88 protein-coding genes, 1 tRNA gene, 1 other RNA gene and 1 pseudogene (1 of these 91 only partly in view) are annotated in these 97,063 nt (G+C 32.7%); 63 read left to right on the top strand and 28 right to left on the bottom strand.

All coding sequences use genetic code 11. The annotated features are described in order from the left end of the window. The 5 genes from AC1DY0_RS07265 to AC1DY0_RS07285 form a co-directional block, all read left to right on the top strand. Window positions 1-1,340, top strand: the 3' portion of a protein-coding gene (locus AC1DY0_RS07265; RefSeq protein WP_116798207.1) for a type III PLP-dependent enzyme domain-containing protein. 58 nt of this gene lie to the left of the window's left edge; the window shows 1,340 of its 1,398 coding nt (coding positions 59-1,398); the start codon falls outside the window, past its left edge; it ends in the stop codon at window positions 1,338-1,340. Window positions 1,341-1,473: 133 nt separating this feature from the next. Continuing rightward, window positions 1,474-2,445, top strand: a complete 972-nt coding sequence (locus AC1DY0_RS07270) for a deoxyhypusine synthase family protein (RefSeq protein WP_310004563.1) — start codon at window positions 1,474-1,476, stop codon at window positions 2,443-2,445. Between the two features lie 15 nt (window positions 2,446-2,460). Continuing rightward, complete coding sequence (locus AC1DY0_RS07275) at window positions 2,461-2,862, top strand: DNA primase (RefSeq protein WP_477187971.1); 402 nt, start codon at window positions 2,461-2,463, stop codon at window positions 2,860-2,862. 84 nt (window positions 2,863-2,946) lie between these two features. Further along, window positions 2,947-5,253, top strand: a complete 2,307-nt coding sequence (recQ, locus tag AC1DY0_RS07280) for a DNA helicase RecQ (RefSeq protein WP_477187972.1) — start codon at window positions 2,947-2,949, stop codon at window positions 5,251-5,253. A 44-nt stretch (window positions 5,254-5,297) separates the two neighbouring features. Beyond that, window positions 5,298-5,777, top strand: a complete 480-nt coding sequence (locus AC1DY0_RS07285) for a DNA-deoxyinosine glycosylase (RefSeq protein ID WP_477187973.1) — start codon at window positions 5,298-5,300, stop codon at window positions 5,775-5,777. A gap of 17 nt (window positions 5,778-5,794) precedes the next feature. Here AC1DY0_RS07285 and AC1DY0_RS07290 read toward each other — a convergent pair whose 3' ends face one another. The 4 genes from AC1DY0_RS07290 to AC1DY0_RS07305 all read right to left on the bottom strand — a co-directional run bounded on the left by AC1DY0_RS07290 (window position 5,795) and on the right by AC1DY0_RS07305 (window position 10,827). After that, the gene (locus AC1DY0_RS07290) at window positions 5,795-6,310 is read right to left on the bottom strand and encodes a DinB family protein (protein ID WP_477187974.1); all 516 of its coding nucleotides are present in this window, start codon (window positions 6,308-6,310) and stop codon (window positions 5,795-5,797) included. 123 nt (window positions 6,311-6,433) lie between these two features. Continuing rightward, window positions 6,434-9,019, bottom strand: coding sequence for a phosphoenolpyruvate carboxylase (locus AC1DY0_RS07295; RefSeq protein WP_477187975.1), 2,586 nt, complete (start codon window positions 9,017-9,019; stop codon window positions 6,434-6,436). 97 nt (window positions 9,020-9,116) lie between these two features. Beyond that, a complete protein-coding gene (locus tag AC1DY0_RS07300; RefSeq protein ID WP_024981770.1) occupies window positions 9,117-9,596 on the bottom strand; it encodes an Lrp/AsnC family transcriptional regulator in 480 nt (159 codons plus the stop codon). A gap of 76 nt (window positions 9,597-9,672) precedes the next feature. Then, entirely contained in the window at window positions 9,673-10,827 is a 1,155-nt protein-coding gene (locus AC1DY0_RS07305) for a M14 family metallopeptidase (RefSeq protein WP_477187976.1), read from the bottom strand. A gap of 310 nt (window positions 10,828-11,137) precedes the next feature. On the opposite strand from AC1DY0_RS07305, the gene AC1DY0_RS07310 reads away from it, so the two are divergent. Then, on the top strand, window positions 11,138-11,590 hold the full coding sequence (locus tag AC1DY0_RS07310) for a helix-turn-helix transcriptional regulator (RefSeq protein ID WP_477187977.1): 453 nt from the start codon (window positions 11,138-11,140) through the stop codon (window positions 11,588-11,590). Between the two features lie 227 nt (window positions 11,591-11,817). Here the strand turns inward: AC1DY0_RS07310 and AC1DY0_RS07315 are convergent, their stop codons facing one another. Next, window positions 11,818-12,372 (bottom strand): 1-acyl-sn-glycerol-3-phosphate acyltransferase, encoded by a 555-nt coding sequence (locus AC1DY0_RS07315; protein WP_477187978.1) that lies wholly within the window; start codon window positions 12,370-12,372, stop codon window positions 11,818-11,820. 62 nt (window positions 12,373-12,434) lie between these two features. On the opposite strand from AC1DY0_RS07315, the gene AC1DY0_RS07320 reads away from it, so the two are divergent. Together AC1DY0_RS07320 and AC1DY0_RS07325 are read left to right on the top strand one after the other, a co-directional pair. Next, window positions 12,435-13,106 carry a spermidine synthase gene (locus tag AC1DY0_RS07320; protein ID WP_477187979.1) on the top strand — a complete coding sequence of 224 codons (672 nt, stop codon included), beginning with the start codon at window positions 12,435-12,437 and terminating at the stop codon, window positions 13,104-13,106. 170 nt (window positions 13,107-13,276) lie between these two features. Beyond that, window positions 13,277-15,151 carry a glycoside hydrolase family 3 protein gene (locus tag AC1DY0_RS07325; protein WP_477187980.1) on the top strand — a complete coding sequence of 625 codons (1,875 nt, stop codon included), beginning with the start codon at window positions 13,277-13,279 and terminating at the stop codon, window positions 15,149-15,151. Window positions 15,152-15,218: 67 nt separating this feature from the next. Here the strand turns inward: AC1DY0_RS07325 and kdsB are convergent, their stop codons facing one another. From kdsB to AC1DY0_RS07340, 3 genes are all read right to left on the bottom strand, one after another. Then, entirely contained in the window at window positions 15,219-15,947 is a 729-nt protein-coding gene (gene kdsB / locus AC1DY0_RS07330) for a 3-deoxy-manno-octulosonate cytidylyltransferase (protein ID WP_477187981.1), read from the bottom strand. Between the two features lie 60 nt (window positions 15,948-16,007). Further along, entirely contained in the window at window positions 16,008-16,838 is an 831-nt protein-coding gene (ygiD, locus tag AC1DY0_RS07335) for a 4,5-DOPA-extradiol-dioxygenase (protein ID WP_477187982.1), read from the bottom strand. 99 nt (window positions 16,839-16,937) lie between these two features. Next, window positions 16,938-18,362, bottom strand: coding sequence for an ATP-dependent DNA helicase (locus AC1DY0_RS07340; RefSeq protein ID WP_477187983.1), 1,425 nt, complete (start codon window positions 18,360-18,362; stop codon window positions 16,938-16,940). A gap of 60 nt (window positions 18,363-18,422) precedes the next feature. Here AC1DY0_RS07340 and AC1DY0_RS07345 point away from each other — a divergent pair, with 60 nt between their 5' ends. The 3 genes from AC1DY0_RS07345 (at window position 18,423) to AC1DY0_RS07355 (ending at window position 20,506) form a co-directional block, all read left to right on the top strand. Further along, window positions 18,423-18,677, top strand: a complete 255-nt coding sequence (locus AC1DY0_RS07345; RefSeq protein WP_477187984.1) for a hypothetical protein — start codon at window positions 18,423-18,425, stop codon at window positions 18,675-18,677. A 417-nt stretch (window positions 18,678-19,094) separates the two neighbouring features. Beyond that, the gene (locus AC1DY0_RS07350) at window positions 19,095-19,907 is read left to right on the top strand and encodes a DUF3822 family protein (protein ID WP_077370302.1); all 813 of its coding nucleotides are present in this window, start codon (window positions 19,095-19,097) and stop codon (window positions 19,905-19,907) included. After that, window positions 19,904-20,506 (top strand): RsmD family RNA methyltransferase, encoded by a 603-nt coding sequence (locus tag AC1DY0_RS07355; protein ID WP_477187985.1) that lies wholly within the window; start codon window positions 19,904-19,906, stop codon window positions 20,504-20,506. Before AC1DY0_RS07350 ends, AC1DY0_RS07355 begins: the two co-directional genes overlap by 4 nt. 97 nt (window positions 20,507-20,603) lie before the next feature. On the opposite strand, the gene AC1DY0_RS07360 is transcribed toward AC1DY0_RS07355, so the two are convergent. Then, window positions 20,604-20,999 carry a DoxX family protein gene (locus AC1DY0_RS07360; protein WP_477187986.1) on the bottom strand — a complete coding sequence of 132 codons (396 nt, stop codon included), beginning with the start codon at window positions 20,997-20,999 and terminating at the stop codon, window positions 20,604-20,606. Window positions 21,000-21,042: 43 nt separating this feature from the next. Further along, window positions 21,043-21,364, bottom strand: an RNA gene (rnpB, locus tag AC1DY0_RS07365) — RNase P RNA component class A. A 119-nt stretch (window positions 21,365-21,483) separates the two neighbouring features. Between rnpB and AC1DY0_RS07370 the strand changes: the two genes are divergently transcribed. Beyond that, window positions 21,484-21,786, top strand: a complete 303-nt coding sequence (locus AC1DY0_RS07370; protein WP_477187987.1) for a hypothetical protein — start codon at window positions 21,484-21,486, stop codon at window positions 21,784-21,786. Window positions 21,787-21,851: 65 nt separating this feature from the next. After that, window positions 21,852-22,937 (top strand): class I SAM-dependent methyltransferase, encoded by a 1,086-nt coding sequence (locus AC1DY0_RS07375; protein ID WP_477187988.1) that lies wholly within the window; start codon window positions 21,852-21,854, stop codon window positions 22,935-22,937. Between the two features lies 1 nt (window position 22,938). On the opposite strand, the gene AC1DY0_RS07380 is transcribed toward AC1DY0_RS07375, so the two are convergent. After that, complete coding sequence (locus AC1DY0_RS07380; protein WP_477187989.1) at window positions 22,939-23,292, bottom strand: hypothetical protein; 354 nt, start codon at window positions 23,290-23,292, stop codon at window positions 22,939-22,941. A gap of 186 nt (window positions 23,293-23,478) precedes the next feature. Between AC1DY0_RS07380 and AC1DY0_RS07385 the strand changes: the two genes are divergently transcribed. After that, entirely contained in the window at window positions 23,479-24,273 is a 795-nt protein-coding gene (locus AC1DY0_RS07385) for an RMD1 family protein (RefSeq protein ID WP_477187990.1), read from the top strand. Here the strand turns inward: AC1DY0_RS07385 and AC1DY0_RS07390 are convergent, their stop codons facing one another. Next, window positions 24,274-24,870, bottom strand: coding sequence for a 2OG-Fe(II) oxygenase (locus tag AC1DY0_RS07390; RefSeq protein WP_477187991.1), 597 nt, complete (start codon window positions 24,868-24,870; stop codon window positions 24,274-24,276). Between the two features lie 156 nt (window positions 24,871-25,026). Here AC1DY0_RS07390 and AC1DY0_RS07395 point away from each other — a divergent pair, with 156 nt between their 5' ends. After that, window positions 25,027-25,971 (top strand): nuclear transport factor 2-like protein, encoded by a 945-nt coding sequence (locus AC1DY0_RS07395; RefSeq protein WP_477187992.1) that lies wholly within the window; start codon window positions 25,027-25,029, stop codon window positions 25,969-25,971. A gap of 137 nt (window positions 25,972-26,108) precedes the next feature. Here AC1DY0_RS07395 and AC1DY0_RS07400 read toward each other — a convergent pair whose 3' ends face one another. From AC1DY0_RS07400 to AC1DY0_RS07430, 7 genes are all read right to left on the bottom strand, one after another. Next, window positions 26,109-27,572 carry an AAA family ATPase gene (locus AC1DY0_RS07400; protein WP_477187993.1) on the bottom strand — a complete coding sequence of 488 codons (1,464 nt, stop codon included), beginning with the start codon at window positions 27,570-27,572 and terminating at the stop codon, window positions 26,109-26,111. Window positions 27,573-27,611: 39 nt separating this feature from the next. Next, window positions 27,612-28,730 carry a vWA domain-containing protein gene (locus AC1DY0_RS07405; RefSeq protein ID WP_477187994.1) on the bottom strand — a complete coding sequence of 373 codons (1,119 nt, stop codon included), beginning with the start codon at window positions 28,728-28,730 and terminating at the stop codon, window positions 27,612-27,614. A 206-nt stretch (window positions 28,731-28,936) separates the two neighbouring features. Beyond that, window positions 28,937-29,725, bottom strand: a complete 789-nt coding sequence (locus AC1DY0_RS07410; protein ID WP_477187995.1) for an META domain-containing protein — start codon at window positions 29,723-29,725, stop codon at window positions 28,937-28,939. Window positions 29,726-29,736: 11 nt separating this feature from the next. Then, window positions 29,737-30,117 (bottom strand): YchJ family protein, encoded by a 381-nt coding sequence (locus tag AC1DY0_RS07415; RefSeq protein WP_477187996.1) that lies wholly within the window; start codon window positions 30,115-30,117, stop codon window positions 29,737-29,739. A gap of 31 nt (window positions 30,118-30,148) precedes the next feature. Beyond that, entirely contained in the window at window positions 30,149-30,379 is a 231-nt protein-coding gene (locus AC1DY0_RS07420; RefSeq protein WP_477187997.1) for a hypothetical protein, read from the bottom strand. A gap of 5 nt (window positions 30,380-30,384) precedes the next feature. Next, window positions 30,385-30,543 (bottom strand): hypothetical protein, encoded by a 159-nt coding sequence (locus tag AC1DY0_RS07425; RefSeq protein WP_477187998.1) that lies wholly within the window; start codon window positions 30,541-30,543, stop codon window positions 30,385-30,387. After that, a complete protein-coding gene (locus AC1DY0_RS07430) occupies window positions 30,540-31,085 on the bottom strand; it encodes a hypothetical protein (protein ID WP_477187999.1) in 546 nt (181 codons plus the stop codon). The genes AC1DY0_RS07425 and AC1DY0_RS07430 overlap by 4 nt, the downstream gene beginning before the upstream one ends. Window positions 31,086-31,458: 373 nt before the next feature. On the opposite strand from AC1DY0_RS07430, the gene AC1DY0_RS07435 reads away from it, so the two are divergent. The 7 genes and pseudogenes from AC1DY0_RS07435 to AC1DY0_RS07465 all read left to right on the top strand — a co-directional run bounded on the left by AC1DY0_RS07435 (window position 31,459) and on the right by AC1DY0_RS07465 (window position 36,035). Beyond that, on the top strand, window positions 31,459-31,704 hold the full coding sequence (locus AC1DY0_RS07435) for a hypothetical protein (RefSeq protein WP_477188000.1): 246 nt from the start codon (window positions 31,459-31,461) through the stop codon (window positions 31,702-31,704). A gap of 168 nt (window positions 31,705-31,872) precedes the next feature. Continuing rightward, complete coding sequence (locus AC1DY0_RS07440) at window positions 31,873-32,313, top strand: KTSC domain-containing protein (RefSeq protein ID WP_477188050.1); 441 nt, start codon at window positions 31,873-31,875, stop codon at window positions 32,311-32,313. 342 nt (window positions 32,314-32,655) lie between these two features. Further along, window positions 32,656-32,874, top strand: coding sequence for a hypothetical protein (locus tag AC1DY0_RS07445; protein ID WP_477188001.1), 219 nt, complete (start codon window positions 32,656-32,658; stop codon window positions 32,872-32,874). 218 nt (window positions 32,875-33,092) lie between these two features. After that, a complete protein-coding gene (locus AC1DY0_RS07450; RefSeq protein ID WP_477188002.1) occupies window positions 33,093-33,848 on the top strand; it encodes a DUF4369 domain-containing protein in 756 nt (251 codons plus the stop codon). A gap of 18 nt (window positions 33,849-33,866) precedes the next feature. Continuing rightward, window positions 33,867-34,253 (top strand): annotated as a pseudogene (locus AC1DY0_RS07455) (TlpA family protein disulfide reductase); the annotation flags it as partial. Window positions 34,254-34,425: 172 nt separating this feature from the next. Continuing rightward, window positions 34,426-34,506: transfer RNA gene (locus AC1DY0_RS07460), tRNA-Tyr, on the top strand. Between the two features lie 83 nt (window positions 34,507-34,589). Further along, the gene (locus AC1DY0_RS07465) at window positions 34,590-36,035 is read left to right on the top strand and encodes an amino acid permease (protein WP_477188003.1); all 1,446 of its coding nucleotides are present in this window, start codon (window positions 34,590-34,592) and stop codon (window positions 36,033-36,035) included. Window positions 36,036-36,190: 155 nt separating this feature from the next. Here AC1DY0_RS07465 and AC1DY0_RS07470 read toward each other — a convergent pair whose 3' ends face one another. Both AC1DY0_RS07470 and AC1DY0_RS07475 read right to left on the bottom strand, forming a co-directional pair. Further along, the gene (locus AC1DY0_RS07470) at window positions 36,191-36,880 is read right to left on the bottom strand and encodes an SIMPL domain-containing protein (protein ID WP_477188004.1); all 690 of its coding nucleotides are present in this window, start codon (window positions 36,878-36,880) and stop codon (window positions 36,191-36,193) included. Between the two features lie 27 nt (window positions 36,881-36,907). Beyond that, complete coding sequence (locus AC1DY0_RS07475) at window positions 36,908-37,546, bottom strand: rhomboid family intramembrane serine protease (RefSeq protein ID WP_477188005.1); 639 nt, start codon at window positions 37,544-37,546, stop codon at window positions 36,908-36,910. A 106-nt stretch (window positions 37,547-37,652) separates the two neighbouring features. Here AC1DY0_RS07475 and AC1DY0_RS07480 point away from each other — a divergent pair, with 106 nt between their 5' ends. Both AC1DY0_RS07480 and AC1DY0_RS07485 read left to right on the top strand, forming a co-directional pair. Beyond that, window positions 37,653-38,522, top strand: coding sequence for a lysophospholipid acyltransferase family protein (locus AC1DY0_RS07480; protein WP_477188006.1), 870 nt, complete (start codon window positions 37,653-37,655; stop codon window positions 38,520-38,522). Window positions 38,523-38,613: 91 nt separating this feature from the next. Then, window positions 38,614-39,492, top strand: coding sequence for a lysophospholipid acyltransferase family protein (locus tag AC1DY0_RS07485; RefSeq protein ID WP_477188007.1), 879 nt, complete (start codon window positions 38,614-38,616; stop codon window positions 39,490-39,492). A gap of 120 nt (window positions 39,493-39,612) precedes the next feature. On the opposite strand, the gene AC1DY0_RS07490 is transcribed toward AC1DY0_RS07485, so the two are convergent. Then, on the bottom strand, window positions 39,613-41,100 hold the full coding sequence (locus AC1DY0_RS07490) for an aminotransferase class V-fold PLP-dependent enzyme (RefSeq protein WP_477188051.1): 1,488 nt from the start codon (window positions 41,098-41,100) through the stop codon (window positions 39,613-39,615). 434 nt (window positions 41,101-41,534) lie between these two features. Continuing rightward, window positions 41,535-42,923 (bottom strand): phosphoglucosamine mutase, encoded by a 1,389-nt coding sequence (gene glmM / locus AC1DY0_RS07495; RefSeq protein ID WP_477188008.1) that lies wholly within the window; start codon window positions 42,921-42,923, stop codon window positions 41,535-41,537. 233 nt (window positions 42,924-43,156) lie between these two features. Between glmM and AC1DY0_RS07500 the strand changes: the two genes are divergently transcribed. The 37 genes from AC1DY0_RS07500 (at window position 43,157) to AC1DY0_RS07680 (ending at window position 88,718) form a co-directional block, all read left to right on the top strand. Continuing rightward, the gene (locus tag AC1DY0_RS07500; RefSeq protein WP_477188009.1) at window positions 43,157-43,741 is read left to right on the top strand and encodes an acyl carrier protein phosphodiesterase; all 585 of its coding nucleotides are present in this window, start codon (window positions 43,157-43,159) and stop codon (window positions 43,739-43,741) included. Beyond that, window positions 43,738-45,423: a gamma-glutamyltransferase gene (ggt, locus tag AC1DY0_RS07505; RefSeq protein WP_477188010.1), complete on the top strand. Its 1,686-nt coding sequence runs from the start codon at window positions 43,738-43,740 to the stop codon at window positions 45,421-45,423. Before AC1DY0_RS07500 ends, ggt (AC1DY0_RS07505) begins: the two co-directional genes overlap by 4 nt. Before the next feature lie 13 nt (window positions 45,424-45,436). Continuing rightward, the gene (ggt, locus tag AC1DY0_RS07510) at window positions 45,437-47,122 is read left to right on the top strand and encodes a gamma-glutamyltransferase (RefSeq protein WP_477188011.1); all 1,686 of its coding nucleotides are present in this window, start codon (window positions 45,437-45,439) and stop codon (window positions 47,120-47,122) included. 102 nt (window positions 47,123-47,224) lie between these two features. After that, the gene (locus AC1DY0_RS07515) at window positions 47,225-47,893 is read left to right on the top strand and encodes a DNA alkylation repair protein (RefSeq protein ID WP_477188012.1); all 669 of its coding nucleotides are present in this window, start codon (window positions 47,225-47,227) and stop codon (window positions 47,891-47,893) included. Between the two features lie 144 nt (window positions 47,894-48,037). After that, the gene (locus AC1DY0_RS07520) at window positions 48,038-49,198 is read left to right on the top strand and encodes a S1 family peptidase (RefSeq protein WP_477188013.1); all 1,161 of its coding nucleotides are present in this window, start codon (window positions 48,038-48,040) and stop codon (window positions 49,196-49,198) included. A gap of 58 nt (window positions 49,199-49,256) precedes the next feature. Further along, window positions 49,257-51,050, top strand: coding sequence for a chloride channel protein (locus AC1DY0_RS07525; protein WP_477188014.1), 1,794 nt, complete (start codon window positions 49,257-49,259; stop codon window positions 51,048-51,050). An 87-nt stretch (window positions 51,051-51,137) separates the two neighbouring features. Further along, window positions 51,138-53,969, top strand: a complete 2,832-nt coding sequence (uvrA, locus tag AC1DY0_RS07530) for an excinuclease ABC subunit UvrA (protein WP_477188015.1) — start codon at window positions 51,138-51,140, stop codon at window positions 53,967-53,969. Window positions 53,970-54,135: 166 nt separating this feature from the next. Beyond that, window positions 54,136-54,864 carry an LOG family protein gene (locus AC1DY0_RS07535; RefSeq protein WP_477188016.1) on the top strand — a complete coding sequence of 243 codons (729 nt, stop codon included), beginning with the start codon at window positions 54,136-54,138 and terminating at the stop codon, window positions 54,862-54,864. Window positions 54,865-55,017: 153 nt separating this feature from the next. Then, complete coding sequence (locus AC1DY0_RS07540) at window positions 55,018-57,843, top strand: gluzincin family metallopeptidase (RefSeq protein WP_477188017.1); 2,826 nt, start codon at window positions 55,018-55,020, stop codon at window positions 57,841-57,843. A 187-nt stretch (window positions 57,844-58,030) separates the two neighbouring features. Continuing rightward, the gene (locus AC1DY0_RS07545; protein WP_477188018.1) at window positions 58,031-60,439 is read left to right on the top strand and encodes an alpha-ketoacid dehydrogenase subunit alpha/beta; all 2,409 of its coding nucleotides are present in this window, start codon (window positions 58,031-58,033) and stop codon (window positions 60,437-60,439) included. 87 nt (window positions 60,440-60,526) lie between these two features. Continuing rightward, a complete protein-coding gene (locus tag AC1DY0_RS07550; protein ID WP_477188019.1) occupies window positions 60,527-61,204 on the top strand; it encodes a peptidoglycan DD-metalloendopeptidase family protein in 678 nt (225 codons plus the stop codon). A gap of 269 nt (window positions 61,205-61,473) precedes the next feature. Continuing rightward, window positions 61,474-65,808, top strand: a complete 4,335-nt coding sequence (locus AC1DY0_RS07555) for a CheR family methyltransferase (RefSeq protein ID WP_477188020.1) — start codon at window positions 61,474-61,476, stop codon at window positions 65,806-65,808. Window positions 65,809-66,226: 418 nt separating this feature from the next. After that, on the top strand, window positions 66,227-66,772 hold the full coding sequence (locus AC1DY0_RS07560) for a helix-turn-helix domain-containing protein (RefSeq protein ID WP_477188052.1): 546 nt from the start codon (window positions 66,227-66,229) through the stop codon (window positions 66,770-66,772). Between the two features lie 58 nt (window positions 66,773-66,830). After that, complete coding sequence (locus AC1DY0_RS07565) at window positions 66,831-69,596, top strand: PAS domain S-box protein (RefSeq protein WP_477188021.1); 2,766 nt, start codon at window positions 66,831-66,833, stop codon at window positions 69,594-69,596. After that, on the top strand, window positions 69,593-70,027 hold the full coding sequence (locus tag AC1DY0_RS07570) for a response regulator (protein ID WP_477188022.1): 435 nt from the start codon (window positions 69,593-69,595) through the stop codon (window positions 70,025-70,027). Before AC1DY0_RS07565 ends, AC1DY0_RS07570 begins: the two co-directional genes overlap by 4 nt. 50 nt (window positions 70,028-70,077) lie before the next feature. Further along, window positions 70,078-70,272: a hypothetical protein gene (locus AC1DY0_RS07575; protein WP_477188023.1), complete on the top strand. Its 195-nt coding sequence runs from the start codon at window positions 70,078-70,080 to the stop codon at window positions 70,270-70,272. Window positions 70,273-70,408: 136 nt separating this feature from the next. Then, complete coding sequence (locus tag AC1DY0_RS07580) at window positions 70,409-70,582, top strand: hypothetical protein (protein WP_477188024.1); 174 nt, start codon at window positions 70,409-70,411, stop codon at window positions 70,580-70,582. A gap of 349 nt (window positions 70,583-70,931) precedes the next feature. After that, on the top strand, window positions 70,932-72,002 hold the full coding sequence (locus tag AC1DY0_RS07585) for an OmpA family protein (protein WP_477188025.1): 1,071 nt from the start codon (window positions 70,932-70,934) through the stop codon (window positions 72,000-72,002). Between the two features lie 257 nt (window positions 72,003-72,259). Next, window positions 72,260-74,647 carry a glycosyltransferase gene (locus AC1DY0_RS07590; protein ID WP_477188026.1) on the top strand — a complete coding sequence of 796 codons (2,388 nt, stop codon included), beginning with the start codon at window positions 72,260-72,262 and terminating at the stop codon, window positions 74,645-74,647. Between the two features lie 173 nt (window positions 74,648-74,820). Then, the gene (locus AC1DY0_RS07595; RefSeq protein WP_477188027.1) at window positions 74,821-75,615 is read left to right on the top strand and encodes an MlaE family ABC transporter permease; all 795 of its coding nucleotides are present in this window, start codon (window positions 74,821-74,823) and stop codon (window positions 75,613-75,615) included. Window positions 75,616-75,619: 4 nt separating this feature from the next. Then, the gene (locus AC1DY0_RS07600) at window positions 75,620-76,396 is read left to right on the top strand and encodes an ABC transporter ATP-binding protein (protein WP_477188028.1); all 777 of its coding nucleotides are present in this window, start codon (window positions 75,620-75,622) and stop codon (window positions 76,394-76,396) included. Window positions 76,397-76,415: 19 nt separating this feature from the next. Further along, window positions 76,416-77,183 (top strand): MlaD family protein, encoded by a 768-nt coding sequence (locus AC1DY0_RS07605; protein WP_477188029.1) that lies wholly within the window; start codon window positions 76,416-76,418, stop codon window positions 77,181-77,183. A 133-nt stretch (window positions 77,184-77,316) separates the two neighbouring features. After that, a complete protein-coding gene (locus tag AC1DY0_RS07610) occupies window positions 77,317-77,841 on the top strand; it encodes a hypothetical protein (protein ID WP_477188030.1) in 525 nt (174 codons plus the stop codon). A gap of 12 nt (window positions 77,842-77,853) precedes the next feature. Beyond that, entirely contained in the window at window positions 77,854-78,078 is a 225-nt protein-coding gene (locus AC1DY0_RS07615; RefSeq protein ID WP_477188031.1) for a hypothetical protein, read from the top strand. A gap of 10 nt (window positions 78,079-78,088) precedes the next feature. After that, window positions 78,089-78,478: a hypothetical protein gene (locus AC1DY0_RS07620; protein WP_477188032.1), complete on the top strand. Its 390-nt coding sequence runs from the start codon at window positions 78,089-78,091 to the stop codon at window positions 78,476-78,478. A 110-nt stretch (window positions 78,479-78,588) separates the two neighbouring features. Continuing rightward, window positions 78,589-79,047, top strand: coding sequence for a low affinity iron permease family protein (locus tag AC1DY0_RS07625; RefSeq protein ID WP_477188033.1), 459 nt, complete (start codon window positions 78,589-78,591; stop codon window positions 79,045-79,047). A gap of 121 nt (window positions 79,048-79,168) precedes the next feature. Next, complete coding sequence (locus AC1DY0_RS07630) at window positions 79,169-79,354, top strand: CsbD family protein (RefSeq protein ID WP_477188034.1); 186 nt, start codon at window positions 79,169-79,171, stop codon at window positions 79,352-79,354. Window positions 79,355-79,448: 94 nt separating this feature from the next. After that, window positions 79,449-79,913 (top strand): sll1863 family stress response protein, encoded by a 465-nt coding sequence (locus AC1DY0_RS07635; RefSeq protein WP_477188035.1) that lies wholly within the window; start codon window positions 79,449-79,451, stop codon window positions 79,911-79,913. Window positions 79,914-79,983: 70 nt separating this feature from the next. After that, window positions 79,984-80,139, top strand: a complete 156-nt coding sequence (locus AC1DY0_RS07640) for a lmo0937 family membrane protein (protein ID WP_116798283.1) — start codon at window positions 79,984-79,986, stop codon at window positions 80,137-80,139. Between the two features lie 19 nt (window positions 80,140-80,158). Next, on the top strand, window positions 80,159-80,434 hold the full coding sequence (locus AC1DY0_RS07645; RefSeq protein ID WP_477188036.1) for a YtxH domain-containing protein: 276 nt from the start codon (window positions 80,159-80,161) through the stop codon (window positions 80,432-80,434). A 355-nt stretch (window positions 80,435-80,789) separates the two neighbouring features. Next, the gene (locus tag AC1DY0_RS07650) at window positions 80,790-81,989 is read left to right on the top strand and encodes a DUF6600 domain-containing protein (RefSeq protein WP_477188037.1); all 1,200 of its coding nucleotides are present in this window, start codon (window positions 80,790-80,792) and stop codon (window positions 81,987-81,989) included. 171 nt (window positions 81,990-82,160) lie between these two features. Continuing rightward, window positions 82,161-82,934: a DUF4382 domain-containing protein gene (locus tag AC1DY0_RS07655; RefSeq protein WP_477188038.1), complete on the top strand. Its 774-nt coding sequence runs from the start codon at window positions 82,161-82,163 to the stop codon at window positions 82,932-82,934. A 211-nt stretch (window positions 82,935-83,145) separates the two neighbouring features. After that, the gene (locus AC1DY0_RS07660; protein WP_477188039.1) at window positions 83,146-83,619 is read left to right on the top strand and encodes a nuclear transport factor 2 family protein; all 474 of its coding nucleotides are present in this window, start codon (window positions 83,146-83,148) and stop codon (window positions 83,617-83,619) included. Between the two features lies 1 nt (window position 83,620). Continuing rightward, window positions 83,621-84,064 carry a DUF1572 family protein gene (locus AC1DY0_RS07665; RefSeq protein WP_477188040.1) on the top strand — a complete coding sequence of 148 codons (444 nt, stop codon included), beginning with the start codon at window positions 83,621-83,623 and terminating at the stop codon, window positions 84,062-84,064. Between the two features lie 336 nt (window positions 84,065-84,400). Next, on the top strand, window positions 84,401-86,635 hold the full coding sequence (gene pflB / locus AC1DY0_RS07670) for a formate C-acetyltransferase (RefSeq protein WP_477188041.1): 2,235 nt from the start codon (window positions 84,401-84,403) through the stop codon (window positions 86,633-86,635). Between the two features lie 103 nt (window positions 86,636-86,738). Next, window positions 86,739-87,521, top strand: coding sequence for a pyruvate formate-lyase-activating protein (gene pflA / locus AC1DY0_RS07675; RefSeq protein WP_477188042.1), 783 nt, complete (start codon window positions 86,739-86,741; stop codon window positions 87,519-87,521). A 21-nt stretch (window positions 87,522-87,542) separates the two neighbouring features. Then, complete coding sequence (locus AC1DY0_RS07680; protein ID WP_477188043.1) at window positions 87,543-88,718, top strand: L-lactate MFS transporter; 1,176 nt, start codon at window positions 87,543-87,545, stop codon at window positions 88,716-88,718. Window positions 88,719-88,772: 54 nt separating this feature from the next. On the opposite strand, the gene AC1DY0_RS07685 is transcribed toward AC1DY0_RS07680, so the two are convergent. The 5 genes from AC1DY0_RS07685 to AC1DY0_RS07705 all read right to left on the bottom strand — a co-directional run bounded on the left by AC1DY0_RS07685 (window position 88,773) and on the right by AC1DY0_RS07705 (window position 93,536). Then, window positions 88,773-89,351: an NAD(P)H-dependent oxidoreductase gene (locus tag AC1DY0_RS07685; protein ID WP_477188044.1), complete on the bottom strand. Its 579-nt coding sequence runs from the start codon at window positions 89,349-89,351 to the stop codon at window positions 88,773-88,775. A gap of 76 nt (window positions 89,352-89,427) precedes the next feature. Further along, window positions 89,428-89,991: a Crp/Fnr family transcriptional regulator gene (locus tag AC1DY0_RS07690; protein WP_477188045.1), complete on the bottom strand. Its 564-nt coding sequence runs from the start codon at window positions 89,989-89,991 to the stop codon at window positions 89,428-89,430. 34 nt (window positions 89,992-90,025) lie between these two features. Continuing rightward, window positions 90,026-90,916, bottom strand: a complete 891-nt coding sequence (locus AC1DY0_RS07695) for a Ppx/GppA phosphatase family protein (protein ID WP_477188046.1) — start codon at window positions 90,914-90,916, stop codon at window positions 90,026-90,028. Between the two features lie 51 nt (window positions 90,917-90,967). After that, window positions 90,968-93,043: a polyphosphate kinase 1 gene (gene ppk1, locus AC1DY0_RS07700; protein ID WP_477188047.1), complete on the bottom strand. Its 2,076-nt coding sequence runs from the start codon at window positions 93,041-93,043 to the stop codon at window positions 90,968-90,970. Window positions 93,044-93,050: 7 nt separating this feature from the next. Then, window positions 93,051-93,536 carry a SixA phosphatase family protein gene (locus AC1DY0_RS07705; RefSeq protein WP_326400006.1) on the bottom strand — a complete coding sequence of 162 codons (486 nt, stop codon included), beginning with the start codon at window positions 93,534-93,536 and terminating at the stop codon, window positions 93,051-93,053. A 1,449-nt stretch (window positions 93,537-94,985) separates the two neighbouring features. Here AC1DY0_RS07705 and AC1DY0_RS07710 point away from each other — a divergent pair. Both AC1DY0_RS07710 and AC1DY0_RS07715 read left to right on the top strand, forming a co-directional pair. After that, on the top strand, window positions 94,986-95,258 hold the full coding sequence (locus AC1DY0_RS07710; RefSeq protein WP_477188048.1) for a hypothetical protein: 273 nt from the start codon (window positions 94,986-94,988) through the stop codon (window positions 95,256-95,258). 153 nt (window positions 95,259-95,411) lie between these two features. Next, a partial coding sequence (locus tag AC1DY0_RS07715) for a hypothetical protein (protein ID WP_477188049.1) occupies window positions 95,412-97,063 on the top strand: 1,652 nt, incomplete at its 3' end.

The raw sequence follows: 97,063 nt of genomic DNA on the forward strand, positions 1-97,063 counted from the left end.
TTAAACTAAACAAAGACAATCTTCAGTTTCATAATATCGATTTAATGAAATTGGTAGAAACTTATGGAACGCCTTTAAAGTTTACCTATTTGCCACAAATTTCAAACAACATCAACAAAGCCAAAAGCTGGTTTCGTAAATCGATGGAGAAGAACAAATATGAGGCAAAGTATTACTATTGTTATTGCACGAAAAGCTCTCATTTTGAATACATTATGAATGAAGCATTCAAGAATAACATCCATATTGAAACATCTTCTGCTTTTGATATTAATATCGTTGAAAACTTATTAGAAAAAGGAAAAATCAACAAAAGTACTTATATCATTTGTAATGGCTTCAAAAGAGATCAATACATTGATAACATTGCAAGATTGGTTAATAATGGCCACAAAAACACCATTCCGATTATTGATAATTATGAAGAATTGGATTTGTTGCAGGCACAAATTAACGGAAAATTCAAAATTGGAATCCGTATTGCTGCCGAAGAGGAACCTAAATTCGAGTTTTATACTTCTAGATTAGGAATTGGATATAAAAACATTGTTCCTTTTTATAAGAAAGAAATTAAAGAGAATAAAAATTTGGAACTTAAAATGTTGCACTTTTTTATTAATACTGGTATCAATGACAATGCTTATTACTGGAATGAACTTGTAAAATGTATCAAGGTATATGTTGCATTGAAAAAGGAATGCCCTACCCTTGATGGTTTGAATATTGGTGGTGGTTTCCCTATCAAAAATTCATTGGCTTTCGAATATGATTACCAATATATGATTGATGAAATTATCAATCAGATTAAAATAGCCTGCGACGAAGCTGAAGTAGATGTACCAAATATTTTTACTGAATTTGGTTCGTTTACAGTTGGAGAAAGTGGAGGTGCTATTTATCAAGTATTGTATCAAAAACAACAAAATGATAGAGAAAAGTGGAACATGATTGATTCTTCTTTTATCACTACATTACCTGATACTTGGGCAATAAACAAACGTTTTATCATGTTGGCTATCAACAGATGGAATGAGACTTACGAAAGAGTTTTATTGGGTGGGATGACTTGTGATAGTGATGATTACTACAATTCGGAACAAAATATGAATGCCATTTATCTGCCAAAATACAATAAAGAAAAACCATTGTATTTAGGTTTTTTCAATACTGGAGCTTATCAGGAAACTATAGGTGGGTATGGTGGTTTGCATCACTGTTTGATACCACAGCCAAAACACATTTTGATAGACCGTGACGAGAATGGAATATTGGCTACTGAAGTGTTCTCGGAGCAGCAAACTGCAGAGGACGTACTTAAAATATTAGGTTATAATAAATAATATAATTTTAGGTTATTATAAATAATCATTAAAATTTGTGATTTAGGAAATTTGATATTTATAAATTCCTTTTATTTGTAATATCCAAATCTCAAATAACCTTTTGAACATTAAAATAAAAAAGAAAAAGAATATGAGTAAAGGACCAATCAGTCAATTTATTGAGAAGCATTATTTGCATTTCAATTCTGCATCTTTAGTTGACGCTGCAAAAGCATACGAACAGCAATTAGCCAATGGTGCTAAAATGATGGTAAGCATGGCTGGTGCAATGAGTACCGCTGAAATTGGAAAGATTTTTTCCGAAATAATTCGTCAGGATAAAGTTCAAATTATTTCTTGTACAGGAGCCAACCTTGAAGAAGATATCATGAATTTGGTAGCACATTCTCATTATGAGAGAGTTCCAAATTACCGTGATTTAACTCCACAAGATGAATGGGATTTATTGGAAAGAGGATTGAATAGAGTTACTGATACCTGTATTCCAGAACACGAAGCATTTCGTCGTCTTCAAAAACATATTTATAAAATTTGGAAAGATGCTGATGACAAAGGAGAAAGATACTTCCCTCATGAGTTCATGTACAAAATGTTACTATCTGGTGTTCTAGAAGAATATTATGAAATTGATCTAAAAGACAGTTGGATGTATGCTGCTGCTGAGAAAAATTTACCTATTATTGTACCAGGTTGGGAAGATAGCACAATGGGGAATATTTTCGCATCTTATGTTATTAAAGGAGATTTGAAAGCTTCTACCATGAAATCTGGTATTGAATACATGGTTTTCTTATCTGATTGGTATCCAAAAAACAGCACTAATGGTGTTGGTTTCTTCCAAATTGGTGGAGGAATTGCAGGGGATTTTCCAATATGTGTAGTTCCAATGTTATACCAAGATATGGAAATGCATGATATTCCATTTTGGAGTTATTTTTGCCAAATTTCAGATTCTACAACTAGTTACGGTTCTTATTCAGGAGCAGTTCCTAATGAAAAAATCACTTGGGGTAAATTAGATATCAGTACCCCTAAATTTATCATTGAATCTGATGCTACAATTGTGGCTCCATTAATTTTCGCATATTTGTTAGATTTATAATAATTATAATTATTTATGAAAAGAATAATAGTTGATTACGCCAAATTGACCAACGAAATTTTGAATCTTTTGGTCGAAAAATTCCCTGATGGTTATGATGATTCAGACATCATTCGATTTAGAAATGCTAAAAATGAATTGATTGAAGCTGTTGAAGTCAGAACTGAAGACACTATATATTTAGTAAAAGTAAGTACTAAATTGGCTGACAGAATTGGGAATTATGATGAAGATGATGAAATTGATGATGTTGTAGAACCAATCAGTGGTTTAGAACTTGATGTTGATGATGCAGATGATGATGATGACGAAGATGAAAATCTAGACAAACCAGATGTTGACGGTGATGACGACGATGAAGATGGTGATGATAAAGACATTGCCGATGAAGATGACGACGAAGATGACGAAGATTAATTTTATAATTTTCTAAAAAAATAAAAGGAGCTCTATTTCGAGTTCCTTTTTTTATTAGATTTATGTTTCTAAATATAAGCCAAAATGACAACAGAAATTTTACACGCCAAACTAAAAGAGAATTTTGGGTTTGAAAAATTCAGACCCAATCAAGAAGAAATTATTAATTGTATTCTTTCCGGAAAAGATACTTTGGCAATTATGCCAACCGGAGGAGGAAAATCAATATGTTTCCAACTCCCTGCTTTAGTATTACCGGGAACTACTATTGTTATTTCCCCACTAATTGCCTTAATGAAAGATCAAGTTGACAGTCTAAAAGCCAATGGAATAGACGCCTGTTTTATCAATAGCAGCCAGACTTCAGAGGAACAACAATTACACATTCAAAATTTAAAAGACAATAAAGTTAAGTTGGTCTATGTTGCACCAGAGAGTTTGTCTTTTTTGGAAAATGCATTTAGTCAAATAGTTGTAAGCTTAATTGCTATCGATGAAGCGCATTGTATTTCGGCTTGGGGTCATGATTTTCGTCCGGCTTATACCAATTTGGGATATTTAAAAAACCGCTTCCCCTCTACTCCAATCCTGGCATTGACCGCAACTGCAGACAAAGCAACTCGAACTGATATTTGTGATCAATTAAATTTAAATAATCCCATCACTTTTGTAGCTTCATTCGATAGAAAAAATTTGAGCTTAGAGGTTAGACCTGCTTTGGATCGTGTCAAACAAATTATTGATTTTATAAAAAATAAACCTAATGAATCGGGTATCGTATATTGCTTAAGTAGAAAAACTACCGAAGAACTTGCAGAAAAATTGCAAAAAATCGGAATTAAAGCTAAAGCTTATCATGCTGGCTTGGATAATAAAATTCGATCAAAAACTCAAGATGAATTTATTAATGATGATTGTCAAGTGGTTTGTGCAACTATTGCTTTTGGAATGGGAATTGACAAATCCAATGTTCGTTGGGTGATTCATTATAATTTGCCAAAAAATATTGAAGGCTATTATCAAGAAATTGGAAGAGCTGGTCGTGACGGATTGCCATCCGAAACCGTTTTATTCGAAAGTTATGGTGATGTGATTCAGTTACAAAAATTTGCTTCCGAAGGATTGAACGCAGATGTTCAATTGGCTAAACTTGAAAGAATGAAACAATATGCCGATGCATTGAGTTGCCGCAGAAAAATATTACTTTCTTATTTTGGAGAACTAGTTTCCGAAAATTGTGGAAATTGTGATATTTGTAAAAATCCGCCCGCTTTCTTTGATGGTACAATAATTGCCCAAAAAGGATTATCTGCTATAATACGTTTGCAAGAGTCTGAGGCGTTACCTGTAATTGTTGATTTTTTAAGAGGTTCAAAAAATGCTTCCATTTATGATAAAGCGTATCAAAATTTAAAAACCTATGGAGTTGGCGCAGATATTTCTTGGTATGACTGGAATCAATATCTTATACAATTAATAAATTTAGGATATTGCGAAATTGCCTTCCATCAACAGAATAAAATAAAATTAACTCCTTTTGCAAAAAAGGTATTGTTTAATGGAGAAAAAGTTCAATTGACAACGGTTCAAAAAACGAAAACAGAGTCTGTGGAAATTAAGACTGCTAAACCAAAATCTACAGCTAATTCTCTTTTTGAATTTCTTAGAAAGCTACGTTCAGAAATTGCTAAAGAAGAAGAAGTTCCGGCTTACATAATTTTTAATGATGCCACTTTAAAGCAATTAGAAATTCAGCGGCCAATGAGCGACTCTGAATTCCTTGCTATTGACGGAGTTGGAAAAGCAAAACTAGAAAAATATGGTGATGTATTTATAAAAGCTATTATTGAATTTGAAAAAATTAAAAAAGTTAGAGCTAAAAAAATAAATACAACTTATAAAGAGACTTTGGAAATGTTTCAAAGCGGAATGTCTGTAGAAGAAATTGCAATAAAAAGAAAATTGGGACTTCCCACCGTAATTTCACATTTAGCCAAATTATACAGTGACGGCCATCCGATTGATTTGAGTGTTTTTATAAATGAGCAGGAAATTGCAAAAATAGCAGATGCAAAAATTAAATTAGACTCTCCTCCTGCTTTGAAACCTTATTTTGATTATTTTGAAGAGCAACTTTCATACGATAAAATCAGGGTTGGTTTGACCATACTCGAAAAAGAATCACTAAGTGACTTAAAGAGCGAAAAAGCCTATTCCGTAAAAGATATAAGATCGACTCATTCTGAAGCTTATAAAAAATGGAACACAGAAGAAGATTTAAAACTTGAGAGTTTATATCATGAAGGAAAAAGAATAAATGAGTTATCTTTGCTGTTTGGCAGAAATCAGGGTGCAATAAATTCTAGATTAAAAAAAATCGGTTTGAAATAAAAATAACAAAGACCAAATGAATACAAATTCAAATTTCGAATTTTATGGCAATATATTCTTTTCCACATTTTATAGATTCAAATACTGAAGTTTTGATTTTAGGAACAATGCCTGGAACTGTATCTCTTGCTAAACAGGAATACTATGCAAATCCAAGAAATCATTTTTGGAAAATAATCTATACCTTTTTTGATGCATTACCCATTCCTGAAAATTTTGAAGAAAAAATTAAAATTCTGCAATCGAATAAAATTGGGTTGTGGGATGTTTTGGAAAACTGTGAAAGAAAAGGAAGTTTGGATATTCATATCAAAAATCAAAAAGAAAATGATTTTCATGATTTACTGAAAAAATTTCCATCAATCAACAAAATTGTTTTTAATGGAAAACAAAGCCATGCATTTTTTTATAAAAAACTCGGACAGATGGAAGGCATTACTTATTTTGTAATGCCTTCAACTAGTCCCGCAAATACTATGCCTTTTGAGAATAAGTTAAAAATTTGGTCAAGTTGTTTTGAATAAAACTAATTGTTTGAATTTTATAAATACCTCTCTCCAAAAACTCTTTGATGATGTTTCATATGACCAATAATTAAAAACCCTAAGGCTCTTACTGAAACTTCATGTTGTGATGCAATTCCTATTCTTCTCAATTGTTCATCAGAAAAACTTTTAAACATTAGTAAGTTGGAATGTCTTACAGCAGAAAACTCAGTTAATAAATCCTGTATACTTCTGCTCTTTGCATCAGTATTGTCAACATAATCATTTTCTTCAAATCCAGGTAATGGCGTTTTGTCATTTCTGGAAATTCGAAGTGCTCGATATGCAAAAATTCTTTCGGCATCAATGATATGTTGAATAATTTCTTTAATTGTCCATTTTCCTTCAGCATAACTATAATCAAATTTATCCAATGGAATGTTTTGTACAAATTTGATGAAATCATGTAAACTGATTTCTAATTCTTCAAATAATTCAACATTCTCAAGAGCGTTTATATAAGTCGCATTGAATTTTGAATATTCATTTACTGGTAATTGATTTGAATTCATATTAATTCATATTTAAATTTTGCAAATATGTTATCGCCAAGATTAACTTTAGTTGTGTTTTACTTGTAAATCATGGCGATTTCATAACATTTTCTTTAAAAATTGAAATCTATAATCTTGAATTTAAGCCGAGTTTCTACTAGCATTTGTATTACCGAATAGAGATCGAGTCACAATTTTCTCGTACACTTTTATTAGGTTTAAATCTGGATTCTCTTCTTTGTTCAATTCATTAATTTTTAACAAAGCATATTGTTGTATAGTCAACAAAGGCAACACAATACGCTCTCTCATTTGAATAGAAGCTATACCATCTGGATAGTTTTCCATTAGTTCTGTATGACCTGCAATTTTTAATAATAATCTTTTTGTTTCCAAAAATTCATCATAAATAATTTGCCAAAAAGCTCCAAATTCAGGATCCTTACTCATATAAGCAGTTAAAGGAAAAAATGATTTTGCCAATGACATCATACTGTTTTCCAACAACGTTCTAAAAAATAATGAATTATTGTATAAATTCTGAGCTTTTTCCCATTGATTGGTGTCCTCAAAATGTTTCAAAGCGGAACCTACTCCAAAAAATCCAGGTACATTTTGTTTCAATTGACTCCAAGAACCCACAAATGGAATTGCTCTTAAATCAGCAAAATCAAGAGTTTCAGACTTACTTCTTTTAGATGGTCGACTTCCAATATTGGTTTTTGCATAATATTTCAATGTACTCATTTGTTCCAAATAAGGAATAAACTTAGGATGATTTTTAAAACTTAAATATTTGTTATATCCCAAATCGGCCATTTGATCCAAAATTTCTTTTTCTTCTATTGACAATTCATTTTGTCCTTGATTGAAAACTTGATTGGCAACACCTGCACTCAAAAGGTTTTCCAAATTATAGCGACAAGAATCTAAAGTTCCAAAATTAGAACTAATAGTTTGCCCCTGAATTGTAATCTGAATTTCGTTATTTTCAATATTTGGTCCTAGTGATGCGTAAAATTTATGTGTTTTTCCACCACCACGAGCTGGAGGCCCACCACGTCCATCAAAGAAAATTGCATGAATTCCATATTTTCTTGAAATTTCAGTTAATGCTTCTTTTGCTTTATAGATACTCCAATTCGCCATCAAATATCCACCATCTTTTGTACCGTCAGAGAAACCAAGCATAATCGTTTGCTTGTTATTTCTGTTTATTAAATGTTTGGCATATTCAGCATTGGTATATAACTTTTCCATTACCAAGTGTGCATTTTGTAAATCATCTACAGATTCAAATAGTGGAATAATATCAACGGTAGCATTTTCCCAATTACATAATTTGAAAAGTGAAAAAGTTTCCATTACATTAAGCGCACTCTCATTATTACTGATAATATAACGGTTAGCACCAAATTCTCCATTGTTTTCCTGAATGGTTTTAATAGCTTGAATTGATTCGACTGTAGATCTTGTCATTTCATTTTCAAAATCAGCAGGATCTAAATTTCCTTTTAAAGTTGATAAAACTTCCATTTTCTCATCTTCGGTTAGATGGAAATAATTATCCGGAAAAATATTTGTTTTGGATTTAGAATAATAATCTACAATATCATAAAAAACACTTTGATGGATTTTACTGTTCTGTCTGATATCTAAAGTAGCAAAATGAAAACCAAACAAATTCAATCTAATAAGCAAAGCATCAATTTGATCTACATAAAGCGACTGATGCTGCTCAATTATTATTGTTTTTATTTTATTTAATTGTGTTTTCAATTCTTCAAGCGTGATAAAAATTTCACCTTTAGAATAAAAAACAGAACGATACAACTTTTGCTCCAACTCCATAACTAAAGAATCAACTACTGGAAAAGTAAGTTTTCTCTTTAAATTACGTATCTCGACATAATAACATTTTAGAATAGACGTTCTCAAACGTTCAGCTACTTTCAATGTAATTTCGGTTGTAACAAATGGGTTTCCATCACGGTCTCCCCCTGGCCAAAACCCAAGTTTGATTAGTTGATTGTTTATCGATTCTCCTTCAAAAACATTTTTTTGCAAATAATGCACCATTTCACCAGAGGTGTTATAAAAAACATTTTCTAGATACCAAATCAAACTTACAGCTTCATCAAAAGGATTTGGTTTTTCATTTTGAATAAAAGGAGTTTTTCCTAATTGCGCAAGTAATTGCTTAATTTCCAGTAGATTATTGTTTCGTATTGCTTCTGTCAAATCATTTATGATTCCTAAAACTGGTCCAGGGTAAAATTGAGTTGGGTGTGCAGTTAAAACAGTACGAACATTGAAATTCTCCAGAAAATGAATCAGTTCCTCTTTATTATCCCTTACATCTGACTTCTCTTTAATATCACGAAGAGATCCTCTACCTTCCATATTGTTTACCACTGGAAATGCTGCATCTTCGATAGCATCAAATAAAACAATTTGGCGTTCAATGTATTGTATAAAGTGAAACATCAAATTAATTTTGTCTTTTTCGGTTGCGCTAGTCAAATATTTATCTGAAAAGAAATCAAAAATTTCTTTTGGGGTTTCTTGTTTTTTGAATCCATTATCACAAAGTTCAGTGAAAATAGGCAGTAAAACTCCCGTATTATCAACAGAATCAAAGGGTAATGTTATAAATACACTATTGTAAATGTGGTATTTAGATAAAACGTTTTGATTAAAACGTTCTATTTTTGGCAACGTATACATAATTATACTATTAGTTTATTGGTTGGTTAATTTAGCATAAAAAAACCCCAAGATTACACTTGAGGTTATATTTTATAATATAGCATTCAAGATTTTTTTACATTTCCTTAAAAATGGTATGCATCAAACGCTTTTTATCATTTATACTTTCTTCTAATGAGATCATAGTTTCGGTTCTGTACACACCTTCTATATCGTCTATCATAAAAATAACGTCTTTGGCGTGCTTAGTATCTTTTGCTCTGATTTTGCAAAATATATTGAATTTTCCTGTAGTTACAGAAGCAACAGTCACAAAAGGAATTTCATTAATACGCTCTAATACAAATTTTGTTTGAGAAGTATTATTAAGAAAAACACCTACATAAGCAATAAATGAATATCCTAATTTATCATAATCAAGGACTAATGAGGACCCCATAATGATACCGGCATCTTCCATTTTTTTAACTCTTACATGAACCGTTCCAGCTGAAATCAATAATTTTTTTGCAATGTCTGTAAACGGAACTCTTGTGTTGTCTATCAACATATCTAAAATCTGGTGATCTACTTCATCTAAACGAAACTTACTCATAATTCTTTTATTATATGGTTATTTGATACTAAAAAAGTTAAATTTATAAATAAAAATTAAATAAACGGCAAAAATATTATTTTATTATTGTTCCGTTAACGAAAAACACTTTCTCATCTAAATTAAAATCGGCTTTTTGATTTTGTTTTGGAAAATTAGTAAAATCATCTTTATATGATGCTCCTTTCGCATCGTACTCATAATGACCATAATAATCTTTTAAATCACCAACTTCAACTATATAAGCATTAAAATTTATTTGATTGTCAATTAACTCTTCTTTATATTGAGCAACAAAATTCGTGATTATTTCGATACCATCATAATTTATTTTGAMATTTTTATACATAAAATMAAAAAAAACGACTTTATTCTGAGGAATGTTCAAATATTTATCATTTATATTGCTAACTACATCGTTTTCGTTGAGAATAATAAAACTCGAAAGCAGAGATATAAATACGAATTTTCGTGTAAATTCTCTCTCGTAATCCCCTTGAAAATGCCCTGCCTCAAACAATAAAGTAGGTACACCTAAGTATTGAAAAGTATCTCCAATGCAATTAATATTAAACGAATCATCAAATCGACCAATTTGACCTGGGATATAGCTTTGTAAAACGTCATTAATCCCTGCTATTAAATTAATAGCTTTCAATCTAGACTCATTTACTTCTCTTTCTTCATTATAAGAAGGCGCCAAAAAAGATACTGTAGCAGGTTTTCCAGTATCGGCAACTCCAAAAATGGTGCGTTGATCATGGAGATTAAAACAGTAATCAGGCTTAAACTCTTCAAAAACGGCTCTTAATATTTTGCTTTCCGGTTGTGTGAGATTCTGTGAATCACGATTCAAATCTATATCATTGGCATTTACTCTAGTGTATGATTTTGCTCCGTCAGGATTTAAGATTGGTATACAGTAGAAAGTAAAACTATTTAAAAGTTGATTAGCCAAATCCGATCCGCTATTCAATAGATTTATAAAATCAAATAATGCTTTCGTTGTAGTGCTTTCGTTTCCGTGCATTTGTGACCAAAGATAAATTTTCAATTTACCGGTTCCTTTTTGGTAACTATAAATAGGTTTTCCTAAAACAGATTCACCAATTATTTTTACGTCCTTTTTTAAGGATTCTCTGTTTAATATTGGCTCGATATTTTCTAATGTAATATAACGCCCCTGGATTGTATTTTCTTTATTTTGATTGAATAGTTCTTCTAAATTCATGTTACAATATTTGATTTACAAAAGTAAACATCTTTATTTTTACATTTGTAAACTGATCTATTTTATAATAAATTAAAATTGTAAACTATATTTTCAAAGTCAATTGTATACAAACGTAACTAGCATTTTTGCCTAATTACTATTTTGAATAATTTACATAAATAATAATTAATCAATACATTAACGTGATTTATGTACATAAATACATTAATATTAAAAGTTGCTAATTTATGTTTTAACATTGTAAATTAGGTTGCAACACCCCTTTTGATTACATTTGTAAATACACTAATTTGAAATATAATTTACAATGGTAAACACTGATGATTTCATAAAAAGATTGGAGATTATACTCGATTATTATAGTCTTAATGCTTCTTCGTTTGCAGACAAAATTGGCGTACAGCGTTCCAGCATGTCTCATCTTCTCTCCGGAAGAAACAAGCCAAGTTTGGATTTTATTCTAAAAATTATTGAAATTTTTCCCGATGTAGATTTGTATTGGATATTAAATGGAAAGGGATTTTTTCCAAAAAATTCTGAAGCAAGTGAAGATTTAAATTCTAATTCTACAGTTTCAAATATTGACACCCCTACTCCAATTGATTTATTTTCTCAAATTCCGATACCTATTGAATCTAATAGTCTACTTTCAAAATCAAAGAAAATTGAAACTTCAACAGAAAATGAAAATACTGATGAAATAGAAAAAATTGTCTTCTTTTATAAAAATGGTAATTTCAAAATATATTCACCCAATTAATTTTAATATTCGAACAGAATTAAAAAATAAATTGAGTTTCCTTTTTTTTGAATCAATAAAATATAAATTACCACTCTTCTTATTTCAGAAATTAAATAGTAATAGAGAAAATCTTGAAAATTCAAAATACAAGCACAAATTATAAATAAATTAGAATTCGCGAGAATTGAATATTCTTCACAAAGATTCAGAAAAAATATTTTACGCGATTCTCAGCGAGTGTAATTTTAAGATACTTTATATCCATTTTGGGGAATTTTACCCTTTGCATTTACAAAATGTTTATTCAAACATGACAAATCAGATTCAATATCACCAGTTGGATAAAATGGTTTTCCAAAATCAACTACTTTCTTTTCAAAATTTATTGATACCGGAATGATTGGCACATTTGCTTTTAGGGCTATATAATAAAAACCGGTTTTGAGTTGTTCAACTTTTTTGCGTGTTCCTTCAGGGGACAATCCTAATCTAAATGTCTCTTTTGAATTAAATATACTTACTATGGATTCGACTTTGTTTAATCCTCCTGTTCTATCTAGTGGAGCTCCTCCTAAAGATTTGAAAAAATATCCAAAAGGAAATCTGAATAATTCTTTCTTTCCAACCCAATTAATATCGACACCAATAGCTCCTCTGCAAATAATGGCTACATAAAAATCATGCCAACTAGTATGAGGCATAACCATCAATACACTTTTTTTTATTTGTTCATCGAAGCTACCTTCTATTTTCCAGCCCATTAGATTCTCAAAAATCCATTTATAGATTTGTCTCTTCATTTGTGAATAATTTTATACAAATTAAATAATTATTATCTTATTTTTGATAAAAACCTAAATTAATGCTGCGTAAATTATTAAGTTATATTATTCCTATCAAAATATTTAAAACTAAATCAACTTTGAGCAAAACCATTGAAGTAACATGGGCTAATGGTGAATTAGTGCTCGATTCCGAAAACACCAATTACTCTTATGGGAGCTTACAACGTATATTAAGGAAAGGATTAAAACACTTTGGATTTGATAAAATTGCCAAAATGGATAACGCACTAGTACTTGGAGTTGCTGGTGGTAGCGTGATTAAAACACTGGTAGATGAAATTCATTTTGAGGGGCAAATTACGGGTGTTGATATTGATCCACACATTATTAATATTGCCAATGAGTACTTTAAGCTTAATGAAATAAAAAATCTTAATATTATAATTGATGATGCTTTTGAGTTTGTATTAAAAACAAAAGACCGTTACGATTTAATTATTATTGATATATTTCAAGATACAACAATGCCTAACTTTTTGTTTGAAAAATTTTTCATCAATAGAATTTGCTTTTTGCTCAAAAATAAAGGTGTTGTACTCTTTAATACAATGTGCTTAACTGCTGGAGATAATTTTAGAAATCAAAATTTCATTAAAGATTTCAATGACGATAACTACAAAATTCAATCTATCCCTAGAGTTGAAGTGCATAATGAATTGATTATTATTGAAAAATTGGATTCAATATAATTGTTTAAATAATATAATCTGATTTTAAATTCGGTTGAATATTCGTAATTCTAATCTCATAATTTTCTATCATTCAAAGTTTTAGTTTACTTTATTGTTTGAAATTAAATAATTGTTTGTACATTGTGTCAAAATAACACATTATAAATAATTTTTAATTCATTATTCAAATGAGAAATAAATTTAAGCCACTGTGTATCTCAACACTATTTGTTACCTCTTTGGTTTCATTATCATTTATTGATCCTCCAAAATACCGTGATCTTAATAAAAACGGAAAAATGGATCCCTATGAAAATATAAATCTTCCAATTGAAAAGCGGATTGACAATCTCATTTCGCTAATGAATATTGATGAAAAAGCTGGGTTGATGTTCATTAATGGAACGCTTATAAACACTGACGGAAGTATTGACAAACAAGAAGGAGCTACAGGAATGGCTGCTAGAATACCTTCCGCAAGAGATTTGATTGTAAATAAAAAAATGAATCATTTTAATTATTGGCAAGCACCAGGTGTAAAAGAATTGGCAATGGGTTATAATGCCATTCAAAAAGTTGCAGAAGAATCCAGACTTGGAATTCCTGTAACCATTGCATCAGATCCACGTCATTATTTCAGTAATAATGTATTTGCGATGGAAGCTAATGGTTTTTCGCAGTGGCCAGAGCAGTTGGGTTTTGCTGCAATAAATGATCCAGTATTGACCCAAAAATTTGGAGATATTGCCCGCCAAGAATATCTGGCCGTTGGAATCCGTGAAGCTTTACATCCCATGGCCGATTTGGCTACAGAACCACGCTGGCCCCGTGTAAGTGGGACTTTTGGTGAAGATGCCAATATATCTGCTCGAATGATTGAAGCTTACATTTTAGGCTTTCAGGGGAAACAATTGGGGAATACAAGTGTGGCTTGTATGACTAAACATTTTTCAGGTGGCGGTCCTCAAAAAGAAGGTTTGGATCCACATTTTCAATATCAAAAAGGTCAGGTGTATCCTGGGAAAAATTTCAATTATCATTTAATTCCTTTTGAAGCTGCATTCAAAGCAAATACGGCTTGCATTATGCCATATTATGGAGTACCAACAGACCAAACTTCAGAGAATGTTGGGTTCTCTTATAATAAGGACATTATAACCAAATTACTTCGTGATAGATACAAATTCGATGGAGTAGTTTGTACCGATTGGGGCCTAGTTTCAGATACACATATGGGAGCTGTAATATGGCCTGCAAGAGCTTGGGGAGTTGAAAACCTTAGCGAAATTGAAAGAGTAAAAAAGATAATTGATGCTGGTTGTGATCAATTTGGTGGAGAGAATTGCCCTCAATATATTGTTCAATTAGTAAAAGAAGGAAAAATTAAGGAATCAAGAATTGATCAATCGGTTAGAAGATTATTGCGCCAAAAATTCATTTTGGGTTTATTTGACAACCCTTATATTGATGTAGATAATGCAACTAAAATTGTAGGTCGCTCAGATTTTAAAAAATTAGGAGAAGATACTCAACGTCGCTCAATGACATTATTGAAAAACGATTTAAAACTTCCTTTGTCTGTATCAAATAAATTAAAGATTTATGTAAAAAATATAKATCCAAAAATTGCTTCACAATACGGTATTATTGTTGCTTTACCTGAGCAAGCTGATATCGCGATTATCCGTTTAAATACTCCTTGGGTTCCTCTTGATACGGACAATCCGTTTGCCAAAGGATTTCATCATGGTGATTTGGATTTTAAAGGAAAGGATTTAGAAGATGTTTTGACACTTTGCAAAACAGTACCAACTATTGTGGACATTTACTTGGACCGTCCTGCTGTATTTCCTGAAATAAATAGTACTGCTAAAGCTGTTTTCGGAAATTATGGAGCAAGTGATGCAGCACTTTTGGATGTTATTTTTGGCGTTGCCAAGCCCGAAGGAAAACTACCTTTTGAATTACCTTCATCGATGGAGGCTGTTCGAAATCAAAAGGAAGATGTTCCTTATGATTCGAAAGATCCTTTGTATGCTTTTGGATTTGGATTACACTATTAATTTGTTCCAAAAAAATAAAAATCCCGATTCAAAGATTATATTTAAAACCTTTGAATCGGGATTTTTTTTATCCTATCATTTTTCGAGCTTTTTCCAAATCTTCAGCTGTGTCAATTCCAATTCCAACATGTGCAGTTTCAACCATTTTGATACGTTTTCCAAATTCCAGATAACGTAATTGTTCTAATTTTTCGGAGGCCTCCAATGATTTCATAGGTAAACTATAAAAATCCAAAAGGGCTTGTTTTCTAAAAGCATAAATTCCGATATGCTGCATATAACGAACACCAACATTTACCTCTCTTGGATATGGAATCACCGAACGGGAAAAATACAATGCAAATCCGTTTTGATCCACTACTACTTTTACATTATTCGGATTGTTGATTTCGTCTTCATTTTTTATCTCTCTCATCAAAGAAGCCAAATCAACTTGTTTTAAAGTATCATTTTTAAAAACTTCGATGACTTTTGCCAAAGGATCTTTATCAATAAATGGCTCATCTCCTTGTACATTGATAACAATATCAACATCTAAATTTTCAACCGCCTCAGCAATACGGTCACTCCCCGACTCATGCTCTTTAATACTTCTAATCGCTTTTCCTCCATTGGAAACAATTTCATCAAAAATCAAATCGGAATCGGTTACCACAAAAACATCATCAAACAATTGAGTGTTTATGGCAGCTTCATAGGTTCTTAAAATTACCGTTTTACCTCCTAGATCCTGCATCAATTTTGCTGGAAATCTTGTAGATGCGTAACGGGCTGGAATGACTGCTATTATTTTCATTTTTACTTATTCTTCTATTGTAGTTTAGTTTTCAAATATAAGGTTTTCTATAAATTCAATTTACATAACCTTCACCGAAGTCATACTCAACGAACCTGCTACCAATTTGTCATTAAACAAACTCAATTCTTCTGATTTTCCTTTTAGTCCCAAAGTATAAATCAAAGGTAAATAATGGTCTGGCGTTGGAATTGATAATTGAAAAGCTTTGCTCTGTTTTTCAAAATCAATAAGCGGTTGGAAATTGCCATCGAGTAAATAATTGTTTATATCGGCTCTGGCTTCTACTGCCCAATCGTAACCATAATTATCGGTATTGATATTTCTAAAATCTACCATTCTCAAATTATGGATGATATTTCCACTACCAACAATTAGGATTCCTTTACTACGCAAAGCACTTAGTTTTTGAGCCAAATCAAAATGGTATTGTCCAGATTTTGTATAATCTATACTCGTCTGAATTACAGGTATATTAGCGTCAGGATATAAATGTTTAATTACACTCCAGGCACCATGGTCCAAACCCCAATGTTGATCTAGTTCTACAGCCGTTGGCGATAACAATTCTTGGGTAATTGTAGCTAGTTCAGGACTCCCTTTGGCAGGATATTGTACATCAAATAATTCTTGTGGAAAACCTCCAAAATCATGAATTGTTCTTGGCATTTCCATTGCTGTAACTTTAGTTCCGCTAGTAAACCAATGTGCCGAAATACACAAAATAGCATTGGGTTTGGGCAACGTTTTAGCCAAATTTCTAAAACCAGTCACAAACTGATTTTCCTCAATGGCATTCATTGGACTTCCGTGTCCCAAAAACAGTACAGGCATTTTTTCAGTATTTGAAAATGAACCTGATATTTTATGTAAGTCGTTTAGTGTGTTCATTGTATTTATTTTTTTTACCGCAGATTTGCAGATTTTTTTATAAATCTATAGTTATCTATTATTCATTCAAGATCTGCGAATCTGTGGTTAATTTTTTAATCATTCCACAAAGCTCTCATCCTTAAAACCTATCAAATATAGCTTATTTTTGGCTCTTGTCATAGCGGTATACAACCATCGAATATAATCTCGGTCAATACCATTCGGCAAATACGGTTGCTCTATAAAGACTGTATTCCACTGCCCTCCTTGAGATTTGTGACAAGTAATAGCATAAGAAAATTTAACTTGTAGAGCATTGAAATATTCGTTTTCCTTTACCTTTTGAAATTTTTTATACTTTGTCGTTTCACTTTCATAATCCAACATCACTTCTTGATACAGTCTATTGGATTCTTCGAAGGTTAAAGAAGGTGATTCACTTTTTATGGTATCCATCAAAAGCACGGTTTCAAAGGGTTTCTGATCGGGATAATCAATCATTCGGATTTTTACTTTCGCAAATTTAAAACCATATAATTCCTGTATTCCAAACATTTCCAAAATCTCAATAATATCACCATTGGCAATAAATCCGGCTTCATCCGAATCCTTTAGCCAAAAATAATTATTCTTCACCACCATCAAGAAATCTCCAGTTGACAATTCACTTTCTTTATCGAGAATTTTTGTTCGGATTTGCTCATTATATTGATTCGCTCTTTTATTGGAACGAACAATAAAAGCGGTGTCTTCGATACTAAAATTACTGTAAGCGGAATTAATCGCATCTTGAATATCATATCCGTCAACCAAACGAACAATGTCTTTAAATTTCCGAACATTGAATTTGAATTCGGTTATAAAAGTGTCCTTCAATAGTTCCCTCAATTCAGTCGCATTATGCAAAATTCCGGAGTTTTCCTCCTGACGCATTACTTCATCAAGTTCAATATATTCAACCTCTTTATTGTAATTGATACTAAGTGTATGAATATCCAAAGCCGGGCTAATATCCAAGTTCACAGGCGGTAACTGAGCAGTATCTCCCAACAGTATCATTTTGCAGTTAGTTCCCGAGTACACATATGAAATCAAATCATCTAGCAAAGAACCGTTTTCATACAATTTGGAATCCGAATTCGTATCCGAAATCATCGATGCTTCATCGACTATGAAAACCGTATTTTTATGTTTGTTTTGCTGTAAAGTAAACGAAACGCCTCCACCAGAATTCTTCTTCGGAAAATAGATTTTTTTATGAATCGTAAAGGCTGGTTTATTCGAATAATTGGCAATTACTTTAGCTGCGCGACCAGTTGGAGCCAGCAAAACATACTTCTTATTAATCTCCAATAAACTATTTACGATAGTCGAAATAACCGTCGTTTTTCCGGTTCCAGCATATCCTTTCAGTACAAAAATGGTCTCATTTTGAGTGTCGGTCAAGAAAATAGCTATTTTTTGAAAAAATATATCCTGATTGTATGTTGGCTGAAAAGGAAATTTTCTCTGTAAATGGCTATAAAATAAGGAGGAGTTCATTGGGTATATTTTGATTGCAAAGTAAGGCTATTTCAATGGTAATTTCAAAAATCAATTTTCATGGTAATTTCAAAAACATGCATAAATAAGATGGAGCGAAAGAATTGGCTTTATTGGGAAATATGGGTTCCTGCTGTCCGCTATATTTCCCGATTAACAAAAACTACGGTAAAAAAGCCTTGTTTTTCTAAATCGGGAGATACCACTTCCATCAGGGCTAAAGAGCCAATATGGTTTTTATTTTGGATAAAACTTCACTTTTTAAAATTGTCTCTCTATGAAACAGGTGAGATACATGATTTACAGCAAAATTAAATCCGATCTATTGTTTTTGTAACGTGGTACACTATCATCAGAGCACCGCTTTTCCATTGCCATAACGTGGTCAGCCACCTTTTCAACCTCGTCTGCCACGTCCTATAACGTGGTCAACCACCTTTAGAACCTCATTTGCCACGTTCTATAACGTGGTCAGCCACCTTTCGAACTCTATTAGCCACGTCCTATAACGTCGTAAACCACCTTTAGAACCTCGTTTACCACGTTTATTAACTTGTTTAGCCGTATTCTGAGCCACGCTTGCCACGGTCACTAATATGACGAATCATCCTTTTGTCTCTGTCTATTGAAATTGAAAGACACCAATTCCAATTGATATTGCCATCGCAATTAATTTTACATATTGCCATTGCCTTTTTAATTCGTAAGTTTGCATTGTTGCAAAAAGACACTATGAACATTAATATAACCGATAAAAAATACAAAAAGCTTTCCATTCAGGTTTCACTGACTGGGCTTTCTTTTTGTTGCTTTGACACACTTCATAATAGGATTGTATCGATAAATGAAATTCATTTTGATACTTTTCATAAATCGACCAAAATTGAGGAATTGTTTTCGGATGCTTTTAAAAATTATCCGGAATTGAATGACCAATATGATGAAATTCAGGTGATTCATAATAACAATCTTTCAACCTTTGTTCCCACTGCCCTATTTGATGAAAATTTTCTAGGCAGTTATTTGCAATACAATACCAAAGTTTTTGAAACCGACTTTTTTGCTTTTGATGAAATCAACAATTATCAAATGAATGCGGTTTACATTCCTTATGTGAATATCAATAACTTTTTTATTGATCAATTTGGCACTTTCGATTACAAGCACGCCAATAGTATATTGGTTTCAAAGCTTTTGGATGCATCCAAAAACAATGACAATAAGAAAATGATTGTCCATTTTAATCCTGGACATTTTGAAATTATTGTGATTCAGAATCAAAAATTACTTTTATTTAATTCATTCGAATATAAAACGCCAGAGGATTTTATTTACTATCTGCTTTTTACAGCAGAACAATTAAATATGAATCCCGAAAGTTTTCAATTGGAACTATTAGGAGCCATTTCTGAAGATGATGATTTTTATAAAATCGCTTTCAAATACATTAGAAACGTTTCTTTCTTTAATGTAACTGATTTACAAAAAAGCAATTCCTTTTCAACCGCACAAAATCAGCAACATTTTATACTTTTTAACTCATGAGAATCATATCTGGAAAATACAAAGGAAGACGCATTTCTCCACCAAAAGGACTCCCCGTTCGACCTACCACCGATATGTCCAAAGAAGCATTATTCAATGTTTTGAATAACCATTTCAGCTTCGAAGGGTTAAAAGTATTGGATTTATTTGCTGGAACAGGCAATATCAGCTATGAGTTTGCTTCACGAGGAAGTACACCAATTACCTCAGTTGATGGCGATTTTGGTTGTGTAAAATTCATTAAACAAGTGGCATCAGAATATGATTTTAATATTGCTGCCACCAAAAGCGATGTTTTCTCTTTTTTAGAAAAAAACAAAACGACTTACGATATTATTTTTGCCGATCCTCCTTATGGTTTAGACCAAAAAACATTTGAAAGGATTGTTATATTGGTTTTTGATAAAGGATTACTCAATGAAGAAGGTATGATGGTTATAGAGCATTCCAAGTACACCAAACTGGATCATATGATTAATTTCTCTTTCCAGAAAAGTTATGGTGGTTCTATTTTTAGTTTCTTTGAATTGGATTCAACCGAAGAGGAAGAAATAGACGATGAATCAACTCTAAAAGACACTGAAGACGACGAAGGTTAATCTGCCAAAGAATATTATATAACCAAAGCCCTTGCAATTGCTGGGGCTTTTACTTTTTTAAACTAGGCAATAAAAACTGTTTATATCAAAATAAAAGTTATACTTTTTTATTTTTAGTAGCCGCAATCACAATCAACCCCAAAATTAGAGCACAACTATACTCCATTCCTCCTTCACCGTGTTCACCAACCCACCAACCATTATCATAATGAATGATAATATTTCCCATTATTAACATTAAAATAAATCCGAGGGATAAATACTTTGTATAATAACCAAAAGCCAGTGCAATTCCTCCGATAATTTCATAAGCGGTAATTCCCCAAACCATGGCTGTAGTTGCATAGAAGCCCTTCGTAGAAAGGAAACCAGCAAATCGGTCTATTGTTCCATTACCAATTCTAGTAACAGCGTGGGCTACAAACAATAATGGTAAAGCAATTCTAAAAAGTAAAAGGGACTGTGATGAAGACAAAAAAGGAAAATTTTTCATATTTTTTTGATTAAAAATAACAAATAAACATGAAAAACAGTAAAAAAAATGCAGACCTATAAGCCGGATTCTGTTCTCATCTCACGATGATACCTTATCATTTATCTAGATCCAGCATTACTGCTGGACTCAAGCTATCTACCCTTCAGCAACGGACGAGAAGCCCTTAAAAACTGATATACTTGATATTTCACCGCATAGAGTTTACCTGGTTTCACTACAGCATTACCTGTACATACTTTCTGTTGCACTTGTCCTAACCCCGATAAATCGGGACCGACGGGTGTTACCCGCTATGCTTCTCTATGGTGTCCGGACTTTCCTCCCTCCCGATTAAACGAGACGACGATAAGGCGGTCTGCGGTGCAAATCTACAACATTAATCAAGGTTTATCAAGAATAGCTCTTTCACTTTAACATCGTTTTCATAATCTATTAAAAACAAAATAGTTATCTTTAATATTAATTATTAATTTCTGTCGTTATGAAACCAACCTATCATTATACCACTGTTTTGGAAGCCTTAAATGATTTAAAAGAAAAAGGTTTTACTCATGATTTTAACCTTCATACCGAAGCCATCAAAACAAACCCGAAGGAATTTACTGTTGCTCATGTATATCGTTATGAAGGAGACTCGGATCCAGATGAAGAATCTGTTGTTTATGGTATAATTTCCATTTCAGGTAAAAAGGGTGTTTTTGTATCTGGTTTTTCTGCAAATTCAGACAATGAGGCTGCACATATTTTAGAAAAGTTATTCATAGAAAGCAGTAGACAATCATAGTCTTGGTTTTCCATTACTCTTTTTGAATAAGAAAAACTTTAAATTATTATTTAAGTCCGATGTCCTTGTCAGATATAATAATACAACGGATTCATCAAGAAGGCCCAATATCGTTTCGGGATTTTATGGAGATGGCTTTGTATTATCCTAATTTAGGATATTATACTTCTTCTCGAAGTAAGATTGGTGCAGATGGTGATTTTTATACCAGCGCTTATCTTTCTGATGCCTTTGGAGCGATGCTTGGCCGCCAAATTGAAGAAATGTGGCAGAATTTAGATAAAAACCCCATAAAAATTGTTGAATTTGGAGCTGGAACTGGACTATTATGCCATGATATTTTAGATTATCTAAAAAACAATAACCCTAAACTATATGATGTTTTATCCTATTGCATTATCGAAAAGAGTTCTGGTATGCAAGAAAGAGAAAAAATGCATTTAAATGAAAAGGTAAATTGGTACAAATCCATTCATGAAATTCCAGAAATCAATGGCTGCCTTTTATCCAATGAAGTAATTGATAATTTTTCTGTGCATCAAGTGGTTATGGAAGATGAATTGATGGAAGTTTTTGTGGATTATTTAGATGGTTTTATTGAAGTTTTGAAGCCTGCCAATAAAGAACTCGTTGATTATTTCATCGATTTGGATGTAAAATTGCCAAAAGGATTTCGAACAGAAGTAAATTTGGAAGCTCTTTCTTGGATAGAAGAAATTGCCCAAGCCATAAACAAAGGATATATAATTACTATTGATTATGGTGATATTTCCTCAGAATTATATGAAAAACACAGGGATTCCGGCACACTTTTATGTTATTATAAGCACCATAAAAACGATAATCCATACCAATTCATAGGAGAACAAGACATTACTGCCCACATAAATTTTTCGGCCTTAATAAATTGGGGAAATATAAATGGTCTCAGTTATTGTGGAATGACAAATCAAGCTTCATTCCTATTGTCTCTTGGCCTAAAAGAATATCAAAACAAAAACTTATCCAACGCTTTGGGTGATGCATCTAAGGCTATAGAGGAATCAAATATAAACTATAGATTATTAATGGATATGGGGCTTAAATTTAAAGTATTAATTCAAGCTAAGAATGTTCCAAAAAATCCCCTTTCAGGTTTAAGGACAGTTTAATTTATTCGTTTTCTTCCAAATTGCTATGATTGTCTCCACCAATGCTATAATGACTATTTTCCTCATCTTCGTTCCCTGAGTTTTCAAATTCATCATCGAACTCCGAACCTGGAATGTCCAAATCGGCACCAGACATATCTTCGTCAAATTCCTTTTGGTTCAGTTCACTGACATGGCTGATTTCTACCGGAGCTTTCTTTTTAGTAATATCTTCCGGATCTATGTCACTTTCTTTGTGGAATTTTCTATAAATATCTTCTTCTGGTGGATATAAAAGGGAATCAGGTAATTTGTTTTTATCGGCTTTTATAGAATCCAGTCCATTTGTTGGCAATTGTTTTTCTATCTCTTTCATCTTGTCATCATTTTATTGATTTTCAACATACTAATTTACGCATTTTAACTAAATCTAAAATCAATAAGGTCCTTTTTTTTCAAAGTATAACAGCTTATTAGATTCAAAAATAAAGAAGGTTCATCATTTTATAAAACAGAAATTATAGCTAACTTTAAGCTAGATAATTAGATAAAAATAGCCAGCATGAAGGAATCCAATTTTATAAAAATTGAAGCCGTTCAAATGACGGAAGCTTTTAATATAAAAAAATTAAGAACCGAATTTGGTATTGAGCCCCACTCAAGTTCTCCCTCTGAAATTTTTTATGTTTTGGCGAATGATAAACGTTACCTCTATATATTTGATTATGGAGTAGTTGTGTTTGCAAATTTTACGATAGCCGAAAAAAAAGAATTTACTGATTTTGTCAAAAATTATGCTTCCACAAATGTTTTTCTGGATTTGTTTGAAGAATATAGAATTCAAATTGACGAAAACAATCCAAAACTGCTCATCAAGAATGATTATGTTTCGGTTCCATACGTTAATCCTTCAGTTTTGAAAACCGTAATGCTTAATATCGCACAATCTGTGGCACTTGACTATTATGAGGAGTTGACAGATGCCCTCATTACTTCTTCCAAAGAATACATATTGGAGTTGGAACAACGCGGAAAATTGAGTATTTCTAAAATCAATCTACTCAAATACATCGGAAAAGTATTGAATGTTAAAAACAGTATTGTTGACAATCTTTATATTCTTGATGACCCCAATTTGGTTTGGGATAATGAAGAACTCAATCTATTAAACCGTCATCTCAAATCCAATTTTGATATAAATCCACGTTTTAAGGATCTTGATTATAGATTGGATATCGTGGAAGATAATCTAAGGCTTTTTACCGATGTTTTAAATGTTCGTGAAAGCTCCCGTTTGGAATGGATTGTTATCATATTAATCTTTCTCGAGATTATGATCGCATTACTTTTTCACTGATTATCGATCACTTTTTAACCAACCTGTAATGCTCATCCTAGTGTTTTGAGTAACCAGAACTTCATGTACTAGTTCATCACTTTTAAAAAAAACAGTTTTGCCTTGAGTTGGACTAATTTTTTGATTGTTATCCAATTGATGAATGAGTAGTTCTCCCCCATCACTTTCTTGCCAATCACTATTTAAATAACTGATCATAGAGTATTTTCGACTCGGATTGTTTTTAAATTGGTCAAGATGTTTTAGATAGAAATCCCCTACTTCATACAACGAATAATGGAATTCATAACCCGTAATTCCAGCATAACAACTTTGGTTCAAATAAAGTATAAAAGCTTCTATTTGTATAAAAAACTCATTCTCAAACGCATTATTGTTTTTTTTGTCAAGCCAATAGATCGAATCGCTTCGAATGGCACCATCATATGCCAACTTCTCTGAATTACCTATGCCTGCAGCTGCTAATTGACTATTTTTATTTAAAGTATATAAATTCTGCTTTAAATTATTGGCCAAATCATCGCTTAAGAAATTTTCTGATATGCCCACTTTATTTTCTATATAAGTAGCAATCAAAGCTTCAAAACTATTTTCCATATCCATTTTGATGGACTTAAAAATAGTTCCAACGCGGCAAGGTAGACTAATTAAAATCAGTAACGCCACATTTAAAATAAATAACACGTAAAATACTGATAATCAATTAATTTTTGTTAAATTTAATTCTTTTTTTAACTAAAAATTTAACTAAACATGAAAAACTTTATTGCAACAGTATTGTTGATTGCGACATGCATCACATACGCTCAAAAAAAACCTAACGGTACCATTTATGTAGAGCATCCAGCTATTACTACGGTAGAAGACATGACGCAAGCATTTGTTAGTGGGAACACTGATAAAGTAGCCAGCTATTTAGCTGATGATTTTAAGTATTATAGTGGAACATCTACCAATAAGGATGATAAAGGAATGGACAAAGCTGCTTATTTAAAGACTGTTAAAACATGGAAAGACAACATAGACTATCCAAGTATCAAAAGATCCAAAGGCGCTTATCCTGATGCACTTGAATATAAAGATGCTGATCAAAAAGATTTAGTTTGGGTACAGACTTGGGAGGATATGAAAGGAGTACAGAAAGAAACAGGTGTGAAGATTGACAGACCAATTCATCGTTTATTTACAGTAAATAAAGACAATAAAATAAAAATGATGATTAACTATTCGACCAGTACTGTGAATGATGAAATTAATCAAAGTTTTGCAGACAGAACAAATGGTCAAATCTACAACCACCATGAAAATATTAATTCTGTGCGGAAAATGGTATATGCATTTGAAAACAAAGATTTTGATAAAGCTTATAAGTATTATGATGACAAAGCTACTTTTATAGATATTAATAACCCCGACATTAATAAACAATACACCTTGGCAGAACAAAAGGAAAATGATAAAAAAATGTTTGAAATGTATGATCTAGTAAGCATTGATCAAGTGGGATATCCTGATTATCTGCATTACGAATTGGACGATGCCAGAGTTGTTCAATCATGGTGGAAAATTAGATTAATCCGAAAATCAGATAAAAAAAGTATAGTCTTACCTATGATGTTCATTGATACTTTTGATGATAAAGGAAAAATAACAAATGAAATAGCATATTACAGCCAAAAAATATTAGAAGTGAAATAATGGAACATTCAGCAACTCAAATCTTAACCAAAAAACACAAAATACACTAATTAGCACGAATTAGTATCTTTTTTTTACGATACAAAGAATTTGTGCTAATTAGTGTAATTCGTGTTAACTTTTACTACTCCAGTTAGTTATAATTTACTAATATAACTTCCAAAAATATCCTTGAATTGATATCCTTCGGATATGCGGTCTTTACTTAGTTTTTTGTATTCAACCAATCCCCACAAAATGAACTCTTTCATAAAATAACGATCTCGCTTTTCTAATTGAGGTTGATATTTTTCAATTAATTTTTCGAGTGGAGCAATACTGTCCAAAATAGTTTTGTATTCCTCATCGGTGCAATCATCCAATAATTCAAAACCGCTTTCGGTGAAAAACCAATCCAAAATATCGGTGTAAGGAGTTTTTTCTCCTTGCTTTTCCAATCGCTCAATTTTTGGAAAATAGGCTGGAAAAAAAGTATGAATAGCATCATTTATCAAGCGTTGCGCCACAATGGCAGCTCCCTCCTGTTCTCCTTCGTAAACCAATTCAACCTTACCGGTTATGGAAGGAATAATCCCCATAAAGTCAGACAAACGTAAATTCGTTGTATCTATTCCGGATCGTAAAGCACGGCGTTCGGCAGTACTTAATAAATTTTCATAAGCTGTAATGCTCAATCTGGCACTTACACCACTTTTATTATCAATGAATTCGCTTTCTCGCGCTTCAAAACTAATTTGCTCCAATAAATCCCTGGCCAAAGACGGAATGTAAACCAAGTCGCTTTGGACTTTATCAAGCTTTGCTTCCTGTGTTGTAATGGTTCGGGCAATATTGATATCTTGAGGATAATGTGTCAAGATTTGTGAACCTATCCTGTCTTTTAGTGGTGTTACAATACTACCTCTATTGGTATAATCTTCAGGATTGGCGGTAAAGATAAATTGCATGTCGAGTGGCATTCTCAATTTGAATCCGCGAATTTGTATGTCACCTTCCTGCAGTATATTAAACAAAGCTACTTGAATCCTTGCTTGCAAATCTGGTAATTCGTTAATTACAAAAATACAGCGGTTGGCACGTGGAATCATCCCAAAATGGATGACGCGATCATCGGCATAGGATAATTTTAAATTTGCTGCTTTTATGGGATCGACATCGCCTATTAAATCAGCAACAGTTACATCTGGAGTGGCGAGTTTTTCGAAAAAACGATCGTTTCTGTGTAACCATGAGATTGGAGTTTCATCACCTTTTACAGCAATGATGTCTTTTGCAAAACGTGATAATGGATGAAAGGGGTCATCATTTATTTCGGAGTCTGTCACATACGGAATATATTCATCCAAAAGTTCAACCATTTTTCTAGCCAGTCTCGTTTTGGCTTGTCCACGAAGTCCCAATAAATTGATATTATGGCGCGACAAAATAGCCCTTTCCAACTCGGGAATTACGGTGTTTTCAAAACCGTGAACCCCTTCAAAAGTAGGTTTCCCTGATTTGATTTTCGCTCTCAAGTTGTAACGCAATTCATCTTTGATGCTTTTGCTTACGTATCCTGATTTCTTTAATTCTCCTAGTGTATTTATGTTTTCTATCTTCATATTTTTTATTGAAATTGATATTGCCATTGAAATTGAACTTTATTTAATCCTTTTCTTTCTATTGGTTTCATAATCCTCAAAAATCATTTCGCCCAAACCTTTCAATCCGGTGTAGAACGCTTTTCCCTGATTGGCTTCGGTAAACTTATTTACAAATTTTTGCAGATAAGGATCATTGGCAATCATAAAAGTCGTTATCGGAATATGAAGTTTTCTGGCTTGTTGTGCTTGGGTATAACATTTTTCAACGATGTAATGGTCGAGACCGTTGCTGTTCATATAATAAGATCCGTCTTTTTCTCTGACACAGCTTGGTTTGCCGTCGGTAATCATAAAGATCTGTTTGTTGGTATTTCGTTTTCTACGCAATAAGTCCATTGCCAATTGCAAACCGGCAACGGTATTGGTGTGAAATGGACCGACTTTTAGATAAGGTAAATCCCGAATGGAAATCCTCCAAGCATCATCTCCAAAAACAAGAATATCGAGTGTGTCTTTTGGATAACGGGTAGTGATTAATTCGGCCAAAGCCATTGCCACTTTCTTGGCGGGAGTTATGCGGTCTTCTCCATACAGAATCATACTGTGACTGATGTCAATCATCAAAACAGTACTCATTTGAGATTTGTAACGGGTTTCTTCGACGACCAAATCATTTTCTGTCAACATAAAATCAGCCACTCCATTATTGATTTGGGCATTACGAAGACTTTCAGTCAATGAAATACGTTCTAATCCATCTCCAAAATGAAACTCTCGAAATTCTCCCGTATGTTCATCACCATTTCCAACATGTTTGGTTTTGTGGTTACCGCTACCCGATTTTTTAATATTTCCGAAAATATTTTCTAAAGCTTGTTGACGTATCGCTCGCTCTGTTTTGGCAGTAATTCCCAAGCCTGAAGTTCCGTCATCTTTGAGTTCTTCTCGGATGTATCCTTTTTTCTTCAAATCCTCAATAAAATCGTCGATGGTATAGGATGAATCGGTTAGTTTATATTCTTTATCCAATTCGCGTAGCCAACTGATAGCTTCATCAAAATCTCCCGAAGTGTGTGTAATAAGCTCTTTGAAAATAGCAAAAAGCTTATCAAATGGAGATTGAAACGGAGCTTCGTAGCTTTTAAAATAGAATCCCTTTTTTATCGTAGTGTTCATAATCATAAATTTAGATTATTTTTAAATGAACTCAGCGCTAACAATTTATAATTTTACGTTAAAAGGCTTTAATTAAATGAAACATATAATTTAGTGAGCTAAAAAAAAAGATAACCATTAAGAAATTAAGATTCATTTAGAGTTAATGCTTAATGAATCTTAATTTCTTAATGGTTAAAAAAAATTAAACTTTTTGTTTAAAATGATTAATCTACTTTTTTGAAAATCAATTCTTMTCCCGATTGATTAGTAAGTATTAATCGCAAATTTTCCACTTTATAATTGGTTGTGCTTTGTAATGTTTTTAGGAATTCATTTTCTTTATTATTAGCTCCGCAAGCCATTCGAGTAGTTATAGTATTTACAAATCGAAGCAATCCTCTTTCAAAGAAAATCGTTCCATTCATTCTGTTGCAACCTGCAAACCCCATGAATTGATTGGTCGAACTGTTTATTTCAAGATTAGGTAATTCTTTAGTAAAATCTGCCAAACTCACCTTTTGTCCATTTAATTGTTCCAAAACCCAAATATCGTGCAAACGAGAATCGGTAATATAGTTTCCGCAACCACTCAAGAATGTTGAGTTATTATTTTTCACAATTTCAATTCGAACAGAATAATTCGATTTGTCACCAGACATCGTATTTACACATTCCTGTTGCATGATTTGGATAATCATTGTTACAGTTCCAGTTGTAACGCGATACATTTTTACATTTGCATCCATGGCACGAAGAGGCTCAACGTGATTTCCTGTATATGTTGCAAAACCTGGTATCAAAGAAGTGAATTCAATGGTTTTCTCGGATATTTTCAAATTCCAATCGGGTTCATTACCATTTCCTCTAAAGTAAATACCTTTCTCCAAATTCTCCATTTGCTGTTTGTAGGCAAAAGTAGGTTCTGCTTTCGCAGCCTCATTCGGAACTTTTACTGCACTTTTGCAACCAATAATAAGCAATACAATTGGCAATAATTGAATCCACTTTTTCATAAAATCTTATATTATTTAAACTTTCCATCCACATAAAACCAACTCCCATTTTCCTGTTTAAAAGTTGAAAATTCGTAATGAACGTGATTTACATTATTTTCATCAATAAAATATGCTTTGAATTCCACGGTATTTTCTGTGGCTGAGATAATTTCCAGTTTTTGCCATTTATTGGCTGTCGCCCAATGCAAAATTTCTTCTCTGGAGTAATATTTCCTTTCGCTACTATGTGTTGTCGCCAATAAATAATCTGCCTGATGAGTTGCGTAGGCCGAATATCTCGATTTCATCAATGCCAAAGCGGTTGGCGCACGTTGTTCTCCACTAATATAAAGACCACAACACGATTCAAAAGATTTCTGAGAACCACAATAACATTTTTTGGAAGTCATATTCTATTTAAAAAAATCAATAATTTATGAATTATATATGTCCGTCAAGCAAAACGATTCTTTGGTGCAATTGATTCAGCAACACTTGATATTTACTGATTTCAATAAGATCTTCATCCTCTTCGGCATGATCCAACATTTCATCTAGTTCCTCACTAACTTCAACCAATTTATTACTGGCTTCCTTAGCATTTTTACTGGCAATAAAATCGATTATCTCCTGAACACCATTTTTTAATTCGCTAAATTTATTTTTGTCCATCATTGTTAGATTTGATTATCCTCAGAAGACTTCCCTTCATTGAATTTTTTAGTGATTTGTTTTAGTTTTTCCTTACGATCCATCGCTGCTTTCTTGGCCTTGTCTTGAGCTTTGTGCAGTTTGTCGTTGTGTTTCTTTATGTTTTTTTCGTTGTTTCGGCTCATTGTATTTCTCTTTTTATTTCTTCCAATGTTTTATTGGTAAAAATTAATTCCTCTATAATTTCCTTGCGTAATTCATCAATATCATCATAATCAAAATACTTAGCCCAAGAAGTAAGTTCAAATAAATTCCGAATCTGCTTGATTCTTTTTGCAGTAAAAAAACTCGTTCTCAGTATGGCTTTCGAATCGTAATTTGGATTGTTTCGGTGTTGGTAATTAACAGTTTTCTTCTCGTAATTGGCTTCCAAATAGTACAATTCTTCTTCAGAATTATCGGGATAAAATTCATTCCAGGCGGCAAAACCTATTTTGAATTTGGATTCTGTCTCTGGTTCCATTGGCTCCAATCGCCATTTGCTATTGGCCAAACGCCCCCAATGATTGGACAGGCGGTACATCCCTTCCTTAGTATAAAAATATTTGCTACCAGATTGACTATCATACTGCACTGGCATTCCTGCAATTCGATCAGGCAACACTTCATGAAAAACACAAAATGTATTTTTGAATGATTTTGGACTCGGTCGAAATATTTTTTCCATAAAACAAAGGTAGCCACAAACAACAGTATCTACCAAATCAATTCAAAAAACTACCAAAATCAATTTCCATTTAAAACAATTATGGGGTGTCACCATCAAGAAAAGGGACCTAATTTACGCAAGGGTGATTCGGTCCCTTTTCTTGATGCTGTCTGGCTATCCGCAATACTTCGGTAGCTTGCTCCAAACGAAGTTCACTGAGCTCCTATGGAAATAAATATATAGTGAAGTAATCCCTCACCCGATCGCAATCGTATTTACGCTCAAAAAGTAAATATTCAATTCCCGAAAAATCATTTCAACCCCAAATCCCATATCAATCTCCGATTAATTAGCTAACTTTGCCCCAGAATTATTTTAAAATAAACAGATTATGACCAAAGCATCAGAGGAAAGAATGTTACAAAAAGGCGTTTTTACAGGAATAATGGAGCAAGATGAAAACAAAAATTATTTTTGTGGAATTTATCTTTTAGACTTCAAGATGGCTCAGAAACACAATCTTGGTGATTGGATTACCATAAAAAGTGTTATCGAAAACCCAAGCGACATCAGCTACAATAAATATCCAAAGAAATCTAAAAACTTTGATAAGGCCAATATGAAGCCTGAACAATAGACTTTTAGACAAAAAAAAATATTTATAAAAATCAAAAAAGCACTTTTTTTGATTTTTTTTTTGTCCTAAACTAAAAAGTTAAAAAAAAGTGTACCTTTGCAAAAAATTGTCGATTTCCAGCCAAAAGATGTTTGGTTTGATAGTAAAAGACAAGTAGTTACCTTATTTATGAAAAAAATAGTTGAATACCGCAAACTACTTAATGTAGAAAAAACAGTAGAGCTTAAAGAATTGAAAACCATCTATCGTAATGCGATGAAAGACGCACATCCTGATAAATTTCAAGGTGATGAAGCTGGTTTAAAAGAAGCTGAAGAAAACAGTAAAAAAATAATTGAAGCATACCACTTCTTGGTAAGCATTAACGCTGAGACAATTAAACAACTTTTACCTGAATATACTGAGACAACTTCTACATCAACAATTACAGACTACAAATTTGTTGAAGGAAGATTAATTGTCAATTTCTCAAACGGAAGCGTATACGAATACATCAGTGTTCCTAAAGCAACTTACGTGAAAATGGTAAACGCTGATTCTCCTGGAAGATTTGCAAAAAGACACATCTTTAATGCATTTCCTTGGAGAAAAACTATCAACCAAGAATAGTTTTCAATAATAGACATATGCAAAAGCACTCTTTTAAAGGAGTGCTTTTTTTTTTTGGATCTACAATAATTACTACATTTAATTTACATCAAAAATCTAAAAATTGTAAATATATTTTAAGCGACTGGTCCTTTACGCAAAATTGTTCCCACAATGAATAAAAAAATCGCAGCCTCAAAAAAATCAACATTATAAGGAATATCAGTAATCAAGGAAGTTAAAATAATTACCACACTTATTACCAAGCTTATAAATTTCAAAAATGACTTTTAGTTAACATTTATTTAACAAGCTTTTTAATAAATTAGCCTACCCAAATAATGCTAACTTAACCTCAAAACCATGAATGATTATATTAATCGGTATCATAGGCAATATAAAAATGCCCTGAAAACCTTTGAAAAGCTTGAAAAAATAAAGGCTGAAATTGATTTTAAGTTAAAATCAAACCCTGTTTGTTCTCATCTACACAAAGATTTGAGAACTGTTAATTTAGATATTAAGATAACATTAAATGAAATCGAACATATTGAATCACATATTCACCAATGCGAATCCTAAAAATTCAATAATTTTAAAACCTATTTAATACATTATGCACTCTATAACTTTTGTAGAGTATATATATTCAAACTATTATAAAATTATAAATATTGAATTTGCTAGTTTTTAAGAACTTTAAATGCTAGAAAATTATAACATAAATTTAGGTCCTAAAGTTATTGTTAATTTATAATTTTAAATACTTTTGTAACCTTAAAAACAATTAACTAATAAAAATGAAAAAAATTATTTTATTTCTTACTGCTACAGCATTACTTACTTCTTGTAGCAAAGACAAATACACTATCTCAGGAACTGCTACTGGTTTTGGAAACGGAAAAACAGTAATCCTAGAAACTCAAGATGAGAAAGGTATGGGATTAATTGCTGTTGATACAGTAAAAATAGAAAACGGTAAATTTGAAATTAAAGGAAAAGCAGTTGAACCATCTTTCCACACTTTGCAAATTGAAGGCGCACAAGGTAAAATTCCATTTATCTTAGAAAATGGAGATATTACAATCGTTGTTAACAAAGATACAATTCAAAAATCTAAAGTTTCAGGTACTTATAACAATGATGAGTATGTGAAATTCAACGAAGAAATTACTAAAATTCAAAAACCTTTGATGAGTTTTCAAACAGCTAATATGCAAAAAATGCAAATGGCACAACAAAGTAAAGATACTGCAACTATCAATAGTTTAATGAAAGAATACACTAAAATTCAAACTGAAATTGGTGCTACTTCAAAAACTAAATATGTTGACTATGCAAATACACACCCAAAATCTTTTATCAGTGTATTAATCATCCAAGGGATGAGCAATGATCCAGCAGTAGATTCTAAAAAAATTGAAACTATGTACAATAGCCTTGAAGAGTCTTTGAAAAACTCTAAACCAGGTAAAGCTTTAAAAACAAAACTTGCTGAATTGAAAACTCCTTCTGTTGGTGCAACTACAATGCCACAAGCTCCAGCTGCTAAATGAAGGACTGATTTCTCTGCTCCTAATCCTCAAGGCAAAACAATCAGCCTTAAGGAAAGTTTAGGAAAAGTGACAATTGTTGATTTTTGGGCTTCATGGTGTGGTCCTTGTCGAAAAGAAAATCCAACCGTAGTAGCCATTTATGCTGAATTGCATTCTAAAGGTCTTAATATAATTGGTGTTTCTCTAGATGAAGATCCTGCAAAATGGAAAGAAGCTATTGCAAAAGATAAGCTAACTTGGACTCAAGTTTCAAATCTTAAAGGTTGGGAAGATCCAATTGCAAAGCAATATAAAGTAGAATCAATTCCAGCTACCTTCATCCTTGATCAATCAGGAAATGTAGTGGCGCAAGATTTAAGAGGCGATGAACTTAAAGCAAAAATCATTGAACTACTAGGAAAATAATTCTTTTTAGTACTTCAAAATAAAAAATCTCCCTTGTGGAGATTTTTTATTTTATTCAATACCAATGCATTAAAAATAATACTAAAATAAAGTGCAAAAAAAGTTTGTAAAACTAAAAACAGTCTCTATATTTGCACCCGGATAACGCAATAAGCGTTACCAAATAAGGCCTGGGGAGATACTCAAGCGGCCAACGAGGGCAGACTGTAAATCTGCTGTGTGAACTTCGCAGGTTCGAATCCTGCTCTCCCCACTAAAAACGCTTCAAGAAATTGAAGCCTTTTTTTTTTACTAAAAACACTACTAAATACATATAGTTTATACAATTTATTAGTTATGTTAAAAAAATCAATCGAAGCATTAAAACTTGAAGCTGAAAATACAGGCAAAAATTCATTAAAACGTAGTTTAGGCGCTGTTAATTTAGTTGCAATTGGAGTCGGAGTAATTATTGGCGCAGGTCTTTTTTCATTAACTGGAATTGCAGCTGCTAATAATTCCGGACCAGCGGTAATACTATCATTTGTTATCGCTGCTGTTGGTTGCGCATTTAGCGCTTTATGCTATGCAGAGTTCGCTTCAATGGTTCCTGTTTCCGGAAGTGCTTACACTTATGCTTACGCAACCTTAGGTGAGCTTTTTGCTTGGATTATCGGATGGGATTTAATCCTAGAATATTCGGTTGGTGCTGCCACGGTTGGAATAAGTTGGTCACAATATTTGGTCAAGTTTTTAGAAAAATTCGATATTTTCATTCCGCCACAATTGGTTTTATCTCCTTTTGAAACTGCCACATTAGCCGATGGAAGTATTGTTCATGGCATTGTAAATCTGCCTTCCATTTTAATTATTGCCTTAATTACTTCTATCATCATTCGTGGAACAAAAGGTTCTGCTTTATTCAATGCTGTCGTAGTGGCTTTAAAAGTGGGTGTTGTGATTGTTTTTATCGCTTTGGGCTGGCATTATATTGATCCGGCAAATTATCATCCTTTCATTCCGAATAACACAGGAACATTTGGAGAATTTGGTTGGTCTGGTGTTTTACGTGGAGCGGGTGTAGTTTTCTTTGTTTTTATTGGATTTGATATTGTTGCAACAATGGCTCAAGAAACGAAAAACCCACAACGAAATATGCCCATTGGAATACTAGGATCTTTACTTGTGTGTACTGTTCTTTTTATTCTATTTGGTTATGTAATGACAGGATTGGCTAATTACACTGAATTCAAAAATAGCGCAGCACCTGTTGCCATTGCTATAGCGAATACACCTTATGAATGGTTAGGCATAGCTGTTATTTTAGCTATTCTAATTGGCTATACTTCGGTTATACTAGTTGATTTATTGGGACAATCACGTGTGTTTTATTCGATGAGTAAAGATGGACTGCTGCCAAAAGTTTTTTCAGAGTTGCATCCAAAATTCAATACACCTTATAAATCTAATATTGTTCTATGCATTTTTATTAGTCTTTTCGCAGGATTAGTTCCAATAAGTATTGTAGGCGAAATGACAAGCATTGGTACTTTACTGGCTTTTGTAATGGTTTGCTTGGGGATTTTAATTCTTCGAAAAAAAGAACCTAATTTAGAACGTCCATTTAAAACACCATTTGTTCCTCTTGTTCCTATTTTAGGAATTATTACTTGTGTTGTTATGATGGTTTCTTTACCATTTGATACTTGGTTACGACTTTTTGTTTGGTTAGCTATTGGCTTTATAATTTATTTCTTTTATGGCAAGAAAAGAAGTAAACTTCGAAACGAAACTAAATCTTAATAAAAAAAGTGCTTGAATTTTCAAGCACTTTTTTTATTTTGTTATGAAAACAGGATTGCATGAAGGATGGAAATGACATCCTTTTCTTTTCCTCCTTTAGGAAAAGAAAAGATATAATGAACAGCCTGACCCATGTGGTCATGCCCATTTTAATCTTATTCCAATTTAAAACTAACACTAACATTGGCAATAATCTCAATTTCACCTGCTGCCATTGTTTGTCTAGGAGCCGCTCCATCAGCTTCCATTGCCATCGATTTCATAGCATAAACAGGTTGTGGATAGTACGTTTGTGAATTATCTGTAATAGTTATCGCTGCGCCAACTTTTTGCCCTAAAACAGACACATACTCCTCAGCTTTCATTTTCGCATCTTTCATAGCTGCTTTTCTAGCGTCAGATTGGTATTGAGCCAACTTTGATGATTGAAAAGTCACATTGTCAATACGATTTATACCTTGATCTACTAATCCTTCCATTAATTCATCATACTTTGTTAAATCTCTCAAAAGAATCTCAATAGTTTGTGTAGCGTTATAAGTATGTTTCTTTTTTTCATAATCATATTGTGGATTCAATGAAACTCTTTTTGTTTTATAATCTGCGGGAGCCAAATTCATACTTTTGACTAATTTTAAAACAGCCTCCATTTGCTGGTCATTTTGTTTTTTTACATCTTTGGCATTAGTTCCTTTAGTTTCCACAGTAGCCAAAATGGTAACTTGATCAGGAACCACTTTTATTTTTCCTTCACCCGATACGTTTACTTGAGGAATTGGTTTAATTTCTTGGCTGTATGCCAAAACCGTAAATAGACAGATAACAAACAAAATTAATTTTTTCATAATGTTGATTTTTATAGATTAAAAAATTTAAAGTTTTCCCATTTTTGCCATTGCAAAAAGAATAACAATAGGTATAGCAAGTAAAACGGTCATTAGAGTATGTTCTTGTATTAATTCAGGATTTCTTAGGATAGTAATCAAATAACCTCCTATGGCACCTCCAAAATGAGCTGTATGACCTATATTGTCATTTTTGGATTTCATGCCGTAGATAGAATACAACAAGTACATAATACCAAATAGATAGGCAGGAATTGGAATTACAAAAAATAAGCCCAACATCATATCAGGCTGTAATAGTATAGCAGAATACAAAACTCCCGTAACTGCTCCTGATGCTCCTACAGCTCTATAACTGTAGTCGTCTTTATGGAACAACATTGTCAATAAACTGCCAAAAATCAAACTACCAAAATAAACCATGATAAATGAAATATTACCCAAATAATTCATAACAACCGGCGCAAAGAAATAAAGAGTTAGCATATTGAACAATAAATGAGTCATGTCAACATGTAGAAATCCGGACGAAATCATTCGAACTTGTTCACCAGCACGAATACTTCCCACGTGAAACTCATATTTTCTAAAAAAAGAAAAATCGTTAAATCCTTTATAACTTATCAGCACATTGGCGATAATAATTCCAATTAAAATAGCATTCATAAAAATGTAGGTGTTTTTTAAAATTTAGTGTAAATCTAATTAATAAAGGAATCATAAACTATCTCCATGTGTTATTTAAAAACTATATTTGGCGAAATATCATAAAATGAAATACATTGTTTATTTAATTGTTTACCCTATTCTATGGTGTATTTCAATATTACCATTCCGATTACTGTATCTTTTTTCAGACTTTGCTTACATCATCGTTTACCGACTTATTGGTTACCGAAAAAAGACAGTAAGAAACAATTTAGCATTAACCTTACCTCATTTATCTAATAAAGAACGATTGGTCATTGAAAAAAAATTCTTTCACCATATGTGTGATATGTTTCTGGAAATGATAAAAACAATGACTATTTCCAAAGACGAAATATGCAAAAGATATGTCTTCAAAAATTTTGAAATCTATTCTGAACTGGAAAAGCAAGAAAAAAGTATTGCCATTATGTGTGCGCATTATGCCAGTTATGAATGGGTTGTTTCAATGAACTATTTCACAAAATTTCATGGCTACGGAATTTATAAGCAAATTAAAAACCCCTATTTTGATAAATTAGTACATTCCATTCGCTCTAAATTCAATGCAACTTTGATAACTACCAAAGAAACAATCCCAACAATCATAACCAACAACAGAAATAAAAAACTATCTGTCTATGGTTTTGCCAGTGATCAATCTCCAAAAGAGAACAGCGCTCATCATTGGACAAAATTTATGGGTATTGAGGTGCCAGTTCATACAGGCGCCGAAATGCTGGCCAAAAAATATAACATGAATGTAGTTTTTCTTAAAACAAAAAAAGTAAAACGTGGCTATTATGAGGCGACTTTGGAAGTACTTTCAGAAAATGCAAAAGAAATCCCTAACTATGAATTAACAGATTTATTTTTAAAACGGGTAGAAGAACAAATTTATGAGTCTCCAGAATATTATTTATGGACTCATAAACGATGGAAACACCAAAGATAATTTCTTAAAATAATCATAAAAGAAATGGCATAAAATTTATAGTCAATTATTAAAAAAGATTATTTTTTATATTTGCATTAAATTTTAATAAATGCAATACTTCATTTATATACTCTTCTATCCAATTATTTGGATAATTTCGATGCTTCCCTTTCGATTATTATATATATTTTCCGATTTTGTTTATTTCATTGCATACCGAGTTATTGGATATCGTAAAAGAACGGTTCGTAAAAACCTTGTCTTGGCATTACCCCATTTATCAGATCAAGAGCGATTGATTGTAGAAAAAAAGTTCTACCACCACATGTGTGATATGTTTATTGAAATGATAAAAACAATGAATATTTCCAAAGAAGAAATTTGCAAAAGATTTGTTTTTAAAAATATTGAAGTCTATAAAGAACTAGAAAAACAAGGGAAAAGTGTAGCTATTATTTGCTCACATTATGCCAGTTATGAATGGATTATATCTATGAATTACTATTCGGATTTTATGGCATATGGAATTTATAAACAAATAAAGAATCCTTATTTTGATAAACTGGTACATAAAATAAGATCCCGATTTAATGCCAAATTAATCACGACAAAACAGACAGTTCCAACAATAATCAATAATAATAAAAACAATGTATTGTCATTGTATGGTTTTGCCAGCGACCAGTCACCCAAGGCAAAAGGAGCTATGCATTGGTCAAAATTCATGGGAATTGAAGTCCCTGTTCATGTGGGCGCCGAAATGTTATCCAAAAGATACAATATGAATCTGGTTTATCTAAATACTAAAAAAGTATCACGAGGTCATTACGAAGCAACGCTTGAAATTCTTTCTGATAATCCAAAAGAAGTTCCAAACTTTGAACTTACTGACCAGTACTTGAAACTTTTAGAAAAACAAATCTACGAAGCCCCTGAATTCTATTTATGGACACATAAAAGATGGAAATACAGAAGAGATAAAATTTAAGATTTTTGATTTTTGATTGCAGATTTTTGAACATAAACAAAACACCTTTTCAAGTTAGTAATTCTGAAAAGGTGTTTTTTTTTTATCCATAKTTACTCAGATTCTTAGAATCTTAGTTACTTATAAAGAAAACCAATCATGAACTAAAGTATCTTCAATTGCATGAGAGTTTTTGTGTACAAACTCATTGGTGTCTTTATTGTAATTATAATCTAATGACCAACTTTTATGATTTTCAGCCAAAGATTTAATGCTATTGCAAACATATTCGATTTCAGCCGTTGTGGTTGTCGGATGTATCGACATTCTAATCCAACCTGGCTTTCTGATTAAATCTCCCAAACTAATTTCATCAATTAATTTATTTGAAGCTTCCTGGTCCACGTGTAATAAGAAATGCCCATAAGTCCCAGCACAACTACAACCACCACGAGTTTGAATTCCGAATTTATCATTCAATAGTTTTACCCCTAAATTAAAATGTAGATCTTCTATAAAAAATGAAATTACTCCCAATCGATTGTGATGTTGTCCAGCAAGAATCTTGATGTTTGGAATATTTCCCAATGAGTCAAAAACATACTCCACAATTTCATGTTCGCGTTTCAGTATATTTTCAATTCCCATTTGCTCTTTCAATTGAATTGCCAATGCCGTTTTGATCACTTGAAGAAATCCTGGAGTACCACCGTCTTCCCTATCTTCTATATTGTCAATGTATTTATGTTCTCCCCAAGGATTTGTCCAAGAAACTGTTCCTCCACCCGGACAATCAGGCACCATGTTATGGTATAATTTTTTATTAAAAACCAAAACTCCTGAAGTTCCCGGCCCACCTAAAAATTTGTGTGGAGAAAAGAAAATCGCATCCAAATACGATTCTGAATCTTCTGGATGCATATCTATTTTCACATAAGGTCCCGAACAGGCAAAATCCACAAAACAAACCCCGTTATGCTGATGCATTAGTTTGGCGGCTTCATGGTAAGGTGTTTTAATTCCGGTTACGTTAGAACATGACGTTATGGAAGCAATCTTATAGGTTCTGTCTTTGTATTTATCCAATAAAACCGCTAAATTATCAATACTAAAAAGCCCTTCCTCACACGATGGAATGACTTCTACATCGGCGATGGTTTCAAGCCATGAAGTTTGGTTGGAATGATGCTCCATGTGCGAAATAAAAACAATCGGTTTTTTTTCAGCTGGAATATTTATATAATCTTTTAGATTTTCGGGTACTTTTAAACCTAATATACGTTGAAATTTATTTACCACACCTGTCATTCCGGTTCCATCCGTTATCAAAACATCGTCTGAATTTGCATTTACGTGATGCTTAATAATGTTACGGGCATGATGATACGATTTGGTCATTGCAGTTCCGGAAACCGTAGTTTCGGTATGTGTATTGGCAACAAAAGGCCCAAACTCATTCATCAATTTTTCTTCGATCGGACGATACAAACGACCACTGGCTGTCCAATCAGTATAGATGATTTTTTGTTGCCCATAAGGCGATTCAAACCCTTGGTCAATTCCAATAATATTATCTCGAAATTGCTGAAAATATTGTTCTAGTTGTGTTGTAACTTTTGTTGAGACCATTTGAATTAAATTTGGTTTCAAATATATTGCTTTTTGACCGAATTCAAACTTCAAACATTACATTTTTGAAAATATTACAACCAAAAACAATAATTATCCTCAGATTAATCTTTAATATATTCATATTTTCGATAAAAATTCAATAAAAAAGCATTTAAATAAATTATCTATTTAACCCATTTAATCTATAGATTTTAAATAAAATTTTTAATATTATAGATTCGAATTCGGTTACAATTATAAATAATAACAAAGAAGCACTATCTTTATCTTTGGCCCCGATCACAGTGAAAGTCCTCGTAGCTTTTGCGAAGAGATTGAAACGGAGAGCGGGACCAATACCGCCATAAATGCCTACTCTTTCTGCTCCAAAAAAATATTTAATCATTCTTCATAAGACATAAAAAAAACCGACTCTCGTCGGTTTTAAAGTTTTATATTCCAGCAACTGCTTTTATTTCGTCAATAATTCGCAGCGCTAAAGAATCTGCTAATTGTTGGGTAGCGGCTTCGGTATAAATACGAATAATTGGTTCTGTGTTCGATTTTCTTAAATGAACCCAATTATCGGCAAAGTCAATCTTCACGCCATCTATTGTGGTGATATCTTCGTTTTTATATTTTTCGGTCATCGCCACAAGAATCGCATCTACATCTATTTGTGGAGTCAACTCAATTTTGTTTTTGCTCATATAATATTCCGGGTAGGAAGCACGCAAAGCAGAAACCGACATTTTTTTGTTGGCCAAATGAGTAAGGAACAAAGCCACACCCACCATACTGTCGCGACCGTAATGTGACTCTGGGTAAATGATACCACCATTGCCCTCACCACCGATTATCGCATTATTTTTTTTCATCAATTCTACTACGTTCACCTCACCTACTGCGCTGGCTTCATAGTTTCCATTGTGTTTGTTTGTCACGTCACGCAATGCGCGAGAAGATGACATATTAGATACTGTATTTCCAGGCGTTTTGCTCAAAACATAATCCGCACAAGCCACCAAAGTATATTCTTCACCAAACATTTCACCGTCTTCGCTGATGAAAGCCAAACGATCCACATCTGGATCAACAACAACACCCAAATGTGCTTTTTCTTTAACCACCAACTCTGAAATATCTGTTAGGTGTTCTTTCAAAGGTTCTGGATTGTGAGGAAAATGGCCGTTTGGTTCACAGTATAATTTTACTACTTCAACGCCCATTAATTCCAATAATCTAGGGATAATAATTCCTCCTGATGAATTCACGCCATCCACAACCACTTTGAATTTGGCTGCTTTTACGGCTTCAACATCCACCAATGGCAAGTTCAATACTTCGTCGATATGAATATCCATATAGGCATCATTTATAGTGATTTCGCCCAAACTGTCTACATCTGCAAAATCAAAAGCTTCGGCTTCGGCAATCTCAAGGATTTTTTCTCCTGCTGCACCACTTAAGAATTCACCTTTTTCATTCAATAATTTCAAGGCATTCCATTGTTTTGGATTATGTGAGGCAGTCAAAATGATTCCACCATCGGCTTTTTCCAATGGAACAGCAATTTCTACAGTCGGAGTTGTCGAAAGACCTAAATCTATTACATCAATTCCTAATCCTATAAGTGTATTAATAACTAAATTATGAATCATTGGTCCAGAAATACGGGCATCACGACCTACTACAACAGTTAGTTTATCTTTTTTGGAATAATTTTTAAGCCAAGTTCCATACGCAGAAGCAAATTTTACGGCATCAACCGGAGTTAAATTATCTCCTACTTTCCCTCCTATTGTTCCTCGAATTCCGGATATTGATTTTATTAAAGTCATTTTTTTTAATTAATGGTTATTTGTTACAAATATAAAAAAGTTGCTGAGTTTCTGAGGTGCTGAGTGGCTAAGTTTTTATAAAATTGGATTCTTTAATACTAAGTTTCTAAGAGTACAAAAGGAAACATTTGTCTGGACAGTTTTATTTTTGAAATAATCAATAAAAAAGTTTTTACATTTACGAGAATAAACCTAGAATTTCAGTACTTAAGAAACTTATCAACTCAACAAAAATGAACTTCCTAGCCCACATCTATTTATCTGGAGAAAATGATTTGATAAAAATCGGGAACTTTATGGCTGATGGAATTAGGGGGAAACAATTTGAAAATTACGACTCAGAAATACAAAAAGGAATTATTCTCCATCGTTTTATTGATACTTATACTGATGCTCATCCTGTCTTTAGGAAAAGTACAAAACGATTGCACGAAAAGTATCATCATTATGCAGGAGTTATTGTAGATGTGTTTTATGACCATTTTTTAGCAAAAAACTGGAGTAATTATTCCGATGAAAGTTTGGTAGATTTTACAAATCGCTTTTACCAGTCTTTACATGATAATCATGATTTTTTATCTGAAAGAACCAAAGGAATGATGCCCTATATGATTGAGTACAATTGGCTTGTAAGTTACCAAACTGTAGAAGGAATCAATAGGATTCTGACACAAATGGATGGCCGAACCAAAAATGAGTCTAAAATGAGATTCGCATCCAATGAACTAATTGAATATTATAATGATTTTGAATTAGAGTTCACCACTTTTTTTGAAGATTTAAGAATCGAAACTAAACAAAAAATATTATCCTTATGAGAAAATACATACTACTAATTACAGTATTATTTCTAAGTTGCAAATCCAATGAAAAAATAGTTGAACCTTCTGGTTTGGTGACTACAGAGGCTATGGTGGTTTCGGCACGCGAAGAAGCTTCAAAAATTGGTGTTGAAATTTTGCAGAAAGGTGGAAATGCTTTTGATGCTATGGTTGCCACCGAATTGGCATTGGCCGTAAGCCATCCTCAAGCAGGAAATATTGGTGGTGGCGGATTTATGGTTTTCAGAAAAGCCAATGGTGAGACGGGTGCTCTAGATTACAGAGAAAAAGCACCTTTATCAGCATCAAAAAATATGTATCTCGATGAAAAAGGAAATGTTATTGAGGGTAAAAGCACCGAAACAGCTTTGGCTTCAGGAATCCCTGGAACAATTGCCGGGGTATTTGAAGTACATAGAAAATATGGTTCTTTACCTATTGATGAAATTTTAAAACCAGTTATTGCTTTGGCGGAAAGAGGCGTTGTAGTTACCCAATTTCAAGCACAAAGTCTAGCAGATTACAGAGCTTCATTTATAAAAGCAAACGGCCAAAATAGTTTGTTCTCAAAAGTATACAACGTTGGTGATACTATCAAATATTTGGCTTTGGCTGAAACCTTGAAACGAATTTCAAAAAATGGTCAAGATGAATTTTACAAAGGTGAAACTGGACAGAAATTAGTTTCTTTTATGTCGAAAAAAGGAGGACTTTTCACCCTTGATGATTTGGCTAAATACCAAGCAAAATGGAGAACTCCAATCACTTTTAATTACAAAGATTTAAAGATAATTTCGATGTCTCCTCCTAGCAGTGGTGGTATTTGTTTGAATCAAATTATGAAAATGATTGAACCTTTTGATCTTGCCGAAATGGGACATAATAGTATGAAGTCGATTCAGGTAATTACCGAAGCAGAAAGAAGAGCCTATGCCGATAGAAACTATTTCTTAGGCGATCCTGATTTTGTAAAACTTCCAATGAAAGAACTTCAAGACTCTACCTATTTAAAAAGTAGAATGAGTGATTTTTCATTTGATAAAGCCACAAAATCTTCAGATGTTGCTCACGGCACCATTCAAGGTTATGAAAGCAAGCAAACAACTCATTATTCAATAATTGATGCTAAGGGAAATGCAGTTTCAGTAACGACAACTTTAAATGATAATTATGGTTCTAAAATCTATTGCGATGAATTGGGATTCTTTTTAAACAATCAAATGGATGATTTTAGTGCCAAACCCGGAGTACCCAATTTATATGGTCTGACAGGAACCGAAGCCAATAGCATAGCACCCGAAAAAAGAATGTTGAGTTCGATGTCTCCAACTATTGTAGAGAAAAATGGAAAACTCAATATGGTCGTTGGGACTCCTGGAGGATCTACTATCATAACTTCTGTTTTACAAACTATTTTGAATGTTTACGAATTTGACTTGAGTATGCAAGAAGCCGTCAATGCTCCACGTTTTCATCATCAATGGCTACCTGACGAAATTGTTTTTGAACCGAATTCTTTTTCAAAATCATTATTGGAAGATTTAAAAAAGAAAGGTTATATCATCAATGAAAAAAACAACCAAATTATTGGCGAAGTTGATGCTATTTTGGTGCTTCCAAATGGCAAATTAGAAGGCGGTGCTGATAAAAGAGGAGACAATAACGCATCTGGATATTAATTGATTTAAGAAAATGAAAAAAGCATCTATTTTTATTCTATTCGTCTGTTTGAATAGTTTTGCACAAACTAGCATAACAAAAACAAAAGGTCTTATTGCAGATAAAGCCATGGTTGTTTCGGCTCGTGAAGAAGCTTCCAAAATTGGAGCAGAAATTATGCAAAAAGGCGGAAATGCCTTTGACGCAATGGTAGCCACCGAATTGGCTTTGGCGGTAGCATATCCTTATGCAGGAAACCTTGGTGGTGGAGGATTTATGGTCTTTCGTAAAGCAAACGGAGAAGTTGGTTCTTTGGATTACAGAGAAAAAGCACCTTTGGCTGCATCCAAAAATATGTTTCTAGACAAAGACGGAAAGGTAATCAAAGGAAAAAGTACCGAAAGTCCGCTGGCAATTGGAGTACCTGGAACTATAGCCGGTGTTTTTGCGGTTCATAAAAAATACGGTTCAATGCCAATGTCCGAAATTTTGAAACCAGTTATTGCATTAGCCGAAAAAGGTGTCATTGTTACTCAAAGGCAAGAAAAAAGACTAAATGATTATAGAACTGCCATTATTAAGGCTAATGGAGAAAATACCAAATTCGCTGCAATTTATAAGCAAAACGATACTATCAAATATCCAATTTTGGCAGCAACCTTAAAAAGGATTGCCAAGAATGGGAAAAATGAGTTTTACAAAGGACAAACAGCCAAAACCTTGATAAAATATCTTCAAGGAAAAGGTGCCATAATCACAATGGAAGATTTGGCAAAATATGAAGCCAAGTGGAGAACTCCCCTATCTTTTAAATACAAAGATTTAAAAATCATTTCGATGTCGCCTCCAAGTAGTGGTGGCATTTGTTTGGCACAAATTTTTAAAATGATTGAGCCTTATGACTTGTCCAAAATGGGGCACAATTCAGATGAATCAATTCAGGTAATTGTGGAAGCCGAGCGCCGAGCTTATGCAGACAGAAGCTATTATCTTGGCGATCCAGATTTTGTAAAAATACCTTTGAAAGGCTTGATGAATGATGATTATTTAAAACAAAGAATGTCTAGTTTTAATTTAGATAAAGCTACTTTATCCTCTGAAATTAAGGAAGGAAAAGTAACTTATAATGAAAGTACAGAGACAACTCATTACTCGATTGTGGATCAATTTGGAAATGCTATAGCTGCGACAACGACTTTAAATGACGGTTATGGATCTAAGTATTATTGTGATGAGTTGGGCTTTTTTCTAAATAATGAAATGGATGATTTTAGTGCCAAACCCGGTGAGCCCAATATGTTTGGTCTGATTGGAAATGAAGCCAATAGCATAGCTCCACAAAAAAGAATGTTGAGTTCCATGACCCCTACAATAGTCGAGAAAAATGGAAAACTTTTTATGGTTGTTGGTTCACCTGGCGGATCCACCATCATTACTTCGGTTTTGCAAACAATTCTGAATGTCTATGAATATAATTTAGGTATGCAGGAAGCTGTAAATGCACCCAGATTTCATCATCAATGGCTACCGGATGTAATTACATTTGAACCCAATACTTTCGATACAAACACTTTTGAAAAATTAAAATCCAAAGGATATATCATCAATGAAAAAACAACTCCAGTAATTGGAAAAGTAGATGCTATTTTGGTTCTTCCTGATAATAAAATTGAAGGTGGTGCTGATTATAGAGGTGATGATAAGGCAGCTGGGTTTTAGAATGCAGATTTTAGAATTTAGATTTCAGTTTCTCTATTTAATTTTGGAATTTAAATTTTCTCATTGTCATTGAAATTGCTATTGTTATTGAATTTTTATTAAATGAATTTTATTCCATCTTTAGAAAAAGCTTTTACAGAAAATAGCAACACTGAAAATGCAGTTGCTATGTCAAAATACATGAAAAATAATTTTCACTTTTTTGGAATAAAAACAGAGAAAAGAAGGCTAATTTTTAAAACTATCTTGGCAGAGAACCAAAAAGAAGTTTCTGAAAATCCAAGAGAAATAGCATTGTTTTTATATTCTAAAAAAGAACGAGAACTGCATTATTGTGCTTTAGAAATTTTGATAAAAAAACTGAACAAAAATTATATAAAAGAAGACATTCAGCTTATCGAAAAACTCATAATCACCAACCCATGGTGGGATAGTGTTGACGTTATAGCCAAATTTATTTTGGGAGGCTATTTGCAGCAATTTCCTTTAGAAACATCTACTATCATTAATCGTTTTTCAGATTCAGAAAATATGTGGTTGAATCGAAGCACCATTCTTTTTCAGTTGGGTTATAAAGAAAAAACAAATTTTGATTTATTAAAATTGGTCTGCGAGAAGCATAAAATGTCAACTGAATTTTTCATACAAAAAGCCATCGGCTGGGCATTACGAGAATATGCCAAAACAAATCCTGAAGCTGTAAAGGATTTTGTTTCCGTCTCTAATCTAAAAAAATTGAGCGAAAGAGAAGCATTGAAAAATATAAAATAAAAACATTGTTTTTACTATTAAAACACCCAATTACTTGATTTACATACCACTAACTTGCTTTATATAAATTGTCTTAATTAAAATAAAGCAACATATAATTAGTACGTTTTGTTTTATTAAATTTGCTTTCAAAAATTTAATAAAATGTTAGAAAATCAAACTTCAGAAGAAAAAAGTAATGCAAATCCATTGCAAACCAATAACAAAGCAAAAAATAAAAAAATAGCATTAATTATTGGGATACTATTTGTTCTGGGGTTAATCATAATACCGAGAGTTTGGGCTAAATACAACAAAAAAGAAGTTGTCTGCCTTAATAATCAAACCCAGATTTATGAAAAATACAAAAATGCAGTAGTACTTGTAAAACATACTTATGCTTTGCAAATTTCAATCAAAGGTTCTGAACCTTTTCAAATTGCTGTTGACGATAGTTCATTAGGAGAAAAAACAATTTCAGGAACAGGTTTTTTTGTTTCTGAGGATGGAAAAATAGTTACCAATCATCATGTTGCTGAACCTTGGAAATATTCAGAATCTAAGGATGATAATTTCAATGACTTAAAAGACCACATCGCATCTATTTTACCTGATTCTATTGATAAAAAAGACTATAAAACTTATATTGAATCACACTGGAATGACTATTATGATGAAGAAGGCGAAGGAGATTATTCTGAAGAAGAAGCCATAGCAGAAAACAGTACTCCAGTTGCCAATGTTGATTCTTCGAGTGTTAACAGTGAAGTAAATGATTTGATAACGGATAATAAAACTGAAGAAAAAGCCATAACTAGCCAAATTACATACACAAATCTTGAGGATATAGAAATTCTTCCTAAAACAGTTGAAATTAGCGTAGCACTACACGGCTCAAAAGATGATTGGTTGCAATGCAAAGTATTTAAAATCGCCGATGGTGACGAAGTGGATGTTGCCGTTTTACAATTGATGAGCGAAACCTTACCAGCTTCCGTTTCAGATATTGTTGATTTAGAAGATGCCGTAAAAGATGATGCGAGCATAAAACCAGGAACCAATGCAATTCTAATTGGTTATCCAATGGGATTACAATTAGCCAATACTCGCAGAGGTATAAAAGTACAAGTTTATGAGGGGCAAATCAATAAAGAATCAGATGGTGTTAGTTTACAGTATAATGTAACTTCTACTCATGGTGCCAGTGGTTCTCCAGTATTTAACGAATGTGGCCAGCTCATAGCTATCAATTATGCAGGCTATGATGAAGCGCAAGGATATAATTTTGGAATAGTTGCCAAACATGCTATGTCTTTGATGGAATAGTTTGTCTCTTTTTACATTAAAAAGCTTAATTTTGTGATAAACCAACTTTAAAAAGATAATGTTTAAAAAGTTTTTTTCAAAAATAGAACAGCTGCTTGCTTTATCACAATCTGCTTTAACCCCGAAGCAATTTATTTTTTTATCAAGTGTTTTAGTTGGAATTTCCTCTGCAATAGCTGTTATTATACTGAAAACATTTGCGCATTGGGTTTTTAGATTTGCTACTTATATAACTATCCATACTAACATTTTTAAGATTGGACTTCTCAAAATTATGCTGCCTGTAATTGGTATCATGCTCACGGTTTTTGTCGTAAAACGTTTTTTGGGAGGAACTATTGAAAAAGGAACTTCACAAATTTTATATGCTGTAGCCAAAAAGGCGAGTATTATTCCAAAGAAACAAATGTATGCTCAAATCATGACAAGTTCGCTTACGGTAGGTTTGGGAGGTTCAGCAGGTCTGGAAAGCCCGATTGTGGTTACTGGAGCGGCATTTGGCTCCAATTATGCCCAAAGATATAAACTACAATATAAAGACAGAACATTACTTATTGGTTGTGGAGTAGCGGCTGGGATAGCAGCTGCGTTTAACGCTCCAATAGCTGGAGTTTTATTTGCTATTGAAGTTCTATTGGTTGATGTCAGCATTTCGGCTTTTACCCCGATAATGATCGCTGCTGCCACAGGAGCTTTAGTATCAGCAATTGCTTTAGATGAATCCATTCTATTAAATTTCCCTAGCAGACAAACTTTCAATTATCATAATATGCCATATTATGTGCTTCTCGGTATATCTACGGGATTTGTTGCAGTATTTTATGCCCGTAATTTTCAAAAAACGGAGCATTTTTTTGGTCATATTCGATTTCCTATTTATACAAAAGCGCTGATTGGTGCTTCTATTTTGGCACTTTTAATATTTATTTTTCCAACACTTTTTGGGGAAGGTTATGAAAGCATCCGAACCTTATCTGGGGGTGATCCGGGCGAGTTGTTAGAAAATACCCTTTTTAGAGGATTTAGAAATAACAATTGGGCATTATTGGCTTTTGTTGGCTGTTCTTTTATGTTAAAAGCATTTGCTACTGGAATAACTTTAGGCAGTGGCGGTAATGGAGGTAATTTTGCTCCTTCCCTATTTTTGGGCTCTTATGTTGGATTTTTCTTTTCAAAATTATTGAACCTAACAGGTTTGACAAATTTACCGGTAGGTAATTTTACGATGGTAGGTATGGCAGGTATTTTGAGTGGATTATTTCATGCGCCATTAACAGCAATATTCCTAATAGCTGAAATTACTGGAGGTTATGGATTAATGATTCCTCTTATGATTGTTGCCTCTATCAGCTTTGCAATTTCTAAACGTTTTGAAATACACTCTTTGGATGTCAAGAATTTAGCCAAAAAAGGACATGCATTTACGAGTAATAAAGATTCTAATGTACTTTCAACATTAGACACATATTCCATCATACAAACCGACTATTTGAAAATAACACCAGATGAAAATCTAGAAAAATTAGTTGATTTAATATCCCATTCCAATCAAGTTATTTTTCCTGTGGTTTCAAAAGAAAACCACTTATTGGGAATTGTCCATTTTAATGATATTCGGGAGATCATTTTCAATCCGTATAGAGTGAAATACACTTTGATCAAAGAAATAATGGTTCAGCCTGTTGCCATTGTCCATCCTTCCAATAGTATGGAAATTGTCATGAACAAATTTGAATCTTCCAAAAAAGCTTTTCTACCTGTAATAAGTGATGACAAATATTATGGTTTTATATCAAAATCAGAAGCGCTTGAGGCTTATAGAACCAAATTAAAATCGATGACGATAGAATAAAATTATATAATCATTTTAACACAATCTTCCACACTGTTCTATCAAAAGAATCAATCAAAATGGTAACTTTGCTTTTTTGCAAAAATTATGCTAGATACAGACAATACGATTGAAGTTCAAGGAGCACGCGTTCACAATCTAAAAAATATAGATGTTTCCATTCCCCGCGAAAAACTGGTAGTTATTACAGGTCTTTCGGGTTCTGGAAAATCCTCATTGGCATTTGACACAATATATGCCGAGGGTCAACGTCGTTATGTAGAAACGTTTTCGGCTTATGCGAGGCAATTTTTGGGAGGCTTAGAACGTCCCGATGTCGATAAAATTGACGGGCTCTCCCCTGTTATCGCCATAGAACAAAAAACAACTAGCAAAAGCCCTCGTTCAACCGTGGGAACCATTACCGAAATTTATGATTTCCTGCGTTTGCTTTATGCCCGTGGTGCCGATGCTTACAGCTATAATACAGGCGAAAAAATGGTTTCCTATTCTGATGATCAAATCAAAGATTTGATTATTCAAGATTTTACGGGAAAACGAATCAATATTCTTGCTCCAGTTATTCGTGCTAGAAAAGGACATTATGCAGAGCTTTTTCAGCAAATAACCAAACAAGGATTTTTGAAAGTCCGTGTTAATGGAGATATTCTGGATTTGGTTTCGGGAATGAAATTGGATCGTTACAAAACCCACGATATCGAAATTGTTGTCGACAGAATGGTAATTGAAGACACTCCAGACAACGAAAAACGTCTTTCCGAAAGTATTAACACCGCCATGCACCACGGCGAAAATGTATTGATGGTTCTAGACCAAGACACCAATGAAGTTAGATATTTCAGTAGAAATTTGATGTGCCCTACAACGGGTATTTCGTATCAAAATCCGGAACCGAACTTATTTTCTTTCAACTCTCCAAAAGGAGCCTGTGATAATTGTAACGGATTGGGAACTGTCAATCAAATCAATGTTGGCAAAATTATTCCGAACCCTAAACTATCGATAAAAGCTGGTGGGTTTGCTCCTTTGGGCGAATACAAATCATCTTGGATTTTCAAACAAATGGAAATTATAGGTGAGAAATATGGTTTTAAATTAACCGATGCTATCGAAAAAATCCCTGCTGAAGCAATGGAAATGATTTTGAATGGCGGGAAAGAAAAATTTACTATCAATTCAAAAGATTTAGGAGTTGCACGCGATTACAAAATTGACTTCGAAGGAATTTCCCATTTTATAAAAAACCAGCATGACGAAAGCGGTTCAACAACAATTAAACGTTGGGCAAAGGAATTTATGGATGAAGTAAAATGTCCAGTCTGTGAAGGTTCCCGTTTGAAAAAAGAAGCCAATTATTTTAGAATAAACGAAAAAAGCATATCCGAGTTGTGTGATATGGATATTTCGGATTTGACGGCTTGGTTTTTGGGTTTAGACCATCATTTATCAGACAAACAAAAACGAATTGCAACAGAAGTAATTAAGGAAATCAAAGACCGTTTGGCTTTCTTGATGAATGTTGGGCTGGATTATTTGGCCTTAAGCCGAAGTTCTAAATCACTTTCCGGTGGTGAAGCGCAACGCATTCGATTGGCGACACAAATTGGGTCGCAATTAGTGGGCGTTTTATATATTTTGGATGAGCCGAGTATTGGTTTGCACCAAAGAGACAACGAGAAACTGATTCATTCTTTGGAACAATTACGAGACATTGGAAACTCCGTAATTGTTGTTGAGCACGACAAAGACATGATTGAAAAAGCCGATTATGTGATTGATATTGGACCAAAAGCAGGAAAATATGGTGGCGAAATCATCAGTATTGGAACTCCAGCGGAAACATTAGCTTCGGATACAATTACAGCACAGTATTTGAATGGCAAAATGAAGTTGGAAATTCCAGAAAAACGCCGTGAAGGAAATGGAAAATCCTTGAAACTTACTGGCGCCACTGGAAATAATCTAAAAAATGTTTCGATAGAATTGCCTTTAGGTAAGATGATATGTGTTACGGGTGTTTCTGGAAGTGGGAAATCGACATTGATTAATGAAACGCTCTACCCTATTTTGAATGCCTATTATTTTAATGGCGTTAAAATTCCGATGCCGTATAAAAAAATAGAAGGTTTGGAACATATCGACAAAGTGATTGATATCGACCAAAGCCCGATTGGGAGAACACCTCGTTCCAATCCTGCTACTTACACCGAAGTTTTTACCGAGATAAGAAACTTATTTACGATGACTTCCGAGAGCATGATTCGGGGATATAAAGCGGGACGTTTTAGTTTTAACGTGAAAGGAGGACGTTGTGAAACCTGTGAAGGTTCTGGAGTTCGCACTATTGAAATGAACTTTTTGCCAGATGTATATGTAGAATGCGAGACTTGTCAAGGAAAACGTTTTAACAGAGAAACATTGGAGATTCGTTATAAAGGAAAATCCATTTCGGATGTATTGAATATGACTGTTGACGAAGCGGTTCCTTTCTTTGAAAACATACCAAAAATTTACCGAAAAGTAAAAACAATTCAGGATGTTGGTTTGGGTTATATCACGCTTGGACAGCAAAGTACAACGCTTTCTGGTGGTGAGGCGCAACGCATCAAACTGGCAGGCGAATTATCCAAAAAAGACACAGGTAATACCTTCTATATTCTTGATGAACCAACAACAGGTTTGCATTTTGAAGACATTCGGGTGTTGATGGATGTGATTAACAAATTGGTTGACAAAGGAAATACCATCTTAATTATTGAGCACAATATGGATGTTATCAAACTCGCCGATTATATTATTGACATTGGTCCTGAAGGTGGAAAAGGCGGCGGACAGCTTGTAGCCAAAGGAACTCCTGAGGAAATTGTAAAAAATAAAAAAAGTTATACGGCACAGTTTTTGAAAAAAGAGTTAGCTTAGTGTTCAGCTTTGTCAAAGTTTTGAACTTTGACAAAGCTTAGAAACTAAAGTTGAATTGAAAACAGATGCCCTAGCCCTGATAGCAGTGGAAATCCTTTTTATTTTTTCTTTAAAAATAAAAAGATTGAAACGAATAGCGGGAAATAGCTCCAAAAAATAAAAATATATGAGATTAGAAGATTTTGACAACGATGAAGATAGAGTAATCCAAGATAAATTAAAGCGTAAAACTTGGAATGAGATAAAAACAAATGACAGTTGGGCGATTTTTAAAATCATGTCCGAGTTTGTAAATGGATATGATACAATGAGCCGTATTGGACCATGTGTAACTATTTTTGGTTCGGCAAGGATAAAACCCGATGCGCCTTATTATTTGTTGGCTGAAAAAATTGCTTTCAAAATCAGTAAGGCCGGTTATGGTGTGATTACGGGCGGTGGTCCTGGAATTATGGAAGCTGGTAATAAAGGAGCACATTTGGGAGGTGGAACTTCGGTGGGATTGAACATTGAGTTGCCTTTTGAACAGCATTTTAACCCATATATTGATAGAGACAAAAACTTGAATTTTGATTATTTCTTTGTTCGAAAAGTAATGTTTGTGAAATATTCTCAAGGATTTGTTGTAATGCCTGGAGGTTTTGGAACATTGGACGAATTATTTGAGGCGATTACACTGATTCAGACAAAAAAAATAGGCAAATTTCCAATTATATTGGTAGGAACTACATTTTGGTCCGGTTTGATCGATTGGATAAAAACCGTATTGATAGAAAGGGAACATACCGTAAGCCCAGACGATTTGAATTTATTCAAAATAGTGGACACTGAAGACGAAGTAGTTGCAGTTCTTGATAATTTCTATAAAAAATACGATTTGAGTCCTAATTTTTAATACTAAGAGTCGTCTCGTCTTTTGGGGACGAGACGACTCTTTTCATTTAACGCTTATTGGTGCATTTTGACGCATTAAATACTGAGGTTTTCTTATTTTTTTGTAAATTGTATTAGTTTTATTCTTTTTTAGAAACTTATATATTCCCCCAGATTGAAAACTCACGGTAAAATCATCCTACTTTTAATTGTTTTGTTGGTTTACCACAAACAATATGCACAGCATCACTCCAAAATGGCTGTGGCTGTGGATATGAATTCAAATGCCTTGACAATCGACCAGGAAATTACTTTTTATAACCAAACGGGTGACACTCTGACTTCTATAGTGCTGAATGATTGGAACAATGCATTTTCGGATAGAGAGAGTCCTTTGGGAAAACGATTTTCGGATGAATTCTACAATAAGTTCCACATGGCCCTGTCGGAAGATCGTGGAGGTACTATAAATTTATTTATTGAGGATAAAGACAAAAATGTTTTTACATGGGAAAGAACCAAAAAAAATCCTGATTATATTAAGGTCTTACTACACCGGATATTGGTCCCAGGCCAAAAGGTAAAATTACACCTTACTTATGTTTCCATGATTCCAAGCAACAAATTTACGAAGTATGGACATTTTGAAAAATACGGAATGCACCTCAAAAACTGGTTCCTTACCCCTGCCCGTTATGAGAATAATCAATTTATAAAATATAGTAACGAAAACCTTGACGATATTGCCAATGGAGTTTCGGATTTTGATATTGATTTAAAAATTACGAATAAAAATGCTGTCACAACGGATTTTACAGTTACCAATTTAACACAAACCGAGCAAGAAACAAATGTGAGTCTTTCTGGTAAAAACAGAACCGATTTTGATCTTATTATCGAAAAAGAATCCAGTTACAGGAGCTTTAAAATTGGAGATTTAGAAGTTATGACCAACTTGAGTTCCGGAAGATTTGACGACTCATTGAAAACAGCAATCGTCAAGCGAGTGGTTGATTATTCGAATAATCAAATTGGACAATATCCATATAAAAAAATCATCGTTTCGGAGGAAGATTATGAGAAAAACCCATTTTATGGTCTGAATCAGTTGCCGAAATTCATGCGTCCTTTCCATTCTGATTTTTTATTCGAAATAAAATTTTTAAAAACATACTTGAATAATTTCCTTAAAAATAGTTTGCTTTTGGATTCCAGAAAAAACAATTGGATTTATGATGGAATCCAGATGTTTAGCATGATGAACTATATTGATCAATATCATCCTGACAGCAAAATGATGGGGTCGGCCTCCAAATATTTTTTATTTAGAGGATTTAAATTAGCGGAAACTGATTTTAATGAGCAATACAGTTATTATTATATGTTGATGGCTCGCAAAAATTTGGATCAAGCCCTTAATGAACCAAAAAACACATTGATAAAATTCAACGTGCAAATCGCCAATAAATACAAAGCTGGCTTGAGCTTACAGTATCTTGATGATTACCTTGGAAATGATTTGGTTTTATCTGGGATTCAGCAATTCTATAAACTCAATAAAGAAGGACAAACAGACAGGAATGATTTTGAAGACATATTGAAATCAAAAGCTCCAAAAAATATTGACTGGTTTTTTAAATACATAATAGATAGTCGAGAACCAATAGACTATAAATTTGGGGATTTTTCCAACACAAAAGACAGTGTTACTTTTACTGTAAAAAATAAAGGAGTTCCATTGGTTCCAATGCCTGTTTTTGGTATTAAGGACAAACAAATTATTTTTAAAAAATGGCTTGAAACCAACGAAATAGACACTACACTTACATTCGAGAGAAAAAGTGTTGATAAATTGGTACTCAATTATAAAAACGAAGTTCCTGAATTCAATTTGAGAAATAATTGGAAATCACTGTATTCTTTTTCGTTAAATCGTCCATTGAAACTCACTTTGTTTGAAGATTTGGAAGATCCACATCGTTCTCAATTATTTTATGTTCCCACTTTATTTTACAATAAATATGATGGATTTGCGCCTGGATTTAGTTTTTACAATTTTAGTTTCTTCGACAAACCGTTTATGTTTGTTTTGAATCCGATGTACTCAATCAATACCAAATCAATAGTCGGTAGTTATCAATTAATATTAAACAAATATCTGAGAGAAAGAAGGTTGTACAATATGCGCTATTCCTTAAATGGCTCCTATTTTCATTATGCCCAGGATGCCGCTTATTTAAAATTGTATCCAAGTCTGTCATTATACTTTCGTGAACCTAGTTACAGAGACAATAGAAAACAAGCCATATTTATAAAATACAATATTATTTACAAAGAGCCCTCTGCCTTCGTGATTGACAGTACAGACAATTACTCTATTTTGAACCTTAAATATTCCAATGTAAAAACAGAAATTACCAGTCATATAAAATTCCTTACTGATGTTCAGTTCTCAGGTTATTTTGGGAAAATTTCCGCAGAAATGGAATATCGTAAGTTGTTTAATGACAATCGGTATTTTAATATTAGGGCATTTGTCGGAACTTTTTTATACAACACTAATAATACTCAGAATTATAATTTTGGGGTTTCCAGAGTAAATGATTATTTGTTTGATTACCCGGTTTATGCGCGATCTGATACCTCAGGAATATTAAGTCAGCAATATATTATGGCACAAGGAGGATTAAAATCATTTGTTAGTCCTTCCGAATCAAATCAATGGTTGGCAACAACAAATTTAAGCTATAGTCTATTATGGAATTGGGTGGATGCCTATGCCGACTTTGGTTTTGTAAAAAATAAAGGATTCCAAAACAACTTTGTTTATGATAGTGGAATACGGCTAAATTTGGTTCAAGATTACTTCGAATTATTCTTTCCTGTATATTCTTCTAATGGATTTGAACCAGACCAAAAAAATTACGGTGAAAAAATACGATTTATCTTTATTTTTAACCCAAAATCATTAATTAATCTTTTTACCCGAAAATGGTTTTAATTCAAAACAAAAACTTTAAAATATTAAACTATTATACAATTTTTTAAGTTAAAATTAAATATATAATAAAAATACATTCGTTTTACTGGAAATTATTTCATAAAAAATTATAAAAATACAGAATGACATAATGATATATACGTAGTTTTTGATTAGATTTGCACCATTAAAGCTATACTTTTAAATTATGATAAAAGAGAAAGTCAATACTAGTTTAACATTTGAAGATTTTAAAACCGAAGTCTTAAATGATTACAGAATTGCCATAATAAGCAGAGAATGTAGTTTATTGGGCCGTAAAGAAGTATTAACTGGAAAAGCCAAGTTTGGTATTTTTGGAGATGGAAAAGAAGTTCCACAACTTGCCATGGCCAAATGCTTTAAAAACGGAGACTTCCGTTCTGGGTATTATCGCGATCAAACCTTTATGATGGCTATTGGCGAATTGACAATTCAACAATTTTTTGCCGGTTTATATGGTCATACTGATATTGACCTAGAGCCAATGTCTGCAGGAAGGCAAATGGGTGGTCACTTTGTAACCCATAGTTTGAACGAAGACGGATCTTGGAAAAACTTAACACAACAAAAAAATTCTAGTGCCGATATTTCTCCAACAGCAGGACAAATGCCAAGATTACTTGGACTGGCACAAGCTTCAAAAATATACAGAAATGTTCCTGGTATTCCAAATGCAAATCAATTTTCTATCGATGGAAATGAAATTGCATGGGGAACAATAGGAAATGCAAGTACATCAGAAGGATTGTTTTTTGAAACCATAAATGCTGCCGGAGTATTACAAGTTCCAATGGTAATGAGTGTTTGGGATGATGAATATGGAATTTCTGTACATGCAAGACACCAAACCACTAAAGAAAGTATTTCGGAAATCTTAAAAGGATACCAAAAAGAGGAGAATTCCAATGGTTTTGAAATACTAAAAGTAAAAGGTTGGGATTATGTAGATTTGATTGCCACTTATGAAAAAGCGGCTCAAATAGCTCGTGAAAACCACGTTCCTGTTTTGATTCATGTTGATCAACTAACACAACCACAAGGACATTCTAGTTCTGGTTCACACGAAAGATATAAAAATGCAGCCCGATTGGCTTGGGAAAAAGATTTTGACTGTATTCGTCAAATGAAATTATGGATGATTGCCATCAACATTGCATCTCCAGAAGAAATTGACGCTATTGATTTGGAAGCCAAAAAAGAAGTTTTTGAGGGTAAAAAAGCCGCTTGGAATGCTTTTATTGGACCAATAGTTGAAGAGCAAAACGAATTGGTTGCTATTTTAGAAAGAATTGCTACAACTAGTGCCAAAAAAGAGGAAATTCTTAGAAATGCTTCAGCATTAAAAAGTATTAAATCTCCTTTAAAAAAGGAAATAATGGTAATCGCACGAAAAACATTGCGTTTGATTATCAATGAAGAAGACAAAATTGAATTATCCAATTGGATTACTGATTACATCAAAAAAACACAGCCTAAATTCAGCAGTAATTTATTTTCTGAATCGGATAAAAATGTTTTTTCAGTTAAAGAAGTTTTACCTCAATATCCAAGTGATGCCTCAGAAGATACTGACGGCAGAATGATTTTGAGAGATAACTTTGATGCTATTTTTTCTAAATATCCAGAAACCCTAATTTTTGGCGAAGACGCAGGAAATATTGGTGACGTAAACCAAGGCTTGGAGGGAATGCAAGAGAAATATGGTGAATTGAGAGTTGCAGATGTTGGGATTCGTGAAGCTACTATATTAGGTCAAGGAATTGGAATGGCGTTGAGAGGACTACGTCCTATTGCAGAAATTCAGTATCTAGATTACCTATTGTATGCCATTCAGATCATGAGTGACGATTTGGCTACTTTACAGTACAGAACTGTTGGTAGACAAAAAGCACCACTTATTATACGTACCCGTGGACACCGTTTGGAAGGTATCTGGCATTCTGGTTCTCCAATGGGAATGATTATCAACGCTATAAGAGGAATCCATGTTTTGGTTCCTAGAAATATGACACAAGCAGCCGGTTTTTACAATGCTTTACTGGAATGTGACGAACCTGCTCTGGTTATCGAATGTTTGAATGGATACCGATTGAAAGAAAAAGCACCTTTGAATTATGGTGATTTCAAAACGCCAATTGGTGTTGTGGAAACATTGAGAAAAGGAACTGACATAACACTTGTTTCTTATGGTTCTACATTACGACTAGTGGAACAAGCTGCCAAAGAATTATTTGAAGTTGGTATTGATTGCGAAGTTATTGACTTACAATCTTTGCTACCGTTTGACATTAATAGTGATATTGTAAAAAGTATTGCAAAAACCAATCGATTATTGGTTATTGATGAAGATTTACCTGGTGGAGCTTCCGCTTATATTTTGCAACAAATTGTGGAGCAACAAGATGCTTATAACCATTTGGACAGCAAACCACAAACTTTGACTGCAAAAGCACACCGACCTGCTTACGGAACAGATGGAGATTATTTTTCAAAACCATCTGCTGAAGATATTTACGAAAAAGTATATGAAATGATGCATGAAGTAAATCCTTCAAAATATCCAAGTTTATATTAAACTTAAAATGTAATATTCAAAATCCCATTTGTTCTAGCAAATGGGATTTTTTTTTATCTTTATTCAAAACTCATTACACCATTTTAAATGACACCATTAGAAACTTTATTTTTAGATTTAAATGACATCAAAGTAATCGACAGCACTATCCCCTATTCGAAATACACTCCATTGGATTTATCGGCTTCCAATCTGGAATTGAATCAACTGAACATTACTGATTCTTCGCAATTTGAAGCTTATGTCGAACTTTTATTAGCTAAAAACAAAGCGAAAGTAGCGTATGGAGGTTACAAAGAAATTCGCAATTTATATAAACGCAGTAAGGTTTTTAATGATCTAAATACTGAAGAACGCAACATTCATATCGGAATGGATTTATGGATTAAAGCTGGAACACCGGTTTTGGCGGCTCTCGATGGAAAAGTGCATAGTTTTCAATACAACAATAACTTGGGAGATTATGGGCCTACTATTATTCTGGAACATCAACTGGAAAATCATATTTTTTATACTTTATATGGTCACTTGTCTTTAGAAAGTATCGCATCTATCAAAACTGGTGATTTATTTGCAAAAGGACAGCAATTGGCAACATTAGGTGACGCCAGCGTAAATGGTGATTATTCCCCACATTTACATTTTCAGATCATTAAAGACATAAAAGAAAATTTCGGGGATTTTCCAGGAGTTTGTAGCAAAAGTAACTTGGATTATTATTTGGAAAATTGTCCAGATCCTAATCTGTTATTAAAGATTTACTAATAATCTTATATTTTGTTTTTAGCCATAAATGAAAAACACAAACTTTTTTTCCTAACATGTAACAACTTTTTCACTATTTAAAAGCTCTTTTATTGGTTTTCAATAAAATAACCAAACTACTAACCTTACGTTTTCAAAAAGATAAGTCCTATATTAATAGTTATTGGTTGTACTTATGACTATATTTGGTATGGATATACCCTATTTATGGAATGTATTAAAGAGAATATTTCTTTTTAATACCACTGTCCGAAGTAAATATTGGTACCATGAAATCAATTTCGGCCATAGAAGACAATAGTTTACTTAAATCACTACCCAACAACAAATTAATAGCAACGAAAGAAATCAAAATCTCAAAAGTCCCTGCAAAAAAACTTCCGTTTTCAAAGAAGGAGCTCAAAAAAAAATCTTTTACTGTTGTAGCTATTGGTGCCTCTGCAGGTGGTCTTGAAGCAGTAACCCAATTATTGAAAAACATTTCTCCTACCACAGGTATGGCTTTTATCTATGTCCAACACTTAAGCCCAGATCATAAAAGTTTACTTGACAAACTTTTGTCCAAAGTAACTCAAATGAAGGTCCAGTTGATTGATAACATGGAATTACTGAAACCCAATAATTTTTATGTTATTCCCAATGATAAAGAAATTGAGGTTATTGATGGACATATAAAATTGACTCCCCGACCTAAAAACCGAACTTCAAACTTCTCAATCGATTTACTTTTTTCTTCTTTGGCAGAAACGCACCATGAAAACGTTATTGGTGTTATTTTATCAGGATCAGCCAATGATGGCACAAGAGGATTGAAAGAAATAAAACAAGCAGGCGGAATCACTTTTGCCCAAGATGATTCAGCTAAATTTAGCAGCATGCCCAATTCTGCAATTGCCGAAGGTATTGTTGATTTTGTATTATCTCCAAAAGAAATTGGAATTGAATTAACACGCATCAGTCAGCATCCCTTGATAATCAATACAACCATAAAAAAAATCCCTGAAGCCGAAATAGAAAATAGTAATCCAGAGTTGAAGGTTATTCTGCAGCTTTTACACAAAAGAAAAAATGTAGATTTCAGTCACTACAAAATGAATACTATCAAAAGACGAATGCTTCGCAGGATGTTAGTTCATAAAATTAAAACTTTAAAAGAATACATCGAAATACTTACCAATCAAAGTAATGAAGTTGATATTCTTTATCAAGATTTATTGATTAACGTAACTGCTTTTTTTAGAGATACTGAACCTTTTTTGTATTTAAAAAATGTAATTCTGCCTAAATTAATCGAGACCAAAGCAACAGGTGAAACTCTTCGAATATGGGTTGCCGCTTGTGCAACTGGTGAAGAGGTTTATTCGATAGCTATGTTATTACTCGAAATACAAGAAAATAATCCTAACAGTATTCCTTTTCAAATTTTCGCTTCAGATCTCAGTGCCGATGCCATTCGAATTGCTAGAACTGGAGAATATTCTGTTTCACAACTGGCAACTCTTTCACCAGAAAAACTAGTTCGTTTTTTTGTAAAATCGAAAAACAAATACAGAATTTCTAAAGAACTACGGGATGTTTGTGTATTTGCAAAGCACAACATTTTGCGTGATCCTCCATTTTCAAGAATGGATTTCATCAGTTGTCGAAATATGTTAATCTATTTGGACACCACTGCACAGAAAAAAGCCATTTCCACTTTTCATTATGCGTTAAACGATGGTGGTTGTTTGATGTTGGGAAAATCGGAAACTATAGGAACAACTACACAGCTTTTTACAATTCTCGATAAAAAATTTAAATTTTATTCCCGAAAAAAAAATTCAGGATTACGAACTATTCCAGATCTTACTTCAAATCTTTCCCATATTACTATGCCAGATAAAAATACAATACCAACCTCTACATTCAAAAAAGTATCTGCATCAGTAAACGGTACTATAGGAATGGCTTTCGATACTGTTTTGCTCGAACATCATGTGCCAGCAAGTGTTATTATCAACTACGATTTGGAAATTCTTCAATTTCGAGGATTAACTTCTATGTATCTACAGCATTCTCCTGGTAAAGCCAGTTTTAATATTTTGAAAATGGCACATATAGAAATCACATTTGAGTTGCGTAACGCCATTCATCATGCCATTAAAACAAAACTCCCAATCCGGAAAATGGGGATTGAAATGAATCGTAATCCTATAGATAACACCATTCAAATTGTAAATATTGAGGCCATACCGCTGAACATTGAAGGAGAAGAACCTTTATTAATCGTAATTTTTACGGGATACATTCAACATGAAACTGAAGAAGAATCTATAAAAGGGCAACAAAACAACACCATTGCAAAAGACCGCCGAATAAAAAAACTTGAAGACGAACTTGCTGCAGCGCGGGCAGATATGGGATCTATCACCCATGATCAGGAAGCCGCTAATGAAGAACTACAAAGTGCCAACGAAGAAATAGTTTCAAGTAATGAAGAATTGCAAAGTCTGAATGAGGAATTGGAAACTTCCAAAGAAGAAATTGAATCAACCAATGAAGAATTGGTAACCAGCAATCAAGAATTACATTCCAGAATTCAACAAGTCGAAGAATTAAATCAATATAACGAAGCTATACTTTCCACTGTTCACGAACCTGTGCTTGTCCTTGATAAGAATATTAAAATCAAATCGGCAAACATATCATTTTGTAAAACATTCCATGTAACCGAAGAAGAATGCATTGGAAAATCTTTGTATAAATTAGGGAATAATCAATGGAACATTCAAAAATTAAGAGAACTTCTGGAAGAAATCGTTCCAAAAAACAACCGTTTCCATGATTTTGAAGTAGAACATATTTTTCCGGTTATTGGCAAAAAAATAATGTTGCTCAACGCACATCGCATCATTCAGGCCAGAGAAAATGAAGAGCTGATTGTTCTTACGATTATTGATATTACCGATGTTCGAAATCTTGCCATTGAACTCCAAGTTAAAGAAACAAAAGCGTTGGAATTACAACTTGAACTCGAGAAAAAAGCACTTAAAACCATAGAAGACAGCAACAAACGGTACAGTATGATGCTGATGCATTCTCCTTTTTCTTTTGCTATACTAAAAGGAAAAGATATGCTCATTAAACTTGCCAATGATAGCATTAAAGATCTTTGGGGAAAAGGAAGTGCAATAGAAGGCAAATCTCTTTTTGCTGTTTTACCCGAATTAGAAAACACTGAAATTCCAAAAATGCTTAACGATGTGTACACAACTGGTATTCCACAAGAAGGATATGAACTACTAATTCCTTTGATGCGAAACGGTCAATTAAAAGATGCCTATTTCAATTTTGTGTACCAGCCTTATCTTGATGCCGATGAATCTATTTTGGGTGTAACCATTATTGCTTATGAAGTTACGGATCACATTAATCTAAAAAATGAATTAATTGAAGCCCGACAAATTGCCGAACACAACACAAAAATTGCTGAAAATGCCTTAAAATCAAAACAACAATTTTTGTCGAATATGAGTCATGAGATTCGGACTCCGATGAATGCAATAATTGGATTTACGAATGTGGTTTTGAAAACCGAATTGAATAAAGAGCAAAAAGAATTTATCACAGCCATTAAATCTTCGGGAAGTGCATTGATTGTTTTAATTAATGACATCCTGGATCTTGCCAAAGTAGATGCCGGAAAAATGACTTTTGACAAAAAAAACTTCAACATATTTGAATCTATTGCCGATATCTTTTATTTGTTTGAATCTAAATGTTCAGAGAAAAATTTAAAATTAGAACAACAATACGATAGTCGAATTCCTGAATATATTGTAGGCGACAGTATGCGTTTGCGACAAATTATTTTGAATTTAATAAGCAATGCTATCAAATTTACTTCAAAAGGGAAAATAATATTGAGTGTTCAAATGCTGAAAGAAGATTCAGAAAAAACCACAATAGAATTTACTTTGATTGACACAGGTATTGGAATTCCTGAAAATAAACTGGCTACTATTTTTGATAATTTCGAACAGGCTTCTACCGAAATTTCAAGATTATACGGAGGCACTGGTTTAGGTCTTGCCATTGTCAAACAATTGGTTGAGCATCAAGGCGGAACATTAATTGTAAAAAGTGAAGAAGGCAAAGGTTCCACTTTTGGCTTTATCATGGATTTTGAGAAATTCTGTGATGAAATTCCTGCCGAAACAGAAAATATTTATAATGCGATCGAAGGGTTAGAAAATGTAAAAGTTCTAGTCGCAGAAGATGTACCGCTAAATCAACTTTTGATAAAAATTATTTTAGAAGAATTTGGTTTTCAATGTGATATTGCCGAAAATGGTAAAGTGGCCATAAAAAAACTAAAAGAGAATAGCTATGACATTATTTTAATGGATATACTAATGCCTGAAATGAACGGGTTTGAGGCTACCGATTTCATTCGGAATACTATGAATTCCAAAATTCCAATCATAGCGCTTACAGCAGATGTAACTACTGTAGATGTCCAAAAATCTAAAACGGTGGGAATGAATGATTACATCTCTAAACCAATTGATGAAAAGCTTTTGTATGAGAAAATAATCAAACAGCTTAAGAAAAAATTAAAGTGATTGGTAAAAAGTAATTAGTAAGAATTGTGTAATCACTAATGGAAACTACTCATTTGATGATAATATAAAAACATTTTTTCTCCCTTTAGCTCCGATAGAAGCGAAAATCCTTGTGAGCCGGGGTTCGGCTTACAAGATTGAAACGAATAGCGGGACCAATGTTTCCTAAACGAGCCAAATTTTTCTGCTCCAAAAAAACTATTGAAATACAAATGGCATGAACTACTGATAGTTAGTTATTATATTTTTTAGAAGCTCAACGACTAATCGCTCTTCAATAATTGCCAATGACAAAATATTCAACAACCTGTGAATTATACAACAATCTTGTGAATTCTATAACAGCAATTGTTGATTTCTAGATGACCTTTACTCTATCCATTAAATAAGAAACAACTTGAAATTATACATCAAATACATGGTTAGTAATCGCTGCAAAATGGCGGTAAAAGAAGAATTGAAGAAACTTGGTCTGCACTTTATTGTGGTTGATTTAGGCGAAGTTGAAATCATGGAAACTATTTCTATGTATCAAAGAGAGCAGCTCAAAATAGGTTTAATTGATTCCGGACTCGAATTGATGGACGACAAAAGAGCCATGCTTATAGAAAAAATAAAAAATGTAATTATTGAAATGGTTCATCACACCGATGAAAATATTAAAATCAATTTTTCTGATTATTTACATGAGAAATTAAATCACGATTATACCTATATGTCCAATCTTTTTTCGGAAGTGCAAGGGACAACAATCGAACAATTTATCATTTCGCACAAGACCGAAAGAATTAAAGAATTGATTATTTATGGTGAACTCAATATTACCGAAATTGCTTGGAAAATGGGATATAGCAGTGTCGCTCACTTATCAAGTCAGTTCAAAAAAGTAACAGGCTTATCTCCTACTCACTTTAAACAATTAAAAAATAAAAGACGCAGTCCAATTGAAGAAATTGGGAATTAATTACAATATCTTTTTGGAAATCCAACAATAAATTTAACAAACAACACCTCGTTTCCCCATGCAAGAATCACAATATGCCAGAAGTTTAATAGAAGCCAGTTTGGATCCTTTGGTTACCATTAGTACCGAAGGCAAAATTACGGATATGAATGAAGCATTGACTCATATTACTGGAATATCAAGAGAGGAATTGACTGGAACTTATTTTAAAGATTATTTTACAGAACCAAAAAAAGCACATAATGTCTATCAAGAGGTTTTTTCTAAAAGTTCAGTTTCAGATTCTCCTCTTACACTTCGTCACAAAAATGGAAAACTAACCGAAGTGTTATTTAATGGTTCTGTATATCGCGACAATCAAGGCAATATAAAAGGAGTGGTAATTGTTGCAAGAAACATAGCCGAACAAAAATGGGCACTAGAATTAAGAAATGCCAATAAAGAATTGGCTTTTCAGAATGATGAAAAAGAGAAACGCGCAGCAGAATTATTTATAGCCAATAAAGAATTAGCTTATCAAAACGATGAAAAGGAAAATAGAGCGGCAGAATTGGTCATTGCTAATGAAGAACTAGCTTATCAAAATAAAGTTAAAGAAAAAAGAGCAGCTGAATTAGTTATTGCCAACAAAGAATTGGCTTTTCAAAATGATGAAAAAGAAAAAAGGGCCGATGAATTATACATTGCCAACAAAGAGCTTATTTTTCAAACAGGAGAAAAAGAAAGTAGAGCTGCCGAACTCGTAATTGCGGATCTGGAGCTTGAATTTCAAAATAAAGAAAAAGAGAAACGCGAAATTGCAAACAAAGAATTAGAAGCTCATAGTTATTCCCTTAAATTGGCTTCCCAGTATTCTTTGAGTTTGATTGAAGCCAGTAGAGATCCTTTATTTACCATTTCACCAAACGGGAAAATCACGGATACAAATGAAGCAACTGTTCTAGTTACCGGTCTATCAAGGGATCAACTGATTGGTTCCGATTTCTTTGATTATTTCACAGAGCCCCAAAAAGCACGAGAAGGATATAAAAAAGTTTTTTCAAAAGGCTTTGTCGTCGATTATCCGTTAACTATAAAAGACGAAAAATTTACCGATGTTTTGTTTAACGGTTCCGTTTACAAAGATGATAGAGGAAATGTAGTAGGTGCTGTGGTTGTAGCCAGAGATATTACGGAACAAAAAAGAATTGCAACAGAATTATTGGAAGCCAAGGTTTTTGCGGAACTCGCAACAGCATTGGCCGAAGAGGCCAAAAGTAAAGCCGAATTGGCTACAGAAATTGCTGTAAATGCGGTAAAAGCAAAACAACAATTTTTATCGAATATGAGTCATGAGATTCGAACTCCGATGAATGCCATTATTGGATTTACAAAAGTGGTTTTAAAAACGGAATTAACAGCCAAGCAAAAAGAATATTTGATGGCGATAAAAATGAGTGGTGACGCCTTAATTGTCCTTATAAATGACATATTGGATTTAGCAAAAGTGGATGCAGGAAAAATGACATTTGAGCAAACACCTTTCAAAATACAAAAATCATTGTCTTCAATGCTTCATTTATTTGAAACTAAAATTCAGGAGAAAAACTTAAAATTAGTATCGGATTACGACAGTAAAATTCCGGAAGTATTGGTTGGAGATCCTGTTCGTTTGCATCAGATAATTTTAAATTTAGTTAGTAATGCAGTTAAATTCACGACAGAAGGTGTTATTACCGTAAGTGTTCATTTAATGTATGAAGACGATGAGAAAGTAATTATCGAATTTGCTATTAATGATACTGGAATAGGAATCTCCGAACATAAAATAGAAAGCATTTTTGAAAATTTTCAACAGGCATCGAGCGGAACTTCCCGATTATATGGAGGAACAGGCCTTGGACTTGCCATTGTAAAACAACTAGTGGAATCTCAAGGAGGCAGCATAAGGGTCAAAAGTAAAATAAACGAGTATTCCCGTTTTAGTTTTACTTTACCTTTTCTAAAAACAAAAGAAAATGCAGCTCTAGAAAATGAAATAATGGAATTGAATAATGAAATCAAAGGCATCAGAGTATTGGTGGTAGAAGATATGGCGCTCAATCAATTGTTGATGAAAACCGTATTGGATGATTTTGGCTTTGAACGTGACATTGCAGAAAACGGAAAAATTGCCATCGAAAAACTCAAAACAAAACAATATGACATTGTTTTGATGGATTTACAAATGCCCGAAATGAATGGCTTTGAAGCCACAGAATACATCAGAGAAACATTGAAATTGGCAATCCCAATCATTGCTCTAACAGCAGATGTAACTACGGTAGATTTGGCTAAATGTAAAGCTGTGGGCATGAACGATTATATTGCAAAACCAATTGACGAAAGAGTATTGTACAGCAAAATCGTTGGGTTAATAAAAAAACCTAAAAATTTAAAAACAAATAAAAATAGCACTACAGAAGTCTCAGAAGTTGAAAAAGTGAAATATATAAACCTAGATTACTTGAACCACCGTACGAAATCCAATCCAAAATTGATGATTGAAATGATTGGTCTGTATCTGGAACAAACACCAGAACTAATTAATACATTAAAACAAAGTTTGTTGGTTCAAGATTGGAATTTACTCAATGCTGCCATTCATAAAATGATTCCTTCATTTTCAATTATGGGAATGCATTCCGATTTTGAAAATATGGCAAAAAAGATTCAAGAATTTGTTGTGATACAACAACAAAATGATGAAATGGAAAATATGGTATTGAAACTTGAAGATGTATGCATGCAAGCCTGTAAAGAATTAGAACTAGAATTAGAAACATTAAAAAAATCCCTAAAATGAATACCATAAACAAAATAAAACTGTTCTTAGTCGATGATGACGCCTTATTCTTGAAATCTTTGGAAATTGAGTTTTTGGATCATGCTGATTTTGAAATAGAAACCTACTCTACCGGTGAACTTTGCCTAGCTAATTTATCCAATGAACCAGATGTTATTATTTTGGATTATCATCTGGACGGTATTGATAAAAACGCGATAAATGGTATTGACACTTTGGATAAAATAAAAGCATTCAATCCCGAAATTGCGGTTATTATGTTGTCTTCTCAGGATAAAATTGATGTAGCGATTGATTGTATGCACCATCAAGCCTTTGATTATGTGGTCAAAAGTGAAACGGCATTTGTTCGTTTGCAAAAAATAATAACGTCTCTTTACGAGTTTAGAAAAATGAAAAAGGAACTGAATTGGTATATGGAAAGAATGTAATTATACTAATTTCAAGTTCTATAGTATTATAAATTTTAAAAATAAAAATCATGAATATCAAAAGAATCTTCGGCGCATTATTAACAGCACTCGGTATCGGTGGGCTTATTTATGATGCAGTAATATTTACTAACACTTCTGGCAGTGAAAGGGACATTAAAGCATTAATCATTTATGGTGTTTTAGGAGTAATCTTCTTTATGTCAGGAATCAGTTTAGTACGAACTACAAAAGATGAATCTTAGATTTATCAAATAGAATTTTCAAGAAATTGTAACTGTAAATTCTACAACTATTTTCAAAAGTTATATAATCATATTCCATTCACAAACAATCATCTTTGTATTCTAAAGATTAAATAAATCCAATAAAAATATAAAGATGTATAAAGTAGAAAAAGAATTCCTGTTCATGCCCAAAAGCAATTGTAAAGTGGGTAAAATAACTTCTTCAAAAAATGGCGCAGATGATTCTCGCATCATTCAAATTGATTTTAAGACAGAAGCTTTTAAAAAATCTAATATCGTATTTACAGAAAAAAGAAGAGCTCTTTAAACTTGTAATCAAAGGATTGAAATCCTGAGATATTAAGAAAAAAAATTATCCCCTATTGTTAACAATAGCACACTAATTCACCATTTACAAAAAGTCATCCCCCCCCCTTTACAGGACTATTTGGTGAAATCATAAGACCTATTGAATAATTTATTATCCAATATCTTCACTTTAAAATATCCAAAATCTGTGTGATTATTTTTTACACAGATTTTACAAACTTCACTATTTTTTATCAAACATTTTTATCTAAAAAGGTGTGAATCATATAACTAATTAAAAAAGTTATATAACTAAAAAACTCAATTTGTTAATGACCTTTGATATAAATAATTAAAAAACAATCAAAATGAAAAAATTACTATTCATATGTATCTGCTTAGCATTTACATATATTAACGCAACAGAAACAAAAGACCGGAAAAATAATACTGGAATATCTGTTGGAGAAAAACGGCATAACGGAGATTTGAAAACTGATAGTTATAAAACCGATATTTCTTTTTATGGAATTGGAGGTTTAACAACTACGCTTTTTGATGAAGTAAAAGACACGGATAACGATGGTGTTTCCGATAAAAATGACAAATGTCCTAATACACCTGCCGGTGTAGCTGTAGATAAAACAGGATGTCCACTTGATAAAGATATAGATGGTGTTGCCGATTATTTAGATGATTGTCCAGATGTACTTGGATTAGGAACTTTGAAAGGTTGTCCTGATAGCGATAAAGACGGGATAGCCGATGACAAAGATCGTTGTCCTGATGTAGCTGGCCCACTTGAATTAAAAGGCTGTCAGGATGTTGATAAAGATGGCGTTGCAGACATTGACGATAAATGTCCAAATACAACTGCAGGCTATAAAGTAGATTCTAATGGATGTCCTTTGGATAATGATAATGATGGTGTAGCCAATGAAGTGGATCTTTGTCCTGATGCAGCTGGACCATTAGCGCTAAAAGGTTGTGCCGATACTGATGGCGATGGTGTAACTGATAATGTTGACCGTTGTCCATCCGAAAAAGGGAATATTATTGACAAAGGCTGTCCTACAATTGCACCAGTAGACGTTAAAAAAATAGCTGATATTGCTGGCAAACTTTTCTTTGAAAATGGTAGTGCTGAGTTAAAACCATCTTCTTTTGTTCAACTCGATTATTTGGTTGTAATATTAAACCGTTATAATGCGACTGATTTGCAAATTGGTGGACATACTGATAATGTTGGTGGCGATATTTACAATATTGACTTATCTAAACAGCGTGCAGAATCTGTAAAAACTTATTTATTAAGCAAAGGAATTCCCGAAGCCAGAATGATAGCTTTAGGATTTGGAGACGGCAAACCAATTGCCGATAACAAAACTGCTTCTGGCAGAGCCAAAAATAGAAGAGTTGAATTGAAAACATCATACTAGATATTTTATTTTTTGAATGCTTTTTTCGGATAGGTTTGGGTGAAGGGAGCTGTTGGAAACAACAGCTCTTTTCTATTTTTAAAAAAAGTGATTAGCCATTCAAAAAAGTCACCAATAGACATAACTACTTATTAATCTGTGAATAATGTAACTAATTCGAAAAGTTTCATAACAATTTTAGACATAATAAATAGACCTTTATAATTCTTGTAATTCCAAGTTTTGCAAAAAAGAAGTAATGCTTAATACCTTTAAAGATGAGAAATAGAATCACCACACAGAACCCTAATATCCTTCCAATAGGAGTATTAAACACAGAATTTAAAACGTCAACTTTTAATCATTTTATTCCTAATACAGTGGTAAAACTTCCCGAAATATTGTTCATTACCACTTTCCCTCCTAGAGAATGTGGCATTGCAACCTATTCCCAGGATTTGATTAAATCATTAAATAATAAGTTTAAAAATTCATTCAATATAAAAATTTGTGCATTGGAATCGGATGCTGAAAAACATCAATATGATGAACCTGTAAAATATATCCTCAACACAGATGAACCAAATTCGTTCAATAATTTGTTAAAAAAAATCAATGCCACTAATTCGATTCAAATGGTATTGCTTCAACATGAATTTGGGCTTTTTAGAAATATCGAATCCAATTTTATACAGTTTTTATATAAAATTACAAAACCTGCAATAATTGTATTCCATACTGTATTACCTAATCCTGACTATTTACTTAAAGAGAATGTTCAAGTTATAGGACAGTTGGCTCATTCGATAATTGTGATGACCCATTCAGCAGCTTTAATCTTGAAAAATGATTATGGAGTCGATCCAGAAAAAATAACCGTAATACCCCATGGAACCCATTTAGTACGTCATTCTGACAAAGAACTTCTAAAAGAAGAATATAATTTGTCTGGAAAAAAAGTGCTGTCAACATTTGGATTATTAAATTCAGGAAAAAGTATTGAAACAACACTGGATGCCATGCCTAGTATTATCGAAAAAAACAAAGATGTTTTGTTTCTAATAATTGGTAAAACACATCCATCAGTAGTGAAAGAAGAAGGACAAAAGTACAGAATGATGCTGGACGAAAAAATTCAAAGCCTACAGTTACAAAATCATGTTTTGTTTGTCAATGCCTTTTTACCACTGCCCCAATTATTAGACTTTTTACAGCTTACTGATATTTATTTGTTTACTTCTAAGGATCCTAATCAAGCCGTAAGTGGAACCTTTTCGTATGCAATGAGTTGTGGTTGCCCCATTATCTCCACCCCTATTCCACATGCGCGCGAAGTGTTAAGTGAAGATACTGGAATCATAATCGATTTTGGGGATTCTGAGCAATTGGCCAAAGAAGTAAATCGTTTATTACTGGATAATAAATTAAGAGAAAACATAAGCGCAAACGGATTGCATAAAATTGTGCCAACAGCCTGGGAAAATTCAGCAATTGCCCATGCCATTTTATTCGAAAAAATGGGTGATAAAAATTTAAATCTAGAATATAAAATTCCAGAAATCAATTTAGACCACATCAAAAAATTAACAAGCGATTTTGGTATGATCCAATTTTCAATTATTAATCAACCCGACTTAGAATCAGGATACACTATAGACGATAATGCCCGTGCCATGGTCGCAATGTGCAAACATTTTGAATTAAAGAAAGACAAAATCAATTTAGATTACATTAAAATCTATTTGAATTTTATAATTTCTTGCCTGCAAGACAATGGCTCTTTTTTAAATTATGTTGATGAGGATGGTGATTTCACCAATCAAAACTATGAGACTAATCTTGAGGATTCTAATGGAAGAGCCATTTGGGCTTTAGGCTATTTGATTTCTTTAGAATCAATTTTGCCAGTTGCATTAGTGGAAAAAGCCAAAAAGACTTTGGAACGAGCTTCTACCAATGTTTTAAAAATGCATTCGACACGTGCAATGGCCTTTGTAATTAAAGGACTTTATTATGCCAATACAAAAGAAAAATCACAAAAAAATACGGTAATAATAAAAGAACTGGCTGACAGAATGGTTCAAATGTACAAGCACGAATCGAAACCCAATTGGAACTGGTTCGAAAGTTATTTGACTTATGGCAACAGTATTTTACCGGAAGCGATGCTTTGCGCTTATTTGAGTACAGGCGATACGAACTATAAAGCGGTGGCCAAAACTTCGTTTGACTTTCTTTTAGGCAAAATTTTTAATGCTAAAAGCATCAAAGTAATATCCAATAAAGGGTGGATGTTAAAAGACAACAGCACAAAAGTCAGAGCCATTGGAGGGGAACAACCCATTGATGTTGCTTATACTATTTTGGCGCTAAGCAAATTTTCAAAAGCGTTCAATGACCCAGAATATAGCCGAAAAATGAAAATTGCTTTCAGTTGGTTTTTGGGAAATAACCATCTGCATCAAATTATTTATAATCCTTGTACTGGTGGCTGTTATGACGGACTGGAAGATACATATGTCAATTTAAACCAAGGAGCAGAATCTACGGTAAGCTATTTGATGGCTCGATTGTGCATAGAAAAAAATACCCGAAAGTCTATTAAATTAAATGAATCCCAAAAAGAGATTTATTCAAAATTAAGTCACAAAAAAACTTTGGCTTAATCCCATATTACTTGATAGCACACAGATGACACAGATTTAATGGATCCATACTTTTTTTATGATTTTCAGAAATGTAATTATTTAAAAAAAGTGAAAATAAAATCTGTTAAATCTATGTCATCTGTGTTCCATTATTCAAACTTTTAATAAATGTGTGAAAATATAATAAAATCATGAATACTCCTGTAAGCACAATAAAAGTAACATTTAAGAAATCCTATCTAAAAAACAATTTTGACGATATTGGTAAAGCAACACTATTTACAACACGTTTCTTTAGAGAAGTAGTAAAACCACCCTTTGAATTCAAAGAATTTCTTTGGCAATGTTATGCCATAGGTTGTAAATCTTTACCCCTCGTGAGTATTACTGGTTTTATAATGGGATTGGTACTTACTATTCAATCACGCCCCACAATGGCAAAGTTTGGTGCTGAGTCTTGGTTGCCCAGTATGGTTGGTCTTTCTCTGATACGAGAGATTATACCAGTGACCACAGCCTTGATTTGTGCAGGAAAAATAGCCTCTAGTATAGGAGCCGAATTGGGTTCCATGAAAGTTACCGAACAAATTGATGCCATGGAGGTTTCAGCCATAAATCCATACAAATATCTAGTAGTAACCCGAATAATAGCAACCACAATTATGATACCTCTTTTAGTCATTTACGCTGACTTTATTGGCGTTTTTGGTGGTTACATTGGTTACAACATTCATGAAAATATGGGTTTCTACCGTTATTTCACCAATGTATTGGAACATCTTGAATTTCTAGACATATTGCCGGCGATAGTAAAGACTTTTTTCTTTGGATTTGCAATTGGCTTAGTGGGCAGCTATAAAGGTTTTAATGCAGAGAATGGGACCGAAAGTGTTGGAAAAGCCGCAAACACAGCTGTAGTTACTGCTTCCCTAAGCATCTTTATCCTTGATATGATAGCTGTACAAATAACTGACTTATTTTATTAAAGCTATGATACAGACTAAAATATTAAAAGATAAAAAGACAACAGCACAGCCTTTAGAAACTATCGTAGAAATAAAAAATTTACATAAATCGTTTGGAGAGAATACAGTTCTAAATGGTGTCAACCTCACCGCAAAAAAAGGAGAGAATTTGGTGATTTTAGGTAGATCTGGTTCAGGAAAATCAATTACTATAAAATGTTTGGTAGGTTTAATTCGTGCCGACGAAGGTGAAATCAAGATTTTTGGTGAAGATATTACACAAATGAATGCTATAGCTCTAAATGAAATTAGAGTTCGAATAGGTTTTTTGTTTCAAAATGGCGCTTTATATGATTCAATGACTATTAGACAAAATTTGGAATTTACATTAAAACACCATTCCCCCTATTTATCCTCCAATGATGTTGACGAGGCCATTCTGGAAGCTTTAGACAATGTAGGATTGGAAGAAGCCATTGATAAAATGCCTTCGGAATTGTCTGGTGGAATGCGAAAAAGAATTGGTCTTGCCAGAACGCTCATCATAAAACCCGAAATCATTTTGTATGATGAACCTACCACTGGTTTGGACACTATCACTTCAAGAGAAATTAGTGAATTAATATTATATGTTCAAAAAAAATACAAAACTACTTCTATTATAATAACTCATGATATGGCCTGTGCCAAATTAACAGCTGACAGAATCATTATTTTAAAAGAGGGTGTTATATGCACTGAAGGATCGTATGAAGATTTAGAAAAAAGTAAGGACAAATGGGTTCGTTCTTTTTTTATTTAATAGATAAAACACTCAAATTATGTATAAAGAATCAGGGTTTACGTGGAAGTTAGGAATGTTTGTGACAATAGGGTTGATTCTTTTTATAGGGACAATATACTTTGTTGGAAAACAGAAAAATTTATTTGGTTCAACTTTTACGCTGCAATCACAATTCAAAACAGTAACAGGACTGAAGGTAGGAAACAATGTTCGATTCTCAGGTATAAATGTGGGAACCGTAAGTGAAATTGAACTCATTACTGATTCGGCTGTAGTAGTCAAATTAGTGATTAAAGAAGATGTTCGACGCTTTATAAAAACAGATGCCAAAGCAAGTATCGGTTCTGATGGTTTGATGGGTGACAAAGTATTGACGATATCACCGGGCACAAAATCAAAAACCACTGTAAAAGACAATGCCACAATTGCATCACTCACAGCAATTGAAATTGAAGATATTATGAAAGGGGTAAAAACCACAGTCGATAATGCCGCTGTAATTACGGATCAACTAGCCGAGTTTAGTTTTAAAATAAACAACGGAAAGGGAACTTTATCCAAACTTTTAATGGATGAACAAATGGGCAATAAGCTAGATGCAAGTATGACAAACCTCCAAAAAGGAACTAAGGGTTTTGATGATAATATGCAGGCCGCAAAACACAACTTTTTACTGAAAGGTTATTTTAATAAAAAAGAAAAAGCTGAGGCAAAAAAACAAGAAGAAATTCAAAAAGAGAAAGCCGAAGCCAAAAAACAGGAAGAAAAGCAAAAAGAAAAAGATTTGAAATCAAAAGCTAAGTAATCCGTGAATTATGAAATCTTTACTAGAAATACTATAACAAGGTTTGAGTGTTTGTGAATGAACTTTGTAGTATCAAATTTAAAGGAGAATAAATTGCTCCATAAATGAAGATAAAAAAATAAAAACAACAAAAATGAAAACACTAAAACTAATTGCCCTAGCCCTATTCTTTTTTGCATCAACTGCAAATCATGCACAAGTATCCATAAGCGTCAATCTAGGATCACCTCCACAATGGGGACCGGTAGGCTATTCTGAAGTATCCTATTATTATATACCAGATGTGCAATCCTATTACGATATACGTGCACAACAGTTCATCTTTTTAAGCAATGGTGTTTGGATTAGATCTCATAGTTTACCATATCGTTATAGAAATTATGATTTGTACAATGGATACAAAGTAGTTTTAAATGATTATCATGGTTCTAGCCCTTATGTTCATTACAAAGAACATAAAGTGAAATATTACAAAGGTTATCATAATGGACATCAAGAAAACTATAGAACAGCTTCTAATTACAACAAACATGACAATGGAAATCATAATGGAAACCAAGGCAATGGCAATAATGGGAATCAAAACCATAATGACGATCATGGTAATGGTAATAATAATGGTCATGGAAACAACGGCCATAAAAACGGTAAACATTAATTCCTAATAAAAATGGAAGCTGTAGGTGAACTAAACAACCGAATCTTGAAGACCACAATGACGATACGAAAGGATTATCCAGAATTATCAAAATATCTTCTAGAAATGCCAGAAACCATTCCAGGTATTGAAAATCCTGAAATGAACAAAAAGGTTTTAAATGAATATCTAAATTCTTTAAAGGAAATTTTAGATAAATATGTTCCAAATCACGGAGTTGATATTCAAAAAATTTGAAAACAAAAAAATGAAAACAGAAAAAAAATTAGGCATTTGGATGGATCATTCAATAGCACATATCATAGAATTCACGGATCAATGGAAAGAATTGAAAACTATTGAATCCAATTTTACTCATCAAGAGAAAGTGGACAGTTTGAGTAAAAGCGAATCATTGATGCATAATAAGGAACAGCAATTACAAGCTGAATTTTATAAAAAACTAGAAGAAATTATTTTGAAATATGACAACGTATTGCTCTTTGGTGCAACCAATGCAAAAACGGAACTATTCAATAAATCACAAAAAAATCATCACTTTGCCAATATAAAAATTCAAGTCAAAGAAGCTGATAAAATGAGTAGTTCTCAACAAATCAGTTTTGTTTCAGACTTTTTTGAAACCATAAAAGCATAAATGTTCTCATAAAATTTAAATTTAAGACAACCTGATCGTTCGTTAAAAATTTAGGATAAGCCCTGCTATTAAATTGGTAGGGCTTTTTATACTTTCTAAAATAAAATATCATGAACAAAATATACAACCATACCGAAAATCTTTTCGAAAAATTGGTCTCTGTGGCAACAACAATATTAGGGAACTCCATTTCTTTTCTAATAGCATTATGTTTGGTGCTGTTTTGGTGGATCAATAGTTTATTCATAAAAAATGACGCACATCTTATTATTGGCGATATCATTTTTGGAGTTACTTTCCTGAGTTTATTCATTATCCAAAAATCGTTCAATCGATTCTCAGCTTCCTTGCATCTAAAAATAAACGAATTAGTATCCTCACACGAATCCGCCAGCAATGCCGTATTGAATGCCGAAATTAAGACAGAAAAGGAAATCACAGAATTATCCAAAGAGTATTCTGATTTAGTAGAACAAATTAAAGAGTTGGATGATGAGCTTAAAGGAGAATTTAATAACGAACTTGATAAAGCTTTGGATGAGGAAGAAAATCATATCAAAGGGAAATAATGAGCAATACAAAAAACCGTAAATGATATAACTCTTTGCAAGAATTTTGAAACACTTTTTTATCAAAATAATCTAACCTTTGTATTGTTGTGAAAATGGTTTCACACTTAATTATAACAAGATGAACACAACTGAATTAAAAGGAAACTGGGACGAGCAAAAAGGGAAATTGAAACAAAAATTTGCTGCCTTAACAGATAATGATTTATTATTTACTGAGGGAAAAAAAGACGAAATGATGGGGAAACTTCAAATCAAATTGGGAAAAACCAAAGAAGAACTTCATAAAATTATTCAAGCGCTTTAAATAGTTGCTATAAATTGTATCCATTTAAACTTTTTTACCAATTCGAATGGATACAATTTTCTCAAAATCAATTTAATCTTAAATAATAATTAACATGAAAAAATCAATTTTCAGTCTTGCAATTGCCTCTTTAGTGATCGGATCAATCGTTATAAGCTGTAAGCCAAATACCGAAAAAGAGCAAACTGCACAAGAAAATGTTGACAGTGCAAAAGTAGCCGTAACCGAAGCCGAAGAAGATTTGGATGAAGCAAAAAGAGTCGCAACAGCCGAAGAATGGCAAGCATTCAAGGACGACACAAATGCAAAAATTGAGGAAAATAACGCCAAAATAGCCGAGTTAAAATTAAAAATCAAAAAAACCGGAAAAGATATCGATAATGCATATCAAAAAAACATCGATCTAATGGAACAAAAAAATAAGGATCTAAAAACGAAACTGGATGCTTATAAAAATGATGTCAATAGCGATTGGAAATCTTTCAAAAGAGAATTCAACCATGATATGGATGATCTTGGAAAAAGCATAAAAAACTTTACAGAGGATAACACAAAATAAATAATAGCATTAAATAATTTTAGTGCAAAATGATCACAACAAATTATTAATCTTATAAAAAACAGAAATCATGAGCAATCTTCTTTACACAGTAGCAGTAATACTAGTTATTTTTTGGGCAATCGGGTTCTTTGCCTATAGTGCAGGATCCATAATACACATATTACTTGTAATTGCATTAATTGCAGTAATATTACGAATAATTCAAGGTAGAAAAGTTTTATAATTAGTTAAATACAAACATTATGAAAGCAAATAAAATAGCATTAGGAGTATTGGGTGGTATTGCCACTGGAGTTACATTAGGAATATTGTTTGCCCCTGCAAAAGGAGTCGATACAAGAAAGAAAATTCTAAAAAAAGGCAATAACATAGCCGATGAATTTAAAGATAAATTGGATAATTTATCTGGAGAAATAAAAAATAGTTATTCTAAAATGTTCCCAAATGACAAAAATCTAATTGTGGAAGCAAAATCAAAATTTGATGATGTCAAAAACGAAATAAACGGAAGTGTATAATTTCTTAAACAACAATAATCCGGAAGATTAATGCTCAGCCATTATTTTGGAACATCAATTGAGAAAAAACATCTTTTATCTTTAAATGGACATTTCTTTTTAGAAAATACCATAACAGTTAATCTTTCTGAATCACTAAGCTGATCATCTTTTTGAAACTACAATTTATTATAAAAATTTCATTTGTTAATATGATTTTTTCTTTTGAATAATAGGAGCTAAAAAAGTAATGATCAAACTTAGTTTTCAGAAATATGCGACTTAATTTCAAGCATGCTTCACTTATTTTTTTAACGTTATAGTTGTTATATAATTATGTTTTTTATTTAAATACAAAACATTAAACAACAGTATCATGAAATCCATAAGCAAAATAGCAGTTTTGTTCATTGCTTTCAATGCGTGGACAATGATAGCACCTCAAAAGGCAACTGCGCAAGTATCAATTAATTTTCAGGTTTTTTATGATGATTTGAGCCCCTATGGAAATTGGGTGCTTAATTCACATTATGGATATGTTTGGATTCCAGATGTTTCTATTGGCTTTACTCCTTATGGTACTAATGGTCATTGGGTATTTACAAATGTTGGTTGGACATGGGTTTCGAATTATTCATGGGGATGGGCTCCATTCCATTATGGCCGTTGGTATTACGATTATATTTATGGATGGATATGGGTTCCTGATTATGAATGGGGACCTGCATGGGTTGTCTGGCGAAGATGTGAAGGTTATTACGGATGGACTCCTATAGGTCCCGGAATTAGTATTAACATTGCATATGGTGGTAGTTACAATATACCTTATAATCAATGGATATTAGTAAGAGACAACGATTTAGGAAGAACAAACATCGATAATTATTACGTTCGTACATCTGACAACACTAGAATTCTTAAAAACTCTACAGTAATAACAAATATTAGGACTGACAATTCTAATAAGATAAAATACAGTACAGGCCCAGATAGAAGTGAGATAGAAAAAAGAACTGGTAATTCAATCAAGACTGTTGCTATCAAGGAGAGAAATAAACCAGGACAAAACATGGGTAATGGAGAACTTTATGTTTACAAGCCAAGAGTGGAAAAACACACTGGCTCTGGCCAAAAACCTATCCCTTACAAAGTTTTGAGTATGAAAGATGTAAAACCTAATACAAAAATAAATACATCGCAACGTTATGAACAGTCTGCTCCACAGCCAAAAGAACAGAATCGTAAACAACAAGCTCAACAACTATCACCGCGTTATGAGCAACCTGCCAAACAAACGCAAAAACAGAATCGTGAACAACACACACAACAACTGTCACCGCGTTATGAGGAGCCTTTACAACAACCACAAAAACAAAATCGTGAGCAGCAACAACCTCATAAACAGTATCAGGTGCAATATCCTCAACAGCAGCCACAACGTTACGAACAGTCTGTTCAACAACCTCAAAATCAGAATCATAATAAAAAACAGTCGCAAAGCTATAATCAGCCTGTACCACAGCAACTGTCACATCAGCCGCAACAACAGCAACAACATTCAAAGAAGCAGCATTAATGTGTAATCTTTAAAATTCAATACTTCCTAAATATTGAAACACCATTTAAGCATTCGGTTATAAGGAGAAAATCAAAACAACTTTTATAGAATACTCTATAAACTTCATCATCAATATTTAATCCTATTTACAAACTGAAAAAATTAATTTTTAATGTAAAACCAAATACGATGAAAACAATAAAAACAATTTTGACTTTTATTATTCTTGGATTTATAATGAATTCATGCGATAATAACAATAATGATAATAACGATGCCATGAAAGGTTCTTATCCGTATTCCGTTTCCATGACTGATGCACCAGGTCCATACGATGCTGTGTTGATAGACCTTAAAGGTGTTGAAATAACTGGGAGTGGAGGACAAACGGTTGCACTAAATGTGATTCCAGGCATTTATAATCTTCTTGATTTTTCAAACGGAACTTCGACACTTATTGCCACCGGTACATTAGAGAATGCTACTGTAGAACAAATAAGACTCATATTAGGACCTAACAATTCCATTGTAGTAAATGATATAACCTACCCTTTGAGTACACCAAGTGCAGAACAATCAGGATTAAAACTTCAAGTACATCAAACGCTCCAAAATGGTATACTATATAATGTACTACTTGATTTTGATGCAAATCAATCTATAGTAGTTACGGGCAATGGTAGTTATAAATTAAAACCAGTGATCAGAACAGTAGAGACAGCAATCAGCGGAATTATCAAAGGAAAAGTTACACCCATTGGCACGTTAGCAGTGGTTACCGCTACTTCTGATGTTTCCTATTCTTCAAATGTAGATGTTAACGGTGATTTTCAACTTTTGGGACTTCCGCCAGGAACCTATACTGTAACTATTACACCAGTATTACCATTGCTTCCCGTAACGGTAAATAGTGTAGTTGTCACTGCAGGTCAAACATCAGACATTGGAACTATACCTTTTTGACCCAAATTATGTGGATAGATTTTGTGTAGAGGTCAAAATATTGATTAAATCTATTTGCAAAAAACACCTCGCTTTTTTTAAAGCGAGGTGTTTTTTTGTTTCAATATGTATCAATTATAATTATTTAAAGACAATTTTAGCTCCAATAATTATTACAAGAGTTCTATTAAATATAAAAAATCATTAATTTTACTTTTAAACTTTTTAAATAATGAATCAAAACGAGCAACTAATCCATAAATTTTACAATGCTTTTGCAAATGCTGATGCAAAAACAATGTGTGAATGCTATCATCCCAAAATTCAATTTCAAGATCCGGCTTTTGGCATTCTAAAAGGAAATGATGTTTGTCAAATGTGGAAAATGTTAATCGAAAAAAGTAAAGGAAATATCAAAATTGAATTTTCTGATATCAAAGCTGATGATTATTCTGGAACAGCAAAATGGATCGCTACTTATAATTTTAGTAAAACCAACAGAAAAGTGGTTAATATTATTCAAGCTCAATTTCAGTTCCAAGATAATTTGATAATCAGACATACCGATAATTTTGATATTTGGAAATGGTCCAAACAAGCATTAGGTTTCAAAGGTTTTTTATTAGGTTGGACAGGTTTTATGCAAAAACAAATACAAAAACAAGCACTGGCTTCTTTAAACAACTATAATAAAACAATTTCATAAGATGATAGAAACATTAAAAACTCTGTTCAATAGAGATCTGAATAGACTAAAATTGGAGATTGAGTCATATCAGAATGAAAGTAAAATTTGGTATGTCGATAAAAATATTGCCAATTCGGCTGGGAATCTTTGCCTGCACTTAATTGGAAATTTGAATACCTACATTGGAGCTCAAATCGGAAAAACAAACTATATCAGGAACAGAGAACTTGAGTTTTCGCAAAAAGACATTCAGCAAGCAGAATTAATCGCAAAAATAGATGCAACAATTATTGTAGTAAACGATTCACTTGATCAATTAACTGATAAAAATCTAAAAGAGGAATTTCCACTGTTAGTTTTTGATTCTAAAACATCAACAGAATTTTTATTAATTCATCTCACAACACACCTAGCCTATCACTTGGGACAAATAAATTACCACAGACGATTACTTGATAATTAAGTTCAAATTATTTAACAACGAACATTTTTCTACTTACTGATAATAGATTTTACTAGTGACAAACTATTTTGAGAATAAAATGTCTCAAAATTGAAGTTTTAATCCAGTTTAGCTATTAAAACCAACTAATAATAAATTTTATCGATAACGTAATAGCTTTTACAAATAATCATCAAAACAAACCAATATCTAAACAAACAACTACCTAAAATTGAATACTTTAATTATTACTTAAAAATCAATCTGTACGTCTATTCAAACTCAAAAATCATTAAATTTACTAGTATAAAACAGTTTATTACAAACATATAATGTAAACTAATAATTTTTATCAAAATGAAAAGTACAACAGAAACACTATACTTTAAAACAGGAAATTGGAATAATGCAATTGATGTTTATGATTTTGTATTGCAAAATATTACTCCTTATGAAGGAGACTCAAAATTTTTAGTGGGGCCATCAGAGAGAACTAAAAAGCTTTGGAATGTTTGCAAAGAAAATTTACTACAGGAAAGAAAAAACAATGGCTGCTTAGCAATTGATACCAATGTTATCTCAAATATTACCTCATTTGGACCAGGATACATTGATAAAGAGAATGAAACTATTGTAGGTTTACAAACCGATATGCTTTTAAAAAGAGCTATGAAGCCTTTTGGTGGTATAAAATTGGTCGAATCTGCTGTAGCAGAAAGAGGATTGAAAGTTTCTGATGAAGTGGTCAAAATTTTCAATTACGCAAAAGATCACAATCAAGCCGTTTTTAGTGCTTATGATAGCGAAATTAGAGCTTATCGTTCTAAACACTTATTAACTGGTTTACCGGATAATTATGCTAGAGGAAGAATCATTGGTGATTTTAGAAGAATTGCACTTTATGGAATAGATCGATTGATCGAAGCAAAAAAAGAAGATTTTGCAGCAGTTGCAGGTGAAATGAGCGATCACAAAGTGCGTCTTAGAGAAGAAATCTCAGAGCAGATCAAAGCTTTACAGGATATGAAAATTATGGCCAGTTCATATGGTATTGATATTTCTATCCCTGCGACTAATGCACAAGAAGCTGTACAATTTACTTACTTAGCTTATTTAAGTGCTGTAAAAGAACAAGATGGAGCAGCAATGTCACTTGGAAACGTATCTTCATTTTTAGATATATATATAGAAAATGATTTAAAATCTGGTCTAATTACCGAAGAAGAAGCCCAAGAATTTATTGATCAGTTTGTGATGAAACTTCGTTTGGTACGTCACTTGCGCCCTGGTGCCTATGATGAAATCTTTGGTGGAGATCCAACTTGGGTTACAGAAGCCATTGGTGGACAACTTAATGATGGTAGAACTAAAGTAACGAAAACCTCTTTTAGATTTTTACAAACGCTTTATAACTTAGGAGCTTCTCCAGAACCAAATTTGACTATTTTATGGTCTCAAAATTTACCAATAGGTTTTAAAGATTTTTGTGCACAAGTATCAATTGACACATCGTCTCTTCAATATGAAAATGATGATTTGATGCGTACCAATAGAGGTTCAGATGATTACGGAATTGCTTGTTGTGTTTCTTACCAAAAAATCGGAAAAACAATTCAACACTTTGGAGCTCGTGCCAATTTGCCAAAAGCTTTACTTATGGCTTTGAATGGCGGTAGAGAAGAAGATAAAGGATCAGTAGTTATTAGAAATATTCCTCAAATGGAAGATGGTGTTTTAGACTATGATTCTGTTATGAATATGTTCAAAATAACTTTAGCCGAAGTGGCAAGAGTATATGCCAAGTCCATGTACATCATTCATTATATGCATGACAAATACTATTATGAAAGAGCACAAATGTCTTTGATTGATAGTGATCCTAATATTGATATCGCTTATGGTGCAGCCGGAATATCTATCATTGCAGATTCCCTTTCAGCAATTAAATATGCCAAAGTAACTCCAATAAGAAACGATATCGGTTTAACCGTAGATTTCAACATAGAGGGTGATTTTCCACAATTCGGTAATGATGATGACAGAGTTGACAGTATTGCACAAGAAATCACAACTATCTTTATTCAAGAATTAAGAAAACACAGAGCCTATAAAGATGCCACACCTACCCTATCTTTATTGACTATTACGTCAAATGTAATGTATGGTTCAAATACGGGTTCGACACCAGATGGTCGTAAAGCCGGTGAAGCTTTTGCTCCAGGAGCTAATCCAATGCACGGTAGAGATGTAAATGGTGCTGTTGCTTCCCTAAATTCAGTAAGTAAATTGAATTATGAAGATGCTCAAGATGGTATATCATACACATTCACAATGGTCCCAAAATCTTTAGGATCTGACAAAGAAGAGCAAATTTCAAATTTGGAAACCATCTTAGACAGTTATTTTGGAAAAAATGCACACCACCTGAATGTGAATGTTTTGGATAAAGAAACCTTAATGGATGCTTACAATCATCCAGAGAATTATCCTCAATTAACCATTAGAGTTTCTGGTTATGCAGTGAATTTCGTTCGATTGTCCAAAGCACATCAATTGGAAGTTATTACAAGAACTTTTCACGAAACAATGTAGATTAACACTGAACTATAAATTTTGAATTAAACCACACTAACCTGTCTAAAGAAACTAAATTGAGTTTGATTTAGACAGGTTTTTATTAAATCTTCTTATTCGAATGTACTTTCCTCAACAAGAATATATTGATGATTCAATCGACTCAAATAACCCCGACTTATTGCGAATCCATTCCATAGAAACATTAGGAACTCATGATGGGCCCGGAATTAGAATGGTAGTTTTTGCACAAGGATGTCAATTTAGATGTTTGTATTGCCAAAATCCAGATACTTTAGATATTCATGGTGGTTCTTTTATTCCTATCGAAGAATTAATCGAAAAAGCATTACACCAAAAATCCTATTTTGGAAAAAAAGGAGGTATAACAGTCTCAGGAGGCGAACCTTTATTGCAACGTGAAAAATTAATTCACTTTTTTGATCGCTTGCATGAAAATGGCATCCATACCTGTTTAGATTCCAATGGAAGAGTTTTAGATTCCAAAACAGAACAACTTTTAGAAAGAACAGATTTATTGCTTTTGGATGTCAAACACATCAACAAAGAATGGCATAAAAAACTAACAGGACTAAAAAACAAAACAACATTGCGAGTAGCTGAATATAGAGAAAGTACTGGGAAACCTATGTGGCTGCGCTATGTATTGGTTCCTGGCTGGAGTGATCAAGAAGAATATCTGCATGAATGGGGACAGCATTTTACTTCGTATAAAACAGTGGAAAGAGTCGAAATTATTCCTTTTCATCAATTAGGAAAGCACAAGTGGGAAATTTTAGGATTAGAATATCAATTAACTGATACACTTCCGCCCACTGCAGAAGAAGTAAACAAAGCTGCCGATATATTCAAGCTCTACTTCAAAAATGTAAAAATTAAATAAGGTCTTTATAACAATACAATCATGTCAAAAAATAAATATTTGATCGTATTGGCAGGAATGATTATGCAACTGTCAATCGGGTCTATTTACGCTTACAGCAAATGGATCGAACCTTTATCAAAGGAATTAAACTGGGATGCTCATGATACCAAAACAGGATTTAGTTTAGCTATTTGCTTTTTAGGATTAACAGCTGCTTTTATGGGTAAATTTGCTCAAAAAATTGGCCCAACAAAAGCTGGATTTATTGCCGCAATATTTTTAATCATAGGTTTATTAGGTAGTGCATTGGCTGTCAAAATGAGTTCCATCTATTTGTTTTACTTAACATTTGGAGTTTTGCAAGGAATCGGATTAGGATTTGGATATATTGTACCTGTTTATACTGTTGTAAAATGGTTTCCCGATCGACCAGGGTTGGCTTCTGGAATAATTATAATGTCATTTGCATTAGGATCTTTATTAGCTTCCTTTTTAATTGGACCTTTATATACTTCTTTAGGACTGTCTGGGGCATTTTCTACTCTTGGGATTTGCTATGGAATTTGTATGCTATTGAGTGCTTTGTATTTGTCCAATCCAATAAATACTAATGCTGTGCAACAAGTTCATATTGACTTAACTCCAAAACAAATTATAACGGACAAACGTTTTATTGCATTATGGTTATTGTTATTCCTAAATGTATGCGGAGGAATTGCCATAATTTCTAAAGCAGCAATTCTTGGTGAAGAAGTTGTAGGGATGAGTGCTACGCAAGCTACAATGTTTGTGGCTATCATCGGTTTGTTTAATGGATTGGGACGTTTGTTCTGGTCTAGTATTTCTGATAAAATTGGTTGTTGGAATACTTTTATGATTTTTATTGGAATAAACGCTGCCTGTTTTGCTTTAATACCAACCTTTTCAACCGATCAAACTTCATTTCAAGCTTTAACCTTTATTATTATTGCAGGATATGGAGCTGGGTTTGCAACTATGCCTTCGTTTGTGAAAAATATTTTTGGAACTGAAAAATATGGACAGGTTCTTGGATACACATTAACTGCTTGGTCAGCTGCAGCTTTTGTCGGGCCTTTATTATTAGGCTTAACTACAGAGATCACGATTTTCTATCTGTTTGCAATATTACTTGTAATCGCTTTGTTTGTTGGGTTATGGCTCAAGACATTATTAATAAAACCTTTTATATCATAACATAAAAAATCTCAAACTTAAGATTAAGTTTGAGATTTTTAAATTATTGCTTAATTATTCAAGCTGTCTTCCTAATTGAAAAATTTTATGAATCCATTTTTCGCGTTGTTTTTCATCGGCTGTTTTTATGGTTCCAACATAAGTGACTTTAACTGGTTTGACACCGCAAAATTCTAATGTTGCCTTTTTTAATTGATTAATACTTGGCTTTGAGTAAAACAAAAAATAATACCAGCTAGGCTGATCTAATGTAGTGATGATGCGAGCCGTTTTTCCTTTTAACAATTTATCCCACCAAACAGATTTTTCTCGGTATTGAAAAGCCATTCCAGGCAAAAACAACCTATCTATAAATCCTTTGGTAATTGCAGGTAAACCACCCCACCAAACGGGATGAATCCAAACTAAATGATCTGCTTTTTGAATTTTTTCCCACGCATCAGTCAAATCGGGTTCTAAATCTATTCTTTTTTGATAGCCATATGCTAAATTAGGATTAAACTTTAAGTCAGCAATCACAATAGTTTCAACATTTGCTTTAGCTTCCAAAGCCCCTTTTTTATATGATTCAACCAAAGCAAAATTATAACTCGAAGGATTGGGATGCCCATTTATTATTAAGATATTTTTCATAAGACAGATATTTATTGTTTCAAATTATTTTTAACAAAAATATCCTATACTTGTTTTTTAAAACAGGACAAATGTCCTAAAATACAATAGCTTGCCTTATACGGCTTAAATGTCTTGTAGAGACTCCCAAATACGAAGCTAAATAAATCAGTGGAATGCATTGAATGTATTTTTGATGATTCTCGAACAAAGTTTCGTATCGTTCTATTGAAGATTTTTTTTGCAAAGATGCAATGCGATTATGTAGATTGACCACTTCACTTTCGGCAATCTTTCTCCCAATATCAGCCCATCTAAAACTTGAATTAAAAAGTTTTTCGATAGCCATTTTATCAATTACTTCTAGCTCGCAATCAGAAATAGCATGAATATTTTCATCTGTCGGACTCTGTGTGATGAAACTCGAAAAAGCGGTCATGAACTCATTCTCAAAAGTAAAGCAATTAGTTATTTCATCTCCTTTTGAATTAGTAAAAAAAGAGCGTAAAATTCCAAATTTCACGAATACAATTTCATTGCAGACTTGATTTTCAGAAATCAGATGATCTCCTTTTTTAAGTTTTCTGGACGTGATTAAACTATCTAAAAGCTGGCATTCATCTGAAGCTAATTGAAATAAATACTGAAAAGTTTTTACCATGTTTGATTAATTCTACTCAATTTTATTTTTAAAATTAAATTTTACCATAATACATTGCTTTTACGATACCATCTGAAAGTCCAATTTTAGGAACATAAATCTGTCTAGCTCCACTCCATTTCATAGCATTTAGATAAATTCGTGTTGCTGGAACAATTACGTCAGCTCGATCAGGATTTAATCCTAATTGAGAAATTCTTTGTTCATAAGAAAGTGAACTTAAATAAGCATATTGGGAGTTCATATAAATGTATGATAAAGGTTTTTCTTGAATTTTACCCGACATTTTGAACAATTTATTAATATTCCCACCAGATCCTATTAAGGTAACCTCTTCATAGTCGGCAGTATTGTTTTTAATCCATTTTTCAATTTCATCCCAAACTACATCACAAACCATTTCATTTAGCAATCGAACCGTTCCTGCTTTGAAAGATCTCGAATTCACCATTTTTCCGTTAGAAAACAATGTAAATTCAGTGCTTCCACCACCAACATCTACAAATAGATATGTTTCGTCAGTTTTTAATAAATGATGTAAATCAGTAGAAGCTATTATGGCTGCTTCCTTTTTACCGTCAATAATTTCTATTTTAATATCAGCTTTCTTTTTTATTAAAGCCACCACTTCTTTTGCATTATAAGCTTCTCGCATTGCCGATGTTGCAAATGCCATATATCGTTCTACTTTGTGCACTTTCATTAACAAATTGAATGCTTTCATGGCATCAATCATTCGTTCCGTATTTTCAGGAGAAATTTCCCCAACAGTAAAAGCGTCTTGCCCTAAACGAATAGGCACGCGCACTAATGAACTCTTATTGAATTGTGTTTCTTTTCCTTCTTCTTCTACAATATTGGTGATTAATAAACGCATGGCATTCGACCCAATATCAATAGCAGCATATTTTTTAATTTTAATCATATTCTCTAGGATGCGATTTATGGTTTAGAATATTTCTATTCTTGCGTTGTTTTAATCTTCTTTTAATTCCCCTATCAATTCCACTTTTCTTTGATAGTACTTATAGGTTTCCAACTGGGCTCTGAAAATTGGATTATCATTCCTTATCCTATATTTATTATCTAGTTTATAGGAATGGTATCTTGCTTTTACATTTCCTTTCCAACCAATATCAAAATTTTCAATCAATTCATTTTTTATTTCTTGATCATAAATTGGACAGGTTACTTCGACTCTTGCGTCTATGTTTCTTGTCATGAAATCGGCCGATGAAATATAAACTTCAGTAATTCCTGCATTCCCAAAAATATAAACTCTTGAATGTTCTAAATAATTATCAACTATACTAATAGCTTCAATATTATCGCTTAATCCTTTAACTCCGGGAATTAATGAACAAATACCTCTTACTTCCAACTGAATTTTCACACCAGCTTTGCTTGCTTCATATAATTTATCAATCATGGCTAAATCAGATAAACTATTCATTTTCAATTTCATGTAAGTCTTTCTACCAGCAATGGCATGTGCAATTTCTCTATCAATCAATTTAACAAAACGATGTCTTGTATATTGAGGCGATACAATAAGGTGTTTATAACGTTGCACTTTATAATTGATATCAAAGAATTCAAATATTTTTGATATGTCTTTTAATATTTGAGGATGACACGTAAAAAGTGTCACATCAGTATAAATTTTTGCAGTAGCTTCATTAAAGTTTCCTGTCGAAATAAAACCATATCGTTTTATTTTATTTTTCTCCATTCTTTCAATCACGCAGACTTTGCTATGAACCTTTAACCCTTTTATTCCAAAAATAAGCTGGATTCCTTCGGTTTGCATTTGTTCAGAGTAAGAAATATTGGAAGCTTCATCAAACCTAGCTTGTAATTCTATTTGAACAATTACTTTTTTTCCATTTTTGGCAGCATTAATCAAAGAACTAATGATTTGAGAATTTTTGGCTAATCGATATAAAGTAATTTTGATCGAAGTCACTTTAGGATCCAAAGCGGCTTCACGCAAAAATTTTATTAAATAAGCAAAAGATTGATATGGTGCATTTAACAAATAATCCTTTTCGGAAATTTTCTCCAAAATACTACCCTCAAGACTTAAACCAGGTATAGGTAAAGGATCATTTTTTGTATACAATAAATCATATCGACCAAGATTCGGGAAATCCATATAATCCCTCCTATTATGATATCTTCCTCCCGGAATAATACTATCCGTAGAATCAATACTCATTTTGTCCAGAAAGAATTTTAGTGTATCCTTGTCTATTTCTTGATCATAAATAAAACGTACTGGCTCTCCTATTCTTCTGTCCTTTACACTCGATGATATTTTTTCAAGCATACTTTTACTCAAATCACTATCGATATCCAATTGAGCATCTCTTGTAATTTTTATCATATGAGCCGAAACACTCTCATAATTGAAAATATTAAAAATACTGCTCAAATGCATTCTGATAACATCATCAATCAGAATTACATATTGCTTTTCATTTGTAGAAGGCAATACTACAAAGCGATTAATCATTTTAGGAATCTCAATAATGGCGTAACGAACTTCTAGATTTTTTTTCATCACGAGTTTTACCGCCAAATATCCCAATGAATCTTTAAGGACTGGAAATTCTGCTAAATCATTTAATATAATGGTAACTAGTTCTGGACTTAACTTTTGTATAAAAAAATCTTTTAAAAAGGCTTCTTGTTCTTTATTAATGTCATTTTCATGAATAATAAAAATATTTTCAGTTTCTAATCTTTCTTCTATATTATTGAGAATTCTTAAACTTTCGGATTGTTGTTGGATAACAATCTCTGTTATATCTTTAATTAATTGCTGTGCAGTAACACCGCCAAAATATTTTTCACCAGAAATACCACTCAAACTCAACCGCCTTATAGCGGCAAAACGAACTCTAAAAAACTCATCTAAATTATTGGAAAAAATTCCTAAAAACCTTAACCTATCTAATAATGGCACTGAATCGTCAGCAGCCTCTTGTAATACTCGAGCATTAAAAGCCAACCAGCTTTTCTCTCTATCAATATATTTATGTTCAAACACTTTTTATTTATTTTAAATCTCTGGGGAATAGAATTTTTTTTGTCTTGCCTTTATCAATAGTGTCCCAACTTTCATTATCAAATTCTATATGGACAAATCCGGCTGTAGGAACATTATCAATGTAAACATCCCCAAATTTATTAACAAAATTTGTAATAGCCTCGTTATGTCCGAATATAATTATACTATCATAACCATTACTATATGATTTGATAACTTTTTCCAATTTTCTTTCATCAAAAGTATATAGCTCATCCTTATATAGAATGCTTTCTAAAGGGAAATTTATATTTTGAGCAAAAATCAAAGCAGTTTCTACCGCTCTTTCAGCAGTACTACTCCAAATACTAAAGGTTTTGGGCAAATGTTTAATAACATGAGAAGAAACTAAATGAGCACTTTGCATTCCTTGTGAAGTTAGTGGTCTATCTTTATCATGTAAAGGAGCTTCCCAACTAGACTTTGCATGCCGAACTAATATTAAATTTTTCATACATCACAACTTTTTATTTTATAAAACGAAAAAACTTCACAACAAATTTAAACACATGAAATTCAGTAAATTAACCACAAAACTTAGCTTAGATTTCAATTAAAGGATTGAATTATAAAATCTTTAGGGAGTTACAATTTACAAAAAAAAGTTTAGAATCTTTATTTTAATTTTCATTTGAAGATAATATTTTTTTTAGTGTGATACTTGAATATAAACTTCCAACAATAGCATATTGGGTTTCTATTATTTTAAAATTATTATCAAAAAAAGTAAGCATTATAATATTGAAAGTGTCTTTGCAAACATATAAACAACCTAAACATACATTCTAAAAAAATTTGTATAATATTTTCTTTCATTAATTGGATTCTCTCTTATATACAATCCAAAATGTAAAAAGTCATTTTCAATGTTTTCTCTATGGTTAGGACTATAATCATAAATAGTGGTTATAGATAACTTTGTTCTTGTGTTATTTGAGTTGTCATCAGAAGAACAAGATGGCTAAAATGATTTTCAGATAAGATTAATCAGCATCTAACCAATCTTTTTTGATTCAAAAAAATGAGCTAATAAACATTTATAATAAAAAATTAAAACACTGATTTACATGTATTTTAATTTTTAAGTCATCCTATTTAAAGAATTTAATAGCGGAAGATTTTTATATATTAAAAGAGTCGTATTCTTAAACTATTCGTATCATATAATACCTTTTTTTAAAAACAATTAAATATAATTAACTCTTTTAAGAATCTATTTGTTATAAAAAAGTAAAAATTATTCAAAAAAAATATTGTTATCTAAGGTATTTTACTTATGTTTTTAACTTTTCAACGAGTATTTAGGTTTTTCAAAGACAATCATATTGTATTATGAACATTCTTTATAAATTTGGTATATAAATAATTTATTAGTTTTTTAACCCCAAATAAAAAACGTTTTAAAAATTATTTTATAACCTACTGCAAGCTTTAATGCTGAAATTTAATTTTTTGGTTGTTTCCCAAATCTCAATCAAAATTGAAATATAAAACTTACTACAATTATATGTTAACCAAATATTTGTTAACAAGTTAGAAAAAATATTTTTGATTGTATTCCCAAATCTCAATCAAAATTAGAAATAAAAACCTACTGGATTTTCTGTTGAGCAAATATGTGTCAACACATAAGAAAGAATTTTTTTTGATTGTATTCCCAAATCTCAATCAAAATTAAATTGTCAAAAAGACCTACACTTCAATTCATTGTTAACTGATATCAGTTTCAATTTGACAAGACAAATTTTAATTTGATTTAATTCCCAAATCTAAATCAAAATAGAATTAACGAATAACCTATTTAACACAAGATTGTTTTTTAAAAATTTATACATTTTACATGAAACCAATCAATATACAGACCTTTTATAAAAATTATTTATTTACATAAAAAATTTAAAATATGAAGCCTAAAACTACTCTAAACCTATTAAACGATTTTTTTTCGAATATCTTTCAAAAAACAATCCTGTTTTTAACTTCTTTTTTTGACAAAAAAGTATGGTTAATCCCTTTCAAAATTTCACACTTACTGTCATTAGTATTAAATTCTACTATGACTTTTGCTCAAACTGTTTTTAATATAATTACCTATAAAACAGATAAGACCAAAAATATCAAAAGTGCACCTCCAGAAGAAAAGTATTATTATGCATTACAAATTGCAAACTTTTAAATTCTAAGTACTTACTACCTTTAAATTCATCAATTGTCAATACTTTAAAGTATTGACCACACATTGTGTGCTTTAATAGCATCCGAAATATAAAATTATTGCTAATAATTTCTCCCTATAATATCTAGGTTATTAACCTTAAAATAATTAAAAATGAAAACAATTTTTACTCATTCGACAAAATTATTTACCATTATTTTTATAAGTCTATTTAGTTTTTCTACGATAATAGCACAACAGACTATTTCTGTGAGTCAACCAACTGGAGGATTTAATATTAACGGAAGCCTTACTGCAGGTGCAGCTACTGGCGACTGGGTTCAAGGATCTGGTGGTGGTTATGTGCTGAATAATGATGGAACACCAGTCAATTCTCTTACAACAAGACGAATTATAGATGGTTATGCCGGCGGTAGTCAGGATTTTATATTTAGTACAGGTAGTAAGTTTAACGACAACCCAAATACTTGGACATGGAGTACTAGTAATGCTGGTGGTAAAGGGGATATCAATAATGTATTGTATCATCTTGGCAATGACCCTGTTAATGTTAATGATCCTACTGACGATAAACAATGGTTATTTGTGGCTGGAGACAGAAAGGATACCAATGGCACAAGTAATCTCTACTTTGAATTTCTTCAAAACACTTTAACCAGAAATACAAATGGTACATTTAATTCTGCTGGACCACATGGTGGAAGGACTTTAAATGATGTTGCTATATACATTGGATATGTTAATGGTGGAGCAGTTGCAGACATTAAGTTCTATGTATGGACTAATCAAGGAACAATAGCAAATCCAAACTATACATATGTAGAAAAGTTTCCACCAGTTGGTACTTATTATGGATTTACAAACGGAGGAAATGAAAGTGTTCCTTTTAGCGCTTTTGGTTCGCTGTCATATACAACAAATCAATTTGTTGAAGCCGCATTTAATGTAACTTCTTTTTTATCATCCACTAATCTTTGTGATGGACTAAAAGTAAAAACTCTATTTGTTTCAACAAAATCTTCTGCTGTTGCAAATGCCTCCCTCGATGATTTTATTGAACCTATTCAGGTGGGAATTGATCTTGGCCAAGCATCTATTAGTTATGGTGGCCCTTTCTGTCCTGTTGGAACAGCAGTTGTAACTCAAACAGGTGTATTAGGGGGAACTTATTCTTCATCATCTACCGACTTAAAATTTGTAAGTACATCTACTGGGGAAATAAATCTTGCTACAAGCATTCCTGGTACTTATACTGTTACCTATACATTTATAACACCTGGGTGTTCCAATCCAAAAACCACCACAACTATAGTAACAGTAGATTCAGCAACCGTTGCTGGTGCAGTTACTGGTGGATCGACAGTTTGTACCGGAACCAACAGTACCTTATTGACATTAGGAGCACATACAGGAACTATTATAAGATGGGAATCCTCTTTGAATGGAACCACTTGGACGCCTATCGCAAATACAACAAATACGTATACCGTCACTAATCTAACTGCTACTACACAATATCGTGCCGTAATTCAAAGTGCTGCCTGCGCTGCCGCAAATTCTACTGCTACGACCATCACAGTAGATCCATTACCTCAAGCTTCTGCAGCTGGCGGAAGTCAAACCATCTGTTCCAATGCAACGGCTACGGTAAGCGGAGCCACTGCTTCAAATGGAACAATCCTTTGGACACATAACGGAACTGGTTCATTGAGCAATGCCACAACATTGACCCCAACCTATACTGCTACAGCAGGTGACGAGGGAAAAACCGTGACCTTGACTATGACCGTTACCAGTAACAATAC

It is taken from the genome of Flavobacterium sp. P1_E4 (assembly GCF_056405915.1).

Excerpts from the sequence above, each read along its gene's own strand:
- AC1DY0_RS07270 (WP_310004563.1), top strand. The coding sequence starts at position 1,474 with ATGAGTAAAGGACCAATCAGTCAATTTATTGAGAAGCATTATTTGCAT.
- AC1DY0_RS07275 (WP_477187971.1), top strand. The coding sequence starts at position 2,461 with ATGAAAAGAATAATAGTTGATTACGCCAAATTGACCAACGAAATTTTG.
- recQ (WP_477187972.1), top strand. The coding sequence starts at position 2,947 with ATGACAACAGAAATTTTACACGCCAAACTAAAAGAGAATTTTGGGTTT.
- AC1DY0_RS07285 (WP_477187973.1), top strand. The coding sequence starts at position 5,298 with ATGGCAATATATTCTTTTCCACATTTTATAGATTCAAATACTGAAGTT.
- AC1DY0_RS07290 (WP_477187974.1), bottom strand. The coding sequence starts at position 6,310 with ATGAATTCAAATCAATTACCAGTAAATGAATATTCAAAATTCAATGCG.
- AC1DY0_RS07295 (WP_477187975.1), bottom strand. The coding sequence starts at position 9,019 with ATGTATACGTTGCCAAAAATAGAACGTTTTAATCAAAACGTTTTATCT.
- AC1DY0_RS07300 (WP_024981770.1), bottom strand. The coding sequence starts at position 9,596 with ATGAGTAAGTTTCGTTTAGATGAAGTAGATCACCAGATTTTAGATATG.
- AC1DY0_RS07310 (WP_477187977.1), top strand. The coding sequence starts at position 11,138 with ATGGTAAACACTGATGATTTCATAAAAAGATTGGAGATTATACTCGAT.
- AC1DY0_RS07315 (WP_477187978.1), bottom strand. The coding sequence starts at position 12,372 with ATGAAGAGACAAATCTATAAATGGATTTTTGAGAATCTAATGGGCTGG.
- AC1DY0_RS07320 (WP_477187979.1), top strand. The coding sequence starts at position 12,435 with ATGCTGCGTAAATTATTAAGTTATATTATTCCTATCAAAATATTTAAA.
- kdsB (WP_477187981.1), bottom strand. The coding sequence starts at position 15,947 with ATGAAAATAATAGCAGTCATTCCAGCCCGTTACGCATCTACAAGATTT.
- ygiD (WP_477187982.1), bottom strand. The coding sequence starts at position 16,838 with ATGAACACACTAAACGACTTACATAAAATATCAGGTTCATTTTCAAAT.
- AC1DY0_RS07340 (WP_477187983.1), bottom strand. The coding sequence starts at position 18,362 with ATGAACTCCTCCTTATTTTATAGCCATTTACAGAGAAAATTTCCTTTT.
- AC1DY0_RS07345 (WP_477187984.1), top strand. The coding sequence starts at position 18,423 with ATGGTAATTTCAAAAACATGCATAAATAAGATGGAGCGAAAGAATTGG.
- AC1DY0_RS07350 (WP_077370302.1), top strand. The coding sequence starts at position 19,095 with ATGAACATTAATATAACCGATAAAAAATACAAAAAGCTTTCCATTCAG.
- AC1DY0_RS07355 (WP_477187985.1), top strand. The coding sequence starts at position 19,904 with ATGAGAATCATATCTGGAAAATACAAAGGAAGACGCATTTCTCCACCA.
- AC1DY0_RS07360 (WP_477187986.1), bottom strand. The coding sequence starts at position 20,999 with ATGAAAAATTTTCCTTTTTTGTCTTCATCACAGTCCCTTTTACTTTTT.
- AC1DY0_RS07370 (WP_477187987.1), top strand. The coding sequence starts at position 21,484 with ATGAAACCAACCTATCATTATACCACTGTTTTGGAAGCCTTAAATGAT.
- AC1DY0_RS07380 (WP_477187989.1), bottom strand. The coding sequence starts at position 23,292 with ATGAAAGAGATAGAAAAACAATTGCCAACAAATGGACTGGATTCTATA.
- AC1DY0_RS07385 (WP_477187990.1), top strand. The coding sequence starts at position 23,479 with ATGAAGGAATCCAATTTTATAAAAATTGAAGCCGTTCAAATGACGGAA.
- AC1DY0_RS07390 (WP_477187991.1), bottom strand. The coding sequence starts at position 24,870 with ATGGAAAATAGTTTTGAAGCTTTGATTGCTACTTATATAGAAAATAAA.
- AC1DY0_RS07395 (WP_477187992.1), top strand. The coding sequence starts at position 25,027 with ATGAAAAACTTTATTGCAACAGTATTGTTGATTGCGACATGCATCACA.
- AC1DY0_RS07400 (WP_477187993.1), bottom strand. The coding sequence starts at position 27,572 with ATGAAGATAGAAAACATAAATACACTAGGAGAATTAAAGAAATCAGGA.
- AC1DY0_RS07405 (WP_477187994.1), bottom strand. The coding sequence starts at position 28,730 with ATGAACACTACGATAAAAAAGGGATTCTATTTTAAAAGCTACGAAGCT.
- AC1DY0_RS07415 (WP_477187996.1), bottom strand. The coding sequence starts at position 30,117 with ATGACTTCCAAAAAATGTTATTGTGGTTCTCAGAAATCTTTTGAATCG.
- AC1DY0_RS07420 (WP_477187997.1), bottom strand. The coding sequence starts at position 30,379 with ATGGACAAAAATAAATTTAGCGAATTAAAAAATGGTGTTCAGGAGATA.
- AC1DY0_RS07425 (WP_477187998.1), bottom strand. The coding sequence starts at position 30,543 with ATGAGCCGAAACAACGAAAAAAACATAAAGAAACACAACGACAAACTG.
- AC1DY0_RS07430 (WP_477187999.1), bottom strand. The coding sequence starts at position 31,085 with ATGGAAAAAATATTTCGACCGAGTCCAAAATCATTCAAAAATACATTT.
- AC1DY0_RS07435 (WP_477188000.1), top strand. The coding sequence starts at position 31,459 with ATGACCAAAGCATCAGAGGAAAGAATGTTACAAAAAGGCGTTTTTACA.
- AC1DY0_RS07440 (WP_477188050.1), top strand. The coding sequence starts at position 31,873 with ATGAAAAAAATAGTTGAATACCGCAAACTACTTAATGTAGAAAAAACA.
- AC1DY0_RS07445 (WP_477188001.1), top strand. The coding sequence starts at position 32,656 with ATGAATGATTATATTAATCGGTATCATAGGCAATATAAAAATGCCCTG.
- AC1DY0_RS07450 (WP_477188002.1), top strand. The coding sequence starts at position 33,093 with ATGAAAAAAATTATTTTATTTCTTACTGCTACAGCATTACTTACTTCT.
- AC1DY0_RS07465 (WP_477188003.1), top strand. The coding sequence starts at position 34,590 with ATGTTAAAAAAATCAATCGAAGCATTAAAACTTGAAGCTGAAAATACA.
- AC1DY0_RS07470 (WP_477188004.1), bottom strand. The coding sequence starts at position 36,880 with ATGAAAAAATTAATTTTGTTTGTTATCTGTCTATTTACGGTTTTGGCA.
- AC1DY0_RS07475 (WP_477188005.1), bottom strand. The coding sequence starts at position 37,546 with ATGAATGCTATTTTAATTGGAATTATTATCGCCAATGTGCTGATAAGT.
- AC1DY0_RS07480 (WP_477188006.1), top strand. The coding sequence starts at position 37,653 with ATGAAATACATTGTTTATTTAATTGTTTACCCTATTCTATGGTGTATT.
- AC1DY0_RS07485 (WP_477188007.1), top strand. The coding sequence starts at position 38,614 with ATGCAATACTTCATTTATATACTCTTCTATCCAATTATTTGGATAATT.
- AC1DY0_RS07490 (WP_477188051.1), bottom strand. The coding sequence starts at position 41,100 with ATGGTCTCAACAAAAGTTACAACACAACTAGAACAATATTTTCAGCAA.
- glmM (WP_477188008.1), bottom strand. The coding sequence starts at position 42,923 with ATGACTTTAATAAAATCAATATCCGGAATTCGAGGAACAATAGGAGGG.
- AC1DY0_RS07500 (WP_477188009.1), top strand. The coding sequence starts at position 43,157 with ATGAACTTCCTAGCCCACATCTATTTATCTGGAGAAAATGATTTGATA.
- ggt (WP_477188010.1), top strand. The coding sequence starts at position 43,738 with ATGAGAAAATACATACTACTAATTACAGTATTATTTCTAAGTTGCAAA.
- ggt (WP_477188011.1), top strand. The coding sequence starts at position 45,437 with ATGAAAAAAGCATCTATTTTTATTCTATTCGTCTGTTTGAATAGTTTT.
- AC1DY0_RS07515 (WP_477188012.1), top strand. The coding sequence starts at position 47,225 with ATGAATTTTATTCCATCTTTAGAAAAAGCTTTTACAGAAAATAGCAAC.
- AC1DY0_RS07520 (WP_477188013.1), top strand. The coding sequence starts at position 48,038 with ATGTTAGAAAATCAAACTTCAGAAGAAAAAAGTAATGCAAATCCATTG.
- AC1DY0_RS07525 (WP_477188014.1), top strand. The coding sequence starts at position 49,257 with ATGTTTAAAAAGTTTTTTTCAAAAATAGAACAGCTGCTTGCTTTATCA.
- uvrA (WP_477188015.1), top strand. The coding sequence starts at position 51,138 with ATGCTAGATACAGACAATACGATTGAAGTTCAAGGAGCACGCGTTCAC.
- AC1DY0_RS07535 (WP_477188016.1), top strand. The coding sequence starts at position 54,136 with ATGAGATTAGAAGATTTTGACAACGATGAAGATAGAGTAATCCAAGAT.
- AC1DY0_RS07545 (WP_477188018.1), top strand. The coding sequence starts at position 58,031 with ATGATAAAAGAGAAAGTCAATACTAGTTTAACATTTGAAGATTTTAAA.
- AC1DY0_RS07550 (WP_477188019.1), top strand. The coding sequence starts at position 60,527 with ATGACACCATTAGAAACTTTATTTTTAGATTTAAATGACATCAAAGTA.
- AC1DY0_RS07555 (WP_477188020.1), top strand. The coding sequence starts at position 61,474 with ATGAAATCAATTTCGGCCATAGAAGACAATAGTTTACTTAAATCACTA.
- AC1DY0_RS07560 (WP_477188052.1), top strand. The coding sequence starts at position 66,227 with ATGGTTAGTAATCGCTGCAAAATGGCGGTAAAAGAAGAATTGAAGAAA.
- AC1DY0_RS07565 (WP_477188021.1), top strand. The coding sequence starts at position 66,831 with ATGCAAGAATCACAATATGCCAGAAGTTTAATAGAAGCCAGTTTGGAT.
- AC1DY0_RS07570 (WP_477188022.1), top strand. The coding sequence starts at position 69,593 with ATGAATACCATAAACAAAATAAAACTGTTCTTAGTCGATGATGACGCC.
- AC1DY0_RS07575 (WP_477188023.1), top strand. The coding sequence starts at position 70,078 with ATGAATATCAAAAGAATCTTCGGCGCATTATTAACAGCACTCGGTATC.
- AC1DY0_RS07580 (WP_477188024.1), top strand. The coding sequence starts at position 70,409 with ATGTATAAAGTAGAAAAAGAATTCCTGTTCATGCCCAAAAGCAATTGT.
- AC1DY0_RS07585 (WP_477188025.1), top strand. The coding sequence starts at position 70,932 with ATGAAAAAATTACTATTCATATGTATCTGCTTAGCATTTACATATATT.
- AC1DY0_RS07590 (WP_477188026.1), top strand. The coding sequence starts at position 72,260 with ATGAGAAATAGAATCACCACACAGAACCCTAATATCCTTCCAATAGGA.
- AC1DY0_RS07595 (WP_477188027.1), top strand. The coding sequence starts at position 74,821 with ATGAATACTCCTGTAAGCACAATAAAAGTAACATTTAAGAAATCCTAT.
- AC1DY0_RS07600 (WP_477188028.1), top strand. The coding sequence starts at position 75,620 with ATGATACAGACTAAAATATTAAAAGATAAAAAGACAACAGCACAGCCT.
- AC1DY0_RS07605 (WP_477188029.1), top strand. The coding sequence starts at position 76,416 with ATGTATAAAGAATCAGGGTTTACGTGGAAGTTAGGAATGTTTGTGACA.
- AC1DY0_RS07610 (WP_477188030.1), top strand. The coding sequence starts at position 77,317 with ATGAAAACACTAAAACTAATTGCCCTAGCCCTATTCTTTTTTGCATCA.
- AC1DY0_RS07615 (WP_477188031.1), top strand. The coding sequence starts at position 77,854 with ATGGAAGCTGTAGGTGAACTAAACAACCGAATCTTGAAGACCACAATG.
- AC1DY0_RS07620 (WP_477188032.1), top strand. The coding sequence starts at position 78,089 with ATGAAAACAGAAAAAAAATTAGGCATTTGGATGGATCATTCAATAGCA.
- AC1DY0_RS07625 (WP_477188033.1), top strand. The coding sequence starts at position 78,589 with ATGAACAAAATATACAACCATACCGAAAATCTTTTCGAAAAATTGGTC.
- AC1DY0_RS07630 (WP_477188034.1), top strand. The coding sequence starts at position 79,169 with ATGAACACAACTGAATTAAAAGGAAACTGGGACGAGCAAAAAGGGAAA.
- AC1DY0_RS07635 (WP_477188035.1), top strand. The coding sequence starts at position 79,449 with ATGAAAAAATCAATTTTCAGTCTTGCAATTGCCTCTTTAGTGATCGGA.
- AC1DY0_RS07640 (WP_116798283.1), top strand. The coding sequence starts at position 79,984 with ATGAGCAATCTTCTTTACACAGTAGCAGTAATACTAGTTATTTTTTGG.
- AC1DY0_RS07645 (WP_477188036.1), top strand. The coding sequence starts at position 80,159 with ATGAAAGCAAATAAAATAGCATTAGGAGTATTGGGTGGTATTGCCACT.
- AC1DY0_RS07650 (WP_477188037.1), top strand. The coding sequence starts at position 80,790 with ATGAAATCCATAAGCAAAATAGCAGTTTTGTTCATTGCTTTCAATGCG.
- AC1DY0_RS07655 (WP_477188038.1), top strand. The coding sequence starts at position 82,161 with ATGAAAACAATAAAAACAATTTTGACTTTTATTATTCTTGGATTTATA.
- AC1DY0_RS07660 (WP_477188039.1), top strand. The coding sequence starts at position 83,146 with ATGAATCAAAACGAGCAACTAATCCATAAATTTTACAATGCTTTTGCA.
- AC1DY0_RS07665 (WP_477188040.1), top strand. The coding sequence starts at position 83,621 with ATGATAGAAACATTAAAAACTCTGTTCAATAGAGATCTGAATAGACTA.
- pflB (WP_477188041.1), top strand. The coding sequence starts at position 84,401 with ATGAAAAGTACAACAGAAACACTATACTTTAAAACAGGAAATTGGAAT.
- pflA (WP_477188042.1), top strand. The coding sequence starts at position 86,739 with ATGTACTTTCCTCAACAAGAATATATTGATGATTCAATCGACTCAAAT.
- AC1DY0_RS07680 (WP_477188043.1), top strand. The coding sequence starts at position 87,543 with ATGTCAAAAAATAAATATTTGATCGTATTGGCAGGAATGATTATGCAA.
- AC1DY0_RS07685 (WP_477188044.1), bottom strand. The coding sequence starts at position 89,351 with ATGAAAAATATCTTAATAATAAATGGGCATCCCAATCCTTCGAGTTAT.
- AC1DY0_RS07690 (WP_477188045.1), bottom strand. The coding sequence starts at position 89,991 with ATGGTAAAAACTTTTCAGTATTTATTTCAATTAGCTTCAGATGAATGC.
- AC1DY0_RS07695 (WP_477188046.1), bottom strand. The coding sequence starts at position 90,916 with ATGATTAAAATTAAAAAATATGCTGCTATTGATATTGGGTCGAATGCC.
- AC1DY0_RS07705 (WP_326400006.1), bottom strand. The coding sequence starts at position 93,536 with ATGAAAAATTTAATATTAGTTCGGCATGCAAAGTCTAGTTGGGAAGCT.
- AC1DY0_RS07710 (WP_477188048.1), top strand. The coding sequence starts at position 94,986 with ATGAAGCCTAAAACTACTCTAAACCTATTAAACGATTTTTTTTCGAAT.